Here is a 99013-nt window from a genome sequence, read left to right as displayed (position 1 = left end):
CCAGGTCTGCCAAGCGCAACAACAAATCTTCTCATCACAATCTCGGCCCAAGCCGACAAACATCGGGCCGCGTAAGCGGCCTTTTGTGTTATAAAGGGTAGCAGAACCGAACATGAGACGACTTCGCTTCGCCAAGTCGCTCAGGCAGTAAGAGCAAACCGCAAACCGGTTTGCTCGGACGCGACAACTCCGAAGGAGTTGCGCTGGCGCGGGGTGGAGCAGCCCGGTAGCTCGTCAGGCTCATAACCTGAAGGCCGCAGGTTCAAATCCTGCCCCCGCAACCAATCTTCCAAAAACACACAGCACAAACACACAACATCAANCGGTAGCTCGTCAGGCTCATAACCTGAAGGCCGCAGGTTCAAATCCTGCCCCCGCAACCAATCTTCCAAAAACACACAGCACAAACACACAACATCAAAAGCCCCGAATGGGGCTTTTTGTGTTGCCACACCACCAAGGCAAGGCGCCCCTCAATCCGCTAAATCTGATTGCGAAGCGACTTGAATGAAGCTCGAACCTCCAAGGTGAATAGTTCGGGCTGTTCCCAGGCAGCGAAATGTCCGCCTTTCGCCGGCCGTCCGTAGTGGATCAGTTTTGGGTAAGCTCGTTCCGCCCAGCTTTGCGGCGCTTGGTAGATTTCGTCAGGGAAAGCGCTGACGGCCACAGGGATCTTGATGCCGCGCGGATCAAAGAAACCACCTGAAGGGAAGTGCGCATTGTCCCAGTAGAGGCGTGCCGAGGAGATTGCTGTATTCGTCAGCCAATAGAGCGTGACGTTGTCAATCACGTCGTCGGGTGTCAGGCCCTCCGTCTGACCGTCAAAGGATCGGGCAATCATCCGGTAGCTGCGGATATCGTGGTCGAGCATCCAGGAAGCAAGTCCAACAGGGGAATCGGCTATACCATACAGCGTCTGCGGCCGATTGTTCATCTCGATCGCATAACCGAGCCCGTTCTTGTAAAAGTCGTCGAGCTGCACGTAGGCGCGCATTTCATCTGCCGAGAGGTCGACTGGAGCGGGGCTGCCGGCCGCCAGCAGCTTGGCGATGTCGGCGGGAACAGTGGCGGCCATGTTAGTATGGATGCCGAGCAAGCCGGCAGGCTCCTGCAACGCCATTAGTTCGGTGACCGCATTACCCCAATCGCCGCCCTGTGCGACATATTTGGAATAACCGAGCCGCTGCATCAGCACTGCCCAAGCCTTGGCAATCCGCGGTGGGTTCCAGCCTGTCTGCTTCGGCTTGCCCGAGAAGCCATAGCCTGGCAATGATGGAATGACGACATGGAAAGCATCGGCCGCTGTACCACCATGGGAGGTCGGATCTGTGAGCGGCTTGATGATTTTCATCTGCTCAATGATCGACCCCGGCCAGCCGTGGGTGATGATGATCGGCAGCGCATTCTCGTGCTTTGATTTGACATGGATAAAATGGATATCAATGCCGTCGATCTCGGTGATGAATTGCGGGAAGGAATTCATCCGTGCTTCTGCCTTGCGCCAATCATAGCTCTGCCAATGTTTGGCAAGCTTCTTTATCATGTCCAGGCGGACGCCTTGCGTGTCGTCGGGGACGGTCTCCTCGTCGGGCCAGCGCGTAGCGGTGATACGGCGGATTAGATCTGCGAGCTGTTCGTCCGTGGCTGTAAACTTGAACGGCTTTACACCCGCAGTTCTATCTGCGGCAGCCAAGGCATCCGGCAGGATGTTCGCCGCAGTTGCAGAGGCTGCTATGGCAAGGAATGTTCTACGTGTGACCTGCGGGCGCTTGTGGGACATGTCATACTCCTGTGTCTTGTGGTTCTGTTCTTCAGCAATCAAGCTCCCACCAAAGACGCGTCCCAACCATTGCACCATGGTATCGCCAATACTTTCGTATTCGATTGTGTGTGTCCTCAGCATCGCAGATGACATGCCGTCACAACAACTGTGAGCCGCCTGAAATAGGTATATGCTTTCCTTGCTTTCGAGGCGCAGATCGGCGGTGCCTGCAGGTCTCATCCAGCCGCTAGACGATGTTCACCGCTACTTCATGCGTGGGGTCGGCAGTGCTTTGCGGACGTTTAGGAAGGCAGGAAAGACCAACGCAATGAGTATTGCAGAGAGGAGATCGCTAGAAGCGCGAGACTGACTGGCCGCGCCGTGGATACCAGAGGATTGCCATCGGATGACCGCATGGCAATACGCAGGTGCTGTTCGAGAAGTGGTCCGAGGATGAAACAGAGGAACAAGGGGCCAGCTTGACATCGCGCCCTTTTCACAACTTAACCAAACAGCTGAGACCCGAGCCACCGTGTATTCGCGTAGTTGAGAAAGGTCGCGTAATCGTCACAAGTGTATTTCTCAAGCGCTTTATCATGAAAAAGGCACCGACGTTCCTGCGCTTTTGGTCGTCATCATTTCGTAAAAGTGATCATGCCTGCATGTCAAAGGTCGCCTATAGCACAAATGTGTCGCTGGCCTGCGTATTCAAAGTAGCGCTTGTATGCCTGACACGGTGGCGGATCGTCCACGATAGTTGCGGAGCTGGGGAATGGATCGGATCGACGCAATGAAGGTTTTCGTCACCGCGGTGGAGGAGGGAAGCCTCGCCGGGGCGGCTCGTCGTCTCAAGCGGTCTCCGACGGCTATCAGCCGTGCTTTGTCACTGCTGGAGCAGCATGTGGGCGTCGAACTTCTTCATCGTACGACAAGAAGCCTCAAGCTCAGCGACGCCGGTCAGCGATATGTCGAGGCTTGCCGAAGAGTGCTGATCGACCTTGAGGAGGCCGACATCGTGGCTGGTGGTGAACGATCGGCTCCACGCGGCGTGTTGACGATCTCGGCGCCGCCAATCCTTGGGGAGGAGGTTCTGCGGCCGATCCTTGATGACTTTCTGCAGGAGCATGCGAATGTCGCGGTTCGGTTTCTGATGCTCGACAGGTTCGTGAACCTTATCGACGAAGGCGTCGACGTGGCGCTCAGGATCGGCAATCTGACAGACTCGACGCATATCTCCATCCGGATCGGCGGTGATGTCAGGCGTGTCGTCGTTGCCTCCCCACAATACCTTGCGAGCAATGCCGCAATCAGCGAGCCCTCCGATTTGTCGAAGCATCAGATCATCGCCTTCTCGAATTTTGGCCTCGAGTCGTGGAGCTTTACGCCCGTCAGTGGATCCTCGATCCCGAGGACGGTGCACTTTTCACCCCGATATGTCGTAAATAGCGTACGTGCCGCGACCGCGTCCGCCGCTGCGGGGATGGGCGTGACTAGGCTCTATTCCTACCACGTCGCCGAGTTCGTGAGGGACGGTCGACTACAGGTTGTCCTCGATTCAGATGAACCCGACGCGCTTCCCGTGCATCTGCTTACGCCCCAGGGGCGGACCGCGGTTCCGAAGGTCAGGGCCTTCATTGATTTCGCGGTTCCTCGCTTGAGATCGGAACTTGCGCGAATTGCCACGCAGGCGCGGCCGGCACCTTGAGTGTGCCGGAAAACGGGTGAGTGTCTCCCTATTCACGACCGTTCCCTCACCAAATGAATGCGTTTATAGCTGCTTCAACGAGGGCGGCAAAACGCTGGTCTCTGGTTGAAAAGCAGGAGCGCCGGTCCGATCGAGCCGGCGCCCTTGCGCCAAGCTGAGGCGGGGAGGTGGCCGCGGTCGCCAACAGAACGGCTATTCGTGGGCGCTGCCGGGGGAGCTTAACTCTCGTGGAATCGTGGGGCGATCAGTTCAGGCTGGCAACGTCGCGCCTGTCTGCTCCTTGACGAGGTAATCGGCGTACCAGTCCGGCCAATCGTGGTCATGCTGTCCGCCTTGTCGCTTCTCATGCTCGCCATGAGCAGCGGCGACCCGCCGCAGCGCAGCGGCAAGGTCGCTCGCCGACGCGAATGCGGCGCCACCGGCGTCGATACGTCCAGGTAGTCTTGCCGTGACCTCCTGGAAGAGCCAGCCATTTCCGTCCGGATCGGAGAAGGAGGCAAACGAGCCGTAGCTCGAACGCGAGGGGTGGGGGCCAGACAGACGGTGGTCCGTGCCCTTGTGATGGAAGACGCCGCCGCTGTCGTGGAAGACCCCGCTCATTTCGGCGCCACGGGCAGCGAGTGTGGCATGGGCGATCTCGATGTCGGGCACGATGAGATGAAGTCCTTGAGCGGAGCCCGGAGCTGCGGCCGTCACGTTCGATCCGAAGATGACAGAGCAGGGTGAGCCAGGCGGGGTTACCTGCACGACACGGAAGCCGTCTTTGCCCGAGACGTCAGCGTCGAGCCGCCAGCCGAGTCCCGTGTAGAAGACTTTGGCGCGATCGACGTCGGAGACGGGAATGACGACGACCTCGAGTTTCATGTCGATGTGCTGGGCATGTGCGACCGTCGGCCTGTTCGGTTCCTGGATAGCCATCTCGATCTCCCTCGATTTGAAATTGGTCCGCGGCATAACAGCCGTCCCGGAAACAATGCGCCGTCGCCTGCGTGCCTGTCCATTGTGCGAAGGTGTCGGATCTTCAGCGCGCGGTCAGCCGGTCCAAAGGTATCGCCCATACCTTCGTGCAATAGCGTCAGAGGGAAGGAGGGACGATCCCTATGACACATTCCAATTGCCTGATCTGGAGGACATCATGCCCGCAGAAGTTAAAACCAATGCCGCATCCTCACCGACGCGGCGTGAATTGCTCGCAGCCACGGCCGCAACGGCGGCGCTCGGCATCTTGCCGAAGCCGGTTCAGGCGGCAATGGGAGACGACGCAATCCGGCCCTTCAAGTGCGCTATCCCGCAGAAGGAAGTCGACGAACTGCGGCGCCGCGTTCGCGCCACCCGTTGGCCCGGCAGAGAAACTGTCCCGGACCGCTCACAAGGCGCGCAGCTCCAGAAGCTGAAGCCTCTCGTCGATTATTGGGGCACCGAATACGATTGGCGACGCGGAGAGAAGAAGTTGAACGCGCATGCGCAGTTCATGACGCGGATCGATGGCCTCGATATCCACTTCATTCACGTCAAGTCCAAGCACAAGGACGCGCTGCCTCTGATCATGACGCATGGCTGGCCGGGATCGGTGCTTGAACTCGTCAACACGATCAGGCCCCTTACCGATCCGACCGCGCACGGCGGCACTGCCGAGGACGCCTTCCATGTCGTCATTCCTTCCATGCCCGGATACGGCTTCTCGGAGGTCCCGACCGAGACCGGATGGGGGCCCGATCGCATCGGGCGCGGCTGGCACGTGCTGATGAAGCGGCTCGGTTACGACCGCTACGTCTCGCAGGGCGGCGACTGGGGCGCGGTGGTATCCGACAAGATGGCCGCCCAGGCGCCGGAAGGATTGCTCGGCATTCACACGAACATGCCCGCGACCGTTCCTCCCGATATCGCCAAGGCGCTCGCAGATGGTGAACCTGCCCGGGCCGGCCTTTCAGCAGACGAGAAGGCCGCCTACGAACAGATGAACGCCCTCTACACGAAGGGTGCGGGGTACGCTCTGATGATGGTCACGAGGCCGCAGACACTGGGCTACGCGTTGACGGATTCGCCTGCCGGTCTTGCCGCCTGGTACTACGACAAGTTCGCGGACTGGACCTACAGCGGCGGCGACCCGGAGAAGTCGTTGACGAGGGATGAGATGCTCGATGACATCTCTCTCTATTGGTTCACTGGAACCGCCACCTCGGGCGCACGTCTCTACTGGGAGAACAACGCCAACAACTTCAACGCGGTCGACATCAAGATCCCCGCAGCAATTACCGTGTTTCCCGGCGAAATCTACCAGGCCCCGAGGAGCTGGGCCGAGAAGGCCTACCACAACCTCATCTACTACAACAAAGTCGACAAGGGCGGACACTTCGCCGCCTGGGAACAACCAGACCTCTTCACATCAGAACTGCGTGCGGCGTTCAGGACGTTGCGCTGACGATCACCCATGGCTGCACGTCAAGCAAGGAGAAACACTATGACGAATTTTCCAAGAGGCACGGCGCTCATCACGGGCGCGTCGTCGGGCATCGGAGCGCTCTACGCCGACAGGCTGGCGCGTCGCGGATACGACCTCATCCTCGTCGCCCGCGGCCAGGAAGCGCTGACGAGGGTCGGCAAGGAAATCGGGCAGGCCACGGGTCGAGCCGTGAAAACCGTTCGGGCGGATCTTGGCCAGCATGACGACCTTCTGAAGGTCGAAGGAATCCTGCGCAGCGATCCGTCGATCACCATGCTCGTCAACAATGCCGGGGTCGGCGCGGTAGAGCCGTTGCTCATGTCCGACGTCGAGGCAATGGAGAGGATGATCAAGGTCAACGTGATAGCCTTGACCCGGCTGGTCTATGCCGTCGCGCCGTCGTTTGTCGCGCGCGAACACGGCACGATCATCAACATGGCCTCCGCGTTGGGCATCGCGCCTGAGATTCTGAATGGCGTCTATGGAGCGACCAAAGCATTCGTCATCGCCTTGACGTTCTCCCTGCAGAAGGAACTGGCCGAGAAAAACATTCGGATCCAGGCCGTGCTTCCGGGCGCTGTCGAAACCCCGTTTTGGGAAGCCTCTGGTGGCTCGCTCGACCATCTGCCCGACCAGATCATCATGAAGGCGGAGGACGCTGTCGATGCCGCGCTCGCCGGTCTTGATATGGGCGAGTTGATAACCCTGCCGTCCGTACCTAATGCCGACGACTGGAACGCATATGAGGCTGCCCGGCAGAAGCTGATGCCAAACCTGTCGCGTAATACGCCGGCTGCGCGCTATCGGGCGCCAGCGCTGGTGTCCTGACGAAGACGTCAAATGGTGTGGCCGGCTTCGTCCGACACACCCAGATACCTCAATGAGAGATACGCGATGACTGCCACCGATTTACTGAACCGGTTCCCGCGCGTGCGCCTGATGCAGGGATCAACGCCGGTCCAGCGGTTGGCTCGTCTCGAACACATGCTTGGGGATCGGCGCAAAGGCGTCTCCATATGGGCGAAACGAGACGATCTGATGGAGCTCGGCGGCGGCGGCAACAAGCTCCGCAAGCTCGAGTTCCTGATCGGGCAGGCCAAGTCCGAGGGGTGCAACACGATCATTGCGATCGGTGGAGTTCAGTCGAACTTCGCCAGGCTCGCCGCGGCAGCCTGTGCGAGGATCGGGTTGTCCTGCGAACTGGTTCTTGTGCAGATGGTGCCGCGAGAGAGCGAAATCTATCAGGCGAATGGCAACGTGCTACTGGATCAATTGTTCGGCGCACGCCTCGATATCCTCGCTGAAGGAGACGATGCGGGTGCTTTTGCCGCGTGTCGGGCATCCGAGATCGCCTCGTCTGGAGGAAAGGCTTTCGTGGCCACCCTCGGTGGTTCGACGCTGATCGGGTGTCTTGGATATGTCGACGGCGCCTTCGAGATCGCCATGCAGTCGGCCGAAATGGGAATGGCGTTCGATCATATCGTCATTCCAAATGGCAGCGGCGGCATGCATGCAGGTCTGGCGGCCGCGACCGTGATCGCAGGAGGCGATCCTTCGCGGATATTGGCGCATACCGTCCTGTCGCCCGCCGACGCATGCGTGCTCGCGACCGTGGATAAGGTCAACTCGGTGCTCCAGATGCTATCGAGGAATGAACGGGTAGAGCCCAAGGACTTGACGATCAGTGGCGGCCAGCTCGGCGGCGGCTACGGCATGCCGACGCCAGATATGGTCGAGGCGGTCAAAATCGTCGGTCGATCCGAGGGCCTGCTTCTCGATCCGGTGTACGGGGGCAAGGCGTTCGCCGGTATGCTTGCCGATATCGAAGCCGGCGTTATCGCAGCTGGATCAAACGTCCTGTTTCTGATGACCGGAGGTTCCCCTGGGCTCTATGCGTATGCGGACGCCCTGAACAGCAAATGATCCTGGGAAAGAGGGTCATCAACACAAACCAACAAACATGAGGATAGCATGGCTTCGAAACCAAGAATTGCCGTCATTATCGGCTCGACCCGTCCGACCCGCTTTGCCGACAAGCCCGCCCAATGGATACTGAAGCAAGCCAGGGCGCGCGACGACGTCGATGTCGAACTGGTCGATCTGCGCGACCATCCGCTGCCGTTCTTCGACGAGGTGGCATCAAACGCTTGGGCGCCGAGCCAGAACCCCGAAGCGGTCCGCTGGCAGAAAACCGTCGGCCACTACGATGGATACATCTTCGTCGTCGCAGAATACAATCGCTCGATCACCGGGGTGCTGAAGAACGCGCTGGACCAGGCCTACACGGAATGGAGCCGCAAGCCCTTCACGGCTATCGCCTACGGGAGTACCGGCGGATCGCGCGCGCTCGAACATCTGCGCGGCATTGGCGTCGAGCTGCAGATGGTTTCCACACACGCGGCCGTTCACATCGGCGGTGGAGAGTTCTTCGCGGTGTTTCCGATGGGCGGCAACAAGCCGATCGAAGAGATCGAAGCTAGTCTTCTGCCGTCTGCCAAGACTGCGCTCGATGAACTCGTTTGGTGGGCAAAGGCCACAATGGCCGCCAAGGCGGCGGACGTCTGACGATCGGCTTTTGTCACAGAGAAAATCCGGCGGGCACGTTTGCGCCCGCCGGATATTGCCTGCTGTTTCGACCAAGGCTTATGACGCGTGGGCAAGCGCAATCGCGGCAATGGTTTCCTTGGTATCCACGATCGCGCTGGCATAGCTGGGGAGATTGATCTCCAGCGCCGCATGCATCATTTCCGGCGAATAGTCGGCGACGGCGTCCTTGACGACTGTTACGTCGTAGCCAAGCTCCGCAGCGTAGCGGACGGTGGCCTCGATGCAGGTGTGGGCGACCAGCCCGATCACGATTACCCGCTGGATGCCATGCCGTTTCAACTCGAGATCAAGGTCGGTATTGGCGAAGCCGCTGGAGCACCAGTGCTCGGATGCAACGACTTCGCCGGCGACAGGCACGAATTCGGCTCGGAATTCGCCGCCCCAGGTCCCGAACTCGAAACTCCTGCGGTTCCACGCCGCGCGCTGGATCGGTGCCACGAATTTCCAGTTCTCGTAGTCGCCCGGGCGATAGCGATGATGCATTGCGAAGAAGACGCGTAGCTTCGCTTCGCGGGCGGCGGTCAACACCTCCAGCATATGCGGTACGCAGTTGTTCGCTTCGGCGACCTCCTTGATGCGCGGCCAGATCTTGCCGCCTTCCGAGATGAAGTCGTTGTAGGGGTCGACCACCAGCAGACCGGTGTTGTTCCGGTCGAAGGATAACTCTGTCATTGAATACTCCTTCGCCGGTCAGGCCGCTTTCGTGGATGCGTTCTTCAGTGCGGCACGTTCGATGCTGGCAGCAAACAGCGGTGTCTCGCCCTTGTTGTGCGCAATGGACATCGGCTGGCGTTGCGTGCGGAAAAGCTCGAACGGGATGCCCTGGCGGTCGAGGAATGTCATCATTTCGTCCGTCGCGTAGGACCGGACCCTGTTGGTGAATTCGCAATGAGACGCATCGACTTTTTTCACGCTCAGTTCCCAGGTGACATGGATGGTGACCCGGCCATTCGGCGTGAAGACGTCGGAATCTGAGTCGAGGATCAGATGGTGTTTTTCGCCCAGGGTCTCGTGATAATGCTGGACCATAAGGCTCCCGCCGATCGTCTCGACATTGATCGACATCCGCGTGCCGTCAGGCGCCGTCGTGAAACCGGCTGCGATGTGTGCGGGCGAGCACCCCTGGTATTCCTTTTCCGGCAGGTTGAAGCACCAGGTCGGAATGTCGATCTTCTCGATCGGTGCGTTGATGATCGCCGAGAAGCTTGAATCGACGATCTGGTTTTCGATGCTGTGCATAGATGTCTCCATCGGTTGGGAGCTGGCGAAGATTGTGCTCGTCGAGCGCCCAGAAAGCGGACGCGCGACCGCGTGACATTGATTGGCATTTCGTTGTCGGTACCCACGCGACCTGCCGAGCCTTTGCGCGGGCACCGTCCCGACCTACTTCTCGGCCAGAGACTGGGTGTAGTGTCCAAGTCTTGTTTCGATATCAGGATCCTTCTGCAGCCCCATTTCCATCAATCGGCCGATGTTTCTTTGTGCTGCCGGACGCTGGACCGAGGTAATGAAGGCATCCCAGCCGGCTGCGATCTCCGGGTCGCTCGGAAGACTTGCGAAGTCGACCAGGCGCTTGGTGTCGGCGATCGCCTGGCGGTCGAAGCCGGAAATCCGGGTCGCCAGCGCATCGACAAAGGGGTCGAGCTTGTCGTCGTCGAACGAACGGTTGACGTAGCCATACTTCTCGGCGAGATCGCCATCGATATCGTCGGAGCCGAGAAGGACTTCGAGCGCGCGCCCGCGGCCCATCAGCCTCGGAAGTCGTGCCATCGGCCCGCCGCCGGGGACGAGGGCTGCGCCGACTTCCCACTGCGACAGGATCGCATTCTGCCGGCTCGCGAACCGCATGTCGCTGGCGAGCGCAAGCTCGCTGCCAACCCCCGTCGCGCGCCCGCGGATCAGGGCGATGGAGACAACGGGGGACTTGCTGATGCGGACAAGCATGTCCGGGAGCGGGTGTAGGCCGGTCGGCCCCGAGGGGAGCCCGGTGGATTCGGCGAGCGGCGGCGTGAAGTTGTAGTGGGTCAGAAAGAAGCCCGGTACAGCGCTGTCGAAGACGACCACCCTGAGGTTCGGATCGGACTCGATTTCCGCGACCGCCTTCTCCATCTGCGGAATTGTCTCCGGCCCGAAGATGTTGAACGGCGGATTGTCGAACGTGACGCGCCAGTAGGCGGGCGTCCGTTTCTCGATCCTCACCTGAGCGTGTGTCTGTACGGACTTCCCTTCCGCTGGAACATCCACCTTCTCGGCAACCTTTGTCTGGCTGGAGAGGGCGAGGGCCGGCAGCATGAGCAGCGCTGCCGCGGCGAGAAATTTCGAGGACGCAGCAGCTGCGCCCGCCGCACTTGGTAGCCTGACTTTCATAATTGCCTCCATTTTTGGTTTGAAAGCGAACGTGTTCGCTCGGGTTCGATTTCAAGAACGAGTTCGACTTCAACCGGCATTCCGAGCGGTATGCTTGAGACGCCGAGAACGATGCGGGGTGAGAGACGCTCGATGCCGAAGATCGATAGGAGAAGTTCCGACGCGCCGTCCGCGACCTTTGGATGTTCGCGGAAATCGGCCGGCGTCGCGATGTAGACGCCGAGCTTTACGATCATGCGGATTCTGTTCAGCGAGATGCGCACGCGTCGCTGCCAACCCGCTCAGGCAGGCCGTTCGCGCGGCGTCGTACCCGTCGGCAACCGAGGGGTCATTGCCTACCTGTCCTATATATTGTGGCGCGTGCCCGATCACCGGCAGCCTGCCACTCAGGAAAAGCAGCGACCCGCTTTGTACCGCTTCGACATAGGCGCCAAACGGTGTCGGCGCGGGAGGAAGAACATTCGCCAGCTCTCGCAGGCGTGCTTCTGCGTTCGGGGCTACCATTTTCCGAGATGTGCGCCGTTGTCGACGTGCAGCACTTCCCCTGTGATATTTGCGGACTCGGTCAGATAGACCACTCCGTCGACGATCTCCTGGACGGCCGTGATCGTGCCCATCGGCGACAGCGTTTTCAAGAAGTCTTTCGGGTTCTTCGCATGCAGCGGGGTGTCAACGACGCCGGGCGAAACCGCGTTCACTCTGATGTTTTCGGCGGCGAATTCAAGCGCGAGGCTCTTGGTGATCGCATTGAGGCCACCCTTGGTAATCATGGGGATGGACGCCGTGACACCCTTGATTGGGTGGTCCGTCAAGGAAGAGGTAATGGTTACGATGCTGCCGCCGGACTTCTGTCGCAGCATTTGTCTGACCGCATGCTTGGTGAAGTGGATGAAACCTTCGACGTTTGTTGCGGAAAGGCGACGGAAATCCTCTACCGTGTAATCGAGAAAAGGCTTCGTGACGAAAATGCCCGCATTGTTGACGAGGGCGTCGACCGATCCGAACTGCTCGACGGCCCGCTGCGTAACGCGCTCGGCGGTTTCTGGATCTGCGACATCACCATCGATAAGTTCGATCCTGCCCGCGCGATCAAACTCGCTCGTTTCAGTAATGCGCCTCGACGTGCCGACAACATTCCAGCCCTTGTCTAGAAAGGTCTTCACCAGTCCGGCACCAATCCCCTGGGATGCGCCGGTAATCACTACAGTCTTGTGTACACTCATTTCGAATGCCTCCGTTGGGCAGGACGACCCATCCGCAGCTGACCGGAAAGCCCGGTGGCGGGACATCGTTCGCGAATCTGTGAAGCCGGCCATTCGCCGGGAACAGTGGGCCTGATTTAGGCGCCGTTCGTCCGTAACATTCGCGCCGAACAGGAGGAGGACGCTATTGTACGATGGTGTTCCCGATACCTTCGTGTCGGTCCATGGAGGTGAGGAAGACCATGGTGCAATAGACGGAGCTGAAAGCCGGCGATATGACTCTGGTACCGCATGTAAACTTCGGGAGCCCCACATGGCGCGCTGGCACGACCGCCGTATCATCGACCTTTTCGGCATTGAGCTGCCGATTATCCAGGCGCCGATGGCGGGCGCGACGACAGTCGAGATGGTTGTCGCAGCATCCAATGCCGGCGGGCTCGGATCTTTGCCCAGCGCCCTGTTCGGCATCGAGCAGCTCCGCGATGCTTTGCGGCAGACAAGAGCGCGTACGTCGAAACCAATAAACGTGAATTTCTTCTCCCACGTCACCCCGGATGACGACCCGGCCGCGCAGATGCGTTGGCGGGCGCTTCTTGCACCCTATTACGTGGAATTGGGACTGGATCCCTCGGCGCCGATATCAGGAGCGGGGCGCGCGCCGTTCGACCAGTCGTTCTGCGAGGTTGTCGAGGAGTTCAAGCCGAACGTGATCAGCTTCCACTTCGGTCTTCCTGAAAAATCGCTCGTCGATCGCGTCAAGGCAACCGGAGCGAAGGTGGTTTCGTCGGCCACCACGGTCAAGGAGGCGGTATGGCTAGAGGCCAACGGCGTGGACGCCGTGATCGCCATGGGCCTTGAGGCCGGAGGCCACCGCGGGAACTTTCTGACTGCGGACATGTCAACCCAGGTCGGGACGATGGCTCTTGTTCCCCAGGTCGTCGATGCGGTCAGCGTTCCCGTGATAGCGGCGGGAGGGATTTCGGACGGTCGCGGGGTGGCGGCAGCATTGATGCTGGGCGCCTCGGCCGTGCAGGTCGGCACCGCATACCTCTATTGTCCCGAAGCCAAAATCCCCGCGATGCATGCGGCTGCGGTCGCCGGCGCAGGAGACGACAGCACCGCCATCACCAATGTGTTCACGGGTCGGCCTGCACGCGGCATCGTAAACCGCATCATGCGCGAATTGGGGCCGCTTTCTGAGAGCGTGCCACCGTTCCCGACAGCCGGAGCTGCGCTGGGCACTGTCCGGGCGAAAGCTGAAGCGGACGGTCGGGACGACTTCACCAACCTGTGGTCTGGGCAGGCGGCTCGATTGGCTCCGCGACTACCCGCTGGCGAGCTGACCACGACGCTCTTCGATCACGCGCTCAGGGTCTTGGAACGCCATTCCGGCGGTTCGTGATCTATCACGTTTCGCGGCAGATAGTCGTTCTGCCGGTCGACGTATGGCCGCCGGGTGGGCTCGGCCATCGAAAAGAATGCGATCACAGCTCGTCGTGGCTTACCGTCTGATGGCCTCTGTTTGGGTATCCGGTGCGGGCGGCTTCTCGGTAGCAGAACGGGTTAGGGGAGCTCGGGTCCCCCCACTTCACCTTGTCGGCGTCCCCTTCACCGCGATCTCATTCTTAACGATGAATGAAGTGCGAAGAATCCGCACGTCCCACAATGCCCGCTACGTGGGATTGCTGACGGCGATGTTCGCTATCGGGCAGATCATGGAGCCGCCGGCGATCGGTGCAATCCTGAGGCATAACGACACCTTTGTCCAATAGATCAGCGTCGCTTTCTTCGAGCATTCTACCTTCAGGGCGCGGCATACTTTGCAGCTCAACTGGGTCGATCGTCGCTGGGGATGACCACAAACAAATCCATTTTCTCAGATGGTAGCCGTGCCGGGACCCTGTGACTTCCAGGACCACACAAGGAGAGAATAACGATGGATCTGCTTCTCACCGAAATAGACGGCCACGAGACAAAGCGGGGAGATGGCGGCCCTGTTGACGCGCTTATCGAATTCTACCGCGCTTTCAACGCGGGTGATCTCCTGGGACTGGAAGCCGTATGGCTCGGAGGCGCGGAGCCCAGTATGGACAATCCGATTGGTGGCATCCGTCGCGGGTGGGACCATATTGCCGAGGGCTATTCCAAGCTCTTCAAAGGGCAGGCAAAGGTTCACGTCACCTTCCACGGTTTCACCAGTCAGGGCGGCGACGACTGGCATCTGTTCGTGGGCCGTGAACGTGGAACATGCAGGACAGCCAAGGCAACGCTCGATGTCGCCTTCCGTACGACGCGCTGGTTCGTGCGCAAGGACGGGGCATGGCGGCAGCTTCACCATCACGGATCGGTTGAAGATCCGAAGATGCTGGCTGATTACCAGAGACTTATCTTTGGATAGAGAGAGGAGCGCCGACAAATGCCGGCGCCTTTCAAGACTTGCTCGGCGATTTCACTTCGACCGACTACGACGTTAGCAGGGATTGCTTGCGAACCAGCGGCGCAACCTCTGTGCCGAGCAGTTCGATTGAGCGGCGCATTGCTTCAGTTTCCAGCGCTGCGGTGCTCATCTGGAAAGTGAAGCGAGAAACTCCTCCAAATGTCCTGTTAACATGCAGTATCTTTGCCGCGACTGTTTGTGGGTCGCCGACCACGAACGCGCCATGCGGACCGCACATATGGTCAAACTGTGCTCGGGTCGGGGGCGGCCATCCCCGTTCCTTTCCAGCTTCCGTGAACATCTGGAACCAACCGGGAAAGAACGCCTCCTTCGCGGCGTTGTCGTTTTCCGCGACAAAGCCGAGAGCGTGTACGCCAACCCTTTGGTTTTCGGGAGGATGGCCAGCGGCGAGCCAGGCACGACGATAGAGATCCACCAACGGGCGGAAACGGTCGAAGCTTCCGCCGATGATCGCGACCATCAACGGTAGACCGAGCGTGCCGGCACGAACGAAGGATTCCGGCGTTCCGCCGACGCCCAGCCAGATTGGCAAGGTCGGTTGATGCGGTCGAGGAAAAACACCCTCACCATTGAGCGAAGGACGAAAGCGGCCTTGCCACTTTATGTTTGGTTGCTCTCTGATCTTGAGCAGGAGCTCGAGCTTCTCCACGAATAGCGCATCGTAGTCCCGCAGGTCAAAACCGAACAGTGGATAGGCATCCACGGAAGAGCCGCGACCCACCACGATTTCCGCCCGTCCGCGGGATATCAGATCCAGGGTCGAGAACTCCTGAAAAACCCGCACGGGGTCGGCAGCGCTGAGAACAGCGACGGCACTTGTCAGCCTGATCGATTTCGTACGCGCGGCGGCGGCCGACAGGATGATGGCGGGCGCTGAATCAAGCGCGTTTGCTCGGTGGTGTTCGCCCATCCCGAAGACATCCAGGCCCACCTGATCTGCCAGCTCGATTTCGGCGATCACGCTTTCCATGCGATCGATGGCTGACTGCAATTGACCTGTAGAGGGGTCGGTGAGGAGCATCGCAAAACTATCGATACCGACTTCCAATGATGGATCCTTTCAAGCCTGGTTGCCGCCCAATCTCTGTGACGGCTGCGCTCTGGCGCCTTTCGCCTTGGTGCGTGACCTGTTCTGGTCGTGCGATGGCGCGGACAAGACCGGGTCTGGCTAGAAGAAAGTGCAACGCTTCATCCCACGGCTAGCAAGCATCGCGCCAGCCTTCATTTCTTGATGGATACCATCGAAATATTCGATGTGTGCGTTGCGTGGAATGTCAATCGATCCGCGGATTGCCAAATTGGAAGGCGCGTGGCTGGATCAAGCTAAGGTGTCGCCTATACGCATCAATCGACAGATCAGGCTACTGTCAGCGATTGGAACGAGGGCGCAAAGAAGCCGCCAGGAGGCACAGAGATGCGGCGAGCAGAACTAGGTCCTTCAACAAGAACTGCCCAGGGACCGCAGAGATTGCAGGGAATCCACCGGCAGTTGCCTCAGCTACTCCGGGCGTGCTCAACAGAAAGGTGAGCGTGATGACAAATGTTGCCGCCGACATTGCTGCCCCAAGGGCCGAAAACAGCGGGCTAAACGCGCCGATGATCAAAGCCGCCGCAGTCGATAGTTCAAGTACACCGACGACATAGCTCGCTCCCTGTACGCCAAACAAAACACTCAGCCAACGCATGATGGGGCTATGCTCGATGAAGGGGGCAATTCCCGCTGCCTCGTAAGCGGTAAACTTCATGGCGCCAAACCATAGAAAGATGACAATCAATGCCCACCGCAACAAGGACATGGAGCGGTTCGATTTTTCCGCAATCACCGTGAAAGTCTCGTCTACGCGTGTTGTCATGGCCGATTGCTCTTTCCTGTGTCTCAGATTGGAGAGGAAACTGACCGCGATCGCTGGGGCGCCGTCGGGTGGGGGGTTAGATCCGTTCGTTCTCAAGCATGGATATTGCGGTCGCCGAGTTCCTGCATCGTCGTCCACCAATGGGTGACGTCATGTCCAGGAATTCACGTCGATGACCGCCTTGGCGAACGCCTCGGGTGCCTCCTGTGGAAGGTTATGACCGATTCCGCCCGAAATCAGCCGGTGTTCATATTTTGCCTTAAACTTCGAAGCATAGGCCTTGGGATCGGGATGAGGCGCGCCGTTGGCGTCGCCTTCCATGGTGATGGCGCGCACCTGGATTTCAGGAGCGGATGCTAGCTTGGTTTCGAACTCGTCGAAGCGCTTCTCGCCCTCGGTCAGTCCTAGCCGCCAACGGTAGTTGTGGACGACGATGGCGACATGATCAGGATTGGAGAATGCTGCGGCGCTTCGTTCGAACGTAGCGTCGTCGAATTTCCAGTGCGGAGAGGCGAGCTGCCAAATGAGCCTGGCGAAGTCGTTTGTGTATTTTGCGTAGCCATCGCGGCCGCGGTCCGTGGCGAAATAAAACTGATACCACCATTGAAGCTCGGCGGATGGCGGTAGCGGTGCCTTTCCGGCAGCCTGGTTCCCGATCAGATAGCCGCTGACGGAGACCAGGCCCTTGCATCGTTCCGGCCAGAGTGCGGCGACGATATCTGCCGTACGGGCGCCCCAGTCGAACCCGGCGACAGTAGCCTTGTCGATCTTCAGAGCGTCCATCAGATTGATGGCATCGACGGCCAGTGCCGACTGCTGACCGTTGCGCATCGTGTCGTCGGACAGGAATTTCGTGCTGCCGTAACCGCGCAGGTGAGGCACGATGACACGATGGCCGCGCTCTGCCAGCAACGGGGCAACCTCGGCAAAGCTGTTGATGTCGTATGGCCAGCCGTGGAACAAGAGAACTGGCGACCCGTCAGCAGGGCCAAGTTCGGCATATCCGACATTGAGATCTCCAGCGTCGACATGTCCGTTGGCTGCAAGACTATGTCCCACCGAACGGCGGGCCTTCGTGCTCTGGTCAGCACCCTCCGCCTGTCCTGAAAGGATTCCGGCCGCGGTCAGTGCAAGTGCGATCTCGCCCAAGGACCGGCGTGTTAGGTTTCCTGTCTTGAAGTTGTGCATGACTGCTTTCTCCCGTGATGGACCACTGAACGGTTACCGCCCGTGATCCTGCCAAGGGCGGAAATTGCCAGCGGAGTTTCGGATGGGAGGGGCCAACCCGCTATTGGACGAAGGTGTCGGGCATACCAATGTATCGCCAATACCTATGTGCAACTGCCTGCCCTTGCGCTGTCCGACATAGTGAACTCCTGGCCGCGGCTTTCCGCCGACAAGCTTCAGGAGAAGACGATGAGGTACAAAGGCGACGAGCCGTCCGGCAGTATTTTCCCCGGTTTCATTATCCTTTGTGCGATGGCGGCAATCGTTTTCGCCTTGGCATCGATCAGGCCGCCGCTTTCCTCGGTCCGCGTCTGGGTCCCCGCCAATTCCAGTGAAGCGTCTTCAAATGAAAACAGGTCGACGCTGACATGCTCGCCCGTGTGGTCGGCCTGCAATCCGACAGACCCAATCTGACACCCGGCATAGAAGGGCGCCAATGAAATGAAGCGGCACTACAAGATGTGCGGGGCTCCGCTGGGGGTCGGACGACGTGGCCATGATACGCGGCCTTATCCGCGACTATTGCGAAAGCCGACAGTGCGAGAGACAAGGTGCCGAAGCTGCGCGCTTGTTCAATATCAGTGCTTGCGTCCTTCATCGTTCTCACCTGTCTGGTTGCGCTTGCCACAGCAACAGACTGCAAGTTTTCCGCGATCCCGCGGGCGATAACGATGGCCTCGCTGCATCTGGGTGGCCACTGAACGATGGTGTCGGCGATACCAAGGTATCGAGAGCTTCGCCGGCCTCCGGAGGGCTTCGTCGGCCGCTGATACCTAAGTGCAATGGCGAGAACGACACTCCTCCATAAGCTGACCTCGTTGTCGCCGTTCGCGAACCCACTGGCGATCACCTATTGAAGGAGCACGGGATATGGATAGCGAAGTCAGATCTACCAGGAAAGAAGCCGCGCAGAGCGTTTCGGGTGTTGCAATGACGCTCGAACTCGCCGTCATCGCCGTGTCCGACGCCGACCGAAGCAAGGCTTTCTACGCAAATCTGGGGTGGCGGCTTGATATCGATTTTCAAGGTGACGACTACCGGGTCATCCAGTTCACGCCTCGCGGGTCAAACTGCTCCGTGATGTTTGGAAAAAACATCACGACAGCGCCTGCCGGTTCGTCGCGCGGGCTGCATCTGGTCGTCTCGGACCTGGAGGACGCACGAACAGATCTCGCCGCGCGAGGTGTCGAGGTGAGCGAACCTTTCCACGATGTGGGCGGAATATTTCACCATTCCGATGGTCGGGGCATCGCCAACGGTTTCAATCCACAACGCAAGAGCTATGCATCATACGTGGTATTCCACGATCCAGACGGCAACGAATGGACGGTTCAGGAAATCACCACTCGTCTACCGGGCCAGCAGGGTGATACAGCGTTTACCGCCCAACTCACAAAGGCGGTCTGGGGCTCTTAACAGCCTAATATCACTATCCCGATTGAAATATCACATGCCGCTACTATTCCTGCCTATGCCCTGGCAGGGTAGCTGCGTTGATGGCTCCAAAGGTGTAGGCGCGAAAGGTGCAAACGTCCTTGCTTCCAACGTGACATGCTCAGTTGCCCAGGTCTCGGCAACGCGGGAGGGAACTGGCTATCTTTGCGGATTGCTCACAAGATCGAAACCAACATTATCCCGAAAATCGGTGAAGTGATTGCTTGATGTTGGCAATTCTCCCGATCGTCAATCGGATCTAAATCAATAGCACCGACGCCGAGGGCGGCGGGCGGCCCGAACCAGGACCGCTGCAATTGAAAAGGATGTATATCATGAGCAATCAGCAGAAGGTCGCCATCATCACCGGCGCATCGCAGGGTATCGGTGAAGGTCTCGTCCGCGCCTACCGCGAGCGGAACTACCGCGTGGTCGCCACCTCGCGTTCAATCAAGCAAGGTTCTGACGAAGGCGTGCACGCCGTCGCTGGCGACATCTCCAATTCCGAGACGGCAGACCGCGTGGTGCGCGAAGCACTCGAGCGCTTCGGCCGCGTGGATACGCTGGTCAACAATGCTGGCGTCTTTACCGCAAAGCCGTTCGTCGATTTCACCCAGGAAGACTACGACCTTAACTTCGGCGTCAACGTCGCCGGGTTCTTCCACATTACCCAGCGCGCGGCCAGGGAAATGCTGAAGCAGGGATCCGGCCACATCGTCAGCATAACGACGAGCCTCGTCAACCAGCCGGTCGCCAGCGTTCCGGCGGCCCTTGCATCGCTTACCAAGGGCGGATTGAACGCAGTGACGAAGGAACTGGCAATCGAGTTTGCCAAGACCGGTGTCCGAGTGAACGCCGTCTCGCCGGGCATCATCAAGACCCCGATGCACGCTCCCGAGACCCATGAGTTCCTGTCGGCACTTCATCCCGTCGGCCATATGGGCGAGATTCGCGACATCGTCGATGCCGTCATCTACCTCGAGGGCGCCGGCTTCGTCACTGGCGAGATCCTTCATGTCGACGGCGGCCAGAACGCTGGTCGTTGGTAGGCCTGACCGTGAGGAAAGCGTGGCGTATCGCGCCACGCTTCGTTCTGGCAAGCGAAAGGAAAGACAATGGAACTTGTATTGGCCGCCGATCCGATGTGCTCGTGGTGCTATGGATTCGGCAAGCAGATGGAGCTTCTGCTCCAACGGCGCCCCGACGCCTCGCTGAGGATTGTTCTCGGTGGACTACGGGCTGGCGCGACCGACGTTCTGGACGACGCTGGCAAGCAATTCAGGCTGCATCACTGGGCGAAGGTCGAGGAAGCTAGCGGCGTGCCGTTCAACCGTGAAGGCCTGCTCGCCCGAACCGGTTTCGTCTACGATACCGAGCCCGTCTGCCGCGCGGTTGTGACTGCCCGAATTCTTCGGCCGGAAGCGGATATGTTGAAGGTCTTTCGGGCATTCCAGCACGCCTTCTACGTTGCTGCACTGGACACCACGGATGGGGCGGTCCTTGCGGATGTGGGACACAGGGCGCTTGAGGAGTTGGGTCATCCTGTCTCCGCAGCCGATTTCCTTGCAACATGGAAGAAGAGAAGCACCATCGAAGAGGCTGCGACAGACTTCGCGACGGCCCGTGCGATGGGTGTTTCCAGCTTCCCCACGCTGTTCCTGAAGAACGGTGGGATACTGAGCAGGGTTGGCGCCGGTTATGCCCACGTCGATCAACTCCAGAAGCATTTAGAGGCAATGGCCGCCTAGGGTCGATCCCGCCTCGAACAAGGAGAGTACGAAATGCCCATCGTCACCGTACAGGTAACGCGTGAAGGCACGACGCCCGATCGCACATCGGTCACTGCCGAGGAAAAGGCCGCGATCATCGCCGGCGTCAGTCAAGTCATGCTCGACGTTCTCAACAAGCCACTGGAATCGACCTATGTGGTGATCGAGGAGGTCGAACTCGACAATTGGGGTTGGGGAGGCCTCCCAACTGTCCAGTATAGAAAGAAGAAGGCAGACGGAACGGCCTGAATTCCGGACGATCTCGGAGATCACTGCGCTGACGCCGCCGGAAGAACAGCCGGCGGCGTGCCGCATGCCATACGCACCACCGGCAGGATCCATAACTGAATGCAGAACCGGCGTATCGGCCATACCATCGTTCAATAGCGTATGCTTGCGATCCGGCTCACGCTCTTGTCCGTTGGTTCGATGACGACCAGAGCCCGGATCGCATAAGGCGAGACGCGAGAGCAAGCCGCATCCATTCGCAGGCGCCCCGGTCGCGCCGCAGAACAGAATGCTTCTAAGCCGTGGACGTCGTCGGCACTTAAAGCGAAAGCCAGGGAGACGTCCGATGCCGCTGGTCAAAGTCCATGTCCTGAAATGTCGGACGTCTCAGGAACTCAGCATGCTGTTGGATACAATCCACGACGTCATTGTCGCGTCCTTCGGCGTCCCTCCGCGAGACCGCTATCAAATCCTTCATGAGCACGAGGCGTCTCACTTTTGGGCTCTCGACACCGGGCTCGACATCGCGCGGACTGAAAAAATCATCCTGCTCGAAATCGTCAGTCGGCCGCGGTCTCGAGATGCCAAGGTCGCGTTCTATGCCAATCTCGCCCGCGAGCTACAAGCCCGCTGCGATATCGAGCCGTCCGACGTGATGGTCACCATGATCAACAACTCGGACGAGGACTGGTCGTTCGGCTTGGGCAGGGCGCAATTCTTGACAGGCGAGCTTGGATAGCAGGTGCGGTTCAAGGCCGCACTAGACGGGTCGACCGCAGCTAAAATGGTCTGACCTGTCAATGAGGTCAGCGTCCTGGCTTTTTCAAGCTCGGGATCTCCCTACGCTTCAACTTCGCGCACCGACCGATACCAAGGTGTTGGCGATACCAACGTGCAAGTGCGAAATGCACTCATCCTCGGTAGTTTCTATCCGCAGCCATTCCGCTGCTGAACAGCATTGCAAGGAGCTGAACGATGAAGATTCTCATGGTATTCACCTCTCACGATATACTCGGAAGCACGGGGCGCAAGACTGGCTTCTGGCTCGAAGAGGGTGCTGCGCCCTATTACGTCTTCCGCGATGCCGGCGTCGATCTGACGCTGGTGTCACCCAAGGGCGGCCAACCGCCCATCGACCCGAAAAGCGACCTGCCGGAGAACCAGACGCCCGCCATGGCGCGATTCAAGGAGGATAAGGCCGCCCAAAAAGTGTTCGCAACCACCGGGAAGTTGAGCGACGTTCGCTCCGACGATTTCGACGCAGTCTTCTATCCCGGCGGCCATGGTCCCATGTGGGATCTGGTGGACAATCCCGACTCGATCAAGCTCATCGAGACCTTCTACAACTCAGGCAAGCCCGTCGCGGCAGTCTGCCACGCACCGGCCGTGCTGCACCGGGTAACCTACAACGGCGCTCCAATCGTCAAGGGCAAGCGGGTCACTGGTTTTACCAACGGCGAGGAAGAAGCAGTGCAACTGACCAAGGTCGTGCCGTTCCTCGTCGAGGACGAGCTCAAGCGGCTCGGCGGCCTCTATGAGAAGAAGCCGAACTGGGAGAGTTTCGCCATCACCGACGGCAGACTGATCACCGGCCAAAATCCGGCATCTTCGACAGCCGGCGCGCAAGCACTCGTAAAGCTTCTCACCAGCATGAAGGCCGGCGCGAAGGTAGCATAGGCCGTTCCTCGATAAGCAGCAGAGAGGCCAGTTACTATCTCCCGGCCGCTCTGCTGGCCCGATGCGTCAAAGAAATCTACGCAGAGGGATGTTGGTTTGCGGGGAAAATGACAGCTTTTTCGCATACGCTGCAAGCCATTCCGGGTCCCCCCGAGCCCGGCGCTTGACATCTTGAACCTTTCATAAAGCTCTGCATGAGCAAGGCAATAGCAGCGCCCCACCGAACTCTAGCTGTGAAATTTCAGGAGGCTGTTCATTCGGAGCAGATTTAAGAGACTGGAACTACCACACCTCTGTTTTCCGAGATTGCTTCGAACTTCACAAGAATGCCCGGTGTTAGTGCCGTACGGTCAGTCGGATAGACCCGTAGCTGATCCTAAGCATATGTTTAGTTCGCTAGGCAGAAGCCGCATTTGAACAATTGCCCCAGATTGCCCAAAAATGCGCGGCATTCGGTTCCTTGAAAACAGGGTAGCGGATATCACGGAGTTGATTGACGGTCGGCATATCCTGAGGCTGGCCCAAGTCTCGCGGCCATGTTGACCAAATCCGGCAGGGTTCTGGCATTCATCTTTCTCATGACTTGCCCCCGGTGAGCCTTCACGGTTATCTCGCTGATGTTCAGTCTAAAAGCCACCTGCTTGTTCAACAGGCCCTCCGCTACAAACTTCATAACCTGTCGCTCTCGCGGCGTTAGCGTCAGAAAATAGGCTTCCAGACGGTTCGCGTCATTGATTGCACGAATTGCTGCATTCACCTCATCCTCAAGAACGCTGGGGTCTTCTGGTTTCGGCATGAATGTCACGCGGAATTTGCTGATCGTGGCGGTCATGGCGGCACGGGGCTTGGCGGTCAGAACGATGATGGGGCAATGCGGGGCATGTAAACAAATAAGCTGCGTGAGATCTGAGGCCGTTAGTTCGGCCATGCCAGCATCAACGACAATACACCCGAAGGAGCCGGCCTGCGCGCTATCCAGAAAGCTGGTTGCCGAGGCGTACTGCTCTGGGTGCCATCCCATTCGAGTGGTATGTTCATGCAGCACCGAGGAGATATCGGTGCCGTTGCTCAGCACTGCCACCACCGGGAAGCTGGGCGGTATGATGACGTGCTTCAAAGGAGCGGTAAGGTATCTGGTGAGGTACATGTCATTTCTCCCACATTGATTTTACACGCGATATCCGGCTGAAGTGCTTGATTGACAGGTCGTACTCGCTTGTGTGGATATTGCTGTAATGGTTTTAGACGAGCGCGCAGGCTGTTGCGACTTAAGTGGCGTGACCGAACCTGAAAAAAGCTGAATAATTCTTCTAAGGGTTGCGTAAGCGCTGTTCCGCAATCTGCCCCTTCCATGGTCTTATTGTCATGGCTCCATCCACATAGAATCGGATTGCTTTGGGACAGATTGAGATTGGCCTTTTTGAGTATTCCGGATGGGAGCTTGATCTTGAGAAACGAGAGCTGCGTGCCATGGGCGCACCGGTCCCTCTCGGCAATCGAGCATTCGAAATCCTTGAGGCGCTCGCTCTTGCCTCGGGCGGGATCGTAATGAAGGACGCACTGATGAAGCGCGTCTGGCCCGGCCTCGTGGTCGAGGACAATACCCTTCAAGTACATATCTCGGCGATACGACGGGCGCTTGGTAAGGATCGCGACCTGCTCCGGACTGTGTCCGGTCGGGGGTATCGTCTCCTCGGTGAATGGACCGAACCCGAGGCGCGATTCCTTGGGTCGACGCAAGCGATCCGCGTGCCGTCGAGTGAACGCGGGGCTTTCGTCACGAATATACCTTCGGCCGCGTCCGAACTTATTGGACGTCAGGCTTCAATCCTGCAAATCATAACGTTGATGTCGGCCTATCGTGTTGTAACCCTTACCGGGCCGGGCGGCATCGGAAAGACTGTACTTGCATCGGAAGTCGCCCGACGTCTGCAGCCGTCGATCGACGGCGATGCGTTCTTTGTAGAACTGGTGTCGCTTCCAGATTCGAATCTCGTTCCGACAGCGCTTGCCCAAACCCTCGACTTACGCCTTCAAGGCGATGACATCTCCGCCGATCTCGTGGCTCAAGCCATCGGCAACAGGAAAATGTTGCTTGTCATCGACAATTGCGAACATGTTGTCGACGCCGCCGCTGAGATGGTCGAGGCAATCCTGCGCGCCTGCCCGAACGTATCTGTACTCGCCACGAGCCGGGAACTTCTTCGCATAGATGGCGAATTCACCTATCGCGTACCGCCGCTCGAGGTGCCTGCGAGAGAAGGAAATGCCGACGGGCTCCAACATAGTGCAGTTCAGTTGTTCGTCGCTCGAACGCTGGCGCTGCAGTCTGACTTTACTATGAGTGAAGAACGGATCTCGGTTATTGCGGGTATCTGCCGTCATCTCGACGGAATTCCCCTAGCCATAGAGTTCGCTGCTGCTCGGGCTGCCACCTTGGGGCTTCAGCAGATAGCTGGCCGCTTGGACGATCGCTTTGTGCTCCTCACTGGCGGCCGACGAACTGCTCTGCCTCGCCACCGAACGCTGCGGGCCGCACTTGATTGGAGCTACGAATTGTTGCCGGAAGGCGAGCGTCGCCTCCTTCGCAATCTGGCCGTCTTCCCCGCAGGCTTCACGTTGGAGGCGGCCACAGCGGCGAGCGGTGAGGGCGAGGAGGTAACCGCCATAGGGCTTTCGAATCTCGTCTCAAAATCGCTGGTTATATTTGAAGGAACGGACGCGGCTCCTCGGTGGCGTCTACTGGAGACCGTGCGGGTCTACTCGCTCGAAAAACTCGGGCCCGGCGCTGACTATCGGCTGGCAATGCAGCGAAGTGCGGAGTTCTTTTGGCTGTTCTTCCAGCCATTCTCGAATGCCAGCTCACTTCAGGTAGCGATCGAACATTTCGGTCCATACCGCCGGGAAATTGACAATCTACGAGCCGCTTTGACTTGGGCCTTATCGCCTGATGGCGATGGGAAGTTGGGAGCGAGACTGGCCGCCGCCACCTCCGATTTCTGGACCGCGACATCGCTTGTATTTGAATCTGGTGAGTGGGCTCAGAAGGCGCTGTCTCATCTTAAGGGTGAGGCGGGCAGTCGCACTGAAATGGTCCTTCAATGCGCGTTCGGGTTTGCCCTGATCTATACTCAAGGCATGAGCAAGCGGGGAAGAGAAGCGCTTGTTCGCGCGCTGTCACTCGCAAAAGCTTTGGGTGACGCAGATTATCGGCAACGAGTGACGTGCGCGCTTTGGCTTTTTTCCGCTCGCTCGATGGAGTTGGATGACGCGCTTGTCTATGCACGCGAATACGAGCAGGGTTCCGATGCACGAGACCTACAGTCACGCGCGGCAGCAGCGTGGATGATTGGTATTCCGCAGGCTTATCAAGCAGAGCACCTGGAAGCACACGACAGGCTTGACTGGGCCGCGAGGAGTTCGCCTCTTATCAATCGTCGCCGAGATATGCTGAGACTGGGGGCGGACATTCGAACGTCCTCTATGGCTCACAACACGGTCAACTTGATATCGCTGGGTCGACTGGACGCAGCCGCGCGCACAGCGGAAGATTCCATTCTCGAAGCACGCGCGACCAACCAGCCTTTTGTATCTTGCGTTGCCCTGGCTTGGGCGTCCGCTTTCGTATCCTTGAGCTTGGACAACGAGCCTCGAGCTCGAGAGTGGGGCGAAGAACTGATTGAACACGCCTTGCAGCATGGTATGAAGCCTTTCTACGCGGTGGGACTGTGTGTGCGTGGCAGTCTGGCTTCGCGATCAGGCTCGCCCGCGGAGGGCATAGACGCTCTTCGAGCCGGGCTTCGTGAAATGCATGAGACCTCGTATTTGCTGTTCTATCCCTTTTTCATGTGCGAACTCGCAGCCGCGTTACAGATGGCTGGGCGTCTGAACGAGGGCCTCGATCAAATCGAGGAGGCATTGATGTTTTCAGCCGCCAAAGGCTACCGATGGATGGTCCCGGAATTGCTGCGGAGAAAAGGCGAGATAATCGCGGCACAAAATGTCAGTGGAAGATCGCCGGTGAACCTGTTTCAGGAGGCCGCCGAACGAGCGTCCGCTCAACGCGGTCTGTATTGGGAGCTCACTGCGAGCATCACTCTTGTCGAACATCTTGCCGGTCGGGGAGAACAGCCGCCGACCCGGAAAATTCTCCTCCCCATCTACGAGCGATTCACTGAGGGTCTCTCGACCCCTCGACTTCTGCGGGCGAAGATGTTGATGGACCTGGGTTCTTGAGCTTCGCTGGATTTCGCGCTGCCAGTCCCCCCTGAGACATTGCCGCCGCGGCAGATCCGAACGCCCAGGTAGGCGGGGCAAGGAGGGTTAGCTAGTTGATGCACGAAACTAGCGAGAGGGGCGGATTAACCGGATTGAACGGACACCACGAAGCATCGGGAAAATCCATCCTGGCGCCTCAATCCCTCTCACGACGGCGGTCCGCCTACGGTCAATACCGCCTTGTCAGGAGGCCATTGCCTTTAAAAAGCGGCTGGACTATCCACTTCTTGACCAGAGGAGCGATTATGCGCGATCTTTCCAACTACAAGGTTGCAGCCCCAAGCCATCTGACGCTGAAGGGTCGGTATGGAACGGTTGAACCGTTCATTCCTGAGCAGCACCTGCAGGAACTCTGGAATGGATTGGGCGACATGAGCATCAATCCCCTACTACGTTACTTTGCGCAGGACGATTTTGGCGGCATCGACGATTTTGGCACGTGGCTCGAAGATGTCAAAAATAGCGGCTGGCTGACGCATATCTTCCGCAACAATAGGACTGCCAAAATCGTCGGTATGGCGAGTTTCATGCGTGCCGATCCAGCCAACGGCGTGGTCGAAATCGGCGGCGTGGCGCATGGTATTGACATGCAGCGCTCTGCGATCTCGACGGAAGTGCATTATTTAATGGCCAGGCATGTGTTCGAAGATCTGCGCTACCGCCGTTACGAGTGGAAATGCGACCATAAAAACGAGCCGAGCAAGACGACGGCCTTGCGCTTTGGCTTCACCTTCGAAGGCGTCTTTCGCCAGCATATGATCTCCAAGCGCCGCGATCGCGACACGGCTTGGTTCTCGATGATCGATAGCGAATGGCCGAAGCTCAACGATGCGTTTGAGGCTTGGCTCTCGCCGGAAAATTTCGATGCGGAGGGAAAGCAGGTTCGCAGGCTGGCGGATATCCGCGCTACCCTTGGCCAATAAGTGCTCGCACGAAACTGGAAGGCTTCCGACAAGCAAATGAGGCTGCCATATACCGCTTGGTATCTGCTACCTCATCTGCGGCGGCGCGGCCGTGGCGATCGTCGCCGACCGCATCATGCGGGCAAGCATCTCAGGACGGAAACGGTCGCCGCTGTAGCCCACCCGGCCGGTCGTTCGTGCTTTCTCGAAAGACCATGTCGACGTTTCGGACGTACCAGAAATCACTGACAACATCGCATCCGGTCTCCAGTCCCGTCCTCCGGGACGACGGTGGCGTTTGAACGGGATATTTCAATGCGGACGGACGACGTCGAAGTCACAGATGGAAAGCCAGTCGTATTTGCTCTCGGCGAAAAGCCGATATTCGCAGCGGGCGACAGGGTCCGCATCTCGGCGCGGTCTCCTATCGGGCATTACCGCGTTCCACGATACCTTCGCGGCAAGGAGGCGAAGATCGAGTCCGTCATCGACCCCGCGGCCGTCGACAACGAGGGGGAGGCCTACGGTCGCAACGCGGGCTCGCGCCTCCACTACTATCGTTGCGTGGTCTCGTTGAAGGAGGTCTGGCCGAACTATGCCGGTTCGAGCCGTGACGCTCTCGCGATCGAAATCTACGAGACATGGCTTGAAAGGATTTGACGATGAGCGAAACGGACGGCAATCACCACGACCACCATCGTCACCATCACCATCACCATCACCATGCCCCGATCTCCTCGGAGGGGACCATCAGCTACTACGAGGTAATGGAAATCGCGATGCGCGAGCTCCTCGTCGAGAGGAAGCTGATCGGTCCCGAAGAAATTCGACGCCAGATCGAAGTGCTCGATTCCCGCAATCCTGCTTTAGGCGCAAAGGTCGTCGCGCGTGCCTGGACCGATCCCGCGTTCAAGGCGCGTCTGCTCGCGAACGGCCGCACCGCGTGCGAGGAATTCGGCATCAGCTTCTACGACGACACACAGCTCATCGTCCTCGAGAACACCGAGAAGACTCACAATCTCATCGTCTGTACGCTTTGCTCGTGCTATCCGCGCCCCGTTCTGGGCCTGCCACCTGACTGGTAAAAGCTCAAGCCATATCGGGCCCGCGCGGTGTCTGAGCCGCGGGCGGTCCTTGCCGAGTTCGGCACCCACATTCCCGACGACGTCGAAGTTGTGGTCAGCGACTCCACCGCGATCGTCCGATATCTCGTCTTGCCGCTTCGTCCGGCGGCGACCGACGGCTTTTCCGAAGAGCAGCTCGCCGCGCTGGTGACGAGGGACACGATGATCGGTGTCGTCCAGGCGACCAAGTAAGGGAGAACGACCATGACCGATACCGCGGACCTTGTGTCGCGCCTGCCGAACGACATCGGGGGGCTTCCCGCTGGTCCGATCGAGAAGGTCGATCACGAACTTCTGCCGTGGGAGAAGCGATGCCATGCGCTCGCCGACGTCCTCGACTTCCACAAGATCATCAACACCGAAGAGAAGCGCCGAGGCGTCGAATCCCTGGGCAGCGACGTCGTCGGCAAGCTGACCTATTACGAACGCTGGATCGTCACCTTTGCGAACATCTCGTTCCAGAAGCAAATTCTGACGCCGGAGATGCTGGCGACGAAGATGGACGAGGTGGCTGCCCGACTTCGCAGTCAGGGCTGCAGGGTCGAGAGCCTCAGCCCATGAGCGACAACGACACCCCTTGCTTCTACGAGCGCGACGGTTCGCTCGCACTTCCACGTCGTGTCGTCGTCGAGACCGTGGGGACGGCGCTCCTGATGCTCGCTGTCGTCGCCAGCGGATTGACCTGCCAGCGTCTCGGCGCGGACGGAGCGATTGCAACGCTCGCAGGGGCGGTCGCGGTCTCGGCAAGCCTCGTCGGTCTGATCCTCGCCTTCGGCGCCGTGTCCGGCGGTCATTTCAATCCGATGATCACCATCATGCAGTGGATGTGGGGCGATCGCTCGCCCCAGTGCACGATATCGTATGTCTGCGGCCAGATCGTCGGGGCGCTCATCGGATCGCTGCTTGCGAATTCGCTGTTTCCGGCAGGGATAACCATGCCGTTGGTAGCCACGAATTCGATGGTCTGGAGCGAAGTGGTCGCGGGATGTGGCCTTATGATCGTCGTCTTCGGCTGTGCCCGCAGTGGTCGCCCGGAGAGCGGTCCTTTCGGTGTCGGTGCCTGGCTGACAGCGGCGATCATTGCCCTTCCGTCCGGATCGGTTGCGAACCCTGCGATCGCGATCGGCTGCCTGATTGCCGTGGGGCCTGTCGCTCTGTCCAAGGCGACTGCGGCAATGTACGTGCCCGCCGAACTGCTGGGCGGCCTCGTCGCGTTCCTTCTGATCTCCCTCTGCTATCCAAGAAAGGATCCGCAGCATCCGTCGTCATCCAAGGCGGATGCATCGAAGAGCGTTCGGAAGGCCGCCGCCGCCGTCGTTTCGTTCAGAAACCCGTCCTGAAGAGAAAGGCCGAGTGCTTTTTGACCAGTCCTTGTAGAAGTGAGCTGCTTCGCGTTTACGGCGGCAGGCCCGCGGGTGACGACATAGCCTTTGCTCGCTATGCCGCCTGCAAGAGTTCAGCACTAACCGGCATACCGAGGTGATAACCTTGAACGCGATCAATCTGGAGTTCTCTGAGCAGAGAAAGTTGCGCTGCAGTCTCCACACCCTCTACCAGAATAGTATTCCCGCGGTTGCGGATGAGCGAGATCATGTCCTGGAGCATCAACAGCCCGCGCGGGTTGGAGCAATCGTGCAGGAACGTGCGATCCACCTTCACAGTGTTGAAGTCGATCGCACGCAGCCAAGACAATCCCGCGAAGCCCGAACCGAAGTCGTCCAGCCATATCTCGACGCCGAGGCTCCGAAGATCGGCAATGCATTTGAACACCTCGGACCGCATGTCCATGTCCAGGCCCTCTGTGACTTCGAGCGCCAGGCGCGACCCGCCAACACCGCATTCCTTGAGGATCTCAGCCACGCTTGCCGCGAAGCCGGGTGCTCGTAACTGTATGGGCGACACGTTGACGCTGACCGTCGCCATACGGTCGGTCATCAGGATGTCACGGCATGCAGTCTCTATCGCCCATCGACCCAACTCGAGGATCGCTCCCGTTTGTTCCGCCACGGGAATGAACACCTTTGGCGAAACCGCGGTGCCGTTGGGCATCTTAAGTCGCATAAGCGCTTCAACAGCTCTGGCCTTGCCGTGCACGTCAAATATCGGCTGGTAGACGAGTGATACAAGGTTCCGATCGATTGCGGCGGCGAGCAACGGAACAAGCTTTCCGGCATTGTCATCTGGCCGTGGTAGCAGCGGATCAAAACTTCTGACGCAGTTCCGCCCACTCGCTTTTGCGTTATAGAGCGCAAGATCCGCCTCGCGTACGATCCGCTCGACTTTCTCGCCTGCCGGTTCACGTGTGAAGGCGACGCCCACACTTACCGATACGATCGTCCTATCATCCGGCCGTTCGTCATGTCCGATGGCAAGAAGCTCGACTTCGGTCCGTATCCTTTCGGCCAGGCTCAGAGCCGTCCGTTGAGATTCGACCGGCATCACGACGATAAACTCCTCGCCGCCATATCTTCCAATCATGCCGCCGGACGGCTCGACGACGGCCTTCAAAGCCTTGGCGATGACAGTCAGGCATCGGTCACCTTCCTGATGTCCGTACCGATCGTTGAAGCGTTTGAAGAAGTCGACGTCTATGAGAAAAACGAAAAAGTCACGGTGCTCGTTTTTCCAGGCGAGCCAGCACTCGTCGAGCCGCCGATCCAGCGCGCGCCTGTTACCAATACCTGTCAGATAATCGGTGTGGGAAAGCTCCAGTAGTGATTTTCCGCGTTCTGACGCTTCCCAATGCTGATGCCGCGCTTCCGCGGCATTCAGCAAGACGCTCCGACGCTCGATGGTCAGCCGCCAATTCACGAAAGACGTGAAGGTGAAGCACGAAACGTAGAACAATCCGAATGCAAGCTTGTAGGCAGGGCTAGACGGGAAAAATGCTTCGATCGTGACGAAAAATGCGCACAGTACGAGACCGGAGGTGATGACCGAAAGCCGGAAGCGGAAACTGAAGAACAGGTTGGCGCCCATCATGAATATCGCGCCGAAAATCATGTAGTACGACATCGCTGCCGTGTCGCGAGTAGCGATCGCCGGGCAAAGCCAGCCAACGTAACCAAAAACAAGTGCCGCGGCACATGTCACGTCAAGCCAGATGGTTTTAGCCTTTGCCAGTAACAACACCTCGAATACCAAGAGCGCTAGCGTCGCGACAACGAATCGCGCGGCTATGGTGATCGGGGCAACGTCGGGAATGAGCCATTGGTCCGGAACCGCAAAGGCGACGTAAACGGCAACCGCCATCCAGAGTCCGCGTCTGGAACTTCGCCGTCGGATAGCGTCATTCTCGGTTTCAAGAGACTTGCAGGCTTCAGCGAATGAAAAGTCCGTGGCGGAGCCGCCTGACGGCAGGTCAATGTATGATCTACTCATGCAAACAGACCGAGCGGATCGTGGTCAAGGTATAGTCGAAAGTAAGTCATGCTTCGGCGCCCTCCTAAAGTTACTTGCAGCAACTTGCGACCCGTTCGTCTATTACTTTGCACTATTAAATGGTGAGAATCATAAGTCGGATGCCAGAATTACCCTCATCGCGTGTGGAATCTAGTCGCCTTCGGAGTTGAGGTTGATTATAGTTAACTCCGGATCAACGGGGTTTCGAAATGGCACAGAGCTTGCGGTTGGATGGCGAAAGCCTTGTGGCGCCTGGCGAAATACGCGAAGCAACGAGAGGCGCAGCCACTCCGGACCCAGGCGATCTCTTGCTTGCCAAAGCCGAACTCGCCCTTGCGCTTGACCTCTCGTTCCGGCAATTCAGATCTGCGGTCGAGCCAGCGGCGATAATCGAGCGTCTAACTGTTGCTTTGCATCAGATGCGTCGTCGCTTTCATTCGGAAGTGTGGGATGACATCGTCGCAATCGCGCAAGCTCATCCGGTCGCGCAGTTTCTGCATCAAGACCCGCTGACGCGTTGGTCGTTCGACAAGCCGCGCGGTTATTCCGGCGACGCGCATCTTCTCGACTTTATCTATGGCAGCCCGGAAACCGCAGAGAGCATAAAGGCTTCAAGCGTGCTGGGTAGAGCAATCTATGACTATACCAGAAACGCCTCATCATCGGTCGCGGTGAGGGAACGCCGCGACATTCTCGCAAGGCGCGTCGACGAAATAGCATCCGCGCGACAAGGATCCGTGGAAGTGCTCGCCATCGCGTCCGGCCATCTTCGGGAAGGATTTTCCTCCGGAGCGCTTGAGGGTGGCTTGATCAAGCGATGGGTCGCCCTAGATCAAGACCCGCTGAGTGTCGGAACAGTCGCTCGCGATTTCGCCAACACATCCGTCGAGGCAGTGAACGGGTCAGTTCGATCGCTTCTCGGCGGGAAGCATTCCCTGGGTACGTTCGACTTCGTCTATGCGGCTGGACTGTACGACTATCTGCCCGACCCCGTGGCAATAAGGCTGACCAGGAAATGCCTTAGCCTGCTCAAGCCTGGCGGATCATTCCTATTCGCGAACTTTTCCCCGGAGATTGACGTCGACGGCTATATGGAGACTTTCATGAATTGGGCTCTGTTGCTTCGTTCCGAGCAGGACATGTCGATGATCGCGAAGGAGAGCGCGGACTCTGCGGATTTTCGGATATCGCTATGGTCGGGTGGAAATCGCAGCATAGCTTACTGCGAGATCAGTAAGCTGGCTTGAACGATACCGACGCCGTCTTGTGACCTTCAGCACGTCGGGATGCGCGCGGCGGTAGCCAATCCTCGCCGCTTTTGGGCGAGAGGATGGCCGGATTTTTCGCATGGAGCGATTAGGTCGGGAACGATCGGAACTATTAGGTTTCGATCCGGGGGCTGAGTTGTTGGGCCCGCAATTCGCTCTAGGCTCCTCGGCTGGAGGGATTGCTTTGCGAGTGGTGCGAAGCGGTCACGTCGCAAATTTTGGCGCAATAAGCGACTGCAGGTTCGTCAGTTCCGTGCCGTTGGCTGCGGAAATGATAGTGCGGGCCAATTCGTTTCCGGCCGCACGAATATCCTCGTTAATAGGAATAATCTCGGGCCTGATCCACTCGGTGAAACGAGTCGGCTCTTTCGCAACCATGTCAAAATCGATCTTGATGCGGGCGCCGACGCTTTCGAGGCCGGCAAGGAGAGCGACGCCAGTGCTTGCGCTGCCGGCGACAAAGCCGTCAACCGCGCCGCTCTCAAATGGCCAGCGTGTCCCCTCCTTGAAAATATCCTGAAGGAGGCTGTCGAGATCGACGTTGCCAAACGGTACTTCCGCGCATCCGAAGTCACGAACGCCTCGGCGGAACCCGTCCGACATGTGTTTGCAAAACATGAGATGCGCCGGTGGCGCCAGAAGCGCGAGATTTCGTCGTCCTTTGTCCGCAAGCCGTCGAACACTCTCATAAGCGAAGGCCTCATTGTCGAAATCGACGGAGGCGTGAACAGTCCGCAGTTGCGTTCGACCGAAGGTGACGAACGGAAATTCCTCTTTCGTCAGAAAAATAACGCGCGGATCCATGCGGGCCGTCCGGCACCACCACCATGCCATAACCTGAGCGGGAGAGCACTTCGGCGACGCCGTTCACAAGCGGCCCGGCAATGCCGAGGATCTCGTCTTCCATGTTCAGCACCAAGGCAATGACGCGTGACTTGCCCGTTCGAAGTCTGAACCCTGCGCGGTCCGGGCGATAGCCCACCTCGCGTGCCGCGAGCCTCACCCGCTCTTTCGTCGATGAGCTAATATCGTCGGCATCGTTGAGCGCACGAGAGACGGTCGCAGGCGCCAGCCCGGTGAGCTGCGCGATCGTTTTGAGCGTTGGTTTTGGCTGGAGCCGGCAATCGATAGCAGGTTCAATGGTTTCTACTCCGCCGTTACCCGAACGATGGACCAGAGTTCCATTCGCCCGCGCGCCGCAGGTTACGCGGCGGTCGAACAGGATTTGTCATCTGTTGTGACCTCCTTCCTGCAGAAAGAGGTGCCGCGGGCAGCGGCGGTGCATTCCCTGCAGGATATCTGGCGGCGATTTCTCTGAGGCAGTTTTGCCGCCGCACTTACCCGAAGCGATTTGACCTTCGACCGCGCTTTCCCGTGTCAATCGCCGGGAGGGCGCCTTGATCACAGTTCGTCGGCTCAGCGAACGTGTGGCGTCAGTTCACATTTTGGTGTTCTCGCCACCATGTGCGTAACGAAACGACTACTTCTCGCGTAGAGGCAGGTAGCGGTATGTTCGCGAGGATATAGCGTCAGGGAATAGAAATGCCCTTAGAGCGTCCTATGTCGGGGCGTGGTAAGCCCGCGAGGAGATTACGGTTATGGTCAAAAGACGCCATGTTCTTACTGGTGCGGGGTTAGCCATCCTCGCGCTTCGTTTCGGCTTCGCAGGCCGGGCCGCAGCGGCGGAAAGTTATCCCGTGTAACACACGGATGCGGAATGGCAGAAGCTGTTGTCCGCCGATCAATATTCCGTCCTGCGTAAGGAGGAACCGAGTACCCGTTCACCAGCCCACTCCTCAAGGAACACCGAAAAGGCAACTTTGCCTGCGCGGGCTGCGATCAGGACGCATTCTCTTCGACTACCAAATTCGAAAGCGGCACGGGCTGGCCCAGCTTCTGGGCGCCGCTCGAAGGCGCGGTCGCAACGACGAAAGACGCTTCGCTCGGCATGGCTCGGACGGAAGTTCACTGCAGCCGGTGCGGCGGTCATCTCGGCCATGTTTTCGATGACGGGCCACAACCCACGGGACTGCGTTACTGCATGAACGGCGTTGCCATGAACTTTCATCCGGCTTCGGCCTGAGCAATCGAGCTACTCCATGATCCTCTTCCTCCTCGCATATTTCGGCGGCGTCTTGACGATCGTCAGCCCATGCATTCTCCCGGTGCTGCCTTTTGTTTTCGCCCGCGCCGGGCAGCCGTTCATGCGCAGCACCCTGCCCATGCTTGTGGGGATGGCCGCGACGTTTGCCGCTGTCGCAACCCTTGCTGCCTTGGGTGGAGGATGGGCGGTGCAGGCGAATGAGTATGGCCGCTACGCGGCAATGGTTTTGCTGGCTGCGTTCGGCATTGTTCTGCTTTTCCCCGCACTCTCAGACTATCTGACGCGCCCGCTGGTGTCGCTCGGCGCGCGCCTGTCGCAATCCGCAGATAGAGGAAGCCGGGCAGGGGGCTCTGCTATCTTCGCGTCGCTCTTGCTCGGCATAGCAACGGGCCTTCTCTGGGCGCCGTGTGCCGGTCCGGTCCTCGGTCTCATTCTTACCGGCGCCGCCCTGCAAGGCGCGAGCGTAGGCACCACGCTGCTTCTGCTTGCCTATGCCCTCGGTGCTGCCACCTCCCTTGCGCTCGCCCTGCTCGTCGGCGGCAAGGTCTACCAAACGATGAAGAAATCACTCAGCGTTGGCGAGTGGGTACGCCGTGGCGTTGGGATCGCCGTCCTGATTGCCGTCATTGCAATCGGAATGGGCCTGGATACAGGATTCCTGACGCAAGCCTCCGTCGCGAGCACAGCTTCTCTGGAGCAAAGCCTGATTGACAGGCTACAGCCTCGGGAACCATCCTCGGTCGTCATGGGCAAGAATGATGCCGGCGCCATGATGATGAGCGGCGGCAACGACCAGATGATGAACGGCAGCCCCGCGATGATGAGCGGGGCAAATGCGATGATGATGCAGACAAAGCCGAAGGCTGGCGCCGACGCGCTCCCTGTCGAAAGTAACATGCCGTCGCTCGACGGTGCCGTTCAGTGGTTGAACTCGCCACCACTTTCGACCGACACCCTCAAAGGCAAGGTGGTCCTCGTCGACTTCTGGACCTATTCCTGCATCAACTGCATCCGCGCTATCCCCTATGTCAAAGCCTGGGCAGAGAAGTACAGGGATCAGGGACTAGTCGTGATCGGCGTGCATGCGCCGGAGTTCGCTTTCGAGAAGAACATCGACAATGTGAAGAAGGCCATTGGTGATCTTGGCATCACCTATCCTGTTGCGATCGACAATGACTATGCCATCTGGCGCGCCTTCGACAATCAGTACTGGCCAGCACACTACTTCATCGACGCCGAGGGACGCGTGCGTCATCATCATTTCGGGGAAGGCGAATACGATCAGTCGGAGCGTGTCATCCAGCAGCTCCTTGCCGAAGCCGGCACGTCAAATGTCGCTGGCGATATTGTTGATGTGAAGGCAACGGGCGCTGAAGCCTCGTCCAACGAGAATGATGTCCAATCGCCGGAAACCTACTTCGGCTGGCAACGCTCCCAAAACTTCGTCGATGCCAATGGGACCGTCAACGGCGCGCCGCACGTCTATACGGCCGCCGAGCCTCGCCTGAACGAGTGGGGCTTGACCGGCAAATGGACCGCCGGAGCGGAAAACGCCGATCTGAACGACAAGGACGGCAGCGTTTACTTTCGTTTCCATGCTCGCGATCTACACCTGGTCCTGGGTCCCGGCGCCGATGGCAAGCCCGTGCGTTTCAGGGTCACGGTTGATGGGCAGGCGCCAGGCGACAACCGCGGAGTCGATACCGATGCGGACGGGAACGGCACCGTGACCGGACAGCGGCTTTACCAGCTTGTGCGCCAGCACGGGCCGATCGCCGATCATACGTTCGAAATCCACTTCCTCGATCCCGGCGTACAAGCTTACGCCTTTACTTTCGGCTGAAGGAGATCACGACAATGCGCAGTTTCATGACAAAAGCCGGCATTTCTTTCCGTCAGATGCTCGTCGGCATTGCAGCGCTCGCAGGAGTGGCGGCAGCCCTGTCTGTCACGTCGCAGGCGGCGGAGGAAGCCAAGGTCATTCCGGCGCCAACGCAAGACGAACCAACCGGCGCTAAGCCCGAAACCACCGTCCTCGCGGGTGGTTGCTTCTGGGGCGTCCAGGGTGTCTTCCAGCATGTGAATGGCGTGATCAGCGCCACCTCCGGATACGCGGGCGGCGCCAGATCCTCGGCCCAGTATGAAACCGTAGGCACAGGTTCAACGGGCCACGCCGAGTCCGTTCAGGTGGTCTTCGACCCGAAGAAGGTCAGCTTCGGACACCTGTTGCAGATCTATTTTTCCGTAGCGCACGACCCAACGCAGTTGAACCGCCAGGGGCCGGATACCGGCACCCAGTATCGGTCGGCGATTTTCCCTCAAAACGATCAGCAGGCAAAGGTCGCCAAGGCCTATATCGGCCAGTTGAACCATGCGCGGGTCTACGACGCCGCGATCGTCACAAAGATCGAACCGGGAAAGAACTTCTACCCCGCTGAGGCCTATCATCAGAATTTCCTGAACGATAACCCGACCTATCCCTACATTGTCATCAACGATCTTCCGAAGGTCAGGAATCTCAAGAGCATCTTCCCGGCGGATTATCGCCCGGAGCCGGTTCTCGTGGCGCGCAACAATCAGTGAGCACCGTTGCGAAAGGTCAGCCGTCGCCTTGTTTATTCGAAGCGATCAACGGTCGCTTTGTGAAGCGCTTGGCGTTTCCGAACGCAATACGCGTTCGGTGGGTTCAAGCGAACTCAGGTTGCAGTCTCAGCGCGAGGTCAAATCGTGGCGCTATCGGGCTAGCCCTGCCTATCGGCGATGTATTTCCCGGCCACCCGCGACACCAACGCCAGGGAGACCGCACCGGCGTCGGGATGGCCGATGCTTTTTGCCGCAAGCGGCCGGGCGCGGCCAAGCTTCGGAGTCAATTTGGCGGTTGCATCCGCCGCGTCGGTTGCTGCCGTTGCTGCCGATTGCCATGCCAGACTGAGCGACCGACCGGCAGTGACCTCACGCTCCAACGTCTCGACAAAGGGCACGAGGGCATCAACCAGGGTTTTATCCCCCGGACCGGCTCGGCCTAGACGGGTCACGCCTTCCAATCCTAGGCGTGCCCCTTTCGCGATAGCTGTCTTATCGAGCGTCTCTTTGTCGCTCAAGGCATTGCTCCACGAGCGCAGCAACAGGCCCCAGATTGCACCAGATGTGCCGCCAGCTCGATCAGCCCAGGCGTCTCCTGCCACAGCCAGGACGCTCGCAGCGCCTGCACCGGCAGCAGCCGCCGCTTTTGCGGCTTCGAACGCGGAAGAAGAGCCTCGCCGCATTCCCTGACCGTGATCGCCATCGCCGGCAAGCGCATCGATGCGGCCAAGTTCTTCTTCGGCGTCCCTTAACGCGAGCGCGATCATCTCGATAAGGCTGGCGACGCATTTGCCGTCGGCCTTGGAGCTTTCACTCGCATCGCCGAACCTGGGCAGGCTGTCGTCGTCAACGAGCACGTCGGTGGCCATCTCAGTTGCAAATGTAGCACCGCGACGCAGGACAGGCGCGTCACAGGCAGCCGTCCAGAGCGGCTCCAGTTGCTCGTCGAGCCAAAGCAAACTAAGCGAGCAGCCCTGCATATCGAGGCTTGTGACGAATTCGCCGGCCTCGGGGAGCACGACCTCCAGCCCTGCAGCCTCAAGGCGCGCGGCGATCGCCGACCATAATACGAAGAGCTCTTCGTATTTCGTCGCGCCAAGACCATTCAAAATCGCTCCAACGCGCTTTGCGCCGGCTGGCCTTTCGGCCAGCAGCTTGTCTGTCAGCAAGGCGGCAAGATCTTTCGCGCAAACGATATCTTTTTCGCTGATCCCGGGCTCACCGTGAATACCCAGACCCAGCGCCATCTGTCCTTTCGCGACATTGAAGAGCGGCTGGGGCGAGCCTGGCAATGTGCAGCCCCTGAACGCGACACCAAAGGACACGGTTCTGTCATTGGCATGCCGTGTCAGGCGTGCGACTTCGTCAAGGTCGAGGCCGACTTCGGCCGCCGCGCCGGCAATCTTGAAGACCATAAGGTCGCCGGCGATGCCGCGGCGCTTCGCTGCAGTTTCGGGCGGCGCACTAGCAATGTCATCTGTGACCGGCACGATGCGCACGTCGATGCCTTCGGCGCGCAGCCGCTCGGCCGCCACACCGAAGTTCAAAACGTCGCCTGCATAGTTGCCGAAACCCAGCAGGATCCCGCCGCCGTGATCGGCAAGTCGGCAAATGCGCGCAACGGCGGCAGTCGACGGCGATGCGAAGACGTCGCCTGCAACCGCGGCGTCGGCCAGGCCGGGGCCAACATAGCCTGCAAAAGCCGGATAGTGCCCAGCCCCGCCCCCGATCACGACTGATACCTTGCCATTCGGCACCTTCGTTGCGCGCAGGACGCCGCCTCTCACAAGCCTCACATAGCGGCTGTAGATGGCAGCGAAGCCTTTAAGGGCCGTGTTTGCAAACTCCTCCGGAGCGTCGAAAATCGTTGTCATTGCATCTGTCCTTGGTCGCGAGGCAGAATGCGCCTCAGATACTCACGGTTGGAGGCGCATACAGAGAGGCCGTCGCCTCCGTAATGCTCGCAGAGGAACGGGCTGGCAAATCTGTGCGCCAGCGCCATGCGGATGGCGGCGCGATAGTTGATGATCCCGGATTCTAGCGGTGCCGGATGAGTGACGATGACACCGGAGGCAGGATCTTCCGTGCGCGTGTAATTCTTGACGTGCCAATATTTCGCGTAGGGCGCGACCTTGGCCATCATCTCTTGCCAGTGTTCCATCGGCCGATGCAGGCGGATGAGGTTGCCGAGGTCGGCATTGATACCGACATTGGCAAGAGCCACCTCTTCAACGAAGCGCACCGCACTTTCGGAGGTGCCAAGGTAGGTATCTTCGTACATTTCGAGCGAAATCTCGATGCCGAGATCTTCGGCATGACGGCCGAGCTCGCGAATGCGCCGCACTGCCTTGCTCCAAACAGCCGTGTCGTCGGGGTTCTTATGGCCTTCCACGGTCCAAAACCAAAGTGCTTTCATTTGTGCATCTGTCAGCGGCTCGAACAAGCCAAACGAAACCGAGCCAGCGCCAATTGCCTTGGCCGCGTCAATGACGCGGTGGCTGTATGCAAGGTGATCATCTCCATGACGGGCGTCGATGACACTGCGCCGGGACGTAGAAATCGCCGGAATGGTCAGGCCAAGCGAAGCAACGAGGCTCATGAAGCTCTCAAGCCTGGCCGGCGTCAGATCGGCGAGCCTCAACCAACTGTCAGTTGGATCAAGCTCAGTGAAGCCAGCATCGACAACATCGGATAATGTGTCGGCCCATTCTTCCACCGATTGGTCCTGAACGGAACGCCCATCATTGAGCATGTTGGGGTATTGAATCATCGCGGCTGCTATTGGCCAATTGTCTCTCGTCCACCGTCGTGGCTTGGTGGTCATGTCGCATCCTCGCAAGATTGTCGGGTGGAAAGGCTGGCTTGGAGAGCGACGTCACGCCGCTGTCTTACTGTCGTGGTCGTCGGTCACGGAAGGAGCAATCGCAGCCTTTCGAGGGCGAGCGCTCGCCACTATCCACATGACTCCTGGCGATAGAAGCAGCGTCAGTCCGAGCAACATCAAACTGGTCACGAGCCCGTTCGACCAGAAGATCGAGAGGTTGCCGTTGGACATCAGCATCGACTGGCGGAAAGCGTCTTCGGCTTTGTCGCCAAGAACCATCGCTAGCACCAGAGGAGCGAGGGGATAATCCAGCTTCTTGAAAACATATCCTAGAAGGCCGAAGCCGATGACCAGCCACACATCGATGATGTTATTAGCGACCTGATAGGCACCGGAGAAGATGACGGCGACAATGATCGGACCTATGATCGAGAAGGGAACACGCAGGATCGATGCGTAGAGCGGCACAGTGGCGATCACCAGGATGACGGCAACGATGTTGCCGAGATACATGGATGCGATCAGGCCCCAGACGAAATCCGGACGATCGGTGAACAGCGTCGGTCCGGGCGTAAGGCCCCAAATCATCAGGCCGCCCATCATGACCGCAGCCGTGGCCGAACCGGGTACGCCGAGCGCCAGCATCGGCAGCAGGGCCGAGGTTCCGGCGGAATGGTCCGCAGTTTCCGGAGCGACGATACCACGCGGGTCGCCCTTGCCGAATTTCGACTTGTCGCGGGCCGAGCGGCTGGCCACGCCATAGCTCATGAACGATGCCGCGGTCGGGCCGGCCGGCGTGATGCCCATCCAGATGCCGATGATTGTCGAGCGCAGGATGGTGAACCAATATCGGGGCATTTCAATCAGCGTCCGGCCGATCTCGGAAAGTCTGACACGTGCCTTGATGCCTTCGAAACGCAAGCCCTCTTCCGTCGTCAGCAACAGCTCGCCGATGCCGAAAAGACCCATGACCGCGATCAGGAAGGAGACGCCCTTGATCAACTCCGGGATGTCGAAGGTGAGGCGCAGGTTTCCCGAAATCGTGTCCATGCCCACGGAAGCCAGCGCAAAGCCGATCATCATGGAGACGAGGGTCTTGAAGGGCGACTGAGCGCCCATGGAGATAAAGCTTGAGAAAGCCAGGAAATAGACAGCGAAATATTCGGGCGAGGAAAAGCGCAGCGCGAAATTCGCGACCCAGCCGGAGAGCAGGGTGATCATCACAACACCAGCCAGAGCGCCGATGCCGGCGGAGACGAAGGCAAGCGTCAGTGCACGGCTCGCCTGGCCGGATTTGGCCATCGGATACCCGTCGAAGGTCGTCGCTACGGACGACGGTTCGCCCGGAATATTGAAGAGGATCGACGTTGTCGAGCCACCGAAAAGCGCTCCCCAATACATGCACGAAAGAAGGATGATCGCTGAGATTGGGTCCATCGAGAAAGTGAGGGGCAGAAGCAGCGAGACGCCATTCGGGGCACCCAAACCGGGCAGCACGCCGACCAGAATTCCGAGCGTAACGCCGAGCACCATCAGAAGAATGTGATTGAAGCTGAGGATGTGGCCGAAGCCGTCCATCAGGAGACCAATGTTTTCCATGTCTTTCCTCCTAAAGACTTGAAGCCGGCGGGATCAGTAAATCCCGAACCACGCTTCGACCGGACCTTTCAGGAGCGGGACCTTGAAGCCGATTTCGAAGATGACGAAGAAGAGAGCCGAGACCGCAACGCCAGTCGGCAGGCCGATCCACCATTTGTATTTGCCCTGCAGCGTCATGGCGCCGGCGATGTAGAGCGCCGTGCCGATATAGAGGCCAAGGAAGGTGGAGATCGCCGCGAAGGCGACAAGCGGAAGAAGAAAGCTAAGAACAGCCTTGAAGCGGGCCATCTCGACGAAGATGGCGCCCGTGCCGCGATGCTTGAGGAAAGCGCTCACCAGATTGGCGACGCTGCCGAGAATGATCAGGAGGCCGATGTAGAAGGGAAAGTAACCCGCATCCGGCCCCATTTCCGTCCAGCCCATGCCGGCTTCGCGCGAGCCGACACAGACGGCGACGCCGAAGGCGCCGGTCAGAAGCGCGACGGCAATTTCCATGGAGAACCGGGACACGCCCTTGCTGCTACTTTCACTCATCGTCCAACCTTTCCGATGGGGAAGCGGGCGCCGTCATGGCGCCCGCGAGGAACCTTGGGAGGAGGTTCAGTTTGCCAGCCAGCCTTCGCGCTTTAGAACTTCCGAAACCGAAGCCTCGTCCTTCTTGATGAAGTCCGTCAACTGGGTTCCGCTCATGAAGTTTGCGGACTGGGAGGTGTCGGCGAGGTATTTTGCCCATTCCGGTGTCTCGGAGACCTTCTTCAGAAGGCCGGCGTAGAAATCCACGACTTCCTGATCGACGCCGGCGGGCAGCCAGACGGTGCGGGGCATGGAGTAGTTGTCGATTGCGATGCCGCTGTCCTTGCAGGTGGCGATATCGCTCCACCCCTTGTCGCCGGCAACCTTGGCGTCGCTCTTCAGCTTTTCGGACTTGAAGACGCATAGCGGCTTGACCATTCCGGCCTGCCACTGACCCAAGTTCTCGCTCGGGTTGTTGACGTTGGCGGCAATGTGTTCGCCGGCGAGCTGAACGGCTGCTTCGCCGCCGCTCTTGAAGGGGATATAGCCGAGTTTGGTGCCGGTTGCATCGTTGATCATCGAGGTGAGGATCTGGTCGACGTCCTTGGACTGGCTGCCGCCGACCTTCATGTCGGCCGATCCCTTGGCCTTGGCGACGAAGTCGGCGGCCGTGTTGAAATCGGCCTTGCCGTTGACCCAGAGGATGAACTCATCAGCGGCGAGCGAGGCGACGGGGACGAGGTTGTCAGCTTTGTAAGGAACCTTGGCGCGGATCGGCAGCAGGTAGGCATTGTTGGTGCCAAAGGCCAGCTTGTAGGCATCGCCATCGTAACCGGCAGTGTAGACGAAACCTTCGGCGCCACCTGCACTGCCCTTGTTCGTGACAACGACCGGAGCCTTCATCAGCTCGTACTTTCCAATAATCGCTTGGATGGTGCGGGCAAAGATGTCCGTGCCGCCGCCGGGGCCAGCCGTGACAACGAATTCGACCGGGCGGTTCGGCTCGAACGCCATAGCCGGGGCGGCAGTGCCGAAAGCGGCTGCCATGATGCATGCAACTGATACTGAGCTTTTCATTTTCACTCCTCCATTTTGAATGAACGACGTGGCCCTCAACCACGCCGGTAGCGACAGAAATCGTCGGTGTTCAGGCCGCGGCCCGCGCGGCGCTCCTTTTTGCCATGCGCGCGGCAAGAAGCACCGCTTCGCGGCTGGCGCCAGCGTCAGCGACGCCCTTTCCGGCAATGTCGTAGGCGGTGCCGTGTGCGGGAGTGCAGAGTGCGAATGGCAGGCCGCCCATCATGGTGACGCCCTTGTCGAACCCCATGAGCTTCATCGCGATCTGGCCTTGGTCGTGATACATCGTGAGGACGGCCTGATACCCGTCCTTGAGCGCGCGCAGGAAGACCGTATCGGCGGGGAATGGGCCTTCCACTTCCCAACCACGCTGGCGGGCGAATTGCACGGCCGGCTCGATGATGTCGATCTCTTCCATGCCGAAACTACCGCCGTCGCCTGCATGCGGGTTGAGGCCCGCGACGGCGATGCGCGGATTGGCGTGGCCGGCTGCGATTAGGCACTGCCGGGTCAGCTCGATTTCCGCGAGAATGCCGTCAACCGAGAGATGCGCAGCAACGTCCTTCAGCGGGATGTGTGAAGAAACGCGAGCGTTCCAGACCTTTTCCAGGACGTTGAATTCTCGGACCTTCCCCGTGAAGTTGATGACATCGGCAACGAAGCGGATTTCGTCATCATAACCTGGATAGGCGAAACGCATCGCCTGCTTGTTGAAGGGCGTGAAGCAAACGGCCTCGGCGCGGCCTGCATCGGCCAGTTCGAGAGCCGCGCGGAAGTTGCGGGTGGCGAAAGTGCCGCCGGCAAGCGTGGCCTCGCCGCGCTGAACATCGGCCGGATCAAGATGCCCGAGATCAATGAACACATGTCGATCCGTGCCGGCGCGCTCGAAATCCTCAAGCGAAGCCGATGCCAGATCAAGCTCCAAACCAGCGCAAGCGGCGCCTTCGTCGAGAATGCGCTGATCGCCGATTACGACGAGATGGGCTGCGTCGCGGATGTCGTCCATTGCGAGAAGACGCGCCGTCAGTTCAGGGCTGATGCCGGCCGGGTCGCCTATGGCGAGCGCGATAACGGGGCGCACGGCGTTGTCTTGCGTCATTGAGAAAGTCCTCCGCTTCCGATCTGAGATAACGTCATATGCCATTCAAAATTCTGCATCAAGTCTTTTGTATTCTGTATGCAGCATTTTTTGTTGACCCCTAAGCAGCCTCGGGTCATGGTTCGTCTATCGCGCCGGGTCGCCGCGAATCCGGGAAGGGGCAGGTTTAGAGACATGGACGAGACTTCATCTTTGCAACGGCGACCAGAAGGTTCTGGACCCGGTCCGATCCGCCGCACCGCGCTGCACGATACGCTCGTCAACCATCTGCGCGACATGATCATCGAAGGTGATCTGGAACCGGGCACCCGCCTGCATGAGGGCCAACTCGGAGAACAGCTCGGTGTGTCGCGCACACCCCTGCGAGAAGCGATAAAATATCTGGCGAGCGAAGGGTTGGTGGAACTGGTTCCGAGCCGTGGCGCGGTGGTCAAGCGTTTCAGCGCCAAGGATGTGAAGGATATGCTTACCGTGCTGCGCTCTCTAGAAGAGCTTGCTGGCAAGCTCGCCTGTGAGGTGGCCAGCGACAACGATATCGCCGGCGTCCGCACCCTGCATGACGAGATGATCGATTGTTACAAGGCAGGTGACCGGCTACGATATTACAAGCTCAATCAGGATATCCACTCGGCGATCGTCAAGCTTTCGCAGAACGCCTCGCTGGCGGATATTCATATCATGCTGCAGACCCGGCTGAAGCGCATTCGCTTCATCGGCCATGAGGGCCCGGAAAAATGGGCTTCTGCCGTCGCCGAGCATGAGGAAATGATCAGCGCGCTGGAAGCCCGCGATCAGAGCCGTCTGTCAGAAGTGCTGGGTCGGCACCTCTTCAATGCTTGGGACAGGGTACGGGACACGTTGTAAGTTTTCTGATCGCGCGGTAACCGTACCCCCACCTTGCGGATGAATGGAGAGACGGGCGAGTAACAGTTCTGCCGAGAACGTCGTTTTAGGTTCGCATTTGTCAAAAGATGAAGGCGCTCCCGTATGCTATTTTGAATCTGATCGTCAGCTCCCACTGGCCATACGATCTACCGGAACAGAATCCTGCTGGCATGTTGGTTCGAAAACGGTCCTAGGAAAATTTCTCGCGCATCCTACTGCCGGAGCAGCCTCGGACACGATTCACCGGACAAAAGTGGCCTGCAGGTTCGGTCCGTCAGCGAAAGACGGTGGCCGCAAGGTCGCAATTACCATCAATGCGGAAACCCGTTACTGGATGCGACAGTGCCAGCTTTGGCGATTGGCAGCCGGGGCAGGGATTCGAACCCCACGTCACCGCGCGAAGGCGGGAAGCAACCTCAGGATCCCTGAGGATGAGGAGAGCGCCTCGCTCCGATTAAGCTTACGCCCGACTGTCCAATCAACGCCCGAATCTCGACGATGTTCCACCGGCAGCACCCAGCGTCGATCCAGCTTCGCAACTTAGCAGCACGCGTCATATGTCGGCTGCTCGATAGTCATGGCTTCACTTTCGCTGCCGAAGGGATTTTGCGGACACTACGATCCTTCGTCGGGGATGTTGAGAACCTCTCCGCAAGCTTTGCAGTGAACTGCGTCGGCGTCGTGCCGCTGCAAGCCACATCGATGGCAGGGATAAGTAACCTTGTGTGGCCGGACCACCGCTTGCGCAAGTCTCACGAATAGCGAGATGCCTACGATCATCGTCACCACCGACGTTAACTTGCCAAGAGTACCTGGCAGGGTGATGTCACCGAAACCCGTTGTCGTGACCGTCGCCACGGTGAAGTACAGTGCATCTACAAAGCCTTTGCCACCTTCCTGATGGTAGAAAAAGGTCGTGTAGACGAAACCCGTCACGAGGAAGAGAAAAACCAGGAAGTTCAGCACGGCGCGAACGACGTCGAGATGTTCGCCGCAGTCCATTCTCCGCAGAGCCTCAGTCAGGAGTGGGCTGCGGCCGATTGCCCAAAGTCTCATCACCCTGAGGAAGGCGAAGTTGAAGAGAATGCTGGGGAAGAGCAGCGTGCCGAGGACGATGACATCAATCCATGTCATCGGCCTCTTCACCCAGTTTAATACGGAAGGCGCCGCGATTGCGCGAATAACCATCTCTGCCGCAATCCAGACGGCTATCGCGTAATCAATTATCAAGTAGGTCGGGCCGGACCGGAGGTACGGGCCGAGCAGGAAGAAGGCAAGGATCGCGAGATCGACGGTTGCGAACAGGGCTTGGAGCAAAAACGCTTTCCTGCCTTCGAACCGGTCCAACCGTCGCACGCTACCCCTAAAGCTTTGATCGGCTTTGGTGTCGTTTAACGTGTCCATATTATGCGACGTATCCCGTGCGCATCAATGATCAAGGTCAATGGCCGAGATACCACTAATCGGGCTATCAACGCACTGAACCGTGGCTGGCTTTCTCTGCAATGCCGCTTTTGGATGCCGGAGCGTTAGGGCAGCGCAGGAAGGCGGGCGCGAGCCATTTAGATTGACCGCTGTCACCTGCCGCCATCAAAGCGATCAGCAGGCGGGGCAGGGATTCGAAACCAGCGTCACAGCACGAAGGTAGGACGCAACGTCAGGGTTGCCAAGCGAAGAGAGCATCAAAGGATTGTCAGCGGCCATCCGAACAGCCAGTTCGACGAACTGTTGCCGTGGTCCTACCACCCAGACAAGATGGTTGGATAAGTTCGCGAGCGAAAATATCATGACTAAACAAAGCATTATTTGGGAACGGGACATCGGGTCATTCAAGACCAAAGCTGCAGCGATGGCTGAAGCAGAACGCCTTGCTGCCTTGCAGTGGCCACGGACCCGGTCAAGAAAAACCGTGTAATCCAAACATCGCTCACATTTGATCTCCTGAGATGGTGCGAGATTGCCGCGCGCTCGCTCCCGCTTCAGCGCAGGAGGCCGTCACTTCCGAAATCGTCCCATCCGCTTAACCCGGGCACTGCTTCCTCAGGGGTCGGTTCGGTACGTTTGGTCTTCTCCTTCTTTTTCAGTAAACGCGTCAGCTTCGCCTGATACGCGGCCCGCCTTCGGTTTTCAGCTTTCGCTGCCGCGTCATCTTCCCGCCATTCATCGACGGCGCCGCGGTCGAGCAGGTCTTCGACAACACGGGGGTCGAATACATGGAAGGTGATCTGCCTTGCTCGTCCCCGCAATCTGACTGTTCGTATTCCAGCGCTGGGAAGGCGGCCGTCCTCTAGCCAACGCTTCCTCTCTGATGCGGTTATCGTAAGGATGTCCTCGATCTCGCGAGGGATGACGGGAAGGTCCGCGATGTCCTCCAGCGCTTTCGACACGACGGAGGAGGTCGCGCGGAACACCGTCTTGGCATTCTCCGGCATGATGAGGATGAGTGCGCCCGACTGCATGTCGAGGGACTTTTTGACTACCGACGGCAGCCGGGAACGGACTTCTTGTAGAATTCCTTTGACCCGCACAGTCGATCCGAGCGTCGCCTCCACCGGAAGCGACCACTCCCTGATCAGCTCGGGATCGTCGCTATTTTTCTTTTTCGTCGTCATCTTGGGCATACTCGGGCAGATGGGATCGAAACCGTCGAGCTTCAACAGGCTGCGGACGACGGCGGCCTTAAAGCAACAGATTAGAGAGGACGACATCACCGAGGGCTGTATTGTGCACCAATTCTCGGTGTCGTGAAATTGCGGCTGACCTTCGAAGTCATTCCCAAGCCAGTTTGACGACCGGCGATTTATCGGGTGGCAGCGAACAGACGGCATCCTGTGCACACCAATGCACGCTGCCGCGGAACTGTTTGGAGTTCTCGAAGTTTGCATTTTCGAGATCGCGCTTGTGTCAACCGGGCGCGACAGGGATGGTGAACGCAGCGATTTTTCCGGTTTCTCGCTGCGGGCAACGAAATGCCAGGCGAGCACCCGACCTGTCCAAGCTGCGATTTCGCCAGACTCACATTATGCTGACGTAACATCTCCTGCACGCTATCCGAATCGCATTTGACGCCTCCAGGCAAGCAAGAATCGTCCGCTTCCGGCCCAATGCGGACATCGATGGCTGCATTGCGGTGGCTTTGCGCCAAGCACTCGACGCCATATTCAGTTAGCCATTGTCTTGGCCGGTGGAGGTCGAGAATTCCTCCCAATTGACCGCCCAACAGTTGTAGTGTCTATTGGTCACCGGCATCCCCGGCCCATAGCGTTTTGCTAGTTCGGCCAGTATTTTATTCCCGATCCGTCATGTTCATTTCAAGGAATGGCTACTTTCCCGGAGGGGCGGCGCGACAATGGAACTGGCTAGATGTCGAGGAATCGCAGCAGCGATCGTCCTTTTTGTCACGGGCACGGCGCTTGCCAGCGAAACGCCTACGCAAACTCAGCGCGTACAGGAAGCGCTGGACGCCTGGCTCGCGGAACGGTCACCGGTCGAGGGTGTCACCGGCATCGCCGCCTACGTCAGCCTCGGCGCACCAGGTCCGAACATCGAAGCCTTTGCAGGCAAGACCGGAAGAGCCGATGACGATCCGCCGGTAGACCAGAATACTCTCTTCGCCATGGGTAGCACTTCGAAGTCCTTTGCTGCCGCAGTGATCCTGAAACTGGAAGCCCAAGGACTCCTTTCCATCGATGACACGGTTGGAAAGTGGTTGCCGCAATATCCCGCCTGGGGCAGCGTTAGCATCCGCCGCCTTCTCGATATGACCAGTGGTATCCCGAATTATTCTGAGACCGAATTCATCTCGCGTAGCTGGGTAGAGCAGCCGAAACGCGACTTAACCGCGGAAGAACTGGTCGCCGCAGCATATCCCAACGGCAGCAACAACCTGCCGGTGACTGAAGGGTACCACTACTCCAACACCAACTACATTCTCGCCGGCCTCATCGCAGCTAAGGCGACGGGCAAACCCTATCAGGAGCTTGTCCGTGAACTTGTTATTCAGCCGCACGGCCTCCACTCCACCTTCTACTCTCCGAGGGCCTACCCACCGGAAGTGATCGCCCGGTTGGCGCACGGCTATTTCGAAAACACCGCTTGCGCCGATTACCAGCCGCCCGACTGCAAGGAAAGTTGGAACAAGCCGATGATCGGTCGCGACGTGCGTGAAGACAGCGCCTCCTGGGCTCAGGCCGCGGGCGGCGCTATCTCCAACGCGCGCGATGTTACTCACTGGATGCGCGCCGTATTCGAAGGCCGTGTGGTGCCGCCGAAGCAACAAGCCGAATGGATGTCGATGGTTTCGACCAAGACAGGTGAACCGATCACGGAGATCAGCGAGGAGCATCCTCAGGGTTTTGCCCTCGGCCTCGTGCAGGGCATGATACCGGGCGGCCCGGCGTGGTTCTATCAGGGCATGACCCTGGGCTATCGCACTCTTTATGTGTGGTACGAGAAGGATGGCATTCTGATCACCGTTCAGACTAACAGCCAGCCGAACGACGAGGCAAACAAGCTTTCCGAAGCCGTCGAAGCAATCCATGCCGCAATCAAGACACAATAGAAGATGGGTCTCTAGACAAGGTTGGGCGGCCTTATTGGCTCGACAGGCAGTCGACGCGCGCATCGATCGTAGCGGGCTCTGCAATAACTGCTTCCGCCCGAAGCGGAGGTCAGCCCTCTCCACCAATCGTCTCCGGCGCGTCCAAACTCGGCCTCGCTCAGCCAGCGTTTTTGACAAGACGGAATACGATCTTGGTTTGCGTATAGTAATCCAGCGCATCCGCGAAGTCGGGAGTCCAGCCGTCGGCGTAGAAGGGGATGAAGCCGTCATATTCCAGCTTCCTGGCGGAGACCTCGAAGCCAGCCCTGGCGAAGGTCGTTGCGTAGTCGGTGATTGACCTGTCTTGGACAACGGTGTTGGTGCGGTTGGCGACCAGGTCGCGCCACTTTGGCCAGAGCGGATTGTCGGTGTGACATCCCGTAACCGCGTAATAGACCCCACCGGGCTTCAGCGCCTTGAAGATGTCGGCGGCATGGGCATCAAGGTCTTCCACGAGATAGATCACCTCATGACTGATCGCGACATCAAACTCTTCAACCCAATTCTCCAGCGTTCCCCCAACCGCGTGTTGCACCGGAATGTTGCCCTTGAACGCCTCGGCCCTGGCAACGGACTGCTCGGCGATATCGATTCCGAGGGCCTTGCGAAACGGGCGCAGCGCATAGAGATGCCGCAACAGGCCACCCTGATTGCAGCCGAAATCGAGCACGCTTTTCTGGCAAAGGTCACGCTCGACGATCAGATCGATCAGGTGCCGCCAGATCGGGGCATGGCCATCCGACATGCGGTCTTCGGCGTCAGGATCAACGTACCAGGTGGTGATGGTCTTGGCGGTCTGGCTCATTGCGGTCTCCGATGCGATTCATAGTTGATGGCGACATAAGTTCGGTGGTGGGTTGAAGGGGCGCGTGCGAGAACGGTTTAAGTTTCCCTGCCAGGGATTTGTGCGCCTGTGTCCAACAGCTTCAAAAGATCGACATCGAAATGTGGCGGCTTGCCGGGTCCGACCTCAACGAACTTGCCTTTCACCCGAAAGGTCTTTTCAATGAGCCCGCTCTCGGCCAGTTCTCTGGGATCACCATCAAACCGCAGTTCGCCTTTTTCCAAGAGCGATATGCGATCGCTGATGGCTATGGCTTGATTGATGTCATGGATTGCCATGACGATCGTGACCCCGCGCTCCCGGCTGAGGCGGTGTACAAGATCGAGAACTTCGACTTGGTAGCCGATGTCGAGAAACGAGGTCGGCTCATCGAGTAAAAGGATGCCGGCTTCTTGCGCCAGCGCCGCTGATATCCAGGCGCGCTGTCGTTCGCCACCGGAGAGCTCTTGAAGTGTTCTGTTGGCAAGCTGTTTCAGCCCAGTACTTTCGAGCGCCCACTCGATCGCTTGCTCGTCCTGGCGGTTATAGGAGCGAAACAGCCCGACGTGTGGAAAGCGACCCTGCCGGACAAGCTGGGAGATGGTCATCTCGTCTGGAGCGACCGGCTGTTGCGGCAGGAACGCGAGCTTCTTCGCGATGGCCTTTCTTGACATCGACGCGACCGCCACGCTTTCGATGGAAGCTTTTCCTTCCGATGGCTTGATCAGCCCGGCAAGAGCCTGAAGCGCCGTACTCTTCCCCGATCCGTTCGGACCGATCAGCGCGCGGATTTCGCCCTTTGCCATGGTAAGGGAAAAGCCGTGCAGTGCTCTTCTGCGACCGTAATTTACCGACAATTGCGAGCAAGATAGTGGCATGGGTAAATCTCAAGGAACCTTGCGCAAAAGCGCAAGCAGGACGGGTACACCCATGAGGGCGGTGACAACGCCGATCGGGACCTCTTCGGCCCCTCCGGCGAGACGGCCGATCAAATCGCCGAGCGTAACGATAATTGCGCCGAGGACGACGGTGAGTGGAAGAACCAAAGGAAAATGCCGGCCGGCAAGAAACCGCGCCAGATGCGGCACGATCAGGCCGACGAACACGATGGGGCCGACCGCGCCAACCGCGCTTGCGGCGAGCGCACAGGACACGAGCAGGACCAGGGAAAACTGCCATCGATAGGAAAGCCCGAAGGACCGCGCCACTGTTGCATCGAACCGCAGGAGAACAAGCGGGCGGTAGATCAGGGGAAGAACGGCCAGTCCAGCGACTGTGAACGGTAGCAAGAAGAACGCATGATTCCATGTTCGGGCGTAGAGGCTACCCGACATCCACTCGAGGATGATCTCAATTCTCGCCGAGCCCCAGCCAGCAATAAGGCCAATGGCAACAGCATGCATGACGGCTCCAACAGCAATCCCGCAGAGCGTTATCCGGAGCGGACTGAGTTCGAGGCGAAAAGCCAGAAGGTAGATGATGCTGCCCGCGATCATGCCGCCCACCAGCCCGGCCACCTGCAACCACGCGATCGGCAGTTCGTTCACGGAATAGGAGTCCGGATTAACTGAATAGACCGTGAATAGCAGGAACATCGTCACTGTCAGTGTCGCTCCTTGCGAGACGCCCATAAGCGAAGGGTCGGCGAGTGGGTTGCGCGTGATGGTCTGAAGAAGCAGGCCCGCCAGCGCGAACTGAACGCCCGCAAGAATACCCGTTACGATCCTCGGCAACCTGATGTCGAGAATGATCGAGCGCGCTTCCTGCGAACCGCTCCCCGTCAAGGCGGACAGGACGTCCCGCGCTGGGATATCGACGATCCCGAGAAACACGGCTGCCAGGAATGAAAATAGTACGAGCGTCATCGCGACTGGAAGAATCCATGGGCTTGGCCGCCCAATCGCCGAAGCTTTCGTGCTCATGGACCTTCACTCCTGAAATTCAGCCGGCCACGCTGGATGAGATAGACGAAGATGGGTCCACCGAGCAGCGCTGTGATGATGCCGACCGGAAGCTCCTTGGGAATGGCAATGGTGCGGGCCATCAAGTCGGCCGAGGTCACGATCAGCGATCCGATGGCGGCGGCCAGTCCGATTTCCCAGCCTGTGCCGCGTGGTCGCAGAAGACGGGCGATATGCGGTGCGGCCAATCCGACAAAGGCGACGGGTCCTGCGACCGGAGCGATGCCGGCAACCGGGCAGATGCCCAAGACGAGCAGAACAGGCTTCCAGAATCCCAGCTGCACACCCATCCCGGCGGCAGACCGGTCGTCGAGAGAAAACATCCCGATCACCCGATAAAGGATCAAGGCTCCCAATACACCTGACAACACCCAGGGCAACATCTGGAGAAGATTGGCCCACGATCGGCCCGAGAATCCGCCGACCAGCCAGAACAACAGAGCCGTGGATTGCGGGCCGGCAAACAACAGGACGTAGATCGTTATCGCGCCCAAGAACAGCGACACACTCACGCCGCCGAGGGCGAAATGTAGAGGATGACCAGTACCTCCGCGTGCAACCCAGAAGGTCACCGTTGCCGCCGCAAGTCCTCCGCTGAGCCCGACAACCGGGTAGAGGTGTCCGGAAACCGAGGGAAAGAACACAAAGCAGGTAACGATCGGTGCAACCGCACCGGCGGTAACCCCCGTGATGCCGGGATCGGCGAGTGGGTTGCGCGTCAGAGACTGGAGGATATAGCCCGAGACGGCAAGACCTGCGCCGGCGGTTGCTGCGGCGAGACTTCTCGGCAGCCGGAGCGTCCAGACAAGGATCGATTCAATCTTCCCGTCCGGGGCCACGAGGGCCCGCAGAACGGCTTCGATCGACAGCACTTTTGCGCCGGGCAAGAGCCCGGCGACAATGATGAACAGCGTCGCGACAACGATAAGGCCTATGGCCACCGAGGATTTTCGTGCATCCATCGTCGCGATCAACTCGTCAGTTCTGGACTTCGGCAGGAATGAGTTTTGCGGCTTCGGTCCGGACGTCTACTTTCGGGAAAGCGTCGGGGTAGAGGTAATGAGCGGCTTCGCGCAAAACGATCTCGCGGGCAATCGGACCATTGGTCTCGACCCATTGGTCGCCAACATAGAACACCCTGTTGTTTTTGACCGCGGTGAGCTGGCTCCAGATCGGATTGTTCTCGTGCGGGCGATCCGGGCCGTAATCGTAGATGAAGAGGACCTCCGGGTCCTTCTCGAGCATTGTTTCCAGGCTAAGATCAATGCCGAACTCGCCACCCGGTGTCATCGCTCCCGCGATATTCTCGCCACCGATGGCATTGACGATAGATGCGGAAGTGTTCTCGTCATGGAACGCGAACGGCACTTCGCCGCCCCACATAATCGCGTAGCGGGGATGAACATCCTTCGGAGCCTTGGCGGCTATCTCGGCCAGATGCGCACGGAAGTCCCTGTTCAATTCGATACCGCGCTCGGGGTTTCCGAGGATTTTCGCCAGCGCTTCGATTTCCTTGTCGCTTCCGTCGAGCAGTTCCATGTTCCAGGCGACATAGGGCGCAATCTTCTCAAGCTGGGGCGCATTGCCCACCGTGTAGCGACGGATCGCAACGATCAGGTCTGGCTTCGCTTCGGAGAGCAGTTCGAGGTTCGGCTTGGCGCGCTGACCGATCTGTACCATGTCCTTGGTAAGGCCAAGCAGGAACTCGGGAGGGCGGCCGGCTACCATGTAGGTGCTGGCAACCGGCTTGATGCCGAGCGCAAGCGCGACGTCATCTGCAAAATAGGAAATCGAGGCGATCCGCTTTGGCTGCGCCGGAACCTGAACCTCAACGCCGCGATCATCGGCCACCTTGACCGTGGCATCGTCGGCGAGCGCCGGAATGGTTATCAAGGTGGTGCAGGCGGCGAGCATTCCAGATAGCACAATGCGGCGGCTCGACAGCGCAAAATTGAATGGCATGGTTCTCTCCCTTTAATTGATCAGCAAGGACAGTGACGCGCGTCCAAGTCATGCCGTTGCGAGAAACACATGCTGCGTTCTCGCACCCCACGTTCGAACCGGCGCCGGATTCCGTCTCTCAACCTGTCACGTCCTCGATCATTCTTGCCAGTTTGGAGGATTGTGGATAGATACAGTCAAGTTAATTGCAAGCGAAAGATTCTCACGCCGGCATGAGGAATTCTCAATCTGATCCGAGGCTACCTCCGTTGGGCACGCTGCCCGCGTTCTCGATCGCAGCGCGCACAGGCAGCCTGACGCTCGCCGCGCGGGAATTGAACCTCACCGCGGGGGCGGTCAGTCGACAAATCAAATCCCTTGAGGATGCGCTCGGTATCCAGCTCTTCAATCGCAAGCATAACGCCATCGCGCTTACCGATGCCGGCCGGCAATATCTGACGCATATCAATGCTGCTCTCTCGACAATCGATACCGGCACCCGCGCACTCCTGCCCGATCGCGTGCGCATGGTGGTTCAAGCCCCGATCACCATTGCCCGGCGATGGCTTATTCCCAGGCTTGGCTCATTTATGATGGCGAACCGGAGTGTCGACCTTAGCATCCAATCGCTTGCGCTTGGTGCAAGCGACGTTCCCGATATCACCATTGTCTATCGACGGGGCTGCGATGAAGCCCGGTTTCCGTCTGCTTTTCTCTTAGACAGGACGGTTGTCGTATGCTCTCCGCTCATGATCGGGCGGGCTGCCGCCTCGATGAATCCCGAGGCGTTGCTTGATCTTCCGATCCTGCTGGATACTGCGGACGCATGGTCGTGGCGGTGCTGGTGCGATGCGGCAGGTATCGCGTTTCGGCCTCGCGGCGGAAGCGTCACTTTCGATACGGATGAGGCATCCATCGACGCTTGTCTGACCGGCCTTGGAATCGGACAGGCTAGCCCGTCGCTCATTGAACGGGAGTTGAGAGAGGGGCAACTCGTCGTACTGTGCCCTCATCTCGCCCCGATCGTCGGCGCGTACGAGATAGCTGGCCCAATGGCCAATGGGTTGGCAAGCGGGTTTAATGAATGGCTCCTGAAGTGGCGAGAGGCCTAATTCGCATCAATCCGCATGAGCCAGTGTCCGATGATTGCGAGATACCTTCCGCCATATGTGAATGTCCGTTTTCGGGCGAGCAGCATCCCGTAGAGGTCGCGAGTGATCTGCGCTACTTGCCTGTGCCGGAAAGCAATTCGTCCAGTTGCTCCAACTGTTCCGGCAATGCGGCCGCACTCCCCTGAAGTGCTTCCTCAAGCGCCTCCGTCGACGGATAGATTTCGTGGAAGGTCAGCAACATTCTCCCGCCCTGATCCTCGAAAGTCACGGTCGTGACCGCGCCCTCTTCCTCTTCGTCATTGGTCCAGACAATGCGCTCATTTGAGACCACATCAAGATACTTGCCGTAAAAGGCCATCGTTTCCGCGCCACCGGCGCCAAATTCCAGCCGATACTTGCCGCCGGTGCGGACGTCGATGTGACAGGCTACAAGCAAGACACCAGTTGCAGATTTAGGCACCCACCAGCGCTGGAAGAGCTCAGGCTGGCTCCACGCACTGAACACCGTGCTCGGGAGCGCGTTGAATGCCCGTGTCACTATGAGTTCGCGGTCGCCTCTACGCTCGACCGACGTGCTGTTCTGGGTGCCGTCTCCATTATTGACTTGCTTCATCTGGTTTCTCCTCGGCTTGGCGGGCGAGCTTTTTTGTGGCCGCTCGTCATGACGACGTTCGGAGAAGACGGAGTCCGACACGCCACTGCGAGAAAATGTCATCGCTAAGCGACTTTCTCCAGGTCCTGTGGCTCCGCCAATCGAGATTTCAGTGCCGACGTCATAACTCCTTCTGGCGCAAAGCGCCAATTGAGGTGGCCGTGAGACCCTAGCGGATATGTCGATCAATCAGGACGAAGGCCCGGCTTCTTTTGTCTTCGAGATTCATCCCCAGCGTCTCCGCATTCGCTCGACGGCATCAGTTGACGAGATTTTAGCCTCGTATACTATATCTAGTGTTCAAGGTTCTTCCGATTCGTGTCGGAAGCTAAGACGGGAATACGGTGCGTGAGGCCCATGACGGGCTGAGTAATGCCGGAGCTGCCCCCGCAACTGTAAGCGGCGAGCATTCGATCGATACGTCCACTGATGTCTTGAGGGCATTGGGAAGGCAGGTTGAATGTGACGACCCGCAAGCCAGGAGACCTGCCTTGCAACGAAAACGTCCACGGGCGGGGTGTCCGGAAGGTCGCGATTGCGTGCGGGATGTTGCCGTGCGTACCGCTTCCCCTGACCGCCGCATGAGCCACTTCGGGGTGAAGTCTTATGATCTTGAGTTTCGAATTCCGTCCGCGCGAGTGACGGGCGCCTGAGCGTCCGGCGACCGTAAGCGGCTGCCTTCATCATTCATCATTTTGCCCGGACATCGGCGGATGTCCGATCGCTATCGCACGCCTATCCGACACGAGGATTACCATGAACATTACCGTCTACAGCAAGCCCGCCTGCGTCCAATGCACGGCGACCACCCGCGCGCTCGATCGCCAAGGGATCAATTATGACGTGATCGACGTCTCGACCGACACGGCGGCCTACGAACTCGTGCAGGGGCTCGGCTATCGCCAGGTTCCCGTCGTCGTTGCCGGCGACCTGCACTGGGCGGGCTTCCGTCCGGACATGATCAGCGCGCTGGCCTGAGGGTCGATTGATGGGTGAGCTCGTCTATTTCTCCAGCCGGTCCGAGAACACCCACCGCTTCGTCAAAAAACTCGGGCTGCGGGCATCGCGCATTCCCGTCAGTGCGGAGCTCATGCTGACCGCGCAACGTCCCTTCGTGCTTGTTGTCCCGACCTATTGCGGCGACGGCGGCAAGGGCGCCGTGCCCAAACAGGTCATCCGCTTCCTCAATGACGCGGACAACCGTTCGAACCTCCGGGGCGTGATCGCCGCGGGCAACAGCAACTTCGGCGAGACCTTCGGGCTTGCCGGCGACATCATAGCCAGGAAATGCCAGGTGCCTTACCTGTACAGGTTCGAGCTTCTCGGCACCGATGAGGATGTCGCCAATGTCACACACGGATTGGAACGATTTTGGACACGGCAGTTCTCGAACGCCCCTTGAAGGCGACAGACACCAAGATAGCCGACGCGACGCTCGACTATCACGCGCTGAACGCGATGCTGAACCTCTATGACGAGGACGGCAGGATTCAGCTCGACAAGGATCGGCAGGCTGCGAAGCAGTATTTCCTGCAGCACGTGAACCAGAACACGGTGTTCTTCCATAATCTCAGGGAGAAGCTCGATTACCTAGTCACCGAGGGCTACTACGAGCAGGCGGTGCTGGACCAGTATTCGTTCAATTTCGTCCGCGATCTGTTCGACCACGCCTATGACAAGAAGTTCCGCTTCCCGACTTTCCTCGGCGCTTTCAAATATTACACCAGCTATACGCTGAAGACCTTCGATGGAAAGCGCTACCTCGAGCGCTACGAAGACCGCATCTGCATGGTGGCGCTGGCGCTGGCTCGCGGCAACGAGGGGCTCGCCCGAGACATGGTCGACGAGATCATTTCCGGCCGTTTCCAGCCGGCGACGCCGACCTTCCTCAATGCGGGAAAGAAGCAGCGCGGCGAGCTCGTGTCGTGCTTCCTGCTCAGGATCGAGGACAACATGGAGAGCATCGCCCGCGGTATCAATTCCGCCTTGCAGCTTTCCAAGCGTGGCGGCGGGGTCGCCCTGTCGCTGACGAACCTGCGCGAGGCTGGCGCGCCGATCAAGCAGATCGAAAACCAGTCGTCGGGCGTCATCCCCGTCATGAAGCTGCTGGAAGATAGTTTCTCCTACGCCAACCAACTTGGCGCGCGCCAGGGCGCAGGCGCCGTCTATCTCAATGCCCACCACCCCGACATCATGCGCTTCCTCGATACCAAGCGCGAGAATGCCGACGAGAAGATCCGCATCAAGACGCTGTCGCTCGGCGTCGTCGTGCCCGATATCACCTTCGAACTCGCCAAGAATAACGAGGACATGTACCTGTTCTCGCCCTACGACGTCGAACGCGTCTATGGCGTCGCCTTCAGCGAGATCTCGGTCACCGAGAGATACCGCGAGATGGTGGCCGACAGCCGCATCAAGAAGAAAAAGATCAAGGCGCGCGACTTCTTCCAGGTGATCGCCGAGATCCAGTTCGAGAGCGGTTATCCCTACATCATGTTCGAAGACACGGTGAACAAGGCGAACCCTATCGCCGGGCGCATCACCATGAGCAATCTGTGCTCGGAAATCCTGCAAGTCAGCGATGCCAGCACCTATGACGCCGATCTCTCCTACAACCACATGGGCAAGGATATCTCCTGCAATCTCGGCTCGCTGAACATCGCCGCGACCATGGATTCTGCGGATTTCGGAAAGACGATCGAGACCTCGATCCGGGCGCTGACCGCCGTCTCCGACATGAGCAACATCACCTCGGTTCCATCGGTCGCCAAGGGCAATGCAGACAGCCACGCGATCGGCCTCGGCCAGATGAACCTTCACGGCTATCTCGCCCGCGAACGGATCTATTACGGGTCCGACGAGGGCGTCGATTTCACCAACATGTACTTTTACACGGTGACCTATCATGCCATCCGCGCGTCGAACCGGCTCGCGGTCGAGCGTGGCCAGAGCTTCAAGGGCTTCGATAATTCGAAATACGCATCGGGCGAATATTTCGACAAATACAACGAGGCCGAATGGACGCCGGCCACGGCGCGCGTGGCCGAACTGTTCGAGACGGCAGGCATCCATATCCCGACGCAGGACGACTGGCTGGAGTTGAAGAAGGCGGTCATGGAAGGTGGGCTTTATAACCAGAACCTACAGGCCGTGCCGCCGACGGGCTCGATCTCCTACATCAACCACTCGACCTCCTCGATCCATCCGATCGTCTCCAAGATCGAAATTCGCAAGGAAGGCAAGATCGGCCGCGTCTACTACCCGGCCGCCTTCATGACGAACGACAATCTCGACTATTACCAGGATGCCTACGAGATCGGGCCGGAGAAGATCATCGACACTTATGCGGCGGCCACCCAGCATGTCGACCAGGGCCTGTCGCTGACGCTGTTCTTCCGCGACACCGCGACGACGCGCGATATCAACAAGGCGCAGATCTATGCGTGGAAGAAGGGCATCAAGACCATCTACTACATCCGCCTTCGCCAGATGGCGCTGACCGGCACGGAAGTGCAGGGCTGCGTCTCCTGCGCCCTTTGATCTCAGGTGAGCAAGATGAACATTCAAGTGAAGACCAAAACCCCGAAGGTCGCCGCGGCCGTGCGCGCCATCAACTGGAACCGGATCGAGGATGACAAGGACCTCGAGGTCTGGAACCGCCTCACCGGCAATTTCTGGCTGCCAGAAAAGGTGCCGCTGTCGAACGACATCCCGTCCTGGGCGACGCTGAAGCCGGAAGAACAGCAACTGACCATCCGCGTCTTCACCGGATTGACGCTGCTCGATACGATCCAGAACGGCGTCGGCTCGGTAAAGCTGATGGTGGATGCAGCGACCCCACATGAGGAGGCCGTGCTCTCCAACATCTCCTTCATGGAGGCGGTCCACGCGCGCTCCTATTCGTCGATCTTCTCAACGCTGTGCTCGACGCCCGATGTCGACGATGCCTATCGCTGGTCGGAGGAGAACGAGTTCCTGCAGCGGAAGTCGGCGCTGATCATGGAGCAGTACGCTTCCGATGATCCGCTGAAGAAGAAGGTCGCCTCGGTCTTCCTCGAGAGCTTCCTGTTCTATTCCGGCTTCTATCTGCCGATGTACTGGTCGAGCCGCGCCAAGCTAACCAACACCGCCGACATGATCCGCCTCATCATCCGCGACGAGGCCGTGCATGGCTATTACATAGGCTACAAGTTCCAGCGGGCGGTCGAGCGTTTTCCTGAAGCCCGCCGCCAGGAGATCAAGGACTTCGCCTTCGATCTTTTGCTCGAGCTCTACGACAACGAGGCGAAATACACCGAGGCGCTTTATGACGGCGTGGGCCTTACCGAAGACGTCAAGAAGTTCCTGCATTACAATGCCAACAAGGCGCTGATGAACCTGGGCTACGAGGCGCTGTTCCCGGCTGAGGCGTGCAAGGTCAATCCGGCCATTCTCTCTGCGCTATCGCCGAACGCGGACGAGAACCACGACTTCTTTTCCGGCTCCGGCTCGTCTTACGTCATCGGAAAAGCGGTCGCCACCGAGGACGAGGACTGGGACTTCTGACGTGGTGGAATGACCGCTGTTGGCGCAAGAGCGGACACTGCTTCGGTCTTAGATGTGATCGGATGCGCTTCGGCCAGTTTTGAAGTTCAAGCCGACAGCTTTCCGTTAGTCTCAGCGTCACCATCGTCGAATCCAAAATCCTCTTCGAGTGTCTCGATCAAGACCTGCACGTCGTTTGCAGGCAGGATTTCAACGTTACGTAGCTTCCGGTTGATGGCGCGGCATCGTACCTCGACGTTGTCGATCTGGTTGGACGCTTCCTGCAGCTTCTTTTTAACCTTCTCCAGCACCGGACCGAATTTACCAAACTCTTCCTCTTGCAACAGTGCGGAATCCCATCTGCAAACTGCTGAGAATTGCAGTTGGGGTTGTTGGTCCGGCCACTGCAACGCGATAGGTTCGCTGGAGGTCGTAGCACAGTCCCGGGCGGCGAATGATCTCGGTATAAAGGCCTTCTGTTGTTAGGAACAGGATCGCAAAATCCGTTGTCTTCGGTGGGCGAATGTACTTGCTTGAGATGTCCTTGGCCGAGTTCTTGATGCGCGTTTCCAAAGCCTTCGACGCTTCCTCGACGGCGGCAATGTCCCCGATCTCGGAGGCGGCCTGCAGACGTTCATAATCCTCGATCGGAAACTTCGCGTCGATCGGCAGCAAGCACTCTTCTGTCTCGCCGGAGCCGGGGAGCCGGATCGCGTATTCGACACGTTCGTTGTCGAATTCGGACATGGTGGCGTTCGCCACATACTGTGCAGGCGTCAATATTTGTTCCAGCAAAGCTCCAAGCTGTACTTCGCCCCAGGACCCGCGTGATTTGACGTTCGTGAGCACGCGTCTCAAATCCCCGACGCCCGTCGCCAAGTTCTGCATTTCACCCAAGCCCTGATGAACAGCTTCGAGGCGTTCGCTGACGATCTTGAAGGAGTCTCCGAGCCGTTTGTCGAGCGTACCCTGCAGCTTCATCGACGGTTACGCGCATCTGTTCCAGCTTCTCACCATTCTCTCGGCGCAATACGCCGAAAGGTGGGTTCGCAGATTATCCTTAGCGACGGATCGAACCGGGCTCTTCCCGAACGTGCAGAATGCGGTCAATTAGGCCCCATTCCAATGCTTCTTCCGCCGTCATGAAGCGGTCGCGATCCATAGCTTGCTCGAATTCTTCGTAGGTGCGGCCGCAATGCTCGGCGTAGAGCCGCGTCATACGATGCTTGGTCTTCTGCATTTCCTCGGCATGGATCAGCATGTCCGATGCTTGTCCCTGGAATCCGCCCAGCGGCTGGTGAATATGGATGCTCGCATTGGGAAGCGCGGTGCGTTCGCCCGGTTGGCCTGACATCAACAGGAACGATCCCATCGAGCGGGCGGTCCCCATGCACAACGTATGCACCGGAGCGTGAATGTAACGCATCGTATCGTACATCGCGAGCCCGCTTGTTACGACGCCGCCTGGCGAATTGATGTAGAGATGGATTGGCCTTTTGGGGTTTTCGGCTTCAAGAAACAACAATTGTGCGCAGACGAGTGCCGAGACCGTGTCGTTTACTTCTCCGTTCAAAAAGATGATCCTCTCACGAAGCAGTCGGGAATAAATGTCGAAAGACCGCTCTCCTCGGCTGGACTGTTCGACGACCATGGGGACGAGTTGCATCGCTTCGCGCATCGGCGAACTCCAATCATTCGAGATTTTGGGGAAGGCTTACCGCGTCAGGCGGCGAGCATGAGGTTTGGGCTGTTGCCGTTGGCCACCGTTTTCGCCAGCCTCTCGAAGGTCGCGCCGCTCAGCTCGTGGACGATCCGCAGGCTGGTTCCGCCTAATCCATTCGGGGCGATCGTGAAGGTGACAATACTTTCGAGATGGGGCGGGGTATCGTCGCGCAATTTGTAGCGGATTTCCTTGCCCGGCGTTTCGGAGAGCGACTGTGGATCGACAAGCGCCTTTCCCGGCAGCCATCTCTCCCGGAATTCCGCTATGCTGATCGCCCGCCAGACCCTCTCTGGGGGCGCGTCCAGTTCGTATTTCTGCTCGAATCCGCTTTCCTGCACTTCGGCTTTCATGTCATTCATTGATCCATATCCTTGAGCAAGAGCTTAAGAGCGTCAATACGAGCCGGCCAGTAGGCGCGGTATTTCGCCAGCCACTGCGCGATAAGGGCGAGCCCGTCCGGATCGACTTCGTAATTCACGAAGCGGCCATCCTTTTGTTCACGCACCAATCCTGCCGCTCGCAATACGGCCAGATGCTGGGACATCGCCGGCTGGCTGATATCCATGCCGTGGCGCAGGGCGCTGGCATTCATGCTGCCGTTCGCCAGCTTTTCGAAAATTGTGCGACGGGTTGAATCCGCCAGAGCGCGAAAGATATCATGTTCGATCATGACTACACATAAGCACGCACTTATGCGAGTCGCAAGCTCTTTTCGGAGCTAGACGTATGATCCTTCTGGCTTGGCACGGATTGGCGCGATCCCTACGCCTTTACGTTCTTGGGACCCGCCGGGCGTTCCGGACGCTGTCCGCAAATCGATGCGGCAAATCCGAAATACAGTTGGGGTACCGCGCATCAAGCTCCAACTGCTGACCGCGCGGCTGAATGCCTTCAATAAGGTGGCATCTCCGTGGTTCGGACCTGCCGAAACCTGCTCTATCTGGACGCCCTTGGCGCTGTCATCTCCAGCCAGCACTGAGCGTTGGCCGGATACGCCTACCTGGCCCGCACCACGATCAGGTGTTCGCTGAAGTATAGTCGTTCACGGCGACCTGCACAAAACTCCAGCGGTGCGCACGGTGATGGAAGTCGTGGTAGCTGTCCTCCGCGATTTTCCTGATCCAGCGGTCCGATAGCGGCGACGGCGCGGAAGTACCTAACGCAGGGAGATCTTTGTCGAGGCGTTGCGACGGGGAGATAACTGCCTTTTCTGCCTGGAGCCCATTGTTGTGGGGGGACGGTCGGCCGCTGAGTTCTCGTCTGGTTCCGGGTGCGCACTTGTTATTCAATAACGGAGCAACCACATGGCGGCTTAGGCCGGCCGAGACAAGGCATCGTTTCGATACCCACGCACAAATTGAAAGATTTCTGGGCGGTTTTTTGTCACAACGATGGGTAGCTGCAGGGATGTATCCGCTCGGACCATCGACACGCCTCATCCCAAAGCTTTCGCGTGAAAGGACGGCACGCACCTTGTTGTCGGGATCATCAGGAGCGTTTAAGGTCGAGCAACAATAGTTGCTCGAGTTTTCTTCATGCATCCCAGGCAATTAAGATCTTTCCTGTCTGTTGCCCAACATGGCAACGTCACGCGCGCGTCAGCCGAGGTCAACCTCGCACAGTCGAGCGTCAGCGACCAGATCCGCGCGTTGGAGGCGGAGGTCGGCGTCACCCTTTTCATTCGAGAGCGGCAGGGACTAAAGCTCACTGCTGCCGGGCAGTCGCTTGTTCCCTACGCGCACGAAATCGTCTCGCTCGAAGCCGAAGCGCTAAGGGCTGTCCAGGCCGCTGGAAGTGCTACCGTGACACCACTACGAATAGGTGCTCTGGAGACGATTGCGTCGGGGCCGCTCGCGGCGGTTTTGGCCAATTTCCGACACTCCCACCCGCGTGTCCCAGTCCAGCTTTCCGTCGCTTCCAGCGGCGAGCTGCGCCAAAAGCTAGATCGCGGTGAACTGGATGCCGCCATGCTTTTTGACAGGGGTGATAAGGATACCCGTCTGATTTATCGGAAGGTGACCACTGAACCTCTGGTCCTTGTCACCGGGTCGGCAAATCCTCACACTGCTGATGGGACGTTGCGATCCCTCAGGGATCGAGCCTTCGTGGCGACAGAAAGAGGCTGCATCTACCGCCATCTCTTTGAAGCAGGCTTTGCCGCCGTCGGACTTGCGGCACCGAACCCGGCAATGGAGGTCGGCAGCATTGGAGCAATTGTTGCGATGGTCGCCGCTGGAGCTGGGTTGGCTCTAGTTCCTCGCCTCGCCGTTCGAGAAGCTCTTGCCCGTGGCGAGGTGACGGAAATCAACATCCCTGAACTGACAGCCGTTGCGCCGTTAAATCTGGTCTGGCGCCGCCGTCGTGTCCCGCCGCCGCATCTTGTGGCGTTCACGCACCTGGCTCTCCAATCCTTCAGCGGGGATACCGCCGCAGAGTTGATAGTCTGCAACGAAGCAGCACCTTCAGCGCTTTCAACGACAGGTGTTAGTGCATGACGGGAAGCCGAAGAATGAAGCTCTAGCCGGTGAATTGGCCGGCTAAAGCACTCTTATAAGGCCGCACATCCTAGACCAAAATCCGGCGCAAGGGGCTACCATCCAGCTCCCGGAACGTCTTAGACCAACCGATGCCCACCTTCGACATGAAGCACCGTGCCGGTTGTAAATCCGTTCCCCATCAGAAATGAGATCGCATCCGCAATGTCCTGCGCCGTCCCGACGCGGCCAGCGGGAAGTCGATCGGCCATTGCCTGCAGCGTCGCTGATTTCGCGTCGCCTGCAACAAAGGTCCATATCGGCGTATCGACCCAGCCAGGGGAAACAGCATTGACACGGATTGGCGCGACTTCCACGGCCAGCGCTCGGACCAATCCTTCCAATGCTGCGTTCACCGCTGCAACGACGGAACCCCGCGCCGACGGTCGGTAGGCGGCAATGCCTGACGTAAACGTGAGTGACCCTGATTCGCGGAGCTGCGGCACTCCGTACTTTGCGAGAAGCAAAGGGCCGTAGAACTTGCTTTCGACGACACGCTGGGCAGCGGCAAGATCGATATCAGGCAACAGCTTGTAGGCGCCATCGATATCAGCAGCCGTACTGACGATATGATCGAGTTCTCCGAGATTGGAAAAAAGTTCGGCGACCCGGTCTTCCCTCGTAATATCGCAGGAGATGGCCAGAACATTGTCCGCCAACTGTTGCCGAGCAACAGAAAGCTTGCGTTCGTCGCGACCAACAATGATGACTTCGGCGCCTCCGGCCAAGAGTTGCTGTGCAAGAGCAAACCCCATTCCCGAACTGCCCCCGACTATCAGCACGCGTTTTTCGACGATGGTTTTTTGCATCTGCGTCTCCTTCTTTTCTGCAAGACAGGGATGCGCCAGATGATCTCGTTGGTGAAACGGAAATCTACGATACCGCAATCGCAAAGTCCGATGGTGGGAAGGTCAGCGAAATATTTGTTTTCCACGTCGCTCACGTCATTTCGTGCAAGCTGACCATTTCGATGAAAGATGCCGCGATCGCGATCGGTGGTCGACGGGTAAACGACGTCCCTCCTAAGGATCGCGACATTGCGATGGTGTTCCAGTCCTACGCGCTCTATCCGCACAAGACGGTTGCCCAGAATTCGCGCTGAAGCTCGCGGGGCGACCGCAGGCGGAAATCGAAGCCAAGGTCAGGGCTGCGGGCGAGATCCTGGCGCTCGGCCCGCTGATGGACCGATACCCGAAGCAGCTTTCGGGCGGGCAGCGGCAGCGCGTGGCCATGGGGCGTGCGATCGTGCGCGAGCCGGAAGTGTTTCTGTTCGATGAGCCGTTGAGCAACCTCGACGCCAAGCTGCGCGTCCAGATGCGTACCGAGATCAAGGCTCTGCATCAAAGGCTGAAGACGACGACCATCTATGTCACGCATGATCAGATCGAGGCGATGACAATGGCTGACCGGATCGTCGTCATGAATGGCGGCAGGATCGAGCAGGCCGGCCGTCCGCTCGACCTGTACGATCGCCCCCGCCAACCTCTTCGTCGCCGGGTTCCTGGGATCGCCGCCAATGAACTTCCTCAACGGCCTCATCGAGGGCGAGGCTTTCAGGACAAACGGAGGAACGATCCTGCGGCTCACGCCTGACATGGCAAAGGCGTCCGGCGGTCGCGAGCTCGTCGCCGGCATCCGGCCGGAGCATGTCGTCCTCGCCAATGGCGAGGGCCACTTGAACGGGACCGTGATCGTCGACGAGCCGACGGGCGCTGAAACACAGATCGCCCTGCGCATCGGCGGTGACGAGATCCTCGCAAACTTCCGCGAACGCGTGCCGGTGCGAGCAGGGGACACGCTGTCCATTCAACTTCCGTCCGACAAAATCCACCTCTTCGACAAATCGACCGGCCAGCGTCTGGCCCTTGGAGACACTCAATGAAAACCCTCAGCGGTCCTCTAAGCATCGACTTGTCCGTCCAATGACAGCACGACCGTGACGAGCGTGCCGTTGTCGCGCGCGATGGTGCGTATCTTGCCGCCGAAGGCGCGGATGCGGCGTTTTTGCATCAGCTTTCCCAACCGGATCCTGTCCTCGGCCGCCGGATTTGCCAATTTCGGGGGGGCGCCGATGTCGGCAACTGCGATCACCAGTCGATTTCGCCAGATTCTGAATCTTACCTGTTGGAGGTTTCCAGGTGCATGTCGCTGCGCGTTCATCAATCCTTCCTGGATAAAGCGGTAGACGCAGATATTGAGATGCCCGTGCACGATCTCGGTCGTGATCTCGCCTTTGACGTCGACTACATGTCCGGTCAGGTCGGTAAAGCGTCGAACGGCAAGCTGGATGGTCTCTTGCACGGAAAGATTGTCGAGTTCCGGCAGGACAAGGCCGGACGAGATGTTTCTGATCTCATCAAGGGTCATGGTGACCAATTGCAGGAGTTTGCCCAGGCTCTCGATCGCAATGTTCACGTGGTTCGTTGCCTCTTGCGGCGGCGCTAGATCGCTCAAACGAAGCTTGACGAGGGTCAGCACTTGTATGGGGCCGTCGTGGAGGTCACTACCGATCTGGTCCAGAATCTTTTCGTTCAGCTTGCCGGATTCCAGTCGCGCGCGCTCGGCCTCAAGCCGCAAACGCCTGTTCTGGTTCGATAGACCCAATGCATGGCGCAGGCTCGCGCGCGCTGCGGCGCGCTGTTGATCAATGGTGAGACGGCCACTGCGCACGATCATGTAAAGAAGTGCGAGCATTGGAGCGGAGACCAGGAGAACGATTGCGAATGTCGCGCGCCAGGCGCCACCAATCTCCGCAAGTAGATAGTCCGGCCGTTCGTAGAATTCGCCAACGAGTGCAGTTGCGCCGGCCGCATCGCGCACCAATGGAGCATAGACCTCGATATACTCGGCCGCCTGCTCCTCGTCGGAATACTTATGTTTGTCGACCATGGTTCGCGAGACGACAACCTCACCGGCCAATGCACGCTTCAATTCCGGGAAGGTGTCTTCTTCGTCAAGTTCCTGGTCAGAAGTGGAATAGAACAGGCTGCCGTCGGGGTTCCATATCTTGATCTCTCGAACGTGCTGGCCAAGCGGGCTATCGCCCAGGAGGCTATCGAGCTTCTGCTTCACTTCGGGAGAGAGGGCCTTTGCCTGAATATCCGCGTCCGAGATCATCGGTTCGACGAAGGTTTGCAGGTAAGCAGCGCCGACGCCGCCAGCACCTTTCATGATCGCCTTTTCGATCCTGTGCGTTGTCCACAACCCGAGAACAAACATAAGCACCAGCACGATCAGCGATGCGATGACGATGAACTGGACCTCAAGACGGGATCGTCGGAATAGAACTGCCACTCGCCCCCAGGGCCCCCTGGGTCTGCCGACGATATCTCCGTCCGATTGCAGTGTTTCCATGTCCCCGGTTGTCATGCTTCCCCCCGAGTCACGACATTCGAACTTAGATTAGTATTTCCCAATATTGCGTCTGCCAACAGCAATCTTGCGCGCCGCCGCTATTCCCTGGGTGCGTTGAAAGCGTTTCTCCGTCCCCGGTGACGATGCGACCTTAGTCTGATGGGTATACTGACTTTCGTTCGGGGCTGACTGCACCAACGTCCCGAAAATCGCCCGACCTTGTTCTCTGTGGGGGCGCTCAGGCCGAAGATATAAAAGTAACGACACCAATTATGCTTGCGGAACGAATGTAACAACTGTTCCGCAGGGTCGTTTTGCTTCGGAGGGAGAAGGCAATGGCCGCGTTTACATTGAACCTGCAGGACATGATTTTCATTCTGCGTCAGATCAAAGTCGCCGAAGCACACGCGGCGGGCACAGCGCTGACCGAAATCTACGTTGATGCCCAAGGGAATGTGGTTGATCCAAGCACCCCCGGCGCCCTGCTGGCCATTCCTGATCCCCATGTTCCGGTCGGTTTGAGAACCGTCGACGGGACCTATAACAATATCGTCCCGGGACGCGAGACCTGGGGCTCAGCCGACCAGCCGATGCCAAGGTTGCTCGACGGAAGCTTCGTCAATGATCAGGACGGAGACACCTTCGACCCCGATGGTCCCGGTCCCGCACCGACCATAACAAACACGAATTATGGCGCCCCCGGAAGTGTCGCTGATGCCGATCCGCGGTTGATTTCCAACCTTGTGGTCGACATGAGCCTGAACAATCCGGCGGCGGTTCTTGCCGCGCTGACGTTCGCTGGCTCCGAGGATCCGCATGGTGACCTCCAACGCCTGATGGCCGGGCGCGTGACGGCTGCGCAGGCCGCAACCGCGCTTGCCGCTGCACAAGCAGCTGTTCAATCGGCGGAAAGCGACTTGGATGACGCTGTCGCGGCCTACACTACTGCGCCCAGTTCTGTGACCATCGATGCAATTCAGGATGCAGCAGCGGCGCTCAGCGACGCCGAAGCAACGCTTTTGCATGCCGAACTGGTGGCTGCCGATCCCGCCGCAGCGTTCACCGCGCTTGCACAGGAACTTGGCCTGACGCTCAACGCACAGGGTTCGCTGGTCATCCCGAACGTTGCGCCGGATGACGGGCTTTCCAAGCCATTCAATGCCTGGATGACGTTCTTCGGCCAGTTCTTCGACCACGGCCTCGATCTGATTACCAAGGGAAGCAACGGCACCGTCTATATACCGCTCCAGGCAGACGATCCACTCTATGACAAGGGTGCTGATGGCATTGCCGGTACGTCGGACGACGGCCATACGAACTTCATGGTGCTGACGCGTGCGACGCCAGATCCAGTTACCGGCTCGCAAACCAATACGACGACGCCGTTCGTCGATCAGAACCAGACCTACACCTCGCATCCGTCGCATCAGGTGTTCCTGCGCGAATACAAGTTCTCAGTGGATACAGCCGATCCGGACAGCATTCCCGACGCGCGCCCGGTTGCGACCGGAAAGCTGCTCGACGGCTCGGACAACGGCCTGCCGACGTGGAGGGACATCAAGGCACAGGCACGCGATTTCCTCGGGATCGAGTTGACCGACCGTGATGTCGTCAATCTGCCTCTGTTGCGGACTGACCTTTATGGGGAGTTCATTCGCGGTCCGAACGGATTGCCATTGCTGGTGCTCGGCATTGGCGCGGACGGCATTCCCAACACGGCGGACGATGTCGTCGTGGAAGGCAACCTCGCAAACCCTGTAAACACCTTTACGGCTACGAACGGCACCTTGACCGGCGCCGTACGCACCGGACACGCCTTCCTTGACGATATCGCTCACAATGCCGTGCCGACAGGTGTGTTCGATCCCGATGGCCCCGCTGGCCCTCTCGGCGACACGCCGATCGCGGCAGACAGCGATGACGTCGCCGGCAACGACATTGCCTTGGACTACCGGGGCCGTCGGGTTGCCTATGACGACGAGCTTCTCGACGCCCATTTCATCACTGGTGATGGGCGCGGCAACGAGAACATCGGCCTGACGGCCGTACACCATATCTTCCACTCCGAGCACAACCGCCAGGTCGACTCTCAAAGATTGACCATCCTGCAGAGCGGCAACATCGGCTTCATCAACGAATGGCTCGTCGGTGATATCGCCGGGCTGGATCCGGCATTTGCGTCCATGAGCGCTGTCCAGAGGCTGGCCTATGCGGATACGCTCGACTGGGATGGCGAACGCCTGTTCCAGGCAGGTCGTTTTGCCACGGAAATGCAGTACCAGCACCTGGTCTTCGAGGAGTTCGCCCGCAAGATCCAACCGGCGATCGACCCCTTCGTCTTCAACAACATCACCGATATCAACCCTGCGATCTTCTCCGAGTTCGCCAATACCGTCTATCGCTTCGGTCACTCGATGCTGACGGAGAGCATGCCGAGAATCCATCTCAACGAAGACGGCAGCATCACCGCGGACGATATGGGTCTGATCACCGCATTCTTGAACCCGCTCTCCTTCAACAACGATGGGACGGCTCCCGCCGTAGACGATCCAAGTACCCCTCAGAACGAGGCAAACGACCCGTTCATCACCGCCGACCAGGCGGCCGGCGCCATTGTTCGTGGCATGACGATCGAGCGGGGCAACGAGATCGACGAGTTCATAACCGGCGCCCTGCGCAACAATCTACTCGGCCTGCCGCTTGATCTCGCGTCCATCAACATTGCACGCGGCCGTGATACGGGCATCCCTTCGCTGAACGATGCACGCACGCAGCTTTTCAGGGCAACCGGCTCAAGCTTCCTGACGCCGTATGACAGCTGGACCGATTTCGCTGCCAACCTGAAGAACCCGATTTCGGTTGTGAATTTCATCGCCGCCTATGGCACGCACACGTCGATCACCGCGCAAACGACTGTTGCCGGCAAGCGCGACGCGGCCTGGGCGCTGGTGTTTGGTGAAGCTTCGGGATCGGTGACCGACGTTCCCGCCGATCGCTTGAGCTTCCTGAACAGCACGGGCAGCTGGAATGCGGCCAACAACGGTCTCAATACAATCGATCTATGGATCGGCGGCCTTGCAGAGAAGCAGATGGAATTCGGCGGCTTCCTGGGTTCTACCTTCAACGCGATCTTCGAAGCGCAGCTCGAAGCGCTGCAGGACGGCGACCGGCTGTACTACCTGACCCGCACCCAGGGCCAGAATTTCCTCCATATGCTGGAGCAAAACTCCTTCGCCAAGATGATCATGGCGAATACCGACATAGCCCAGCCCGGAGCAGACGGCATCCGCGGCACCGCCGACGACGTTATCAGCCGGCATATCGGCGTGGACGCCTTCGCGGCCTACGACTTCGTCCTCGAGGTCAATGCCGCCAACCAGGTGGACTATAACGGGGCGGATGTCGATGGCGTCGATCCCATCGGTACGGATGCAGCACTCGAGGCAATGGGGCTCGGCAAGCTGGTTCGCGATAACCCCGGCACAGTTGGCCCCGATGCCAACTATCTTCGCTTCACCGGCGGTGAGCACGTCGTCGTCGGCGGCACGACCGGTAATGACACGATCATCACCGATTTCGGCGATGACGGCATCTGGGGCGATGATGGTAACGATCGCATTGAATCGGGTGCCGGCGTCGATCTCGTGAACGGCGGCGGCGGCGACGATATCATCACCGACAGCGGCGATAGCGGCGACTTCCTCAAGGGCGATGAAGGCAATGACGTCATCGCCAATTCCAACGGCATCGACATCCTGATGGGCGGCACCGGCAAGGACGCCATTTTCGTCGGCGTCGATGACACCGAGGTGTTTGGCGGCGAGGGCGACGACTTCATCGCCGGCGGCGATGGTGTCGACCTCCTGATGGGCAACGAAGGCGACGACTGGATCGAGGCCGGTGGCGGCTTCGATACGACAGCCGGCGACAATTCCGAGCTATTCTTCAACTCGACGATCGTCGGCCACGATGTGATGTTCGCCGGAAACGAAGAGCATGACTTCGACGCGGAATCCGGCGACGACATCATGGTGCAGGGCGAAAGCGTCATGCGCAACGAAGGCATGTTCGGTTTCGACTGGGCGATCTTCAAGGGCATGGCGCTCAACGGCTATGCCGACATGAACATCCCGATCTTCACGACCGAACAGGCAGATATCCTGCGCAATCGCTTCGACAAGGTCGAAGCACTGTCGGGCTGGAACCACAACGATACGCTAATCGGCGACAGTCGGGTGTTCGGCGAGATTGCGCCCGGAGCCACGGTTGGCACGACCGAGGGGGTATTCTTCAACGACGGTCTGGACCAGGCAGGCATCGATCGTATCCGGAATCTGTCTCAGATCGTTCAGGTCGGGGCAACCGGCTTCTTCGAAAGCGGCAATATCCTGCTGGGTGGCGCGGGCAGTGATAGCCTTCGGGGCAATGGCGGGGATGATATTCTCGACGGCGACCGGTGGCTGAACGTCCGGATCGGCATCCATCAGAATGCCGATGGCAGCGGCCCCGAAATCGCCACTGTCGACAGCATGAGGCATGTGTTCGCGGACGACTTCGCAATCACCGCCTGGCGGGGCAAGTCGCTGTTCGAACTCCTCGTCGATCGAGCCATCGTGCCGACCCAGATGCAGATCGTGCGCGAAATCCTGACCGATGGCGCGAGCGCTGCCGACCAGGATGTCGCCTACTACAATGACGTCTTCGCGAACTACACGATTACCCGCACCGGCACCGGCCAGGCGATGGTCACGACGATCTCGCATGTCACCGTTTCCGCCGTTGTCGATCCATTGACCGGTGGAAATCTGGTTTCCGATGGCGTCGATACGCTGCGGAACGTCGAGTGGGCGCAGTTTGCCGATGGCACGCGCATTCGCTTGACCAATTCGCCGGCGACAGGTGCGCCTACGATCACCGGGCTCGATGATGACCTGACCGTCAACACGGCTGGAATCCAGGACGAGAACGGCAAGCCGACCAACGGCTTCAGCTATCAGTGGCAGAGCTCCGCCGCACCCGGCAACGGGCCTTGGACAAACGTAGGGGGAGCAACGGCTGCGACGATCAACAACGTCGTCGCAGGAACCTTCTATCGGGTCATTGTCAGCTACACCGATAACGACGGCTTCGCCGAAACCGTCGTCTCCGAAATGACTGCTCGTGTCGGGACGAATGGCAATGACGGGCCTGCCGGCGTACCGTTCGTTGGTAGCGCTGCTCCCAATCTCCTCAATGGCCGAAATGGCGACGATGTGCTGAGCGGTCTCGCCGGCGACGACGTCATCAACGGTGGGACTGGCAACGACACCTTGAATGGCGGCCTTGGCAACGACGTTATGAATGGTGGCACGGGGACCGATACGGTCACCTATGCGGCGGCCGCCGGATCCGTCGCCGTCAATCTGGCGACAGGTGCTGCAACCGGGGCAGATGGCAACGACACGATTACCGCAGTGGAAAATGTCACCGGTAGTAACTTCGACGACACGATTACCGGCAACGCAAACAATAACGCGCTGTCCGGCGGCCTTGGCAGCGACACCTACCGTTTCGAACTTGTCGCCGGGGATGACACGATCAATGAAACGGGTGGCGCGGCCGATCGCATCATCATCGCCACCGGAGGCGCCACTCTGACGTCCCTGTCGGTGTCCGACAGCGATACGGGAACACAGAACGGAAACCTGGTTATCGATTTCAATGGCCAGCAGGTCACAGCAATCGATCATTTCGACAACACCAATGAAGGCATCGAACTGATCAATTTTGATGGTGGTTCCTTCGCTGGCTATCAGCTGGGTACCGGCGACTACGCCGTCAGCACTGCTGATCCAGCTAACAGCGGTGCGCCCGGTGGAAGGGCGGTCGCCGTCACAACCGGCAACAATCTGATTGCCGGCGAAACGGGTGTCGACAGATTGACCGGTGGTACGGGTCGCGACTTGCTGTTCGGCAATGCGGGCAACGACACCCTCAGCGGTGGCGGTGACGATGACCTAATCGTTGGCGGCGAAGGCAACGACACGATCGATGGCGGAGCAGGAAACGACACGATCGTCTACGATATCGATGAAGGCGACGGCGGTAGCGATGTGATCGATGGCGGTGCAAACACCGACACATTGGCGATCATCGATAGCGGTGGGAACGACGCGGAGACGTTGAGCGTACTGTACAACGGTACGTCGATCAACCAGATCGAGGGTGGCGGCACGATCGCCGGTATCGAGCGCATAACCGCCGATCTCGGCGCCGGGACGGATACGCTGGCTTATACGACAACGGCCGCCGTCAACGTCGATCTCTCGGCCGGTACGGCGAGCGGGTTCACGTCGATCTCAGGCATCGAGAACGTTACGGGCGGAAGCGGCAACGACGTCTTCACCGGCGACGTGAACAATAACGCCTTCACAGGTGGTACCGGTACCGACCGCGTCGTGTTCACCGGTTCGGCCGCAGCGCATAGCTTTGCACTCGCCGGGGAAAACCTGGTGGTATCAGGCGCAGGCGGTTCGGATACGCTCTCCGGCATCGAACAGTTGCAGTTTGGCGCAACGGTCTATTCGACAGCGACCGGTAACCTTGTGCAGGGCACGGATGCAAGCAACGTCGCCGTCAATGGTGGCGCCAATGCCGAGCTCATCCTTGGCTTCGATGGTAACGACACGATCAACGGCAATGCCGGAAACGACATCATTCAAGGTGGTGAAGGGACGGATACGATCAACGGCGGCGATGGCGACGACACAGTCGTTTGGAACGTCGGAGAGGGTCGCGATATCGTCAACGGCGGTGCGAATACGGCCGTCGGCGACACGATGGTGATCAACGGCGACGGCAGTGGCGAGGCGTTCCGAGTAATGACCCGGGCGGCCTGGGACGCAATTGGCGGCAACAACGGCGCACAGCTGGCCGCAGCCACCCAGATCGTCATCACCCGCAACGGCACCAACTTCAATTCGATCGTGGCCGAACTTTCCGGTATCGAGGAAATTGTCATCAATACGGGTGCCGGCAATGATACGGTCACACCGATCGGTGACTTCTCGCCGACTGGCCTCGCCGTCAACACGATCACGGTGAATGGCGACGAAGGCGACGATACGGTCGATATCTCCGGGCTGCAGTCTGCGCATCGCATTCTGTTCCGCTCCAACGGTGGCCACGATACGATCGTCGGCAACCTGCGGCCACAGGACGTGGTAGAACTGGCGCCCGGAAGCGACCTTTCCGCCTACACCATGAGCACCAATGCCAATGGTACGAAGACGTTCTCGAATGGCACGCACTCGGTGACGTTCACTGGTGCCGTCCCTCCGCAGTTCCAGAATGCACCGGGCAATGACAACGGTGTCACCGGCAACTTCGCTTACACGGCTGCCGATCTTGCGGGTCTCAAGAGCCTGATAAACGGTCAGTCTGCCTTCCCTGGCGACGACGACACCGAAGGTTTCGGCGGCGTACGAGCCTTGTCGGGACAAGGCAACAATGAGGACAACCCGAATTGGGGTTCTGCCGATACGCCGTTTATCCGCATCACCAACGCCCACTTCGGCGAATATGATCCTTTGACCGGAAACAATGCCATCAACCCGATCTTCGATGGCCTGGATCCGCGCAACATCAGCAACATCCTCGGCGCGCAAGAAGCCAATCTGCCGAAGAATGCCAGCAATGCCAATATCTTCTTCATGGCATTCGGCCAGTATTTCGACCATGGCCTCGACTTCCTGCCGAAGGGCGGCAACGGCACGGTGCAGATCGGTGCTCCGGGCAGCGGGGCGCCGGGTTCAGGCAACCCCGCCGACCTCACGCGCGGTACCGTCTACGCGATCGACGAGAACGGCGTTACGCAGCATATCAACAAGACATCGCCTTTCGCCGATCAGAACCAGGCTTATGGCTCGCATGAGCTGGTTGGTCAGTTCCTGCGCGAAAGCGACGGCAATCAGGGCGTTGGTTCGCATCTGTTCCAGGGGGCGGCCGATCCATCCAATCCGGAATTCCGTCTCCTTCCGACGCTACGCGAACTGATCCAGCATCACTGGCAGGCCAATACGATCTTCCACGATCCGGCTTTGCCTGGCGGTCAGATCAGTTTCCGGGACTACTATAGCCACTACCCTATTTCCGAGACAGCCACCGGCAGCCTCTTCGACGAGGTCACGGGTGCCTTCGATCCTGATGTTCTGAAGGGAGCGGCGGCGAATTTCATGGGCAGCGGCCACGCCTTGCTGCTGGATACAAATCCCTTCGTCAGCCTGCTCGATCACTATGTGGTCGGCGACGGACGCGGCAATGAGAACTTCGCCTTGACCGCGATGCACACCATCTGGGCTCGCAACCACAACTACCACGTCAACCTGCTTGAGGAATCTGGCTTCCAGGGAACGGCCGAAGAGCTGTTCCAGGCGGCCAAGATGGTCAACGAGGCAGAATACCAGCGCGTCGTGTTCACGGAATTCGCCGACATGCTGATCGGTGGCATACGCGGCGACGGCGATCATGGCTTCGAGGAATACAATCCCGACGCCTCGGCTTCGATCTCGCACGAGTTCGCTGCTGCCGTCTATCGCGTTGGCCATTCCCTGATCGGCCAGACGATGACGGTGCTTGGACCGGACGGGCAGCCAAAGCAGGTCGCGTTGTTCGACGCATTCCTCAATCCGAGCAACGACGCCGACGTGTTCGCGGCTCCCTTGCCTCCCGGATACGTGCCGCAGCCCGGTTACGAACAACTGGGGGTCAATTCGATCCTCGGAGGTATCGTCACCCAACAGGCGGAAGACGTGGACTTCAACATCGTGGACGCTGTTCGCAACGATCTCGTTCGCATCAATGCAGACCTGTTTTCCTTCAACGTTGCCCGTGCATGGGATGTCGGGCTTGGAACACTCAATCAGGTCCGCATGGATCTTGCCGCATCGCAGGATCCCTATATCAGGGAAGCGATCGGATTTGCCGGCAACCTGGCTGCCTATACGTCCTGGGAAGACTTCCAGACGCGCAACAATCTGTCGGACACTGTCATTGCTCAGTTCCGTCAGGCCTATCCCGATCTGGTCCTTCAGCAGGGTGATATTGCCAGCTTCCAGGCGATTAATCCCGATATCGCGGTCGCCATCCAGGCGAATGGCACGGGCATCGTGAAGGGTATCGACCGTGTCGATCTATGGGTCGGTGGCCTTGCCGAGCAGCACATCAACAATGGCATGGTCGGCCAGACCTTCTGGGTGGTCCTGCACGAGCAATTCGATCGTCTGCAAGAGGCCGACCGGTTCTACTACCTTAACCGCTTCGACAATTTCGACTTCTACGAAGAATTCGTCGATGGACAAGCCTTCGCCGACATCGTTGCTCGCAACACCGGCCTGACCAACCTCTCGGAGCGCATCTTCGAGACCGAGCCGTTGGATGATGAAGATGAAGATGACGGCGACGATCAGCAAAATGACGACGACGAAGACGACGGCCCGACCGGCCCGGTCGACGACGACGATGACGATATCCCGTCCGGCGGCGGCGGCGATGATGAGGATGATGACGACGACGACGGCCCGTCTGGTGGTGACGATGACGAGGATGACGACGGCCCGTCTGGCGGTGATGATGACGATGATGACGACCTGCCGTCCGGAAGCGGCGGTGATGACGACGACGATGACGTTCCCGATGACGGTGTTTCACCGTTGCCGGTTGCGGCTCGGACGCTGATCGGGACGGTTGCTGCCGACGTGCTGATCGGGGCTGCGGCTGGTGACACGATCCTCGCCGGAGCCGGTGGCGATATCCTGGTCGGGGATGGCGGCAACGACATCCTGCGCGGCGAGGACGGTGATGATGTGGTGACCGCCGGTGACGGTGACGACAGCGTCAGCGGCGGCAATGGCGACGACGAACTGCATGGCGGCGGTGACGACGATATGCTGTTCGGCAATGCTGGCAAGGATGCAATCCACGGTGAAGCCGGTCATGACTTCATCGAGGGCGGAGCTGGCGACGACCAGGTCTGGGCGGGAGCGGGCAACGATACCGTGATTGCCTCGGCCGGTGATGGCGACGATCAGTACTGGGGTGGCGACGGTGTCGACACGCTCGACTATTCGATAGCCACCGGCAATCTGACGGTCGATCTCGGCAATGGCTTCATGCAGCGCGGCCAGGTGTCGGGTGGGTCGACAGGGGCTGATATCGTCTACGGCTTTGAGAATGTGGTGACCGGCTCCGGCCACGACACGATCACGGCGACGGTGGAGGCCAACATCATGGACGGCGGGCTCGGCAACGACACCTTCCGCTTCCTGTCGGCGGCAGCGGCCGATGGCGATACGATCCACGGCTTCCAGCCCGGCGACAAGATCGATTTCAACTCGATCGATGCCAATACGTCAACCACAGGCGTGCAGCACTTCACACTGGGAAGCTCGCTGACGGCGGCCGGGCAGATCGCCGTCACCCACGAGGTGCTGAACGGCACAGAGTTCACAGTGATCCACGGCAATGTCGACGCCAACACCGATGCCGACTTCGTGCTGATGCTGAAGGGCAACTTCAACCTGACGACGGGCGACTTCAACGGCGTCTCGTAACACGGTTGCGACAGTCTTCCCGGCCGGCTGAACCGGCCGGGATGGTGGTTCAAAGCAGAGGGGCATGCCATGACCAAGAAGAAGATCGAGCCGCAATACAAAATCGAAGGACTGCGCGGCATCCTTGTCTATCTCTTCGGGCTTTCGGGTATCATCAATATCCTGGCGCTGACCGGCGCCTTCTACATGCTGCAGATCTACGACCGGGCGCTGACCAGCGGCTCGATCTCGACACTGGTGGCGTTGTCGGTGCTGGCGATCAGCCTGTATCTGTTCCAGGGCGTCTTCGACATCATCCGCTCGCAGATCCTCATCCGGCTCGGCGCGCGTCTTGATGCGGAACTCGCGCCGATCGCCCACAAGGTCGTGATCGAGATGCCGCGCTTCGGCTACTCGACCTCCGAAGCGATGGAGCGCGGCCGCGACGTCGATACGCTGCGCGGCTTTCTTTCCAGCCAGGGGCCGGTGGCGTTGTTCGACCTGCCCTGGATGCCGATCTATTTAGTGTTCGTCTGGCTGCTGCATCCGATGCTGGGGATGTTGACCGTCGGTGGCGCCGTGGTGCTTACCTTCCTGACGATCGCTGCGGAACTCCTGACGCGGCGCCATTCGCAATCGATGCTCAAGGCGACGATTGCCCGAAACTCGGTGGCCGATTCCAACGCCCGCAACAGCGACATCATGCATGCCATGGGCATCACCGGCCGCGCCGTCGACCGCTTCGAGACGGCCAACCGGCGTCACCTCGACTGTCAGACGCGGACCTCCGACATCGGCGGTACTCTATCTGGGCTGTCGAAGGTGTTGCGCATGATGCTGCAATCGGCGATCCTCGGGCTCGGCGCCTATCTCGCCATCCGCGGCGACCTGTCGTCAGGCTCGATCATCGCGTCGTCGATCGTCACCGCGCGTGCGCTTGCGCCGGTCGACCTGGCGATCGCCCAGTGGAAGGGCGTTGTCAGCGCCAGACGCAGCCATCATCGGCTGACCGAGACGCTTGCGGTGCTGAACGACAAGAGCGGTCATGTCGAGCTGCCGGCCCCGCACGACAGCCTGACGGTTGATGCCATCACTACCGTTGCGCCGACCAGCGGCGCGGTCCTTCTAAGCGACGTCAGCTTCACGCTGAAGGCCGGCCAGGCGCTAGGGCTCATCGGCCCGTCGGGCGGCGGCAAGACGACGCTGGCGCGCTCGATCCTCGGTATCTGGCCGGTGCTGCGTGGCTCCGTCAGGGTGGATGGGGCCGATCTCAGCCAGTGGAACGAGGCCTTTTTCAGCGAACACGTCGGCTACCTGCCGCAGGATGTGGCGCTGATGGAGGGCACGATCGCCGAGAATATCTCGCGCTTTGCCGAGACACCGGATGCCCGCAAGATCATCCATGCCGCCAAGGCCGCCGACATTCACGAGTTGATCGTGCATCTGCGCGACGGCTACCAGACCGAGCTCGGCCCGCATGGGACAGCGCTGTCGGCCGGCCAGCGCCAGCGCATCGGACTGGCACGTGCCTTGTACGGCGACCCCTTCCTGGTGGTGCTCGACGAGCCGAACTCCAATCTCGATGCCGAGGGTGAAGAGGCGCTGAGCAAGGCGATCTCCAAGGTGCGCGAGCGCGGCGGCATCGTTGTCATTGTCGCTCATCGGCCAAGCGCTCTTAACGCCGTCGACATGGTCGGTCTCGTCCAGAACGGGCGGCTTGCCGCCTTCGGTCCGAAGGACGACATCATCCAGCCCACCAAAATTCGCCCGCTGGTCGTGGAGAAGACAGCTGCAGCCGACCGCAGCGCGAAGTCGCTTGCCGCCGAATAGGCGTCGAACCAGAGAGCAAGGAGTGCGTCATGAGCGACAAATTGATCCTGGGACTACCGGACGATGGCCAGGCCAGTGTGGCACCGGCCAACCGCTTCCGTCTCTCGGAGGACGATGACCTCGGCAACAGCAACGGCAAGGGCCCATCCAGGGGCGCTGATCGTCGGCTCTATTCGCTGCCGCTACTGTTCGGGGCGCTTGGCGTCATACTCGGCAGCAGCGAGCAGGAAGACGCGGCCCCGGCGACACCACCACGCAACACAGGTGATGCGGGGCCGCGGAGCGTAGGTGCAAACGCCAATCTTGCAGCTATCGAGGATGTCGCCGCGTTTCTGCGCGAGATGACCGATGAGCTGATGGCGAGCACGGCAAACATTGCACGCAGCCGTCACGTTGCCTCCGTACGCCTCAGCTTCGAGGACGCGCTGCTCGCTCGCTCGCCCAACCTCGCCGACACCGTGCTTCGGTCTTTCAATGCCAACGATAACGAAGGCCGCATCAATATCAGCGGCGAGAGCTTCCGTTTTCCCCCATCCGCCGTTGCGCGCCCGGGACGCCAGCCGACCGGCCAGCCGGCCGATGGCGGTGGCAATGCACGTGGGGATGACGACGAGGATCCCACGGAACGTGCAAACCGCTTGCCGGTCTCGCTCGGGCGCAACATCCTTGCCAGCGGCATGGTCAACCTGTCGACGCTGATCTTTCTCGACGATCTGCTCGCTAAGACCAGTGATACCGATGGCGATAAGCTGGATGTGCGCAATCTGGTCGTCTCGAGCGGTGCGATCACGGCCTATGGTGACGGGATCTGGCTCTATACGCCGGAGCGCGGCTTTGGCGGCAATGTCACCTTCACGTACCAGGTCTCCGATGGAAAGGGCAACATTGTCACCCAATCCGTGATGTCGCTCCTGAAGGCGCCACCACATGAGATCGGCGGCAGCGAGGCGGATGACCGGTTGCTCGGCACGCCCGAAGACGATCTGGTCTATGCCAAGGGTGGTGACGACTTCGTCTATGGTCGCGAGGGCCGCGACATCATCTTCGCCGGTGATGGTGACGACACGGTCTTTGGCGGTGATGGCGACGACCTTATCCACGGGGAGGGCGGCAACGACCGACTGTTCGGGGGCTCAGGCAGCGACGTTCTTTTCGGTGGTGTCGGCAATGACGAGCTTCATGGTGAGGACGGCAACGACAGCCTGATGGGCGAGGCGGGTAACGACCGCCTTTACGGTGGCGCCGGTAATGATCGCCTCTTCGGCGAGGAGGGCAGTGATACCCTGCTCGGCGAAGCGGGCGATGATCTGCTCGATGGCGGCGATGGCAATGACGATCTCGCCGGTGGCGCCGGCAAGGATGTCGCGCTTGGTGGGGCAGGGGATGATCGGTTCCGTGCCGGCCTAGTCGAGGAGGATACACGACAGACCGCGGTGGCGGCCGGAACCGTGCCGGGCGATGGCGACGACACCTATGTCGGCGGTGAAGGCAACGACACCTACGATGCCAGCGCCGCCGCAAGCGGCGTGGTGATGGATCTTGCTACCGGGACAGCAACCGGTGCGGCGATCGGGACAGACAGCCTTGCGGAAATCGAATGCGTCGAGGGTAGCGCTTTTGACGACACGATTGTCGGGGACGACGGCGACAACAAGCTCGAGGGGGGAGCCGGCAACGATCGACTGAGCGGCGGCGGTGGCGACGACACCGTCCGGGGCAACGACGGCGATGATACCGTCGTCGTCGCAGTGACCGGCAACGTAGACGTCGATGACGGCAACGACATCTATGATGGCGGTGACGGCTGCGACACGCTGGACCTGTCGGCACTCGTCAAGGCGGTTATTGCCGATATCGAGACCGGCTATGCGGAGAGCGAGGAGATTGGCCGCGATACCATCCTCGGGTTCGAGACCATCCACGGCGGCCGCGGCAGCGATCGCTTCTCCGGCGGCAGCGGCGACGACATCCTCTATGGCGGAGCTGGCGACGACCGGCTCGATGGACGCAGCGGCGACGACCATCTGGTTGGCGGCGACGGCAACGACCGCCTCTATGGCAGCAACGGTAACGATGTTTTCCTCGTCATCGCCCACATGGACGGCGACACGGACGGGCATGACGAGATCGATGGCGGCAGCGGCAACGATGTCTATGATGCATCAACTACCATCGCCGGGGTCGTGATCGACCTCGAACTTGGCACCGCCTCCGGTTCGGATATCGGCAACGATGTTCTGAAAAGCATCGAGAATGCGATTGGCGGCAGTGGCGACGATGTGCTCGTGGCATCGATCTCCGTCAACGTTCTGACCGGCAACGACGGCGATGATGTCTTCGTCTTCAACTCCGTCGCCGCGGCACGTAACGACGGTAGCGGGTGGGACGAGATAATGGACTTCCAGGTTGGGGATCGCCTGGATTTGTCAGCCTTCGCGGGGCAGGCGGGGACGCTGATGTTTGCTGGCCTAGAACTCGACGGCGCGTCGCCGCAGATCGGCCGCGTGAGCTTCTTCTACGAAGCATTGGGCGACGACACGCGAACGGTCGTACGCACAATCGTCGATCTCGACCACGACGACGACATCCAGATCCTGCTGCGCGGTCATCACGAACTGACGCAACAGGACTTCATTCTCGCCGCACTGGATGGTGGCACGCAGCATGCGGTGAACCAAGGCTGACAATTTGCCCTGCTTCGATCAACGATTTCGGGAGGAACCAAGATGACGACGACAGCAACAACCAAGGAAAAGACGAAGCGCAATGCCCAGTTCGGGATCTCTTCACGGGTGATCGTCTCGGCACTGCTGGCTGGTACGCTGGTCTTCGGCGTCGGCGGATGGGCGGCGCAGGCCAAGCTGTCGGGTGCCGTCGTCACTCATGGCCAGGTGGTCGTCTCTGAGCAGGTCAAGACCATCCAGCATCGCGACGGCGGAATCGTCGCCGAGATCCGGGTCGACAATGGCGACCAGGTCAAGAAGGGCGCCGTCCTCCTGGTGCTCGACGACACCCAGACACGCGTCGAGCTGTCGATCGTCCAGGCACAGATACAGCAACTCGTCGCCACGCACGCCCGACTGATCGCAGAGCGAGATGGTGCCGACGGTATCGCTTTTGAAACGCTCGTGCTCGCCCCCGCCGTCATTGCCGGGGAGAATAAGTTGTTCGAGGAAAATCGCCGGATGACCGCCAACCAGAAGGAGCAGCTTCGGCTGCAGATCGGTCAGCTCGAGCAGCAGGTGCATGGCTTCGAGGCTCAGAATCGGTCGAACGAGAGCGAGGCGGAGATCGTCGAGCAGGAACTCGTCAAGATGGAAAAGCTTTTGCAGAACAAGCTCGTGCCGATCTCCCAGAAACGCGATCTGCTGCGCCAGCGCGCCCGCATAGAAGGCAGCCGCGGCGAATTGGTCGCCAAGATCGCCGAGGCCGCCGGACAGATCAGCGAGCTCAACATGAAGCTGATCTCCATCGATCAGACCACGAGGAAGGAAACACAGACCGAGATCGTCGTCCTCTCGGCCAGGATTGCCGAACTGCGCGAGCGCGAAGTCGCCGCGCGCGACAGAATGAGCAGGATGGAAGTCCGTGCGCCCGTCGACGGCTTTGTCTACGACCTGCAGATCCACACGATCGGCGGCATCATTGCTCCCGGCGCCACCGTCATGTCGGTCGTTCCTGATGGCGGCGACCTCACGATTGAGGTTCGCATTCCCCCCGTCGATATCGATCGTGTTACCACCGGGCAGGCTGCACGGATGCGCTTCGTCGCGTTCAATCAGCGCACGACGCCGGAGCTCCACGGCGCCGTCGACGTCATCGCCGCCGCAACGACCCTCGACCGAACGACCGGCCAGCCCTACTATCTCGCGACCTTGACCCTCGACGATGCGCACATGCTCAAGGAAAACAAGCTCCTGCCGGGAATGCCCGTCGAAGTTTTCGTTCAGACCGCCGAGCGTACCGCAATGTCGTACATCCTCAAGCCATTTACCGACCAGATGATGAAGGCATTCAGGGAGGAATAGAGTAGCTGTACGACCCAATAGGTGTATTTGTGATTCTACTACGGCGCTACCCATAAGTATTATCTTACTAAGATAGTAAAGATGAGATATGTTACTGTCGAAGATAATGAATGGGAGGGAGACTTGGTAATTTCCGTGGCGTTCGTTGATGATCATCCAATATTACTTGAGGGATTGGTCAGTCTTTACTCAAATCGAGCGGATCTTTCCATCGTTGGTCGCGGCGAAAACGCCGTTGACGCGTTGCAGCTTGTCGACGAGCTCTGTCCTGACGTCATCGTCCTCGATCTGAGCATGCCGGGCGATCCGCTTGCGGTGATTGAGATCATTGCTCAACGCTATCAGCGCACGCGCATCATCGTATTCACCGCAAGCTCGAGTATCGAGACGGCCATCCAGGTGTTGGGCCTTGGGGTTTCCGGTTATGTCTTGAAGGGCAGCACTGCCTCCGATCTTCACGAGGCCATCAAGACGGTTCACGCGGGCAACACCTTCATGACGCCCGGCTTCGCCACCAAGGTCATCATGTCGATGAAAACGGACTCACTGCGCCGCAAAGCGCAAACCTCTGCACGGTTGAGCGCCCGCGAGGAGCAGATCGTCGCCTACCTGATGCGTGGCAGCACCAACCGCGAAATCGCCGCCTCGCTCGATATCAGCGAGAAAACTGTAAAGCACTACATGACCGTCTTGATGCAGAAACTGGATGCGCGAAATCGGCTGGAGGTTGTCCTCGCCGCACAGAAGCTGGACAGCAACAACCTTGGCGCAACGGGAGTGAGCGCGTTCAACTAGGGTCAGCACGAATGATGTCAGTGGGGGCATGCCGGCGTTGGAATCTCCCCATCAGTTGCAGGCTCAACGGAAAGCGTGCACGGGAGATAACCTGGCGGAAAGTCGGACGTCCTGCCGGCGACGATCAGCGTTCTCATCGCCATTGCGCGCGATGGCTAAGCCACCGACGGATCACGTCTTTTGAATACATATGGGCATCAAAAATGATCGCAGGTCGCGTTAACGCGCATTGGAATGAACTCGGTTCCTTCCAACAGACATAAAGATCAAAAGCACAGCACACGCAAAAGCCCCATGCGGGGGAAGAAGTCCGTAAGACACCGACAGACGTAAATGCCGGTGGGATGAGGCAGACGATTCGGCCCGTTTGCCTCCAGTTCACGACTCATCACTAGGTCGTGCCGGGGAATACCAACCGCCATTGATCCGGTAGAAAGCGTCGCTGGATATCAGCGCGCTATCGCCAACAAGGAATAGGATCGTACCGCCATTGGCAGGGTAGAAAACGAACGAAAAGTCGGTGTGATTTCACACCGACTTTTTACGTCGATCCCTATCAGGCCGGACGAACGTTCTCGGCCTTGGACTTTCCAGTCTTGCGATCCTGACCCAGGTCGTAGCTGACATTCTCGCCGTCGCGCAGCGATCCGCCCTGGACTGCAGAGATATGCACGAAGACGTCTGGGCCGCCATTGTCCGGCGTGATGAAGCCGAAGCCCTTGTCCTGATTGAAAAACTTTACAGTGCCATTCGCCACAAACTGCTCCTATGGTTTAGTGTCTAGGCGCAGTCATAAACCGAAGCGTGATCGCAGGCAAGCAACGCTGGCGCACTGAGCGCGTTATCTGAGACGTGGGGTTGGCGATATGAGTAGGGCTGCCTGAGCCGTGCAAGCAATCGGACACACTGTGCGCTGTTTTATCTCGAACTTTGATGGCGCAATGCTAACCATTGAATGGAGGCGCGGTAGGCGAGGTTATTCACTGCAGAGGCAATCCGTCGAGCGATTACAACATAGTCAAGAGAGCCTGAGATGGCTTGCCAAGCGCGTTGCGGCATAAACCCGCTCGGGCCGTTCACAGAGTGGGCGCCAAGTTGCACTCCTTCGTCGGCCTATTGACGTGGGCATTTTTCGCTACGATACGGTCCATTTCAGAAAATGCCAGACAGACAACAACCGGAGTGTAGTGGTGAGCGAACCGACCGTAGCAGATGCAACGAACCGCATTTATGAATCGCTTCGTGCGGACAATGCCGATATCGACGCCCATATCGCGGCTCTCAAGGCGGCGCTGGCGCGGGCCGGCGTGAAAGAGGCTACGTTCGATCCGGCCATGCTCGTGCAGAACAATCGTTCAGGTCGTAAACTATTGCAGGCCTACTTCCGGCAACGCGGCGTGACAGTGAAGTTCTCCGCTCCGTAAGTCCTACGGGAGCAAATCATTGCGATGAAGTGATGGAGGCGATCATCCGCATGACGGCCGACAGGCTCTTTGGTTCCTGTGCGTCTTGATCAAGCTGACAGGGCGCTGTCGTCAGCCCTGGCCTAGTTCGCGAAGTCAAGGCAAGTGGTATCGGACAGAACCTCTAGGCGTCGGTAAACCATAACGCCCATAAGGCATGGTCGTGTCTGCCAAGTGCCTCATGGAAGAAGGATTAAAGGCGCCGGCGGATTGTCGAGCGTGCTTCAGATACATTTGGCTTATCATCTCAAAGGCGGCCAGATGTTGACATCATGCAAACGACGCCGCGTAGCAAAGCGCTTAACCTATGTTTGCGCTACGGCGCGTCCGTGTGGAAGGAGCTGTCGCCAGCGCTCGAAAGGCTCTAGATCTCGCTACTTTACGCTCCAACTTGTAGCGCGTTTGAGTATCGTTCCCATGGTGCACGATTTCCCGCCTCGACGTGGTCCAACGAAGTGAATGGCCTGCAGCATCGCCGCGCCTTTCGAAACCGCCTGGCATGATCAACGTGGGATGGCCAATATAGCGGCAGCTTTACCGGCCCATTGCGCTACCTTCGTCGAAATGACGACTGACCAAAAAAATATGAGGATGCAGCTCCTACCGTCCACGAGTGGCTTGTAAATGCAATCAGCGGAGGGAATTCTGGCTCGTAGCAACCGAAAAATCGAGGAGGACACCATGCCCGTGACCCAAGCTGACAAGGGTAAGGCCTTTCAAGCACTTCATCAGGGAGCGCATCCCTTCATTATCGCCAATGCATGGGACGCCGGCTCAGCCCGCTTGCTGACGGGGGTTGGTTTTCCGGCGCTCGCGACTTCAAGCTGGGCTTCCGCCGGCGTCTACGGGCGGCGTGACCATGCCGCAAGCTGCGATGAACTGATGGTGCATGCACACGCGATCGTAAACGCGACGGAACTTCCTGTCTCCATGGACCTCGGCAACGGTTTTGGCGCGACACCGAAGGAGGTTGAAGACATCTACAGGCAAGCGGCAGCAGCGGGCCTCGTTGGCGCGTCGATCGAGGATGTTCGCTCCCGATCGGACGATGCCATGTTCGATATAAGTGAGGCGAGCGAACGTGTCGCTGCCGCTGTTGAGGCAACCCGAAGCCTCGGATACCCCTTCATGGTAACCGCGCGTGCCGACGGCTTTTTTCATGGCAACACCGATCTTGATGATGTGATCCAGCGCCTGCAAGCATACGAGAAGGCCGGCGCTGACGTATTGATGGCACCCGCGCTGCCTGATCTCGAATCAGTGAGGCGGGTCTGCTCCGAGATTACGAAACCCTTCAATTTCATGGCTGCCTTGCCAGGCTTGTCTTTCTCGGTGCCGGAGTTAGAGCAGGCCGGAGTTCGTCGGATCAGCCTTGGACCTGCATTCTATCTCGCGGCGATGGCAGGCCTCGCGTCGGCTGCGCGACAGGTGAAAGAGGAGGGAGCCTTTTCATTCATCGAATCGCCGTTGCTCTCGTACCCCGAGCTTGTGTCTTATATGCGTGAATAACGGCGCATCAATGCTCGAACAGCATCAGGGTTGTCAGAGAGCCCTCTCTATCGAAAGCTGAGAACGACGAGCATTACTAGCGTGTCGTCGTTCTTGGCGAACCATTCAAGAGCGCCCGCGCGGTTTCGAGATCCAGAAACGTTGGCTCGCCTGCGTAATCCTCGCACACCGCCGCAAGCAGTGCTCGAGCATCTTTGCCCTTGTTAGGTTTGACCTGTAAACGGAGAAGAGTTGTTGCGGCTCGCAGCTGCCAGTACAGCGCGCCCTGTTGTTTCGAAATTTCGATCGCTTCCAGCAAGCACTGTTCAGCGTCCAACGCTGCTGTGTCGTGTTTCTGACCGGCGAGCACTTCTCCCTTCAAGCGCAGGAGCTCCGGCACATGCCACAGGAGACCCTCGAGACGAGCTTGCGATATCTCGGTATCGATCAGCGCTATCGCGGCAGCTACGTCTCCGATGCCAACAAGGGCTTCCGCGAAATTCAGGAGGAATCCCGATCCCTGAGGGGTGGTAAAGTCGATGATGATACTCGTGCGACCCTCTTTGCCGGTCAACCTGCCGGAATGGTCGCGCGCGGCCCGTAGCACTCTCAGACCCTCGGCATGATTGCCGCTTTTGACGAGGAGAGAGCCGCGAAGATAGTGGGCGAAGCCACCAAAGATCGATCCCTCCGCGAGCTCGTCGAGCATCGCGATACATCGACTGGCCTCACTCAAATTTCCAGCCATCAGGTGAAGCGGACACACGGCCTCCGTCAGCGCCAGACACATCGAAAACTTATGATTTCTTGCTTGGGCTTCTTCCAAAGTTGCCATGGCGGACTGGAGGCCTCGTTGCACAAATCCGCGCAGCCAGAGAGTGCGCGCCAATCGGGCCTTCGGAAAGGACTGACCGCCAAGATGAAACCAAAAAGCGGCTCGGAGTTCTTCTGCGCCGATCTCGCCGTTGAGCGCCGCCTCGAAACTGGTCAATGCCTGATTTTGATCACCGAAATAGTGATAGGAACTTCCCAGGAGCCGCTGTGAGAGCTTTTCGTCGGCCGCATCACTCCGGTCGCGACCAAGGAGATGCGCTCGGCAAAGCCTATCGAGGCGCTAATCTTGCCCCTAATGAAGTCGTGTGACCAGCTTGCATAGAGTGCCTGCAATTCTCTCTCGGCATCGCCGCAATTCTCGGCGATCTCGAGTGCACTCATCAAGCCGGATCTGGTGGTCTCGTCAGCCACGCCGGTATAGTTCTCGGCCAATCCAAGAATGGTGAGCAGTTGAGTTTTCAGCTTGGGCGGCAATTCCGGCGCCACGCCAATGCTTTGTTGAGCCTGTCTGAGGCGGTCTCGACATTCTGTAACGAGCGCCAGATGCAGCCACACCGGCGCATAGGCTGCAGCAAGGGCAACCCCCATGGCTTTGTCACCCTGCTCGGAGAAGGCCCAATCGAGTGCGGCGCGAACGTTGTCGAGTTCCGGAATGAAGCGGGGAAGATCACGCATCGTTACGACAGGGACATCTTCAAAAATTGCGAAAAGATCGCAGAGAAATTTGGCCCGTTGACGCGCGGCTGCGTTCCGTTCTTGGTTTTTTGCGAGTTTTTCGAGGCCGTAGGCGCGAGTTGTCTCGAGGAGACGCCAGCGCGGTTCATCAGCCGAGTGAACCAGTGTGACCAAGGATTTCCAGACGAGGCTCGAGATGCGTTCTTCCAGGAAGCCGCCGTCGTGGTCACCAGCCATCGCTCTGGCAGCCGCGACAGTGAAACCACCAGGGAAAATTGCCAGATGACGAAAGAGGTGCTGCTCGTTTTCCGGCAGAAGCTCATAGCTCCAGTCCAGTGTCGCCCGGAGCGTTTGATGACGAGGCAACGCTGTGCGACGTGTTCCGGCGAGAAGGGTAAAACGATCGTGTAGTCTTTCGGCAACGTGGAGGACACCGAGTGTCTCTGCTCGAGCCGCTGCAAATTCGATTGCGAGCGGAATTCCATCGAGACGTTGGCAGATTGTTGCAATGGTTGGAAGGGTTTCGCTCTGTAGCGAAGATGCCATCTGTTCGCCACTACGAGCGATGAAGAGCTTAACGGCGCTGTGGTCGAGAAAGTCCGTGGTGCCGTCGTCAGGTGTTGGCACATCCAACGGCGGCACCTGGAAAACCTTCTCGCCAGGAATGCGTAAAGGTTCACGACTGGTCGCTAAAATAGACACGCCGGGGCACAGGCGCATGAGCGTTTCGGCAAGTTGAGCGGCTGCGTCTATGAGATGCTCGCAATTGTCGAGCAACAAAAGAACGCGTCTTGTCTGGATTGCCTGTGCGATGGACACGGGCGTGATCTGGTAACCTCCCAACCGCAAGTCGAGGCCGGTCGCAACGGCCGAGGCGACAAGTTCAGGGTCTGATACGGATGCGAGTTCGACAAGAGCCGTATCGCCTTCGAAATCTCCGGAAAATTCGCGAGCAGCTTCGAGAGCAAGGCTGGTTTTGCCAATCCCTCCAGGACCGCAGAGGGTCGTTATGCGAGATGTCGCGAGCAAACTGCATATCTTGCTCAACGCGGCCCCACGGCCGATCAAATCCGATACGGAAGCCGGGAGATTGCTCGAATACCGCGTTTGAACGTTGCCATCGGGCGACACCGGGTTCGCGATATCTCGTTCCCGATCCTGAGCGGACTCCCATTGACCCAATAGGCGGTAGCCCTTTCCGAACGCTGTCCGCAGAAGATCTCGATCGTCTCTCAAAGCCTTGCGGAGAGCGGATATATGAAACTGCAGGGTGTTTTCTTCAACGATTGCTCCCGGCCAAAGCCGGCTCATCAGGTCGTACTTGTCGATGGTCGCGCCCCGAGCTTTGACAAGCAACTCGAGCACCTCAAATGCCCGGTTTCCCAATGGGATTTTGACTCCTTTCAATCGAAGTTCGCGCTGAAAGAGGTCGATCTCCCAATCCCGAAATGAGTAAATAAGCTTCATCGAATGCGGCTCGGCCACCTAAAGTCCCTCAGAAAATCTCAGCATTGCTTCAAGAACTAAATATCGAGCCAACTATAGGATCGTTCGGAAAAGACGGAAGCTACACCCAGTTGATCGAGCTTGTCGACGTGCGGCGTAACGGCGAGCCACCTTATAACCGGTTATGATGTGAGCGAGGCTATGTTGACGGGGGCAAACATCGTCGAGACGAGACGACAAAGGAACCAAGGTAGCCGCGTCTCCACAACGCCGCGGCACGAGAACCAGCCTGAATCATTGCGAATGGCGCGCCTCTCGTTTCTTGGCGAATTGGCAACGACTGTTATCCATGAGGTCACTCAACCGCTGGCAGCTATTGCTGTTGATGCCGAAACGATCCTCATTCTGCTAAGCCAGGCTGAGCCAGACATCGTGAAACTCAGGAAGGTCACGGAGCGACTTGCCGAAAGCGCGCGACGAGCGGGCGAATTCACGAAATGTGTCCGCGACATGGCCAGTGGGCATCCGATTGAACGGGAGAGTCTCGATCTTAATGACGTGGTCGGTACCACGCTTCAGCTCATTCAGCACAACATCGAAGCTAACTCGATTAGTGTCGTAACGGCCCTGGATCCCAGATTGCCGCCTATCTTTGGCGATCGCGTCCAGCTTGAACAGGTGGTCACAAATCTGCTCGTAAACGCCGTTCAAGCTCTTGAGCCTGAAGGCAAGGGTTCTTCTCTCATTGAGGTGCACACCCGTTTCGAAATGGGCAAGGTCTCCTTGACCATCCGTGACAATGGCGCCGGAATTGCGGATGGCGACTGCCAGCGCATCTTCCAGAATCGCTTCACCACCAAAGATGGTGGGCTTGGAATGGGGCTCGCGATCTGCCGATCGGTAGTGATCGCCCACGGGGGCGGAATATCCGCCCGAAATCGTCCAGAGGGCGGCGCGGAGTTTGAGTTTTGGGTTCCCGTTTCGCAGGGAGCGTGGGGTTGGGAGGAAAACGGCGTAGAGGCATCGGGCATGTCTGGCCGTCCCTCGAAGGGGAGTATCACCATTCCGACGGCTCCCGACTATGCGACATCTCGACGGTGCGTTTCTCGCTGATTCTGGTTTGACGCGCACGCCAAGAGAGCGGTGGCGACTGCTTTGATTTTCACGGCTCTCGCAATGAGTGTCGTTTATACGACCAATGCCAGGGCGCCAGACTCATTGCCGGGCGGAGGAATAGCCGGCCCCCGCAACTACAGCTTTGACCGAGTTTCTTCCTCCAGTTGAATGACCGGGTTGCTGGATCGTTTGCGCGCTCGGGATGGCTGAACGGTACAGCCTGCAATTTGAAGGCCCTCCGGTGTAGAGGAAGCCTTAGGCGAGTCGAAGACTGCCTAGTCGTCGTAGTTTCCGCTATTCACATGCAAGCGGATTCCGAGATTCTCTCGGATGACGAAACTGACTGACGCTGGAAGCGCGTGATTTCGACCCGCGATGACTTTGTTGGAGATTGACGTGAAGCACCCCCTTGGAGCGGCCGCCCGTACACCGGACCTGTCGACCGATCTCGTATATTTCAAACTTCTGACCGAGAGCTACCAACGGCTGGTTGGAAAGCCACTGGTTGATCCAGCGCTAGGCCCGACGTGGCTCTACCGAAGCGCCCGCTTTATCGTGGTAGCGCACAACACCGACCCCGACCCACGGTTCGTTTACGCCAATCAAAGCGCTCAAGATCTGTTTGGCTATGGATGGGAAGAGTTTACCTCGTTGCCCTCACGCCTGTCAGCGGAAGCGCCAGATCGAGAAGAACGGCAGCGGCTGCTGGATGCAGTTGGGACGAACGGGTTCATTGAGAACTATCGTGGCCTTCGTGTCCGCAAATCGGGCGCTCGGTTCTGGATGGAGGATGGCCTTGTTTGGCAGCTTATGGACGCCGATGGGAAACATCGAGGTCAAGCAGCCACGTTTTCACGATGGACTGACGAAGTCTGATTTGGCGGAAGCCACCGAATTCTCCGCACCAATAACGAAAGCGAACATGCGGGCACTCCGAATGCGAGGCGGGTACTCACAACGTATAGTGACATAGAAATTCGAAGTTATTTAATCATGCAGCTCCAGTTGGCCAGAGACCTGGAGATCGTGATGACTGTTGAACTCAAACGTACCCTAGCCGGCGTTGTCGTGCCGGATACTGAAATCGTCCGGAAGGCGTTGGAATACGCCGAAAAAATATACGAGCCATACCTGTTCAATCACGTAATGCGATCGTGGCTGTTTGCGGCGAGCCTGGCGAAAATTCAGGATATCGATCATGACGAAGAGGTTGTCGCTCTCGGCACCCTTCTGCATGACGTGACATTGAATCCCTCGTTTCAAGGACCGCGCCGCTTCGAGGTCGAAGGGGCGGATATTGCGCGACGCTTCGCGCTGGAAGCGGGCGTGGTCGGCCAACGGGCGCAACTTATCTGGGATAGTGTCGCCCTTAATTCGACGCCCTCGATTGGGCTCTACAAGGAGCCGGAGGTTGCGCTTTGTACGGCCGGTATTTGCCTCGATGTCGTCGGCCTGCAGTATTCTCGGATTTCGGCTGTCGAGATAAAAGGGATCGTCGACGCCTTCCCAAGACTGGGCTTGAAGAAGAAGATGACCAGCTGCTTCTGCCACATGATCGAAAACGCTCCAGAGACGAGCTACGACAATTTCCTGCGCGACTTCGGACAGCGGTATGTGGCTGGCTACGACGGGCCGTCTTCAGCGGATTTCGTGATGAACGCTCCCTTCGAGAGCTAAGCGTCTAACTATGCCTTGGCATACAGTCTCGATGAGAACCGCGCGGTAGCGCCGGTCCATTGGTTCGGAAGTCAGGTTCTTGCCGGGAACATCCGTTTGCGACTAGCAATGTAACAGTTCCATCCAAAACCAACGTATATCTACCCTCCGGGTCAAACGCGCAGTAATTTCTGGGCGTCAAGATCGTGGTTCCCCTCCCAAGCGACTTGACTGTCCTCGGTCTCCCTCGTCGCCGAGGACAGCGGACGCCGCGTCCGCTTAGTGGGCCGTCTTCCCGCCGGAGACGGCCCTTTTCACATGCCACCTTGGCTGCTCGAGATCAGTCCGTGAACCCGATCGACTCGCTAACTGCCAACCACTTGGCGGCGTCTACCGCGCGTGAGCGCTCTCCCGACTCTATACGCTTCACTGCGTCACTCCCGAGAACCAGATGGTGAGGCAATTCGCTACTCAGCGCGAGATCGTAGATGGCCTTCGCGCACTTTTCAGGGTCACCCGGTTCCTGACCAACGATTTCCCGACCAAATCTTAGATTGGGGCCGATCACTTTCTCATATTCCGGCAAGAGCTTCGGCGGATTTGCCAGCGCAGATGCGGTCCATTTCGTTCTGAGGCTGCCTGGTTCGACCGAGACAACTCTGACACCTAACGGTCCGACCTCCTTGGCTAGCGCTTCCGAGAAGCCACTGACCGCGAATTTCGCCGCGCAATAGGCAACCGTTCCCGCTGCCGCGACACGGCCGGCCGACGAAGAGATGTTCAATACCGTGCCTGATCCTTGCTTCCGCATGAGTGGCAAGGTTGCCCGACACATGTTGACGACACCGAAGAAGTTCGCATCGATCTCATCGTTGAAGTCCTCGGCTGTCGTCTGCTCGAAAGGAGCGACCCGTGCGAAGCCGGCATTGTTCACCAAAACATCGACGCCACCAAACATGCGAACCGCTTCGTTCACGGCGGCTTGGCAAATCTTTGCGGCGGTAACGTCAAGTTCGAATAGGCGTACGCTGTCACCGTATCGACTGCGAAGGTCCTCCAAACTTGAAAGGCTTCGAGCTGTCGCCATCAGTCGGTCGCCGCGCGCCAATACCGTTTCGGCTATTGCGCGTCCCAGGCCGCTCGAACACCCAGTGACTAGCCACGTCCTGACCATGCAGAATCTCCTTGAGGATTGAAACAGCGGTTAGGTAGGAGGATCCGCGCAGGCTCGAAAGTGGGAGAGATTTGGACGCAGCGTCCAAGATAGAGCCGAAATCAGGCCGACCCGCCGCTTCGCTGTGCTGTCTGGCGACTAGAACCGATATCTTACGGCAACTTCCACGGACTTTACGAAGGGAGGGCTGTACAGCTTGCCGATCCGTTCACCTGCTTTCAACTGCAGCGCAATAGCGCAGTTGGCAGACAATCGGGAGTTCTCGGGCACGATGATGGTGGACGCAGGCGTTGAGGTCACATCGAGGGTCCAACACGATTTCGCCTCCAGATCCAGGATCATCAGTCTGAGTTCGGCGAAATGCTGCCATTCGCCGAGCCTGCCGTTATCCCATTTCCAGGTTAGCGAGGCGATTCGGCTGGGGTAGGGAATCTGGAATTCCGGACAAAGTGCGACGCCGTTTATCCACTGGCCACCGTCGAGAGCCACAGGCCCTGGCCCAAGGCCGGCCCATTTGGCCAGGCGGTTTTCGCTAGGGCCGCTTTTCCGTACGATTGAAAGGCCGCCAAGCGTCGGCAAGACGCCCTGTTCTTCTGGTGAAAGGATGAGTTGTGTCAGCATTTTACTACCGGATATCGACGCGTCGCCGACGGTACAGAACGACGCTTAATTTCGGGTTCTTGTGGGAAAGAATTTTGGAAGCGGATGCCGGGCGGAATACCGATTTCGCCCGGCATCGCGACCGCTATCGCTTGAGGTTTACAAGAACGTCGAGGATGTCAGAGCCGGTCTGGAATACCTTGGAGTTCGCCGTATAGCTTCGCTGAGCCTCGACCATTGTCGTGAGCTGATCGGCGAGATCGACGTTGGAGCCTTCGAGAGATCCGGAATTGATGACACCAAGGCCGTTCGTTTGCGGAAAGCCGGTTACTGTAACGCCCGAGTCTCCGTTCGCCGCGTAGACGTTGCCATTCAGCGGTGTCAGAAGATCCGGGCTTGGGACCGTCGCCAGCGGGATACGATAGATGGGCTTGGGGTCTGCAGATTTATAGATCGCGTAGACCGTGCCGTCCTTGTCGATCTTGATATCCGTTACGGCGCTCGGTGCCTGTCCATTCAGTCGACCATTTCCCGAGAAGTCGGAGGCGACTTGTCCCATTTTGCTGAAATCCATGTCGATCGTGTTCCCCGTTATCGGATCGCTGATGGTGACCTCGCCGGTGCTCGTCTGCTTTCCGTTCTTATCGAAGGTTAACGTCTGCACGGCGACCGCGTCGTTGGCGTAGGGGAAGGGGCTGGAGCCGGCCGCCGCATCGGCGTTTCGGAATACGGCGACCTCCCATGTGGCATCGACCGGGGGAGTGGCGGTCGGGTCCCCCGCCGAGGTCTTTGTGAAATACAGATCGTACATCACTGTGTTTCCGAGGTTGTCGTAGCCGACGACCGACATCTTCTTGGTGTCCGCGGTCGTGCTGGATGGATCGTTCGCGCCCGGAAGCGTGTCGGTTCCCGTGGGGGCCACCTTCGCGTTCGAATTCAGATTGCCTTCAAAGGATCCGGAATCCGACGGCCTAGCGACAAGGCCGCCAAGGTTCTTAATATTGATCGGCACAAGGCCATCAAAGCCGTTGACCACGACGGCCGGAGATCCGGACGTGTAGGGGTATCCCATCAGGGTATATTGAGCCGAGTTTTTCAGATTGCCGGTGTCGTCAGGAAGGAAGTCGCCCGCGCGGGTCAGAACAGTCGACCCGTCGTCGCCCTGGACGATGAAGAAGCCGTCTCCCTTGATGGACAGGTCAGTGCCCGAGGTCGTCGATGTGTAGTTGCCTTCCTGGGAAATCGAGTATCGCGTGGTGCTCTGAACTCCTCCCGAGTTATAGTTGCCGGACGAGCCAGGGATGACAAGCGTCGAGAATGCGATTGTCGCGCTCTTGTAGCCAACCGTGTTGACGTTCGCGATGTTGTCGGCAACCGCACTCAGACGATTTGCCTGGGCGTTCATACCCGATATTGCGGTTTTCATGCTGCCAAAAATGCTCATTGAAAGTGCTCCTGAAGTAGTGACTGGAAGGTTTAGGCGCGGGGGTTGCGAAGGCGCTCGGCAAAGCCTCGATCGAGGTGCCCGACACTGACGGGGAACATTTTAGCGAGCCCTTCGCCGAGTTCGGTTTCGTCGACCCAGCCCTTGCCTGTCGTGTCGATGGACCCCCATCGATCCTCGTTCGCGGCCGTATCATTTGGGCGGTCGTTAAGTTCGGCGAGGCGCGCCTGGCCGTTCATGTACTCATCCTTGGTCACCTTTCCGTCCTTATCGGAGTCCGCC

83 protein-coding genes, 1 tRNA gene, 5 pseudogenes and 1 riboswitch (1 of these 90 cut by a window edge) are annotated in these 99013 nt (G+C 58.9%); of the genes and pseudogenes, 44 read left to right on the top strand and 45 right to left on the bottom strand.

Features of this window, described 5'->3' with window-relative positions; genetic code table 11:
* Positions 1-207 precede the first annotated feature (207 nt).
* Positions 208-284: transfer RNA gene (locus ASE04_RS16445), tRNA-Met, on the top strand.
* Between the two features lie 197 nt (positions 285-481).
* Here ASE04_RS16445 and ASE04_RS16440 read toward each other — a convergent pair.
* Positions 482-1780: an epoxide hydrolase family protein gene (locus tag ASE04_RS16440; protein ID WP_056819077.1), complete on the bottom strand. Its 1299-nt coding sequence runs from the start codon at positions 1778-1780 to the stop codon at positions 482-484.
* A 754-nt stretch (positions 1781-2534) separates the two neighbouring features.
* Here ASE04_RS16440 and ASE04_RS16435 point away from each other — a divergent pair.
* Positions 2535-3467, top strand: a complete 933-nt coding sequence (locus ASE04_RS16435) for a LysR family transcriptional regulator (protein WP_056819075.1) — start codon at positions 2535-2537, stop codon at positions 3465-3467.
* Between the two features lie 249 nt (positions 3468-3716).
* On the opposite strand, the gene ASE04_RS16430 is transcribed toward ASE04_RS16435, so the two are convergent.
* A complete protein-coding gene (locus ASE04_RS16430; protein ID WP_056819073.1) occupies positions 3717-4385 on the bottom strand; it encodes a VOC family protein in 669 nt (222 codons plus the stop codon).
* A gap of 217 nt (positions 4386-4602) precedes the next feature.
* Between ASE04_RS16430 and ASE04_RS16425 the strand changes: the two genes are divergently transcribed.
* From ASE04_RS16425 to ASE04_RS16410, 4 genes are all read left to right on the top strand, one after another.
* A complete protein-coding gene (locus ASE04_RS16425) occupies positions 4603-5889 on the top strand; it encodes an epoxide hydrolase family protein (RefSeq protein ID WP_056819072.1) in 1287 nt (428 codons plus the stop codon).
* Positions 5890-5928: 39 nt separating this feature from the next.
* Positions 5929-6738 carry an SDR family NAD(P)-dependent oxidoreductase gene (locus tag ASE04_RS16420; RefSeq protein ID WP_056819070.1) on the top strand — a complete coding sequence of 270 codons (810 nt, stop codon included), beginning with the start codon at positions 5929-5931 and terminating at the stop codon, positions 6736-6738.
* A 66-nt stretch (positions 6739-6804) separates the two neighbouring features.
* On the top strand, positions 6805-7833 hold the full coding sequence (locus ASE04_RS16415; protein ID WP_056819068.1) for a D-cysteine desulfhydrase family protein: 1029 nt from the start codon (positions 6805-6807) through the stop codon (positions 7831-7833).
* Between the two features lie 48 nt (positions 7834-7881).
* Positions 7882-8475 carry an NADPH-dependent FMN reductase gene (locus ASE04_RS16410; RefSeq protein ID WP_056819066.1) on the top strand — a complete coding sequence of 198 codons (594 nt, stop codon included), beginning with the start codon at positions 7882-7884 and terminating at the stop codon, positions 8473-8475.
* A gap of 78 nt (positions 8476-8553) precedes the next feature.
* Here ASE04_RS16410 and ASE04_RS16405 read toward each other — a convergent pair whose 3' ends face one another.
* From ASE04_RS16405 to ASE04_RS16385, 5 genes and pseudogenes are all read right to left on the bottom strand, one after another.
* On the bottom strand, positions 8554-9189 hold the full coding sequence (locus ASE04_RS16405; protein ID WP_056819064.1) for an isochorismatase family cysteine hydrolase: 636 nt from the start codon (positions 9187-9189) through the stop codon (positions 8554-8556).
* A gap of 18 nt (positions 9190-9207) precedes the next feature.
* Positions 9208-9756, bottom strand: coding sequence for a hypothetical protein (locus ASE04_RS16400; protein WP_056819062.1), 549 nt, complete (start codon positions 9754-9756; stop codon positions 9208-9210).
* A gap of 144 nt (positions 9757-9900) precedes the next feature.
* Positions 9901-10884, bottom strand: a complete 984-nt coding sequence (locus ASE04_RS16395) for an enoyl-CoA hydratase/isomerase family protein (RefSeq protein ID WP_056819060.1) — start codon at positions 10882-10884, stop codon at positions 9901-9903.
* Positions 10881-11388: pseudogene (locus ASE04_RS16390) on the bottom strand (RidA family protein). Before ASE04_RS16390 ends, ASE04_RS16395 begins: the two are co-directional and overlap by 4 nt.
* The gene (locus ASE04_RS16385; RefSeq protein WP_056819058.1) at positions 11382-12107 is read right to left on the bottom strand and encodes an SDR family NAD(P)-dependent oxidoreductase; all 726 of its coding nucleotides are present in this window, start codon (positions 12105-12107) and stop codon (positions 11382-11384) included. The pseudogene ASE04_RS16390 and the gene ASE04_RS16385 overlap by 7 nt, the downstream one beginning before the upstream one ends.
* 292 nt (positions 12108-12399) lie before the next feature.
* Here ASE04_RS16385 and ASE04_RS16380 point away from each other — a divergent pair, with 292 nt between their 5' ends.
* The 3 genes from ASE04_RS16380 (at position 12400) to ASE04_RS16370 (ending at position 14484) form a co-directional block, all read left to right on the top strand.
* Positions 12400-13488 carry an NAD(P)H-dependent flavin oxidoreductase gene (locus ASE04_RS16380; RefSeq protein ID WP_056819056.1) on the top strand — a complete coding sequence of 363 codons (1089 nt, stop codon included), beginning with the start codon at positions 12400-12402 and terminating at the stop codon, positions 13486-13488.
* A 43-nt stretch (positions 13489-13531) separates the two neighbouring features.
* Positions 13532-13858 carry a YbfB/YjiJ family MFS transporter gene (locus ASE04_RS31925; RefSeq protein ID WP_082597373.1) on the top strand — a complete coding sequence of 109 codons (327 nt, stop codon included), beginning with the start codon at positions 13532-13534 and terminating at the stop codon, positions 13856-13858.
* A 164-nt stretch (positions 13859-14022) separates the two neighbouring features.
* Positions 14023-14484 (top strand): YybH family protein, encoded by a 462-nt coding sequence (locus ASE04_RS16370; RefSeq protein WP_056819052.1) that lies wholly within the window; start codon positions 14023-14025, stop codon positions 14482-14484.
* A 64-nt stretch (positions 14485-14548) separates the two neighbouring features.
* On the opposite strand, the gene ASE04_RS16365 is transcribed toward ASE04_RS16370, so the two are convergent.
* The 4 genes from ASE04_RS16365 to ASE04_RS30745 form a co-directional block, all read right to left on the bottom strand.
* On the bottom strand, positions 14549-15592 hold the full coding sequence (locus ASE04_RS16365) for an LLM class flavin-dependent oxidoreductase (protein WP_056819051.1): 1044 nt from the start codon (positions 15590-15592) through the stop codon (positions 14549-14551).
* Positions 15593-15911: 319 nt separating this feature from the next.
* Positions 15912-16397, bottom strand: a complete 486-nt coding sequence (locus ASE04_RS16360; protein ID WP_056819048.1) for a YkgB family protein — start codon at positions 16395-16397, stop codon at positions 15912-15914.
* Positions 16398-16547: 150 nt separating this feature from the next.
* Positions 16548-17585, bottom strand: a complete 1038-nt coding sequence (locus tag ASE04_RS16355) for an alpha/beta hydrolase (RefSeq protein WP_082597372.1) — start codon at positions 17583-17585, stop codon at positions 16548-16550.
* Positions 17586-17800: 215 nt separating this feature from the next.
* The gene (locus tag ASE04_RS30745) at positions 17801-18019 is read right to left on the bottom strand and encodes a hypothetical protein (protein WP_156408812.1); all 219 of its coding nucleotides are present in this window, start codon (positions 18017-18019) and stop codon (positions 17801-17803) included.
* A 475-nt stretch (positions 18020-18494) separates the two neighbouring features.
* On the opposite strand from ASE04_RS30745, the gene ASE04_RS16345 reads away from it, so the two are divergent.
* The 6 genes from ASE04_RS16345 (at position 18495) to ASE04_RS16320 (ending at position 22732) form a co-directional block, all read left to right on the top strand.
* Positions 18495-19040 carry a VOC family protein gene (locus ASE04_RS16345; RefSeq protein ID WP_056819044.1) on the top strand — a complete coding sequence of 182 codons (546 nt, stop codon included), beginning with the start codon at positions 18495-18497 and terminating at the stop codon, positions 19038-19040.
* Between the two features lie 353 nt (positions 19041-19393).
* Positions 19394-20107 carry an SDR family NAD(P)-dependent oxidoreductase gene (locus tag ASE04_RS16340; RefSeq protein ID WP_056819145.1) on the top strand — a complete coding sequence of 238 codons (714 nt, stop codon included), beginning with the start codon at positions 19394-19396 and terminating at the stop codon, positions 20105-20107.
* Between the two features lie 66 nt (positions 20108-20173).
* Positions 20174-20806: a DsbA family protein gene (locus ASE04_RS16335; protein WP_056819042.1), complete on the top strand. Its 633-nt coding sequence runs from the start codon at positions 20174-20176 to the stop codon at positions 20804-20806.
* Between the two features lie 33 nt (positions 20807-20839).
* The gene (locus ASE04_RS16330; RefSeq protein WP_056819040.1) at positions 20840-21076 is read left to right on the top strand and encodes a tautomerase family protein; all 237 of its coding nucleotides are present in this window, start codon (positions 20840-20842) and stop codon (positions 21074-21076) included.
* Positions 21077-21401: 325 nt separating this feature from the next.
* Complete coding sequence (locus tag ASE04_RS16325) at positions 21402-21794, top strand: tautomerase family protein (protein ID WP_056819038.1); 393 nt, start codon at positions 21402-21404, stop codon at positions 21792-21794.
* A 236-nt stretch (positions 21795-22030) separates the two neighbouring features.
* Positions 22031-22732 carry a type 1 glutamine amidotransferase domain-containing protein gene (locus ASE04_RS16320; RefSeq protein WP_056819037.1) on the top strand — a complete coding sequence of 234 codons (702 nt, stop codon included), beginning with the start codon at positions 22031-22033 and terminating at the stop codon, positions 22730-22732.
* A 481-nt stretch (positions 22733-23213) separates the two neighbouring features.
* Here the strand turns inward: ASE04_RS16320 and ASE04_RS16315 are convergent, their stop codons facing one another.
* Positions 23214-23879 (bottom strand): response regulator transcription factor, encoded by a 666-nt coding sequence (locus ASE04_RS16315; protein ID WP_056819034.1) that lies wholly within the window; start codon positions 23877-23879, stop codon positions 23214-23216.
* Between the two features lie 248 nt (positions 23880-24127).
* Between ASE04_RS16315 and ASE04_RS16310 the strand changes: the two genes are divergently transcribed.
* Together ASE04_RS16310 and ASE04_RS16305 are read left to right on the top strand one after the other, a co-directional pair.
* Complete coding sequence (locus ASE04_RS16310; RefSeq protein WP_056819032.1) at positions 24128-26968, top strand: ATP-binding protein; 2841 nt, start codon at positions 24128-24130, stop codon at positions 26966-26968.
* Positions 26969-27255: 287 nt separating this feature from the next.
* Positions 27256-27933 carry a GNAT family N-acetyltransferase gene (locus ASE04_RS16305; RefSeq protein WP_056819030.1) on the top strand — a complete coding sequence of 226 codons (678 nt, stop codon included), beginning with the start codon at positions 27256-27258 and terminating at the stop codon, positions 27931-27933.
* Between the two features lie 66 nt (positions 27934-27999).
* Here the strand turns inward: ASE04_RS16305 and ASE04_RS30740 are convergent, their stop codons facing one another.
* Complete coding sequence (locus ASE04_RS30740) at positions 28000-28167, bottom strand: hypothetical protein (RefSeq protein ID WP_156408811.1); 168 nt, start codon at positions 28165-28167, stop codon at positions 28000-28002.
* Positions 28168-28227: 60 nt separating this feature from the next.
* Between ASE04_RS30740 and ASE04_RS16300 the strand changes: the two genes are divergently transcribed.
* From ASE04_RS16300 to ASE04_RS16285, 4 genes and pseudogenes are all read left to right on the top strand, one after another.
* On the top strand, positions 28228-28572 hold the full coding sequence (locus ASE04_RS16300) for an SH3-like domain-containing protein (protein WP_056819029.1): 345 nt from the start codon (positions 28228-28230) through the stop codon (positions 28570-28572).
* Between the two features lie 2 nt (positions 28573-28574).
* A pseudogene (locus ASE04_RS16295) lies at positions 28575-29228 on the top strand (nitrile hydratase subunit alpha).
* 12 nt (positions 29229-29240) lie between these two features.
* Complete coding sequence (locus ASE04_RS16290) at positions 29241-29597, top strand: SH3-like domain-containing protein (protein WP_056819028.1); 357 nt, start codon at positions 29241-29243, stop codon at positions 29595-29597.
* Entirely contained in the window at positions 29594-30376 is a 783-nt protein-coding gene (locus tag ASE04_RS16285) for an aquaporin (protein WP_082597371.1), read from the top strand. Before ASE04_RS16290 ends, ASE04_RS16285 begins: the two co-directional genes overlap by 4 nt.
* A gap of 97 nt (positions 30377-30473) precedes the next feature.
* Here the strand turns inward: ASE04_RS16285 and ASE04_RS16280 are convergent, their stop codons facing one another.
* Positions 30474-32417 (bottom strand): putative bifunctional diguanylate cyclase/phosphodiesterase, encoded by a 1944-nt coding sequence (locus ASE04_RS16280; RefSeq protein ID WP_056819026.1) that lies wholly within the window; start codon positions 32415-32417, stop codon positions 30474-30476.
* Positions 32418-32647: 230 nt separating this feature from the next.
* Between ASE04_RS16280 and ASE04_RS16275 the strand changes: the two genes are divergently transcribed.
* Entirely contained in the window at positions 32648-33685 is a 1038-nt protein-coding gene (locus ASE04_RS16275) for a class I SAM-dependent methyltransferase (RefSeq protein ID WP_056819024.1), read from the top strand.
* A 225-nt stretch (positions 33686-33910) separates the two neighbouring features.
* Here ASE04_RS16275 and ASE04_RS31660 read toward each other — a convergent pair whose 3' ends face one another.
* The 3 genes and pseudogenes from ASE04_RS31660 to ASE04_RS31650 all read right to left on the bottom strand — a co-directional run.
* Positions 33911-34324: a hypothetical protein gene (locus tag ASE04_RS31660; protein ID WP_244490431.1), complete on the bottom strand. Its 414-nt coding sequence runs from the start codon at positions 34322-34324 to the stop codon at positions 33911-33913.
* An 82-nt stretch (positions 34325-34406) separates the two neighbouring features.
* Positions 34407-34613, bottom strand: coding sequence for a hypothetical protein (locus ASE04_RS31655; RefSeq protein ID WP_244490430.1), 207 nt, complete (start codon positions 34611-34613; stop codon positions 34407-34409).
* A gap of 117 nt (positions 34614-34730) precedes the next feature.
* A pseudogene (locus ASE04_RS31650) lies at positions 34731-34778 on the bottom strand (hypothetical protein); the annotation flags it as partial.
* Between the two features lie 526 nt (positions 34779-35304).
* Here ASE04_RS31650 and msrB point away from each other — a divergent pair.
* The 3 genes and pseudogenes from msrB to msrA all read left to right on the top strand — a co-directional run bounded on the left by msrB (position 35305) and on the right by msrA (position 38393).
* Positions 35305-35789: pseudogene (msrB, locus tag ASE04_RS30140) on the top strand (peptide-methionine (R)-S-oxide reductase MsrB).
* Between the two features lie 16 nt (positions 35790-35805).
* On the top strand, positions 35806-37653 hold the full coding sequence (locus ASE04_RS16265) for a cytochrome c biogenesis protein DipZ (protein ID WP_056819022.1): 1848 nt from the start codon (positions 35806-35808) through the stop codon (positions 37651-37653).
* Between the two features lie 14 nt (positions 37654-37667).
* Positions 37668-38393, top strand: coding sequence for a peptide-methionine (S)-S-oxide reductase MsrA (gene msrA, locus ASE04_RS16260; RefSeq protein WP_056819020.1), 726 nt, complete (start codon positions 37668-37670; stop codon positions 38391-38393).
* A gap of 158 nt (positions 38394-38551) precedes the next feature.
* Here msrA and ASE04_RS16255 read toward each other — a convergent pair whose 3' ends face one another.
* The 6 genes from ASE04_RS16255 to ASE04_RS16230 all read right to left on the bottom strand — a co-directional run bounded on the left by ASE04_RS16255 (position 38552) and on the right by ASE04_RS16230 (position 45505).
* Complete coding sequence (locus tag ASE04_RS16255) at positions 38552-40267, bottom strand: dihydroxyacetone kinase family protein (protein WP_056819018.1); 1716 nt, start codon at positions 40265-40267, stop codon at positions 38552-38554.
* Positions 40264-41217: a sugar phosphate isomerase/epimerase family protein gene (locus ASE04_RS16250; protein ID WP_056819017.1), complete on the bottom strand. Its 954-nt coding sequence runs from the start codon at positions 41215-41217 to the stop codon at positions 40264-40266. Before ASE04_RS16250 ends, ASE04_RS16255 begins: the two co-directional genes overlap by 4 nt.
* A gap of 51 nt (positions 41218-41268) precedes the next feature.
* Entirely contained in the window at positions 41269-42816 is a 1548-nt protein-coding gene (locus tag ASE04_RS16245) for a tripartite tricarboxylate transporter permease (RefSeq protein ID WP_056819015.1), read from the bottom strand.
* A 33-nt stretch (positions 42817-42849) separates the two neighbouring features.
* A complete protein-coding gene (locus ASE04_RS16240) occupies positions 42850-43350 on the bottom strand; it encodes a tripartite tricarboxylate transporter TctB family protein (RefSeq protein WP_056819012.1) in 501 nt (166 codons plus the stop codon).
* 66 nt (positions 43351-43416) lie between these two features.
* Positions 43417-44406, bottom strand: a complete 990-nt coding sequence (locus ASE04_RS16235; protein ID WP_056819010.1) for a tripartite tricarboxylate transporter substrate binding protein — start codon at positions 44404-44406, stop codon at positions 43417-43419.
* A gap of 70 nt (positions 44407-44476) precedes the next feature.
* Positions 44477-45505, bottom strand: a complete 1029-nt coding sequence (locus tag ASE04_RS16230; protein ID WP_056819009.1) for a 4-hydroxythreonine-4-phosphate dehydrogenase PdxA — start codon at positions 45503-45505, stop codon at positions 44477-44479.
* A gap of 174 nt (positions 45506-45679) precedes the next feature.
* Between ASE04_RS16230 and ASE04_RS16225 the strand changes: the two genes are divergently transcribed.
* Positions 45680-46369: a GntR family transcriptional regulator gene (locus ASE04_RS16225; protein ID WP_056819007.1), complete on the top strand. Its 690-nt coding sequence runs from the start codon at positions 45680-45682 to the stop codon at positions 46367-46369.
* A gap of 636 nt (positions 46370-47005) precedes the next feature.
* Here ASE04_RS16225 and ASE04_RS16220 read toward each other — a convergent pair.
* Positions 47006-47794, bottom strand: coding sequence for a potassium channel family protein (locus ASE04_RS16220; protein WP_056819005.1), 789 nt, complete (start codon positions 47792-47794; stop codon positions 47006-47008).
* Positions 47795-48369: 575 nt separating this feature from the next.
* Complete coding sequence (locus ASE04_RS16215) at positions 48370-49011, bottom strand: hypothetical protein (RefSeq protein WP_056819143.1); 642 nt, start codon at positions 49009-49011, stop codon at positions 48370-48372.
* Between the two features lie 728 nt (positions 49012-49739).
* Between ASE04_RS16215 and ASE04_RS16210 the strand changes: the two genes are divergently transcribed.
* Positions 49740-50951 (top strand): serine hydrolase domain-containing protein, encoded by a 1212-nt coding sequence (locus ASE04_RS16210; RefSeq protein ID WP_056819003.1) that lies wholly within the window; start codon positions 49740-49742, stop codon positions 50949-50951.
* 157 nt (positions 50952-51108) lie between these two features.
* Here the strand turns inward: ASE04_RS16210 and ASE04_RS16205 are convergent, their stop codons facing one another.
* From ASE04_RS16205 to ASE04_RS16185, 5 genes are all read right to left on the bottom strand, one after another.
* Positions 51109-51795 (bottom strand): class I SAM-dependent methyltransferase, encoded by a 687-nt coding sequence (locus ASE04_RS16205; RefSeq protein ID WP_056819001.1) that lies wholly within the window; start codon positions 51793-51795, stop codon positions 51109-51111.
* A gap of 77 nt (positions 51796-51872) precedes the next feature.
* Positions 51873-52691 (bottom strand): ABC transporter ATP-binding protein, encoded by an 819-nt coding sequence (locus ASE04_RS16200; RefSeq protein ID WP_056818999.1) that lies wholly within the window; start codon positions 52689-52691, stop codon positions 51873-51875.
* A 9-nt stretch (positions 52692-52700) separates the two neighbouring features.
* The gene (locus tag ASE04_RS16195; protein WP_056818996.1) at positions 52701-53735 is read right to left on the bottom strand and encodes a FecCD family ABC transporter permease; all 1035 of its coding nucleotides are present in this window, start codon (positions 53733-53735) and stop codon (positions 52701-52703) included.
* Positions 53732-54736 carry a FecCD family ABC transporter permease gene (locus ASE04_RS16190; protein ID WP_056819141.1) on the bottom strand — a complete coding sequence of 335 codons (1005 nt, stop codon included), beginning with the start codon at positions 54734-54736 and terminating at the stop codon, positions 53732-53734. The genes ASE04_RS16195 and ASE04_RS16190 overlap by 4 nt, the downstream gene beginning before the upstream one ends.
* Before the next feature lie 16 nt (positions 54737-54752).
* A complete protein-coding gene (locus ASE04_RS16185) occupies positions 54753-55736 on the bottom strand; it encodes an ABC transporter substrate-binding protein (protein WP_056818994.1) in 984 nt (327 codons plus the stop codon).
* Between the two features lie 248 nt (positions 55737-55984).
* Between ASE04_RS16185 and ASE04_RS16180 the strand changes: the two genes are divergently transcribed.
* Positions 55985-56827 (top strand): LysR family transcriptional regulator, encoded by an 843-nt coding sequence (locus tag ASE04_RS16180; protein ID WP_338012494.1) that lies wholly within the window; start codon positions 55985-55987, stop codon positions 56825-56827.
* Positions 56828-56939: 112 nt separating this feature from the next.
* Here the strand turns inward: ASE04_RS16180 and ASE04_RS16175 are convergent, their stop codons facing one another.
* Positions 56940-57440: an SRPBCC family protein gene (locus tag ASE04_RS16175; protein ID WP_056818992.1), complete on the bottom strand. Its 501-nt coding sequence runs from the start codon at positions 57438-57440 to the stop codon at positions 56940-56942.
* Between the two features lie 325 nt (positions 57441-57765).
* Positions 57766-57987: riboswitch (cobalamin riboswitch) on the top strand.
* A 248-nt stretch (positions 57988-58235) separates the two neighbouring features.
* On the opposite strand from ASE04_RS16175, the gene nrdH reads away from it, so the two are divergent.
* Genes nrdH through nrdF form a run of 4 tightly spaced genes read left to right on the top strand, consistent with a single transcriptional unit; the run spans position 58236 to position 62024 of the window.
* Complete coding sequence (nrdH, locus tag ASE04_RS16170; protein ID WP_056818990.1) at positions 58236-58457, top strand: glutaredoxin-like protein NrdH; 222 nt, start codon at positions 58236-58238, stop codon at positions 58455-58457.
* 10 nt (positions 58458-58467) lie between these two features.
* Positions 58468-58881: a class Ib ribonucleoside-diphosphate reductase assembly flavoprotein NrdI gene (nrdI, locus tag ASE04_RS16165; protein WP_056818988.1), complete on the top strand. Its 414-nt coding sequence runs from the start codon at positions 58468-58470 to the stop codon at positions 58879-58881.
* Positions 58851-61019 carry a class 1b ribonucleoside-diphosphate reductase subunit alpha gene (gene nrdE, locus ASE04_RS16160; RefSeq protein WP_056818986.1) on the top strand — a complete coding sequence of 723 codons (2169 nt, stop codon included), beginning with the start codon at positions 58851-58853 and terminating at the stop codon, positions 61017-61019. Before nrdI ends, nrdE begins: the two co-directional genes overlap by 31 nt.
* Positions 61020-61034: 15 nt before the next feature.
* Positions 61035-62024, top strand: a complete 990-nt coding sequence (nrdF, locus tag ASE04_RS16155) for a class 1b ribonucleoside-diphosphate reductase subunit beta (RefSeq protein ID WP_056818983.1) — start codon at positions 61035-61037, stop codon at positions 62022-62024.
* An 86-nt stretch (positions 62025-62110) separates the two neighbouring features.
* Here nrdF and ASE04_RS31645 read toward each other — a convergent pair whose 3' ends face one another.
* The 5 genes from ASE04_RS31645 to ASE04_RS16135 form a co-directional block, all read right to left on the bottom strand.
* Positions 62111-62347 carry a hypothetical protein gene (locus tag ASE04_RS31645; protein WP_244490429.1) on the bottom strand — a complete coding sequence of 79 codons (237 nt, stop codon included), beginning with the start codon at positions 62345-62347 and terminating at the stop codon, positions 62111-62113.
* Positions 62325-62984: a DNA recombination protein RmuC gene (locus ASE04_RS16150; protein ID WP_244490428.1), complete on the bottom strand. Its 660-nt coding sequence runs from the start codon at positions 62982-62984 to the stop codon at positions 62325-62327. Before ASE04_RS16150 ends, ASE04_RS31645 begins: the two co-directional genes overlap by 23 nt.
* A gap of 79 nt (positions 62985-63063) precedes the next feature.
* Positions 63064-63681 carry an ATP-dependent Clp protease proteolytic subunit gene (locus tag ASE04_RS16145; protein WP_056818981.1) on the bottom strand — a complete coding sequence of 206 codons (618 nt, stop codon included), beginning with the start codon at positions 63679-63681 and terminating at the stop codon, positions 63064-63066.
* 44 nt (positions 63682-63725) lie between these two features.
* Entirely contained in the window at positions 63726-64085 is a 360-nt protein-coding gene (locus ASE04_RS16140) for an SRPBCC family protein (RefSeq protein ID WP_056818978.1), read from the bottom strand.
* The gene (locus ASE04_RS16135; RefSeq protein WP_056818976.1) at positions 64082-64396 is read right to left on the bottom strand and encodes an ArsR/SmtB family transcription factor; all 315 of its coding nucleotides are present in this window, start codon (positions 64394-64396) and stop codon (positions 64082-64084) included. Before ASE04_RS16135 ends, ASE04_RS16140 begins: the two co-directional genes overlap by 4 nt.
* An 865-nt stretch (positions 64397-65261) precedes the next feature.
* On the opposite strand from ASE04_RS16135, the gene ASE04_RS16130 reads away from it, so the two are divergent.
* Positions 65262-66221 (top strand): LysR family transcriptional regulator, encoded by a 960-nt coding sequence (locus ASE04_RS16130; RefSeq protein ID WP_056818973.1) that lies wholly within the window; start codon positions 65262-65264, stop codon positions 66219-66221.
* A gap of 119 nt (positions 66222-66340) precedes the next feature.
* On the opposite strand, the gene ASE04_RS16125 is transcribed toward ASE04_RS16130, so the two are convergent.
* Positions 66341-67069: an SDR family oxidoreductase gene (locus ASE04_RS16125; protein ID WP_056818971.1), complete on the bottom strand. Its 729-nt coding sequence runs from the start codon at positions 67067-67069 to the stop codon at positions 66341-66343.
* Between the two features lie 161 nt (positions 67070-67230).
* Here ASE04_RS16125 and ASE04_RS30135 point away from each other — a divergent pair.
* A pseudogene (locus ASE04_RS30135) lies at positions 67231-68142 on the top strand (ABC transporter ATP-binding protein); the annotation flags it as partial.
* A 17-nt stretch (positions 68143-68159) separates the two neighbouring features.
* Here the strand turns inward: ASE04_RS30135 and ASE04_RS16110 are convergent.
* Entirely contained in the window at positions 68160-69554 is a 1395-nt protein-coding gene (locus tag ASE04_RS16110; RefSeq protein ID WP_244490427.1) for a sensor histidine kinase, read from the bottom strand.
* A 395-nt stretch (positions 69555-69949) separates the two neighbouring features.
* On the opposite strand from ASE04_RS16110, the gene ASE04_RS16105 reads away from it, so the two are divergent.
* From ASE04_RS16105 to ASE04_RS16085, 5 genes are all read left to right on the top strand, one after another.
* A complete protein-coding gene (locus tag ASE04_RS16105) occupies positions 69950-80203 on the top strand; it encodes a peroxidase family protein (protein ID WP_056818965.1) in 10254 nt (3417 codons plus the stop codon).
* A gap of 69 nt (positions 80204-80272) precedes the next feature.
* A complete protein-coding gene (locus ASE04_RS16100; RefSeq protein WP_056818963.1) occupies positions 80273-82012 on the top strand; it encodes a type I secretion system permease/ATPase in 1740 nt (579 codons plus the stop codon).
* A 29-nt stretch (positions 82013-82041) separates the two neighbouring features.
* Positions 82042-84696 carry a calcium-binding protein gene (locus ASE04_RS31920; RefSeq protein ID WP_056818962.1) on the top strand — a complete coding sequence of 885 codons (2655 nt, stop codon included), beginning with the start codon at positions 82042-82044 and terminating at the stop codon, positions 84694-84696.
* A 42-nt stretch (positions 84697-84738) separates the two neighbouring features.
* Entirely contained in the window at positions 84739-86040 is a 1302-nt protein-coding gene (locus tag ASE04_RS16090; protein ID WP_056818958.1) for an HlyD family type I secretion periplasmic adaptor subunit, read from the top strand.
* Between the two features lie 123 nt (positions 86041-86163).
* Positions 86164-86835, top strand: a complete 672-nt coding sequence (locus ASE04_RS16085) for a response regulator (RefSeq protein ID WP_056818956.1) — start codon at positions 86164-86166, stop codon at positions 86833-86835.
* A 556-nt stretch (positions 86836-87391) separates the two neighbouring features.
* Here the strand turns inward: ASE04_RS16085 and ASE04_RS16080 are convergent.
* Positions 87392-87592, bottom strand: coding sequence for a cold-shock protein (locus ASE04_RS16080; RefSeq protein ID WP_056818954.1), 201 nt, complete (start codon positions 87590-87592; stop codon positions 87392-87394).
* A gap of 430 nt (positions 87593-88022) precedes the next feature.
* Here ASE04_RS16080 and ASE04_RS16075 point away from each other — a divergent pair, with 430 nt between their 5' ends.
* Together ASE04_RS16075 and ASE04_RS16070 are read left to right on the top strand one after the other, a co-directional pair.
* The gene (locus ASE04_RS16075; RefSeq protein ID WP_082597370.1) at positions 88023-88259 is read left to right on the top strand and encodes a hypothetical protein; all 237 of its coding nucleotides are present in this window, start codon (positions 88023-88025) and stop codon (positions 88257-88259) included.
* 720 nt (positions 88260-88979) lie between these two features.
* Positions 88980-89807, top strand: a complete 828-nt coding sequence (locus ASE04_RS16070; protein ID WP_056818950.1) for an isocitrate lyase/PEP mutase family protein — start codon at positions 88980-88982, stop codon at positions 89805-89807.
* Positions 89808-89883: 76 nt separating this feature from the next.
* Here ASE04_RS16070 and ASE04_RS16065 read toward each other — a convergent pair whose 3' ends face one another.
* Together ASE04_RS16065 and ASE04_RS16060 are read right to left on the bottom strand one after the other, a co-directional pair.
* Positions 89884-90777, bottom strand: a complete 894-nt coding sequence (locus ASE04_RS16065; RefSeq protein WP_056818948.1) for a hypothetical protein — start codon at positions 90775-90777, stop codon at positions 89884-89886.
* A complete protein-coding gene (locus ASE04_RS16060; protein WP_056818946.1) occupies positions 90774-92780 on the bottom strand; it encodes an ATP-binding protein in 2007 nt (668 codons plus the stop codon). Before ASE04_RS16060 ends, ASE04_RS16065 begins: the two co-directional genes overlap by 4 nt.
* 264 nt (positions 92781-93044) lie before the next feature.
* Here ASE04_RS16060 and ASE04_RS16055 point away from each other — a divergent pair, with 264 nt between their 5' ends.
* The 3 genes from ASE04_RS16055 (at position 93045) to ASE04_RS16045 (ending at position 95534) form a co-directional block, all read left to right on the top strand.
* Complete coding sequence (locus ASE04_RS16055; RefSeq protein ID WP_056818944.1) at positions 93045-93854, top strand: sensor histidine kinase; 810 nt, start codon at positions 93045-93047, stop codon at positions 93852-93854.
* Between the two features lie 399 nt (positions 93855-94253).
* Positions 94254-94733 (top strand): MEKHLA domain-containing protein, encoded by a 480-nt coding sequence (locus ASE04_RS16050; protein ID WP_244490426.1) that lies wholly within the window; start codon positions 94254-94256, stop codon positions 94731-94733.
* A 153-nt stretch (positions 94734-94886) separates the two neighbouring features.
* Complete coding sequence (locus ASE04_RS16045) at positions 94887-95534, top strand: HD domain-containing protein (protein WP_056819134.1); 648 nt, start codon at positions 94887-94889, stop codon at positions 95532-95534.
* A 319-nt stretch (positions 95535-95853) separates the two neighbouring features.
* Here ASE04_RS16045 and ASE04_RS16040 read toward each other — a convergent pair whose 3' ends face one another.
* From ASE04_RS16040 to ASE04_RS16025, 4 genes are all read right to left on the bottom strand, one after another.
* Positions 95854-96687, bottom strand: coding sequence for an SDR family oxidoreductase (locus ASE04_RS16040; RefSeq protein WP_056818941.1), 834 nt, complete (start codon positions 96685-96687; stop codon positions 95854-95856).
* 138 nt (positions 96688-96825) lie between these two features.
* Positions 96826-97266 carry a hypothetical protein gene (locus ASE04_RS16035; RefSeq protein ID WP_162260532.1) on the bottom strand — a complete coding sequence of 147 codons (441 nt, stop codon included), beginning with the start codon at positions 97264-97266 and terminating at the stop codon, positions 96826-96828.
* Between the two features lie 166 nt (positions 97267-97432).
* Positions 97433-98731: a flagellar hook protein FlgE gene (locus ASE04_RS16030; protein WP_056818936.1), complete on the bottom strand. Its 1299-nt coding sequence runs from the start codon at positions 98729-98731 to the stop codon at positions 97433-97435.
* A gap of 32 nt (positions 98732-98763) precedes the next feature.
* A protein-coding gene (locus ASE04_RS16025) for a hypothetical protein (protein ID WP_056818934.1) crosses the window boundary here: on the bottom strand, positions 98764-99013 show its 3' portion. Its footprint extends 185 nt past the window's final position; 250 of the gene's 435 nt are visible here — the last part of the coding sequence; the start codon falls outside the window, past its right edge; the stop codon is at positions 98764-98766.

The sequence above is a fragment of the Rhizobium sp. Root708 genome (assembly GCF_001429725.1).
Taxonomy (GTDB): Bacteria; Pseudomonadota; Alphaproteobacteria; order Rhizobiales; family Rhizobiaceae; genus Rhizobium.
The sequence above is the reverse complement of the archived record's forward strand: the minus strand, read 5'-3'. Positions and strand labels throughout refer to the sequence as shown.

What these genes read in the sequence shown, in the direction of transcription:
- ASE04_RS16440 (WP_056819077.1), bottom strand. Translation starts at nt 1,780, where the DNA reads ATGTCCCACAAGCGCCCGCAGGTCACACGTAGAACATTCCTTGCCATA.
- ASE04_RS16435 (WP_056819075.1), top strand. Translation starts at nt 2,535, where the DNA reads ATGGATCGGATCGACGCAATGAAGGTTTTCGTCACCGCGGTGGAGGAG.
- ASE04_RS16430 (WP_056819073.1), bottom strand. Translation starts at nt 4,385, where the DNA reads ATGGCTATCCAGGAACCGAACAGGCCGACGGTCGCACATGCCCAGCAC.
- ASE04_RS16425 (WP_056819072.1), top strand. Translation starts at nt 4,603, where the DNA reads ATGCCCGCAGAAGTTAAAACCAATGCCGCATCCTCACCGACGCGGCGT.
- ASE04_RS16420 (WP_056819070.1), top strand. Translation starts at nt 5,929, where the DNA reads ATGACGAATTTTCCAAGAGGCACGGCGCTCATCACGGGCGCGTCGTCG.
- ASE04_RS16415 (WP_056819068.1), top strand. Translation starts at nt 6,805, where the DNA reads ATGACTGCCACCGATTTACTGAACCGGTTCCCGCGCGTGCGCCTGATG.
- ASE04_RS16410 (WP_056819066.1), top strand. Translation starts at nt 7,882, where the DNA reads ATGGCTTCGAAACCAAGAATTGCCGTCATTATCGGCTCGACCCGTCCG.
- ASE04_RS16405 (WP_056819064.1), bottom strand. Translation starts at nt 9,189, where the DNA reads ATGACAGAGTTATCCTTCGACCGGAACAACACCGGTCTGCTGGTGGTC.
- ASE04_RS16400 (WP_056819062.1), bottom strand. Translation starts at nt 9,756, where the DNA reads ATGCACAGCATCGAAAACCAGATCGTCGATTCAAGCTTCTCGGCGATC.
- ASE04_RS16395 (WP_056819060.1), bottom strand. Translation starts at nt 10,884, where the DNA reads ATGAAAGTCAGGCTACCAAGTGCGGCGGGCGCAGCTGCTGCGTCCTCG.
- ASE04_RS16385 (WP_056819058.1), bottom strand. Translation starts at nt 12,107, where the DNA reads ATGAGTGTACACAAGACTGTAGTGATTACCGGCGCATCCCAGGGGATT.
- ASE04_RS16380 (WP_056819056.1), top strand. Translation starts at nt 12,400, where the DNA reads ATGGCGCGCTGGCACGACCGCCGTATCATCGACCTTTTCGGCATTGAG.
- ASE04_RS31925 (WP_082597373.1), top strand. Translation starts at nt 13,532, where the DNA reads ATGGCCGCCGGGTGGGCTCGGCCATCGAAAAGAATGCGATCACAGCTC.
- ASE04_RS16370 (WP_056819052.1), top strand. Translation starts at nt 14,023, where the DNA reads ATGGATCTGCTTCTCACCGAAATAGACGGCCACGAGACAAAGCGGGGA.
- ASE04_RS16360 (WP_056819048.1), bottom strand. Translation starts at nt 16,397, where the DNA reads ATGACAACACGCGTAGACGAGACTTTCACGGTGATTGCGGAAAAATCG.
- ASE04_RS16355 (WP_082597372.1), bottom strand. Translation starts at nt 17,585, where the DNA reads ATGCACAACTTCAAGACAGGAAACCTAACACGCCGGTCCTTGGGCGAG.
- ASE04_RS16345 (WP_056819044.1), top strand. Translation starts at nt 18,495, where the DNA reads ATGGATAGCGAAGTCAGATCTACCAGGAAAGAAGCCGCGCAGAGCGTT.
- ASE04_RS16340 (WP_056819145.1), top strand. Translation starts at nt 19,394, where the DNA reads ATGAGCAATCAGCAGAAGGTCGCCATCATCACCGGCGCATCGCAGGGT.
- ASE04_RS16335 (WP_056819042.1), top strand. Translation starts at nt 20,174, where the DNA reads ATGGAACTTGTATTGGCCGCCGATCCGATGTGCTCGTGGTGCTATGGA.
- ASE04_RS16330 (WP_056819040.1), top strand. Translation starts at nt 20,840, where the DNA reads ATGCCCATCGTCACCGTACAGGTAACGCGTGAAGGCACGACGCCCGAT.
- ASE04_RS16325 (WP_056819038.1), top strand. Translation starts at nt 21,402, where the DNA reads ATGCCGCTGGTCAAAGTCCATGTCCTGAAATGTCGGACGTCTCAGGAA.
- ASE04_RS16320 (WP_056819037.1), top strand. Translation starts at nt 22,031, where the DNA reads ATGAAGATTCTCATGGTATTCACCTCTCACGATATACTCGGAAGCACG.
- ASE04_RS16315 (WP_056819034.1), bottom strand. Translation starts at nt 23,879, where the DNA reads ATGTACCTCACCAGATACCTTACCGCTCCTTTGAAGCACGTCATCATA.
- ASE04_RS16305 (WP_056819030.1), top strand. Translation starts at nt 27,256, where the DNA reads ATGCGCGATCTTTCCAACTACAAGGTTGCAGCCCCAAGCCATCTGACG.
- ASE04_RS30740 (WP_156408811.1), bottom strand. Translation starts at nt 28,167, where the DNA reads ATGTTGTCAGTGATTTCTGGTACGTCCGAAACGTCGACATGGTCTTTC.
- ASE04_RS16300 (WP_056819029.1), top strand. Translation starts at nt 28,228, where the DNA reads ATGCGGACGGACGACGTCGAAGTCACAGATGGAAAGCCAGTCGTATTT.
- ASE04_RS16290 (WP_056819028.1), top strand. Translation starts at nt 29,241, where the DNA reads ATGACCGATACCGCGGACCTTGTGTCGCGCCTGCCGAACGACATCGGG.
- ASE04_RS16285 (WP_082597371.1), top strand. Translation starts at nt 29,594, where the DNA reads ATGAGCGACAACGACACCCCTTGCTTCTACGAGCGCGACGGTTCGCTC.
- ASE04_RS16280 (WP_056819026.1), bottom strand. Translation starts at nt 32,417, where the DNA reads ATGAGTAGATCATACATTGACCTGCCGTCAGGCGGCTCCGCCACGGAC.
- ASE04_RS16275 (WP_056819024.1), top strand. Translation starts at nt 32,648, where the DNA reads ATGGCACAGAGCTTGCGGTTGGATGGCGAAAGCCTTGTGGCGCCTGGC.
- ASE04_RS31660 (WP_244490431.1), bottom strand. Translation starts at nt 34,324, where the DNA reads ATGTTTTGCAAACACATGTCGGACGGGTTCCGCCGAGGCGTTCGTGAC.
- ASE04_RS31655 (WP_244490430.1), bottom strand. Translation starts at nt 34,613, where the DNA reads ATGGAAGACGAGATCCTCGGCATTGCCGGGCCGCTTGTGAACGGCGTC.
- ASE04_RS16265 (WP_056819022.1), top strand. Translation starts at nt 35,806, where the DNA reads ATGATCCTCTTCCTCCTCGCATATTTCGGCGGCGTCTTGACGATCGTC.
- msrA (WP_056819020.1), top strand. Translation starts at nt 37,668, where the DNA reads ATGCGCAGTTTCATGACAAAAGCCGGCATTTCTTTCCGTCAGATGCTC.
- ASE04_RS16255 (WP_056819018.1), bottom strand. Translation starts at nt 40,267, where the DNA reads ATGACAACGATTTTCGACGCTCCGGAGGAGTTTGCAAACACGGCCCTT.
- ASE04_RS16250 (WP_056819017.1), bottom strand. Translation starts at nt 41,217, where the DNA reads ATGACCACCAAGCCACGACGGTGGACGAGAGACAATTGGCCAATAGCA.
- ASE04_RS16245 (WP_056819015.1), bottom strand. Translation starts at nt 42,816, where the DNA reads ATGGAAAACATTGGTCTCCTGATGGACGGCTTCGGCCACATCCTCAGC.
- ASE04_RS16240 (WP_056819012.1), bottom strand. Translation starts at nt 43,350, where the DNA reads ATGAGTGAAAGTAGCAGCAAGGGCGTGTCCCGGTTCTCCATGGAAATT.
- ASE04_RS16235 (WP_056819010.1), bottom strand. Translation starts at nt 44,406, where the DNA reads ATGAAAAGCTCAGTATCAGTTGCATGCATCATGGCAGCCGCTTTCGGC.
- ASE04_RS16230 (WP_056819009.1), bottom strand. Translation starts at nt 45,505, where the DNA reads ATGACGCAAGACAACGCCGTGCGCCCCGTTATCGCGCTCGCCATAGGC.
- ASE04_RS16225 (WP_056819007.1), top strand. Translation starts at nt 45,680, where the DNA reads ATGGACGAGACTTCATCTTTGCAACGGCGACCAGAAGGTTCTGGACCC.
- ASE04_RS16220 (WP_056819005.1), bottom strand. Translation starts at nt 47,794, where the DNA reads ATGGACACGTTAAACGACACCAAAGCCGATCAAAGCTTTAGGGGTAGC.
- ASE04_RS16215 (WP_056819143.1), bottom strand. Translation starts at nt 49,011, where the DNA reads ATGCCCAAGATGACGACGAAAAAGAAAAATAGCGACGATCCCGAGCTG.
- ASE04_RS16210 (WP_056819003.1), top strand. Translation starts at nt 49,740, where the DNA reads ATGGAACTGGCTAGATGTCGAGGAATCGCAGCAGCGATCGTCCTTTTT.
- ASE04_RS16205 (WP_056819001.1), bottom strand. Translation starts at nt 51,795, where the DNA reads ATGAGCCAGACCGCCAAGACCATCACCACCTGGTACGTTGATCCTGAC.
- ASE04_RS16200 (WP_056818999.1), bottom strand. Translation starts at nt 52,691, where the DNA reads ATGCCACTATCTTGCTCGCAATTGTCGGTAAATTACGGTCGCAGAAGA.
- ASE04_RS16195 (WP_056818996.1), bottom strand. Translation starts at nt 53,735, where the DNA reads ATGAGCACGAAAGCTTCGGCGATTGGGCGGCCAAGCCCATGGATTCTT.
- ASE04_RS16190 (WP_056819141.1), bottom strand. Translation starts at nt 54,736, where the DNA reads ATGGATGCACGAAAATCCTCGGTGGCCATAGGCCTTATCGTTGTCGCG.
- ASE04_RS16185 (WP_056818994.1), bottom strand. Translation starts at nt 55,736, where the DNA reads ATGCCATTCAATTTTGCGCTGTCGAGCCGCCGCATTGTGCTATCTGGA.
- ASE04_RS16175 (WP_056818992.1), bottom strand. Translation starts at nt 57,440, where the DNA reads ATGAAGCAAGTCAATAATGGAGACGGCACCCAGAACAGCACGTCGGTC.
- nrdH (WP_056818990.1), top strand. Translation starts at nt 58,236, where the DNA reads ATGAACATTACCGTCTACAGCAAGCCCGCCTGCGTCCAATGCACGGCG.
- nrdI (WP_056818988.1), top strand. Translation starts at nt 58,468, where the DNA reads ATGGGTGAGCTCGTCTATTTCTCCAGCCGGTCCGAGAACACCCACCGC.
- nrdF (WP_056818983.1), top strand. Translation starts at nt 61,035, where the DNA reads ATGAACATTCAAGTGAAGACCAAAACCCCGAAGGTCGCCGCGGCCGTG.
- ASE04_RS16150 (WP_244490428.1), bottom strand. Translation starts at nt 62,984, where the DNA reads ATGAAGCTGCAGGGTACGCTCGACAAACGGCTCGGAGACTCCTTCAAG.
- ASE04_RS16145 (WP_056818981.1), bottom strand. Translation starts at nt 63,681, where the DNA reads ATGCGCGAAGCGATGCAACTCGTCCCCATGGTCGTCGAACAGTCCAGC.
- ASE04_RS16140 (WP_056818978.1), bottom strand. Translation starts at nt 64,085, where the DNA reads ATGAATGACATGAAAGCCGAAGTGCAGGAAAGCGGATTCGAGCAGAAA.
- ASE04_RS16135 (WP_056818976.1), bottom strand. Translation starts at nt 64,396, where the DNA reads ATGATCGAACATGATATCTTTCGCGCTCTGGCGGATTCAACCCGTCGC.
- ASE04_RS16130 (WP_056818973.1), top strand. Translation starts at nt 65,262, where the DNA reads ATGCATCCCAGGCAATTAAGATCTTTCCTGTCTGTTGCCCAACATGGC.
- ASE04_RS16125 (WP_056818971.1), bottom strand. Translation starts at nt 67,069, where the DNA reads ATGCAAAAAACCATCGTCGAAAAACGCGTGCTGATAGTCGGGGGCAGT.
- ASE04_RS16105 (WP_056818965.1), top strand. Translation starts at nt 69,950, where the DNA reads ATGGCCGCGTTTACATTGAACCTGCAGGACATGATTTTCATTCTGCGT.
- ASE04_RS16100 (WP_056818963.1), top strand. Translation starts at nt 80,273, where the DNA reads ATGACCAAGAAGAAGATCGAGCCGCAATACAAAATCGAAGGACTGCGC.
- ASE04_RS31920 (WP_056818962.1), top strand. Translation starts at nt 82,042, where the DNA reads ATGAGCGACAAATTGATCCTGGGACTACCGGACGATGGCCAGGCCAGT.
- ASE04_RS16090 (WP_056818958.1), top strand. Translation starts at nt 84,739, where the DNA reads ATGACGACGACAGCAACAACCAAGGAAAAGACGAAGCGCAATGCCCAG.
- ASE04_RS16070 (WP_056818950.1), top strand. Translation starts at nt 88,980, where the DNA reads ATGCCCGTGACCCAAGCTGACAAGGGTAAGGCCTTTCAAGCACTTCAT.
- ASE04_RS16055 (WP_056818944.1), top strand. Translation starts at nt 93,045, where the DNA reads ATGGCGCGCCTCTCGTTTCTTGGCGAATTGGCAACGACTGTTATCCAT.
- ASE04_RS16045 (WP_056819134.1), top strand. Translation starts at nt 94,887, where the DNA reads ATGACTGTTGAACTCAAACGTACCCTAGCCGGCGTTGTCGTGCCGGAT.
- ASE04_RS16040 (WP_056818941.1), bottom strand. Translation starts at nt 96,687, where the DNA reads ATGGTCAGGACGTGGCTAGTCACTGGGTGTTCGAGCGGCCTGGGACGC.
- ASE04_RS16030 (WP_056818936.1), bottom strand. Translation starts at nt 98,731, where the DNA reads ATGAGCATTTTTGGCAGCATGAAAACCGCAATATCGGGTATGAACGCC.